Annotated in this window: 113 protein-coding genes, 1 tRNA gene and 1 pseudogene (2 of these 115 cut by a window edge); 50 read left to right on the top strand and 65 right to left on the bottom strand. The window is 58.9% G+C overall.

All coding sequences use genetic code 11. From position 1 onward, the window contains the following. The 15 genes from AAFX04_05450 to AAFX04_05380 form a co-directional block, all read right to left on the bottom strand. Positions 1-798, bottom strand: the 5' portion of a protein-coding gene (locus tag AAFX04_05450; GenBank protein ID MEO1044868.1) for a LysR family transcriptional regulator. Its footprint begins 33 nt before the window's first position; 798 of the gene's 831 nt are visible here — the first part of the coding sequence; it begins with the start codon at positions 796-798; its stop codon lies off the left edge, out of view. After that, the gene (gene apaG, locus AAFX04_05445) at positions 795-1193 is read right to left on the bottom strand and encodes a Co2+/Mg2+ efflux protein ApaG (protein ID MEO1044867.1); all 399 of its coding nucleotides are present in this window, start codon (positions 1191-1193) and stop codon (positions 795-797) included. Before apaG ends, AAFX04_05450 begins: the two co-directional genes overlap by 4 nt. Positions 1194-1229: 36 nt before the next feature. Continuing rightward, positions 1230-2438, bottom strand: coding sequence for an O-succinylhomoserine sulfhydrylase (gene metZ / locus AAFX04_05440; protein MEO1044866.1), 1209 nt, complete (start codon positions 2436-2438; stop codon positions 1230-1232). A gap of 19 nt (positions 2439-2457) precedes the next feature. Next, a complete protein-coding gene (locus AAFX04_05435) occupies positions 2458-3429 on the bottom strand; it encodes a threonine dehydratase (protein ID MEO1044865.1) in 972 nt (323 codons plus the stop codon). Positions 3430-3443: 14 nt separating this feature from the next. Beyond that, a complete protein-coding gene (gene leuB / locus AAFX04_05430) occupies positions 3444-4493 on the bottom strand; it encodes a 3-isopropylmalate dehydrogenase (GenBank protein ID MEO1044864.1) in 1050 nt (349 codons plus the stop codon). 17 nt (positions 4494-4510) lie between these two features. Next, positions 4511-5248, bottom strand: coding sequence for a DNA repair protein RecO (gene recO / locus AAFX04_05425; protein MEO1044863.1), 738 nt, complete (start codon positions 5246-5248; stop codon positions 4511-4513). 6 nt (positions 5249-5254) lie between these two features. Then, complete coding sequence (uvrC, locus tag AAFX04_05420) at positions 5255-7201, bottom strand: excinuclease ABC subunit UvrC (GenBank protein ID MEO1044862.1); 1947 nt, start codon at positions 7199-7201, stop codon at positions 5255-5257. Positions 7202-7262: 61 nt separating this feature from the next. Beyond that, positions 7263-7814, bottom strand: a complete 552-nt coding sequence (locus AAFX04_05415; GenBank protein MEO1044861.1) for a F0F1 ATP synthase subunit B — start codon at positions 7812-7814, stop codon at positions 7263-7265. After that, on the bottom strand, positions 7807-8301 hold the full coding sequence (locus AAFX04_05410) for an ATPase (protein MEO1044860.1): 495 nt from the start codon (positions 8299-8301) through the stop codon (positions 7807-7809). The genes AAFX04_05415 and AAFX04_05410 overlap by 8 nt, the downstream gene beginning before the upstream one ends. A gap of 71 nt (positions 8302-8372) precedes the next feature. Continuing rightward, positions 8373-8600 carry a F0F1 ATP synthase subunit C gene (locus AAFX04_05405; protein ID MEO1044859.1) on the bottom strand — a complete coding sequence of 76 codons (228 nt, stop codon included), beginning with the start codon at positions 8598-8600 and terminating at the stop codon, positions 8373-8375. A gap of 54 nt (positions 8601-8654) precedes the next feature. Next, positions 8655-9437 carry a F0F1 ATP synthase subunit A gene (locus AAFX04_05400; GenBank protein ID MEO1044858.1) on the bottom strand — a complete coding sequence of 261 codons (783 nt, stop codon included), beginning with the start codon at positions 9435-9437 and terminating at the stop codon, positions 8655-8657. A 5-nt stretch (positions 9438-9442) separates the two neighbouring features. Continuing rightward, complete coding sequence (locus AAFX04_05395) at positions 9443-9793, bottom strand: AtpZ/AtpI family protein (protein ID MEO1044857.1); 351 nt, start codon at positions 9791-9793, stop codon at positions 9443-9445. A gap of 203 nt (positions 9794-9996) precedes the next feature. Further along, on the bottom strand, positions 9997-10386 hold the full coding sequence (locus tag AAFX04_05390) for a YdbL family protein (GenBank protein MEO1044856.1): 390 nt from the start codon (positions 10384-10386) through the stop codon (positions 9997-9999). Next, complete coding sequence (locus tag AAFX04_05385; GenBank protein ID MEO1044855.1) at positions 10386-10598, bottom strand: YnbE family lipoprotein; 213 nt, start codon at positions 10596-10598, stop codon at positions 10386-10388. Before AAFX04_05385 ends, AAFX04_05390 begins: the two co-directional genes overlap by 1 nt. A 36-nt stretch (positions 10599-10634) precedes the next feature. Further along, a complete protein-coding gene (locus AAFX04_05380; protein MEO1044854.1) occupies positions 10635-13832 on the bottom strand; it encodes a YdbH domain-containing protein in 3198 nt (1065 codons plus the stop codon). A gap of 101 nt (positions 13833-13933) precedes the next feature. Here AAFX04_05380 and radC point away from each other — a divergent pair, with 101 nt between their 5' ends. After that, a complete protein-coding gene (radC, locus tag AAFX04_05375) occupies positions 13934-14665 on the top strand; it encodes a DNA repair protein RadC (protein MEO1044853.1) in 732 nt (243 codons plus the stop codon). A gap of 13 nt (positions 14666-14678) precedes the next feature. Here the strand turns inward: radC and AAFX04_05370 are convergent, their stop codons facing one another. Further along, positions 14679-16928, bottom strand: coding sequence for an NAD(P)/FAD-dependent oxidoreductase (locus AAFX04_05370; GenBank protein ID MEO1044852.1), 2250 nt, complete (start codon positions 16926-16928; stop codon positions 14679-14681). 136 nt (positions 16929-17064) lie between these two features. Between AAFX04_05370 and purB the strand changes: the two genes are divergently transcribed. From purB to pyrF, 3 genes are all read left to right on the top strand, one after another. Further along, complete coding sequence (gene purB, locus AAFX04_05365; protein MEO1044851.1) at positions 17065-18363, top strand: adenylosuccinate lyase; 1299 nt, start codon at positions 17065-17067, stop codon at positions 18361-18363. 94 nt (positions 18364-18457) lie between these two features. Next, positions 18458-18763, top strand: a complete 306-nt coding sequence (locus tag AAFX04_05360; GenBank protein MEO1044850.1) for a LapA family protein — start codon at positions 18458-18460, stop codon at positions 18761-18763. 39 nt (positions 18764-18802) lie between these two features. After that, complete coding sequence (gene pyrF / locus AAFX04_05355) at positions 18803-19477, top strand: orotidine-5'-phosphate decarboxylase (GenBank protein MEO1044849.1); 675 nt, start codon at positions 18803-18805, stop codon at positions 19475-19477. Here the strand turns inward: pyrF and AAFX04_05350 are convergent. Then, the gene (locus AAFX04_05350; protein MEO1044848.1) at positions 19474-19899 is read right to left on the bottom strand and encodes a hypothetical protein; all 426 of its coding nucleotides are present in this window, start codon (positions 19897-19899) and stop codon (positions 19474-19476) included. The genes pyrF and AAFX04_05350 overlap by 4 nt on opposite strands. Positions 19900-19976: 77 nt before the next feature. Between AAFX04_05350 and AAFX04_05345 the strand changes: the two genes are divergently transcribed. The 6 genes from AAFX04_05345 (at position 19977) to AAFX04_05320 (ending at position 25812) form a co-directional block, all read left to right on the top strand. Beyond that, positions 19977-20633: a phosphoribosylanthranilate isomerase gene (locus AAFX04_05345; protein MEO1044847.1), complete on the top strand. Its 657-nt coding sequence runs from the start codon at positions 19977-19979 to the stop codon at positions 20631-20633. A gap of 69 nt (positions 20634-20702) precedes the next feature. Then, positions 20703-21947 carry a tryptophan synthase subunit beta gene (gene trpB, locus AAFX04_05340; GenBank protein MEO1044846.1) on the top strand — a complete coding sequence of 415 codons (1245 nt, stop codon included), beginning with the start codon at positions 20703-20705 and terminating at the stop codon, positions 21945-21947. Positions 21948-21998: 51 nt separating this feature from the next. Further along, positions 21999-22466, top strand: coding sequence for a DUF559 domain-containing protein (locus AAFX04_05335; protein ID MEO1044845.1), 468 nt, complete (start codon positions 21999-22001; stop codon positions 22464-22466). Next, a complete protein-coding gene (gene trpA, locus AAFX04_05330; GenBank protein ID MEO1044844.1) occupies positions 22463-23263 on the top strand; it encodes a tryptophan synthase subunit alpha in 801 nt (266 codons plus the stop codon). The genes AAFX04_05335 and trpA overlap by 4 nt, the downstream gene beginning before the upstream one ends. A 102-nt stretch (positions 23264-23365) precedes the next feature. Further along, on the top strand, positions 23366-24217 hold the full coding sequence (gene accD / locus AAFX04_05325; GenBank protein MEO1044843.1) for an acetyl-CoA carboxylase, carboxyltransferase subunit beta: 852 nt from the start codon (positions 23366-23368) through the stop codon (positions 24215-24217). 248 nt (positions 24218-24465) lie between these two features. Then, a complete protein-coding gene (locus AAFX04_05320; GenBank protein ID MEO1044842.1) occupies positions 24466-25812 on the top strand; it encodes a folylpolyglutamate synthase/dihydrofolate synthase family protein in 1347 nt (448 codons plus the stop codon). A 15-nt stretch (positions 25813-25827) separates the two neighbouring features. Here AAFX04_05320 and AAFX04_05315 read toward each other — a convergent pair whose 3' ends face one another. From AAFX04_05315 to AAFX04_05300, 4 genes are all read right to left on the bottom strand, one after another. Further along, the gene (locus AAFX04_05315) at positions 25828-26577 is read right to left on the bottom strand and encodes a tetratricopeptide repeat protein (GenBank protein ID MEO1044841.1); all 750 of its coding nucleotides are present in this window, start codon (positions 26575-26577) and stop codon (positions 25828-25830) included. After that, positions 26574-27905, bottom strand: coding sequence for an MFS transporter (locus AAFX04_05310; protein MEO1044840.1), 1332 nt, complete (start codon positions 27903-27905; stop codon positions 26574-26576). The genes AAFX04_05315 and AAFX04_05310 overlap by 4 nt, the downstream gene beginning before the upstream one ends. A gap of 151 nt (positions 27906-28056) precedes the next feature. Then, the gene (locus tag AAFX04_05305) at positions 28057-28803 is read right to left on the bottom strand and encodes a DUF1223 domain-containing protein (GenBank protein ID MEO1044839.1); all 747 of its coding nucleotides are present in this window, start codon (positions 28801-28803) and stop codon (positions 28057-28059) included. Positions 28804-28929: 126 nt separating this feature from the next. Continuing rightward, entirely contained in the window at positions 28930-29361 is a 432-nt protein-coding gene (locus AAFX04_05300) for a response regulator (GenBank protein ID MEO1044838.1), read from the bottom strand. 85 nt (positions 29362-29446) lie between these two features. On the opposite strand from AAFX04_05300, the gene AAFX04_05295 reads away from it, so the two are divergent. The 4 genes from AAFX04_05295 to AAFX04_05280 all read left to right on the top strand — a co-directional run bounded on the left by AAFX04_05295 (position 29447) and on the right by AAFX04_05280 (position 34274). Further along, positions 29447-30397 carry a pseudouridine synthase gene (locus tag AAFX04_05295; GenBank protein ID MEO1044837.1) on the top strand — a complete coding sequence of 317 codons (951 nt, stop codon included), beginning with the start codon at positions 29447-29449 and terminating at the stop codon, positions 30395-30397. Then, positions 30394-30945, top strand: a complete 552-nt coding sequence (rsmD, locus tag AAFX04_05290; protein ID MEO1044836.1) for a 16S rRNA (guanine(966)-N(2))-methyltransferase RsmD — start codon at positions 30394-30396, stop codon at positions 30943-30945. Before AAFX04_05295 ends, rsmD begins: the two co-directional genes overlap by 4 nt. 51 nt (positions 30946-30996) lie before the next feature. Beyond that, entirely contained in the window at positions 30997-33321 is a 2325-nt protein-coding gene (locus AAFX04_05285) for a UvrD-helicase domain-containing protein (protein MEO1044835.1), read from the top strand. Between the two features lie 146 nt (positions 33322-33467). After that, positions 33468-34274 carry a L,D-transpeptidase family protein gene (locus AAFX04_05280; protein ID MEO1044834.1) on the top strand — a complete coding sequence of 269 codons (807 nt, stop codon included), beginning with the start codon at positions 33468-33470 and terminating at the stop codon, positions 34272-34274. Between the two features lie 20 nt (positions 34275-34294). On the opposite strand, the gene AAFX04_05275 is transcribed toward AAFX04_05280, so the two are convergent. Together AAFX04_05275 and AAFX04_05270 are read right to left on the bottom strand one after the other, a co-directional pair. Further along, positions 34295-34684, bottom strand: a complete 390-nt coding sequence (locus AAFX04_05275; protein ID MEO1044833.1) for a VOC family protein — start codon at positions 34682-34684, stop codon at positions 34295-34297. Between the two features lie 173 nt (positions 34685-34857). Next, the gene (locus tag AAFX04_05270; protein MEO1044832.1) at positions 34858-37452 is read right to left on the bottom strand and encodes an autotransporter domain-containing protein; all 2595 of its coding nucleotides are present in this window, start codon (positions 37450-37452) and stop codon (positions 34858-34860) included. A 299-nt stretch (positions 37453-37751) separates the two neighbouring features. On the opposite strand from AAFX04_05270, the gene AAFX04_05265 reads away from it, so the two are divergent. The 3 genes from AAFX04_05265 to AAFX04_05255 are packed head-to-tail and all read left to right on the top strand — an operon-like array spanning position 37752 to position 40840. Continuing rightward, entirely contained in the window at positions 37752-39125 is a 1374-nt protein-coding gene (locus AAFX04_05265) for an MFS transporter (protein ID MEO1044831.1), read from the top strand. Further along, entirely contained in the window at positions 39122-40054 is a 933-nt protein-coding gene (cysK, locus tag AAFX04_05260) for a cysteine synthase A (protein MEO1044830.1), read from the top strand. Before AAFX04_05265 ends, cysK begins: the two co-directional genes overlap by 4 nt. Before the next feature lie 21 nt (positions 40055-40075). Then, positions 40076-40840 (top strand): NRDE family protein, encoded by a 765-nt coding sequence (locus AAFX04_05255; protein ID MEO1044829.1) that lies wholly within the window; start codon positions 40076-40078, stop codon positions 40838-40840. A gap of 64 nt (positions 40841-40904) precedes the next feature. Here the strand turns inward: AAFX04_05255 and AAFX04_05250 are convergent, their stop codons facing one another. The 5 genes from AAFX04_05250 to hisI all read right to left on the bottom strand — a co-directional run bounded on the left by AAFX04_05250 (position 40905) and on the right by hisI (position 44738). Beyond that, positions 40905-41135 (bottom strand): hypothetical protein, encoded by a 231-nt coding sequence (locus AAFX04_05250; protein MEO1044828.1) that lies wholly within the window; start codon positions 41133-41135, stop codon positions 40905-40907. Positions 41136-41390: 255 nt separating this feature from the next. Further along, positions 41391-43193 carry an acyl-CoA dehydrogenase C-terminal domain-containing protein gene (locus AAFX04_05245; protein ID MEO1044827.1) on the bottom strand — a complete coding sequence of 601 codons (1803 nt, stop codon included), beginning with the start codon at positions 43191-43193 and terminating at the stop codon, positions 41391-41393. Between the two features lie 111 nt (positions 43194-43304). After that, the gene (locus AAFX04_05240) at positions 43305-43745 is read right to left on the bottom strand and encodes a MerR family DNA-binding transcriptional regulator (GenBank protein MEO1044826.1); all 441 of its coding nucleotides are present in this window, start codon (positions 43743-43745) and stop codon (positions 43305-43307) included. A gap of 70 nt (positions 43746-43815) precedes the next feature. Beyond that, positions 43816-44370, bottom strand: coding sequence for a hypothetical protein (locus AAFX04_05235; GenBank protein ID MEO1044825.1), 555 nt, complete (start codon positions 44368-44370; stop codon positions 43816-43818). Next, complete coding sequence (gene hisI, locus AAFX04_05230) at positions 44367-44738, bottom strand: phosphoribosyl-AMP cyclohydrolase (protein MEO1044824.1); 372 nt, start codon at positions 44736-44738, stop codon at positions 44367-44369. Before hisI ends, AAFX04_05235 begins: the two co-directional genes overlap by 4 nt. Positions 44739-44911: 173 nt before the next feature. Here hisI and purF point away from each other — a divergent pair, with 173 nt between their 5' ends. Together purF and AAFX04_05220 are read left to right on the top strand one after the other, a co-directional pair. Further along, positions 44912-46369, top strand: a complete 1458-nt coding sequence (gene purF, locus AAFX04_05225) for an amidophosphoribosyltransferase (protein ID MEO1044823.1) — start codon at positions 44912-44914, stop codon at positions 46367-46369. A gap of 5 nt (positions 46370-46374) precedes the next feature. Then, positions 46375-47097, top strand: a complete 723-nt coding sequence (locus tag AAFX04_05220) for an SDR family NAD(P)-dependent oxidoreductase (protein ID MEO1044822.1) — start codon at positions 46375-46377, stop codon at positions 47095-47097. A gap of 25 nt (positions 47098-47122) precedes the next feature. Here AAFX04_05220 and AAFX04_05215 read toward each other — a convergent pair whose 3' ends face one another. The 4 genes from AAFX04_05215 to AAFX04_05200 form a co-directional block, all read right to left on the bottom strand. Continuing rightward, entirely contained in the window at positions 47123-48352 is a 1230-nt protein-coding gene (locus AAFX04_05215) for a serine hydrolase (protein ID MEO1044821.1), read from the bottom strand. A 37-nt stretch (positions 48353-48389) separates the two neighbouring features. Then, positions 48390-49622, bottom strand: a complete 1233-nt coding sequence (locus AAFX04_05210) for a cyclopropane-fatty-acyl-phospholipid synthase family protein (protein ID MEO1044820.1) — start codon at positions 49620-49622, stop codon at positions 48390-48392. A 166-nt stretch (positions 49623-49788) separates the two neighbouring features. Then, complete coding sequence (locus AAFX04_05205; GenBank protein ID MEO1044819.1) at positions 49789-50568, bottom strand: SDR family oxidoreductase; 780 nt, start codon at positions 50566-50568, stop codon at positions 49789-49791. Between the two features lie 37 nt (positions 50569-50605). After that, on the bottom strand, positions 50606-52006 hold the full coding sequence (locus AAFX04_05200; protein MEO1044818.1) for a deoxyribodipyrimidine photo-lyase: 1401 nt from the start codon (positions 52004-52006) through the stop codon (positions 50606-50608). Positions 52007-52164: 158 nt separating this feature from the next. Here AAFX04_05200 and AAFX04_05195 point away from each other — a divergent pair, with 158 nt between their 5' ends. The 3 genes from AAFX04_05195 to AAFX04_05185 are packed head-to-tail and all read left to right on the top strand — an operon-like array spanning position 52165 to position 54634. Beyond that, positions 52165-53169: an alpha/beta hydrolase gene (locus tag AAFX04_05195; protein ID MEO1044817.1), complete on the top strand. Its 1005-nt coding sequence runs from the start codon at positions 52165-52167 to the stop codon at positions 53167-53169. Continuing rightward, positions 53166-53666, top strand: a complete 501-nt coding sequence (locus AAFX04_05190; protein ID MEO1044816.1) for an RNA pyrophosphohydrolase — start codon at positions 53166-53168, stop codon at positions 53664-53666. The genes AAFX04_05195 and AAFX04_05190 overlap by 4 nt, the downstream gene beginning before the upstream one ends. Before the next feature lie 23 nt (positions 53667-53689). Then, the gene (locus tag AAFX04_05185) at positions 53690-54634 is read left to right on the top strand and encodes a DUF481 domain-containing protein (protein MEO1044815.1); all 945 of its coding nucleotides are present in this window, start codon (positions 53690-53692) and stop codon (positions 54632-54634) included. A gap of 19 nt (positions 54635-54653) precedes the next feature. Here the strand turns inward: AAFX04_05185 and AAFX04_05180 are convergent, their stop codons facing one another. The 4 genes from AAFX04_05180 to AAFX04_05165 all read right to left on the bottom strand — a co-directional run bounded on the left by AAFX04_05180 (position 54654) and on the right by AAFX04_05165 (position 59530). Beyond that, complete coding sequence (locus AAFX04_05180) at positions 54654-55178, bottom strand: tetratricopeptide repeat protein (protein ID MEO1044814.1); 525 nt, start codon at positions 55176-55178, stop codon at positions 54654-54656. A 34-nt stretch (positions 55179-55212) separates the two neighbouring features. Further along, positions 55213-56421 (bottom strand): RsmB/NOP family class I SAM-dependent RNA methyltransferase, encoded by a 1209-nt coding sequence (locus AAFX04_05175; protein MEO1044813.1) that lies wholly within the window; start codon positions 56419-56421, stop codon positions 55213-55215. Between the two features lie 9 nt (positions 56422-56430). Continuing rightward, positions 56431-57888, bottom strand: a complete 1458-nt coding sequence (gene guaB / locus AAFX04_05170) for an IMP dehydrogenase (protein ID MEO1044812.1) — start codon at positions 57886-57888, stop codon at positions 56431-56433. 139 nt (positions 57889-58027) lie between these two features. After that, positions 58028-59530 (bottom strand): M28 family peptidase, encoded by a 1503-nt coding sequence (locus AAFX04_05165; GenBank protein ID MEO1044811.1) that lies wholly within the window; start codon positions 59528-59530, stop codon positions 58028-58030. Between the two features lie 105 nt (positions 59531-59635). Here AAFX04_05165 and AAFX04_05160 point away from each other — a divergent pair, with 105 nt between their 5' ends. Both AAFX04_05160 and AAFX04_05155 read left to right on the top strand, forming a co-directional pair. Beyond that, positions 59636-60637, top strand: a complete 1002-nt coding sequence (locus AAFX04_05160) for an SPFH domain-containing protein (GenBank protein MEO1044810.1) — start codon at positions 59636-59638, stop codon at positions 60635-60637. An 8-nt stretch (positions 60638-60645) separates the two neighbouring features. Then, positions 60646-61092, top strand: coding sequence for an NfeD family protein (locus AAFX04_05155; protein ID MEO1044809.1), 447 nt, complete (start codon positions 60646-60648; stop codon positions 61090-61092). 18 nt (positions 61093-61110) lie between these two features. On the opposite strand, the gene AAFX04_05150 is transcribed toward AAFX04_05155, so the two are convergent. Continuing rightward, positions 61111-61686 carry a DUF937 domain-containing protein gene (locus tag AAFX04_05150; GenBank protein MEO1044808.1) on the bottom strand — a complete coding sequence of 192 codons (576 nt, stop codon included), beginning with the start codon at positions 61684-61686 and terminating at the stop codon, positions 61111-61113. Positions 61687-61853: 167 nt separating this feature from the next. On the opposite strand from AAFX04_05150, the gene AAFX04_05145 reads away from it, so the two are divergent. Beyond that, a complete protein-coding gene (locus AAFX04_05145; GenBank protein MEO1044807.1) occupies positions 61854-62228 on the top strand; it encodes a DUF3597 domain-containing protein in 375 nt (124 codons plus the stop codon). 77 nt (positions 62229-62305) lie between these two features. Here AAFX04_05145 and AAFX04_05140 read toward each other — a convergent pair whose 3' ends face one another. Together AAFX04_05140 and AAFX04_05135 are read right to left on the bottom strand one after the other, a co-directional pair. Next, on the bottom strand, positions 62306-62671 hold the full coding sequence (locus AAFX04_05140; protein ID MEO1044806.1) for a hypothetical protein: 366 nt from the start codon (positions 62669-62671) through the stop codon (positions 62306-62308). An 84-nt stretch (positions 62672-62755) separates the two neighbouring features. Beyond that, positions 62756-64351, bottom strand: a complete 1596-nt coding sequence (locus tag AAFX04_05135) for a phosphoenolpyruvate carboxykinase (GenBank protein MEO1044805.1) — start codon at positions 64349-64351, stop codon at positions 62756-62758. A gap of 233 nt (positions 64352-64584) precedes the next feature. Between AAFX04_05135 and AAFX04_05130 the strand changes: the two genes are divergently transcribed. The 8 genes from AAFX04_05130 to AAFX04_05095 all read left to right on the top strand — a co-directional run bounded on the left by AAFX04_05130 (position 64585) and on the right by AAFX04_05095 (position 70385). Then, positions 64585-65298, top strand: a complete 714-nt coding sequence (locus tag AAFX04_05130) for a response regulator transcription factor (protein ID MEO1044804.1) — start codon at positions 64585-64587, stop codon at positions 65296-65298. Further along, positions 65264-66895 carry a stimulus-sensing domain-containing protein gene (locus AAFX04_05125; GenBank protein MEO1044803.1) on the top strand — a complete coding sequence of 544 codons (1632 nt, stop codon included), beginning with the start codon at positions 65264-65266 and terminating at the stop codon, positions 66893-66895. The genes AAFX04_05130 and AAFX04_05125 overlap by 35 nt, the downstream gene beginning before the upstream one ends. Then, positions 66895-67359, top strand: a complete 465-nt coding sequence (locus AAFX04_05120) for a serine kinase (GenBank protein MEO1044802.1) — start codon at positions 66895-66897, stop codon at positions 67357-67359. The genes AAFX04_05125 and AAFX04_05120 overlap by 1 nt, the downstream gene beginning before the upstream one ends. A 79-nt stretch (positions 67360-67438) precedes the next feature. Continuing rightward, on the top strand, positions 67439-68326 hold the full coding sequence (gene rapZ, locus AAFX04_05115; GenBank protein MEO1044801.1) for an RNase adapter RapZ: 888 nt from the start codon (positions 67439-67441) through the stop codon (positions 68324-68326). 48 nt (positions 68327-68374) lie between these two features. Continuing rightward, entirely contained in the window at positions 68375-68803 is a 429-nt protein-coding gene (locus AAFX04_05110; GenBank protein MEO1044800.1) for a PTS sugar transporter subunit IIA, read from the top strand. After that, positions 68803-69084, top strand: coding sequence for an HPr family phosphocarrier protein (locus tag AAFX04_05105; protein ID MEO1044799.1), 282 nt, complete (start codon positions 68803-68805; stop codon positions 69082-69084). The genes AAFX04_05110 and AAFX04_05105 overlap by 1 nt, the downstream gene beginning before the upstream one ends. A gap of 23 nt (positions 69085-69107) precedes the next feature. Then, positions 69108-69935, top strand: a complete 828-nt coding sequence (locus tag AAFX04_05100) for an RNA methyltransferase (protein MEO1044798.1) — start codon at positions 69108-69110, stop codon at positions 69933-69935. 6 nt (positions 69936-69941) lie between these two features. Further along, a complete protein-coding gene (locus AAFX04_05095) occupies positions 69942-70385 on the top strand; it encodes an META domain-containing protein (GenBank protein MEO1044797.1) in 444 nt (147 codons plus the stop codon). An 11-nt stretch (positions 70386-70396) separates the two neighbouring features. Here AAFX04_05095 and rmuC read toward each other — a convergent pair whose 3' ends face one another. The 4 genes and pseudogenes from rmuC to recR all read right to left on the bottom strand — a co-directional run bounded on the left by rmuC (position 70397) and on the right by recR (position 74602). Next, positions 70397-71806, bottom strand: coding sequence for a DNA recombination protein RmuC (gene rmuC, locus AAFX04_05090; GenBank protein ID MEO1044796.1), 1410 nt, complete (start codon positions 71804-71806; stop codon positions 70397-70399). A 90-nt stretch (positions 71807-71896) separates the two neighbouring features. Beyond that, positions 71897-73189, bottom strand: a pseudogene (locus tag AAFX04_05085) (serine hydrolase domain-containing protein). Between the two features lie 135 nt (positions 73190-73324). Beyond that, the gene (gene def, locus AAFX04_05080; protein ID MEO1044795.1) at positions 73325-73849 is read right to left on the bottom strand and encodes a peptide deformylase; all 525 of its coding nucleotides are present in this window, start codon (positions 73847-73849) and stop codon (positions 73325-73327) included. Positions 73850-74005: 156 nt separating this feature from the next. Then, positions 74006-74602 carry a recombination mediator RecR gene (gene recR / locus AAFX04_05075; protein ID MEO1044794.1) on the bottom strand — a complete coding sequence of 199 codons (597 nt, stop codon included), beginning with the start codon at positions 74600-74602 and terminating at the stop codon, positions 74006-74008. Positions 74603-74667: 65 nt separating this feature from the next. Between recR and fmt the strand changes: the two genes are divergently transcribed. Both fmt and truA read left to right on the top strand, forming a co-directional pair. Further along, the gene (gene fmt / locus AAFX04_05070) at positions 74668-75582 is read left to right on the top strand and encodes a methionyl-tRNA formyltransferase (protein ID MEO1044793.1); all 915 of its coding nucleotides are present in this window, start codon (positions 74668-74670) and stop codon (positions 75580-75582) included. Next, positions 75579-76322, top strand: a complete 744-nt coding sequence (truA, locus tag AAFX04_05065; protein ID MEO1044792.1) for a tRNA pseudouridine(38-40) synthase TruA — start codon at positions 75579-75581, stop codon at positions 76320-76322. Before fmt ends, truA begins: the two co-directional genes overlap by 4 nt. Here the strand turns inward: truA and AAFX04_05060 are convergent. The 12 genes from AAFX04_05060 to AAFX04_05005 all read right to left on the bottom strand — a co-directional run bounded on the left by AAFX04_05060 (position 76319) and on the right by AAFX04_05005 (position 92406). Further along, positions 76319-78214: an XrtA/PEP-CTERM system amidotransferase gene (locus AAFX04_05060; protein ID MEO1044791.1), complete on the bottom strand. Its 1896-nt coding sequence runs from the start codon at positions 78212-78214 to the stop codon at positions 76319-76321. The genes truA and AAFX04_05060 overlap by 4 nt on opposite strands. A 34-nt stretch (positions 78215-78248) precedes the next feature. Next, positions 78249-79817 (bottom strand): exosortase A, encoded by a 1569-nt coding sequence (gene xrtA / locus AAFX04_05055; GenBank protein ID MEO1044790.1) that lies wholly within the window; start codon positions 79815-79817, stop codon positions 78249-78251. Then, a complete protein-coding gene (locus AAFX04_05050) occupies positions 79814-81055 on the bottom strand; it encodes a TIGR03087 family PEP-CTERM/XrtA system glycosyltransferase (GenBank protein ID MEO1044789.1) in 1242 nt (413 codons plus the stop codon). The genes xrtA and AAFX04_05050 overlap by 4 nt, the downstream gene beginning before the upstream one ends. Positions 81056-81070: 15 nt before the next feature. After that, positions 81071-82183: a FemAB family XrtA/PEP-CTERM system-associated protein gene (locus AAFX04_05045; protein ID MEO1044788.1), complete on the bottom strand. Its 1113-nt coding sequence runs from the start codon at positions 82181-82183 to the stop codon at positions 81071-81073. Positions 82184-82185: 2 nt separating this feature from the next. Then, positions 82186-83073 (bottom strand): XrtA system polysaccharide deacetylase, encoded by an 888-nt coding sequence (locus AAFX04_05040; protein MEO1044787.1) that lies wholly within the window; start codon positions 83071-83073, stop codon positions 82186-82188. 14 nt (positions 83074-83087) lie between these two features. Beyond that, on the bottom strand, positions 83088-84275 hold the full coding sequence (locus AAFX04_05035; GenBank protein MEO1044786.1) for an XrtA/PEP-CTERM system-associated ATPase: 1188 nt from the start codon (positions 84273-84275) through the stop codon (positions 83088-83090). Between the two features lie 78 nt (positions 84276-84353). Further along, the gene (locus AAFX04_05030) at positions 84354-86042 is read right to left on the bottom strand and encodes a hypothetical protein (protein MEO1044785.1); all 1689 of its coding nucleotides are present in this window, start codon (positions 86040-86042) and stop codon (positions 84354-84356) included. After that, positions 86039-87049, bottom strand: a complete 1011-nt coding sequence (locus AAFX04_05025) for an AAA family ATPase (GenBank protein MEO1044784.1) — start codon at positions 87047-87049, stop codon at positions 86039-86041. Before AAFX04_05025 ends, AAFX04_05030 begins: the two co-directional genes overlap by 4 nt. Positions 87050-87060: 11 nt before the next feature. After that, a complete protein-coding gene (locus AAFX04_05020; protein ID MEO1044783.1) occupies positions 87061-88593 on the bottom strand; it encodes an XrtA system polysaccharide chain length determinant in 1533 nt (510 codons plus the stop codon). A 45-nt stretch (positions 88594-88638) separates the two neighbouring features. After that, entirely contained in the window at positions 88639-89274 is a 636-nt protein-coding gene (locus AAFX04_05015; protein ID MEO1044782.1) for an XrtA/PEP-CTERM system exopolysaccharide export protein, read from the bottom strand. Between the two features lie 343 nt (positions 89275-89617). Continuing rightward, on the bottom strand, positions 89618-90853 hold the full coding sequence (locus tag AAFX04_05010) for a pyridoxal-dependent decarboxylase, exosortase A system-associated (protein MEO1044781.1): 1236 nt from the start codon (positions 90851-90853) through the stop codon (positions 89618-89620). Beyond that, positions 90850-92406 carry an acyl-CoA ligase (AMP-forming), exosortase A system-associated gene (locus AAFX04_05005; protein MEO1044780.1) on the bottom strand — a complete coding sequence of 519 codons (1557 nt, stop codon included), beginning with the start codon at positions 92404-92406 and terminating at the stop codon, positions 90850-90852. Before AAFX04_05005 ends, AAFX04_05010 begins: the two co-directional genes overlap by 4 nt. Between AAFX04_05005 and AAFX04_05000 the strand changes: the two genes are divergently transcribed. From AAFX04_05000 to AAFX04_04985, 4 genes are read left to right on the top strand one after another with little or no spacing between them, the layout of a single operon-like run. Beyond that, positions 92405-93520 (top strand): GNAT family N-acetyltransferase, encoded by a 1116-nt coding sequence (locus AAFX04_05000; GenBank protein MEO1044779.1) that lies wholly within the window; start codon positions 92405-92407, stop codon positions 93518-93520. The genes AAFX04_05005 and AAFX04_05000 overlap by 2 nt on opposite strands. A gap of 58 nt (positions 93521-93578) precedes the next feature. Next, complete coding sequence (locus AAFX04_04995; GenBank protein MEO1044778.1) at positions 93579-93872, top strand: acyl carrier protein; 294 nt, start codon at positions 93579-93581, stop codon at positions 93870-93872. A gap of 11 nt (positions 93873-93883) precedes the next feature. After that, positions 93884-94612 carry a hypothetical protein gene (locus tag AAFX04_04990; protein ID MEO1044777.1) on the top strand — a complete coding sequence of 243 codons (729 nt, stop codon included), beginning with the start codon at positions 93884-93886 and terminating at the stop codon, positions 94610-94612. Beyond that, positions 94597-95445 carry a hydrolase 1, exosortase A system-associated gene (locus AAFX04_04985; GenBank protein ID MEO1044776.1) on the top strand — a complete coding sequence of 283 codons (849 nt, stop codon included), beginning with the start codon at positions 94597-94599 and terminating at the stop codon, positions 95443-95445. Before AAFX04_04990 ends, AAFX04_04985 begins: the two co-directional genes overlap by 16 nt. Positions 95446-95489: 44 nt before the next feature. On the opposite strand, the gene trxB is transcribed toward AAFX04_04985, so the two are convergent. Further along, positions 95490-96452: a thioredoxin-disulfide reductase gene (gene trxB / locus AAFX04_04980; GenBank protein ID MEO1044775.1), complete on the bottom strand. Its 963-nt coding sequence runs from the start codon at positions 96450-96452 to the stop codon at positions 95490-95492. A 192-nt stretch (positions 96453-96644) separates the two neighbouring features. Between trxB and AAFX04_04975 the strand changes: the two genes are divergently transcribed. Beyond that, positions 96645-97688, top strand: coding sequence for a type III polyketide synthase (locus AAFX04_04975; GenBank protein MEO1044774.1), 1044 nt, complete (start codon positions 96645-96647; stop codon positions 97686-97688). Beyond that, complete coding sequence (locus tag AAFX04_04970; protein MEO1044773.1) at positions 97685-98224, top strand: isoprenylcysteine carboxylmethyltransferase family protein; 540 nt, start codon at positions 97685-97687, stop codon at positions 98222-98224. The genes AAFX04_04975 and AAFX04_04970 overlap by 4 nt, the downstream gene beginning before the upstream one ends. A 26-nt stretch (positions 98225-98250) precedes the next feature. On the opposite strand, the gene AAFX04_04965 is transcribed toward AAFX04_04970, so the two are convergent. Next, entirely contained in the window at positions 98251-98976 is a 726-nt protein-coding gene (locus AAFX04_04965) for an energy-coupling factor transporter transmembrane component T (GenBank protein ID MEO1044772.1), read from the bottom strand. Further along, positions 98973-101249 (bottom strand): ATP-binding cassette domain-containing protein, encoded by a 2277-nt coding sequence (locus tag AAFX04_04960; GenBank protein ID MEO1044771.1) that lies wholly within the window; start codon positions 101247-101249, stop codon positions 98973-98975. Before AAFX04_04960 ends, AAFX04_04965 begins: the two co-directional genes overlap by 4 nt. Before the next feature lie 244 nt (positions 101250-101493). On the opposite strand from AAFX04_04960, the gene AAFX04_04955 reads away from it, so the two are divergent. The 4 genes from AAFX04_04955 to AAFX04_04940 are packed head-to-tail and all read left to right on the top strand — an operon-like array spanning position 101494 to position 103796. Beyond that, complete coding sequence (locus AAFX04_04955) at positions 101494-102192, top strand: MotA/TolQ/ExbB proton channel family protein (protein MEO1044770.1); 699 nt, start codon at positions 101494-101496, stop codon at positions 102190-102192. Beyond that, positions 102189-102602, top strand: coding sequence for a biopolymer transporter ExbD (locus AAFX04_04950; protein MEO1044769.1), 414 nt, complete (start codon positions 102189-102191; stop codon positions 102600-102602). The genes AAFX04_04955 and AAFX04_04950 overlap by 4 nt, the downstream gene beginning before the upstream one ends. After that, on the top strand, positions 102599-103009 hold the full coding sequence (locus AAFX04_04945; GenBank protein MEO1044768.1) for a biopolymer transporter ExbD: 411 nt from the start codon (positions 102599-102601) through the stop codon (positions 103007-103009). The genes AAFX04_04950 and AAFX04_04945 overlap by 4 nt, the downstream gene beginning before the upstream one ends. Before the next feature lie 19 nt (positions 103010-103028). Then, positions 103029-103796, top strand: a complete 768-nt coding sequence (locus tag AAFX04_04940) for an energy transducer TonB (GenBank protein ID MEO1044767.1) — start codon at positions 103029-103031, stop codon at positions 103794-103796. A gap of 42 nt (positions 103797-103838) precedes the next feature. Here AAFX04_04940 and AAFX04_04935 read toward each other — a convergent pair whose 3' ends face one another. From AAFX04_04935 to AAFX04_04920, 4 genes are all read right to left on the bottom strand, one after another. Then, positions 103839-104240 (bottom strand): hypothetical protein, encoded by a 402-nt coding sequence (locus AAFX04_04935; protein MEO1044766.1) that lies wholly within the window; start codon positions 104238-104240, stop codon positions 103839-103841. 37 nt (positions 104241-104277) lie between these two features. Then, positions 104278-104727 carry a hypothetical protein gene (locus AAFX04_04930; GenBank protein ID MEO1044765.1) on the bottom strand — a complete coding sequence of 150 codons (450 nt, stop codon included), beginning with the start codon at positions 104725-104727 and terminating at the stop codon, positions 104278-104280. Positions 104728-104800: 73 nt separating this feature from the next. Further along, on the bottom strand, positions 104801-105178 hold the full coding sequence (locus AAFX04_04925; GenBank protein ID MEO1044764.1) for a hypothetical protein: 378 nt from the start codon (positions 105176-105178) through the stop codon (positions 104801-104803). Between the two features lie 19 nt (positions 105179-105197). Continuing rightward, the gene (locus AAFX04_04920) at positions 105198-105647 is read right to left on the bottom strand and encodes a helix-turn-helix transcriptional regulator (protein MEO1044763.1); all 450 of its coding nucleotides are present in this window, start codon (positions 105645-105647) and stop codon (positions 105198-105200) included. A gap of 278 nt (positions 105648-105925) precedes the next feature. On the opposite strand from AAFX04_04920, the gene AAFX04_04915 reads away from it, so the two are divergent. Genes AAFX04_04915 through AAFX04_04905 form a run of 3 tightly spaced genes read left to right on the top strand, consistent with a single transcriptional unit; the run spans position 105926 to position 109692 of the window. Beyond that, positions 105926-107884: a DUF3604 domain-containing protein gene (locus AAFX04_04915; GenBank protein ID MEO1044762.1), complete on the top strand. Its 1959-nt coding sequence runs from the start codon at positions 105926-105928 to the stop codon at positions 107882-107884. A gap of 9 nt (positions 107885-107893) precedes the next feature. Further along, positions 107894-108694 carry a peptidyl-prolyl cis-trans isomerase gene (locus AAFX04_04910; GenBank protein MEO1044761.1) on the top strand — a complete coding sequence of 267 codons (801 nt, stop codon included), beginning with the start codon at positions 107894-107896 and terminating at the stop codon, positions 108692-108694. After that, positions 108691-109692, top strand: a complete 1002-nt coding sequence (locus tag AAFX04_04905; protein ID MEO1044760.1) for a HupE/UreJ family protein — start codon at positions 108691-108693, stop codon at positions 109690-109692. Before AAFX04_04910 ends, AAFX04_04905 begins: the two co-directional genes overlap by 4 nt. Before the next feature lie 66 nt (positions 109693-109758). On the opposite strand, the gene AAFX04_04900 is transcribed toward AAFX04_04905, so the two are convergent. Continuing rightward, positions 109759-109835, bottom strand: a tRNA-Met gene (locus AAFX04_04900). Between the two features lie 180 nt (positions 109836-110015). On the opposite strand from AAFX04_04900, the gene AAFX04_04895 reads away from it, so the two are divergent. Continuing rightward, positions 110016-111260, top strand: coding sequence for an FAD-dependent oxidoreductase (locus tag AAFX04_04895; protein ID MEO1044759.1), 1245 nt, complete (start codon positions 110016-110018; stop codon positions 111258-111260). Between the two features lie 8 nt (positions 111261-111268). Here the strand turns inward: AAFX04_04895 and AAFX04_04890 are convergent, their stop codons facing one another. Beyond that, the gene (locus AAFX04_04890) at positions 111269-111799 is read right to left on the bottom strand and encodes a 2'-5' RNA ligase family protein (GenBank protein ID MEO1044758.1); all 531 of its coding nucleotides are present in this window, start codon (positions 111797-111799) and stop codon (positions 111269-111271) included. A gap of 100 nt (positions 111800-111899) precedes the next feature. Then, a complete protein-coding gene (locus tag AAFX04_04885) occupies positions 111900-112448 on the bottom strand; it encodes a peroxiredoxin (GenBank protein ID MEO1044757.1) in 549 nt (182 codons plus the stop codon). Between the two features lie 202 nt (positions 112449-112650). Here AAFX04_04885 and AAFX04_04880 point away from each other — a divergent pair, with 202 nt between their 5' ends. Then, positions 112651-112943, top strand: the 5' portion of a protein-coding gene (locus AAFX04_04880; protein MEO1044756.1) for a hypothetical protein. 124 nt of this gene lie beyond the right edge of the window; the window shows 293 of its 417 coding nt (coding positions 1-293); the start codon lies at positions 112651-112653; its stop codon lies beyond the right edge, outside the window.

Genomic DNA, 112943 nt, shown 5'->3' with positions numbered 1-112943 from the left:
TTTTTTCTGGCGCCATTGCGGCAGCGGCGCGATCAGCCAATAGGCACGACGCGATGGCCGTGCCTTGGCAAACACCTCGATCCGGCCCGCCGCCAGATCCTTGTCCGCCAACAGTACCGGCACAGTGGCATAACCGAGGCCAGCAGCCGCCATTTCGAGCGCCAGTCCGGCATCGGCAACCTTGAGAAACGGCACATCCTTGCCCTCGTCTTCGGCCTTGGCGGCATTTTCGCGCTTCTGGTCGCGCTGTGCCCCAGGCCAGCTGATCTGTGCATCGCCATCATAATCCGGAGCAGCGACACAGACGAACTGCGCATCGCCTAGCTGCACGCCCTCATGCTCACCCGGCCCGTCGCACAGCCGGATGGCGACATCGAGATTGGCCTCGGTAAAATCAGCGCCCTGTTCTTCGGAGACCAGCGCATAGCGGATATCGGGATTAGCCTCAGCAAAGGCAACCAGACGCTCTTGCAGCCATTTTACAGCAAAATCGCGCGGCACCGAGATGGTCAGACGATAGCTCGATTGGCCCGCCTGCATTGCGCGCACCGATTCCTCGAACTGCAAAAAGCCGCCGCGCAACGAATCGAGGCCCGCTTCAGCCTCATCGGTCAGCTCCAGCCCCTTTGGGGTACGGCGGAACAGCACCACGCCCAACATATCCTCAAGCGCACGAATCTGCTGGCCGACAGCGGCCGGGGTGACCGCCAGTTCATCAGCGGCACGGGTGAAGCTGAGATGGCGCGCTGCGGCATCGAAGACGCGCAAGCCGTTCAGCGGCAAATGCGTCCGCTTCATCGCGCGACCGCAGGAGCCACCAGCGGAAAGCGCGGGATTTCCGCATTGATGATCGTCTGGTCATCACGGATCATGCGGAACACGCCCTCCATCCGCCCGGTCGGGGTGTTGAGCGGGCAGCCAGAGACATAATCGTGGGAATCACCCGGCTTGAGATAGGGCTGTTCACCAACCACGCCTTCGCCATCGACATGGTGTTGGCCACCCCGGCCATCGGTAATGAGCCAGTGGCGCGTCAGCAGCTTGACCGCCTGATCGGAATGGTTTTCGATACGGATATGATAGGCCCAGAACCAGCGCGAGGCTTCGCTGCGCGACTGTTCGGGCAAAAAGCTGACGGCGACGCGGATAACCACGCCTTCAGTCTCGGCATCATGATCGAACAGGTTCAGCATGCTCTTTCCGTCAGAATCGATAGGCTCAATATGGCGTCAAAGTCCGGCTCTGGAAAGAGCCTGATCCAAATCTTCAAGAATATCCTCGATATCCTCCAGCCCGACATTGAGCCGCAACATGTCCTCACTGATACCGACTTCAAGACGGTCTGCCTCGGCCATGCCCGAATGGGTGGTTGAGGCCGGATGCGTCATCAGTGATCGACTGTCACCGATATTATTGGATATATCGATCAGACTCAGCGCGTTCAGCACCTTATGCGCCCGCTCGCGACCTCCGCCAAGATAGAGTGAGAAGATCGGTCCAACGGCGTCCATCTGGCGCATCGCCAGATTGTGCTGCGGATGGCTTTGCAATGCAGGGTAATTGACGCGCGCTACCCGCTCCTCGAGAAACCGTGCCGCTTTCAAGGCATTTTCACTCTGCCTGTGGATGCGCAGTGACAATGTTTCCAGCCCCTTGAGCACCACCCAGGCGTTGAAGGCACTCAATGTCGGCCCGGTATTGCGCAAAAACGGCAACAGCGTCTCGTCGACAAACTCCGCACTGCCGCAAATCGCCCCGGCGAGCACCCGGCCTTGCCCGTCCATCATTTTGGTGGCGCTATAGGCAACAACATCTGCGCCAAATTCCATCGGCCGCTGCAGCACATTGGTGGCAAAGGCATTGTCGACAACGGTGGTTATGCCATGCTGCCTCGCCAGGCCGCAGACCGCCTCTAGATCGATAACATCCATCGTCGGATTTGCAGGCGTTTCGAAGAAAAACACCCTGGTTGCCGGGCGGATCGCGGCTTCCCATTGGGCCACATCCCGCCCATCAATCACCGTCGTCGCGATGCCGAATTTGGGCAGCAATGTATCGATGAGCCAACGGCAGGAACCGAACAACGCCCTGCTTGCAACAACATGATCACCCGCCTGCAACTGGCACAGCAACGCGGCGGTCATCGCCGCCATGCCGCTGGCGGTACAGCGCACGGCTTCCGCGCCTTCCATAAGTGCAATACGCTGCTCAAGCATCTCCACCGTCGGGTTTTGCAACCGACTATAGGTCATGCCCTGCTGTTCACCGGCAAAGCGTGCCGCCGCATCCTCTGCGCAATCATAGGCATAGCCAGAGGTCAGGAACAACGCCTCGGAGGTTTCGCCATATTCGCTGCGTGCGGTGCCGCCGCGGATCGCCCGCGTCGCCGGACGCCAGTTCTTGGTAATGTCAGGATCTTGTCCGCTGTTGCGTTTCATCGGCTTTCCCTATCCAGATTCAGGCTGGTGGTGTCTGACCGGCAAGCACCATGGCAGCCTTGTCAGTGTCTATATTGCCACCACACAATATCACGCCAACCCGTTTGCCTGCCTGCATCTCTTTTTCGGCCATCAGCGCCGCCAATGGCAAGGCCCCCGCGCCTTCAGCCAGATTATGCGTGTCATGCCAATAGGTACGTATTGCCTCTGCCACTGCGTCATCATCCACCGCGACGAATCTGGCAGCCCCCTTGCCGTAAATTGCAAAGGCCTCCGCTACGGGGACACGCACCGCAACACCGTCAGCAAAAGTCTGTGCACGCTCACCGGGCAACATTTCGCCACTATCGAAGCTGCGCTTCATGGCATCAGCACCGGTCGAGGCAATAGCGACCACCTCTGTGGAGAGCCCCAGGGCATCGCGCACGGCTATCACGCCGCAAATTCCCGAACCACAGCCAACCGGGACATAGACACTATCCAGCTCTCCAGCGGCGTCGAACAGTTCCAGCGCATAGCTTGCGACACCGCGCACCAGCTCGACATGAAAGCTTGGCACCATGAAGAGGTTGCGCTCCTCCGCCAGCCGTAATGCTTCGGTGCGGGCCGCTTCGAAATCATCGCCATATATGATCACTTCGGCACCAAAGGCACGCATCGCGGCATTTTTTTCCGCGCTGTTACCTGTGGGAACAACGATGACCGCTTTCAGTCCGGCAGCACTGGCGGCACGCGCCTGACTCTGACCGTGATTGCCGCGTGTCGCGGTGACGATGCCGCGCACTTCGGGATGCTCATGCCGAAGCCAGTCGATAAAGGTGATGCCGCCGCGTACCTTGAATGCGCCTGTCGGCGCGTGATTTTCGTGCTTGACCCAGATCTCGCACCCCAGACGCTGTTCCAGCATCGGCCAGCGGATTTGAGGCGTCGGCATCATATCCCTATGAACCCGCGCTGCAGCCTCACGCAAAGCGCTTTCCGTAAAAATCATGGTCCGTTTTCTTTCTAAGCAATCAAATTGGCAAGCACCGCATCACCGATATCGCGCGTTGATGCGGTACCGCCGAGATCATGGCCCAATATGCCATTGGCCAGCCCCATTGCTACCGCCTGCTCGATTCGCTGGGCATTGGTTTCATCGCCAAAGCTGTGGCGCAGCATCATCGCCGCTGACAGGATCATTGCCATCGGATTGGCGATGCCCTGCCCGGATATGTCGGGCGCGCTGCCATGGATTGGTTCGTACAGTCCCTGACTGCCCTCGCCCAGCGAAGCCGAGGCGAGCAGGCCGATGGAGCCGACGCACATGCTCGCCTGGTCGGAGAGGATATCGCCGAAGAGATTGCCGGTGACGATGACATCAAACTGGCCCGGGTTGCGCACCAACTGCATTGCGGCATTGTCGACATACATATGGCTGAGTTCGACATCGGGATAGTCGGCAGCGACTTCCTCGACCACGGCACGCCACAGCACTGAGGTTTGTAGCACATTAGCCTTGTCGACCGAGCACAGCCTGCCCTTGCGTCCCTGCGCCGCTTTGAAGGCGAGATGGGCGATGCGGGCAATCTCGCTCTCATCATAGGCCATCAGGTCATAACCCTGGCGCAGGCCCTGATCGCTCTGGCGCTGGCCCTTTTCGCCGAAATAGACATCGCCGGTCAGTTCGCGCACGATCAGTAGATCAATGGCGCTGGCGATCTCGGGTTTCAGACCCGAAAGATTCTCCAGTCCGGCAAAAGCCTTGGCAGGACGCAAATTGGCAAAAAGCTGCAATTCTTTGCGCAGGCCCAGCACAGCGCTCTCCACCCGCATCTCGCGGCGCAGACCATCCAGTTCGGGATCACCCACGGCACCAAACAGCACCGCATCGGATGCCTTGGCCAGATCGAGCGTTTCGGGCGGCAGCGGATGGCCATGGTTGCGATAGGCGATACCACCGACATCGGCATGGTCCAGCTGCAGGTCAGGCAGATCGAGTGCCTCGAGCACGCGCACCGCCTCGACCATGATTTCCTGCCCAATGCCGTCTCCGGCGAGCACCGCAATATGCATATTCCGTCCTGTCGTTCCTAGGCCAACGCCGCGTGCAACCGTTCCACCAGACGTTCGCGGCTTTGCATAGGGTTTTTCCGTGCGCCGGCAAAGAAATAGCGATCAAGAAAATGCCCGGTCAGCCTCAGACCATCGCGCAGGCTTTGGGCATCTGCCGGTGCATTACCGATCAGAAAGGGGGGCAGCGGCAGCAACTGCTTGCGATATTGCTCTGCCGCCTCGCCACTGACCGCACGCCCGGTGCGTGGACTGACATGGGTGAGATTTTGGCCGCTGCCGGTCACGGCACAGCGCTGCAGATCGAGGCCGAAGCCCAGTTCTGAGAGCAGCAGAAGTTCGAAACGGACCAGCGCCTCGGCCCAGCCCCGCGCCGAGGGTGCGGCGGTAATCGCCGTCAGCAACGCGTCAAAGCCATTGTAAATGGCCGGATAGGCCTGACCCTCGGGCAGCAGGGTGCCGACAGCAAGACAGGCCCAGTCAATCCCGGCAGCGCTCAGCGGCTCGGCATAATGCGGTGCGCGCGAGTGCGCCAGTTCGAGCGTCATCGCCGGAAGCTGGCTCGCCACCCTGCCCCTTATCTGCCCTGAAATCACATTCCCCGGTTGCAACAAAGGCCGCCGCTCGCGCGATTTTGCGCCCTGCACATAGCCCGCGAGCAGGCCATTATCGGGCGTAAGCACGCGCACCACTGCGCCATGTTCACCATGGCGGCGAACGGTGCACAATATCGCCCGATCAAAGTTCAGGATCGCCATCGCGGCTTAGCCATGGAAATAATCATAGACCGCATCGGCCATGGCTTGCGAGACACCGGGCGCGCGGGCGAGGTCTTCGCGGGAGGCGTTGCGCACGGCTTTGGCGGTGCCGAAATGCATCAGCAGCGCTTTTTTGCGCACCGGGCCGATACCCGGCACTTCATCGAGCGGGCTGACACCGATGGCCGCGGCGCGTTTCTTGCGGTGCGCACCAATGGCGAAGCGGTGCGATTCGTCGCGCAGACGCTGGATGAAGAACATCAGCGGATCGTTCATAGGCAGCGTCTTGTCGCTACCATCCGCGAAGTAAAACACCTCACGCCCGGCATTGCGATCCGGTCCCTTGGCGACGCCGAAAAACGGCACATCATCAATGCCCAGCTCTTCCAGCACCTCCTGTACCGAAGACACCTGCCCTTTGCCGCCATCAATCAGCAACAAATCGGGCCAGTCACCCGATGTCCGGTCGGGGTCTTCCTGCTGCGCCCGCGCGAAGCGACGCCGGATCATTTCGCGCATCATCGCGAAATCATCGCCGGGAACGGTTTCCTCATCCTTGATATTGAATTTGCGATAGGCGTTTTTGCGGAAGCCTTCGGGGCCGGCAACAATCATCGCGCCGAGCGCATGGCTGCCCTGAATATGGCTATTGTCATAGACCTCGATCCGCTCGGGCCGACTGTCCAGCCCGGCAAATTCGCCGAGCGCATCGAGATTTTTCGCCTGACTGCTCGACTCAGCGACGCGGCGGAGCAGTGCTTCCTTGGCGTTGCGCTCGGCCTGTTGCACCAGTTTGCGGCGCTCGCCACGCTGCGGCACCGCCATATCCAGCTTGGTGTTCATCCGCACTTGCAGCGCCTCGGCCAGCAATTCCGCCTCTTGTGGTTCGCGGTCGAGCAGCACCAGCTTGGGCGGCGGCACTTCCTGATAGAATTGCGCCAGAAAGCTGGCCAGTATCTCCTCCGGTTCGACACCCGAGACATGCGCCGGGAAGAAGCTGCGATGGCCCCAATTCTGACCCGCGCGGATAAAAAACGCCTGGATACAGACGGTGCCGCCCTGCTTCGCCATGGCGAAGACATCGGCATCGGCGACACCCTTGGCCTGCACAGCCTGGCTGCCCTGGATAAAGGTCAGCGCCTTAAGCCGGTCACGATAGCGTGCGGCGGTCTCGAAATCGAGCTGCTCGGCGGCTTCTTCCATCGATGCCGCAAGTCGCTGCTGCACATCGGTCGATTTGCCATGCAGGAAATTGCGCGCATCATCGACCAGCCCGGCATAATCCTCCTTGCTGATGCGATCGACACAAGGCGCCGAGCAGCGCTTGATCTGATAGAGCAAACAAGGCCGCGAGCGATTGGCGTAAAAGCTGTCGCTGCACGAGCGCAGCAGAAACATTTTTTGCAACGCATTGAGCGTCGCGGTCACTGATCCGGCGCTGGCAAAGGGACCGAAATACTCGCCCTTATATTTCCGCGCACCGCGATATTTATACATGCGCGGAAAATCATGGTCCTCGCGCAACAGGATATAGGGAAAGCTCTTATCGTCGCGCAGCAGGACATTATAGGGCGGACGATAGCGCTTGATGAATTGCGCCTCCATCAACAGCGCCTCAGCCTCACTATTGGTGGTGACAATGGTCATGCTGCGCGTCTGCGCTACCATGCGCTGTAATCGACGCGGCAGACGCGTTACCTGGGTATAGTTGGTCACCCTATTACGCAGCGCCCTGGCCTTACCGACATAGAGCACATCGCCGCGCGCATCGAGCATGCGATAAACGCCGGGTTCCGCCTTCAGTGTTTTGAGCGTCGCGCGGATCGCCTCGACACCGCGATCCAGATCGGGCGCTTCGGCCCCACGCACGGCATAGGTCGCCTTTTCCTCGCGGAAGCGGTCGGGCGCATCCGGAACGCTGTTTTCTATCGGAGTATCGCCACTGCTGCTCATGCCCATCTTATGGGCATTTTTGCGTCATATTCAAAGCGGTCAGTCTGCTTCGGGGGCGAACTCAGTGGATAGCTTTGCCCAGAGTCGCAATGGTCGAGTCGACCAGTGCTGTGTCAGCCTCGGCATCATGCTTTTTCTGCACCAGCGCCTGCGATGCTTCGGCTGAGACGCTGGCGACTTTGTCACGGATTTCGGCAATGGCGGCGCGCTCGGCGGAGGCAATTTTCTGTTCCGCAACCTTTTTGCGCCGCGCGATCAGTGCCGTGGCATTTTCCTTGGCTTCGGCAATAATCGCCTCGGCTTCCTGCTCGGCACGATATTTCATATCTTCGGCCTCGGTCACAGCCGATGCGATTTTCGACTCATATTCGGCGCGCATGCTCTCGGCTTCCTCGCGCAGCGCCTTGGCTTCGTTGAGGTGGCGCTTGATGTCATCGATTTGCCTGTCGAGCGATGCCGCGATGACCGAGGGAACCTTTTTCCAAAGGATCAGGCCGATCAAAATCGCCATGGCAATCGAAACCCATGCGGTTGCGGTAATGCCGAACACGGAAAGCTCGACATATTCCTCGCCACTGGCGCCCTCGGCGGCGATCAACAGCAGATCAAACATCGGTCATCGCTCCCTTCACCGCGCTGCGCGCCTCTGCCTTGGTGACCTTGGAACCGGTCAGCTTGGCAAAGATCGACTGAGTGGCTTCGGCAGCGACATCCTGCAGCTCGGCCATAGCGGCGACACGCTGTTCTTCAATGTCCTTTTCGGCCGCCGCCAACTTCTCGGCAACGCGTTTATCAGCATCACCAAGCCGCTTTTCGGCGTTTTTAGCGGCCTTGGCCTTGGCTTCGGCGATCACTGCCTGTGCCGCTTCGCGCGCTTCGGCCTGTTTCGCCTTATATTCTTCTTCCAGGTCGTCCGCCTGTTTGTGCGCCAGACGCGCCGCCTCGACATCGTCAGAAATGCGCTTCTCGCGCATCTCGACGGTGCTCTGGATTTTCGGCAGCATTGAACGACCGATCACCAGATAGACAAGGCCGAAGCAGATCACCAGCCAGAAGAGCTGGGAACCATAGGTTGTCATTAACTGGTCAATCTGGGGCATCGTACCGATCCATCAGGCGGAAAGCAGGAAATGCCCCGGCGAATATATCGCCGGGGAATATTGTGATGTTGTCAGGCGACGAAGATCAGGATCATCGCAACAACGAATGCCAGCAGGCCGAGAAGCTCGGCAGCGGCGAAGCCGATGAACAGGCGGCCCTGCTGGCCATCTGCCGCGGCAGGATTGCGCAGTGCGCTCTCGAGGAATGATCCGAAGACATTACCCACACCGATGGCGGCCATGCCTGCACCAATGGCTGCCAGACCGGCACCAACCAGCTTTGCTGCTTCTGCGTCCATTATACTACTCCTTGGAAAAATATCGTGTTGAAAATTGGGTTGAAGAAAAGTGAATTAGTGCAGGTTGACCGCATCATTGATGTAAAGCGAGGTCAGCAGGGCGAAGACATAGGCCTGAACCACCGCAACCAGCAGTTCCAGCGCGCTGATACCAACCATCAATGTCAGGCTGGGCAGGCCGACCAGAAGACCATAGCCGGCGCCGGCCTTGGTCGAGTTGATAACGAAGCCGGCCAGAACCTTGAGCAGGATGTGCCCGGCGGTCATGGCCACGAAGAGACGCAGACCAAGGCTGAACGGCCGTACCAGGAACGAAAGCAGCTCAACCAGGAAGATGAAAGGGATCATCGGCAGCGGCGTGCCATGCGGCACGAACAGCGAGAAAAAGTGCAGGCCATGGCGCCAGAAACCGACAACCAGGACAATCGCAAAGCTGACGATCGCCAATATACCGGTGACGGTCAGGTGGCTGGTTACGGTGAAGGGGTGACCGCCGATCAGGCCGATTGGCATCAGACCGAGGATATTGGCGAAAAGGATGAACATGAACAGCGAGAAGACATAGGGCGTATATTTCTTGCCCTCTTCGCCGATATTGGTGAGCATCATGTCAGAAATGAAATTGGTGAAGCCTTCAACCATCACCTGCCAGCGACCTGGAACCAGCTCGCGTCGCATACCGCCCTGCATGAAAATCCACAAAGCGGCGACGGTGATCAGCATCCACAACGCGCTGTTGGTGAATGCAATCTGCTGACCGCCCACTGCAAAGAGATCGAAAAAGCTCTCGATCTCGAATTGGTGCATCGGGTCAATTTTACCTGATTCGCCGGCCACGCTTGCTACCCTTTATCGCTTTCGTCTTCACCCTGCAGGCTGGCCGAGCTGGTGCCCGTCAGCCGCATAATATTCCTGAATGCCACGATGATCCCGAGGAACAGGAACACCAGCATCAACCATGGTGAAGTCCCGAGCCAGCGATCCAACAGCCAGCCAAACAAAAGACCCCCGGCAACCCCTGCAACAAGATCAGCCAGAACCCGGGTGCCCATCCGGTAATTCGGATCAGCCTCTACCGCATTCTTCCTGCCCCTGCTGCTACGCTCTTTTTCCAGCCGGTCCAGCCTGTCATCAAGCGAATCCAGCCGGTCATTGTGCGTATCAGGTTTCTGCCCGGGTTGTTCGTCCGCCATTGCTTTTCCAGATTGTGTCAAATTACCCGGTAAAGCGCCGAAGAGCGAGGCAACCCGCCAAGGCGCGGCCCGTTTAGTGAGCCGTTTGACGCAAGTCAATGGCCATGGCCGCCTAGCAGGAATTTACGTTTGCGGAAAGTGCCCCATCGATGCTCGGGTACTGGAGAAACATGGCCTTTTACAGCCGGTTTTCGACAGAATCGTTATGGGCAGCGCGCGTCGCGCTCAGGAGGAGAACCATCGCGGGTTTTCCACTGTCCAGACGGCGCCATATATTTCTGCCCCGGGCGGAGTTGAGCGATCAGATTGCATCCGGTCGAGAAAGCGACCTCTTGCACCGTGACACCCTTTTGCGCCGCAAGCTCGGTGTATTTTGCCTTGCGCTTGATATTGGTGCTGTCGACGACGCGCTGGGCCTCGCTGTTGCTGCCATTGACGACGCCGAGATAGCCATCGGGCTTTTCACCGATAATGCCCGCGGCCTTTGCCGATTTGTAATTCATCTGCGCCGAAACTGCGGCGGGCGCAGCAATCAACGCAACAGCCCCCAGCGGAATGCACGCCTTGCCTAGCTGTCGGACGATATGCTTCATCAGAAAATATCCTCATTCTCTTCAATCAGGGCCTTGGCGTCGTTATCCAGCCGATAGACAACCTCCTGACTGATATTGATATTCAGCTCGATGACAATAGGCTTGTCCGGTGCCTCCAATGTGATGCATCCACTGGCGGGGAAAGCCAGCAGCATCGCGATGATCGAAGACGCACCAACACGCTTATGTGCCATCATCTTGCTGTCTTCCATTACATATTCTCGCTTTCACAGGGCTGAATAGCCGCTTCAGGATGCCGGTTCATTGTCTTTGCTACCGCTCACTTCACCCGCCGGCGCGGATGGTGCCGTCTGTCTAGAGATGGAGCCAATATCGGGCAAATATTGTGTGTCGTAAAATGATCGTGCCGAGGTGATGAGCTGGAAAAAAGGCGCCCGGATGGTCACGTTGAACTGGATCGGCAGTTTGGCAATCTGGTTGGTGACAAAGTTGCGCGATGCCTCTTCGCCCTGGCTGAGACCGGAAAAATTGATCCGGGTGACCATCTCGCCATCAAGCGGTCCGTTCATATCTATTTCAAGCGAGCGGTACCGAATGGCGCGCAAGCTGTCGAAGGCAAAATTGGCCATGCTGCCCAAGTCCGTATAAGTCAGTTCGCCGACATAGGCGAGTGTCCCCCCGCCCTCACGCACCACCAGCTTCCCGCCCTCGATATTGCCGCCAAGCTGACCGAAACGCATGGGCAGACGTCCGTCAAACACGCCGGTGGCACTGATATTCTCGAAATCGAACCGCGACAGGAACTGCGCCGCATCAAGTCCGATCACGGCGAAGCTGACCTCGCGTTCCTCTTCGACCGCGAAATTGAATGTCGCCGGTTCCATCACCAGCCGACCGCCGGCAAAGGGCCATTCCCCACTCTCGATCTGCATCACCTGATTCGGGAGTAGCTGATAGCGCACGGCACCATCATTGGCGGCGACGCCGGGATTGACCTCGCGCATCGTCACCAACTGCCCTGGCGGCGTCGCCATGGCCAGCAGATCGGAAAACACAATCTCCCCCGCCAGCCCCTTTACCAGACCGAAAGCGGCGGCGAGGTCCATCTCCTCGGTGCGGAACCGGCCATCGCTGTCGACACTGTCCCCGTTCCAGCGAATCTCGCCGCGCCCATCGACCCGACCATCGACATTGGCAACCACGCTCAGGGTCAGCGGGGTGATCAGTTCGGGCTGAAAATCGGGACCGAAGCGAAGATTCTTGACCGCCAGCACCGCCTTGCCTCTGGCGGTTGCGAGATCATGGGCGATATCGATGGCACTGACCCGTGTGCCCGTCTGCTTCTCGTGCAGACTGCCATAGACAGTGATCCTGCTATCGGCAAGCCGCAGCACAGCACCACGGCCAGTCAGGGGATTGAAGCGATAGTCCGCCTGACGGTCGCTGACCTCAAGACTGTCCGAGGCCAGCATCAGGCCATTTTCATCATAAGACCACAGGCCCTCGCCCTTGGCCACCTGCAATGGCACTTCACCAATGGTGGCGGCCATATTGGCGAAATCTCCCGCAAAACTGCCATTGCTGCTATCATAATCCAGCGTGAGTGTATCGGCGGCGATGCGGGTCGCACCCGTGGCCTCGCCGATTTGCGCAGTAACTGCGCCCAGCCGGGTTTCACCGGGATGGCGCAGCAGCATCTGTTCGAAGCCGATGGCCCAGGGTGTGCCAGCCAGATCACCGCTCAGTGCCAGCTTGCCAATATCGGCGCTGATACGCACACCGCTATCATCGAGTGCGAGCAACGGGCTGCGACCGACCGGACAGAGCGAAAATTCGGTCTTGCCAGTGCGCGTCTCGGCGATTTCCAGCGCATCGAAACGCAGCTTCTGGCAGCGGTCCCTGGCAAAATAGTGATTACCGCCGACCAGTCGGCCATTGAGCGGCAGATAGAGATTGTCGATTGCACCGCCATCAGGGAGCGGTCCGCTGAGTGCGATGGCACCGCTCAGTCCATAGCTATCAGCCGACAATCGGCGCACGCGCAAGGCATCAATGGCGAGACGCGCCTTACCGGCAGCATAGGACGGCATCGACAGATCGAGTTGGGCCAGCGAGCCGCTATCCCAGACCATTTCCGCCATAATTTGCGGCAACGCACGGTCGACAATATAGGCCGCGAGCAAGACTGGCCTTCCCTCAGCGCCATCATCAAGCGCGATAGAAGTCTCGGAAAAGCGCGCAATCACTGGACCATCGTCCTGTTTTACCGCGCTAGGTTCAAGCGTCAGCATGCCCCCGGCCATCGCGCCATCCACGCTCAGCCGAGCGCTGGACAGCCGCGCATTGAGCTGCGGCGCAGCACGACGCCATAAAGGCGCTAGCGGGCTGCCGCCGACCGCATCGGCAACCAGCCCGTTCCACGCCGGATCAACGGCCAGTCCATCGCCACGCAGTGCAACATCGGCATTGACCGCCGCGACCAAACGATCAGGCTGCTGCACATCGGCCAGCGCCAGCGGATCACTGTCAATGCGCAAGGTAATCTCGCGGCCATCAATCCATGGCGAGCGCATATTCTCGATCGCCGTTTCGCCACGGATCGCCACTGTATCACCATCCAGTTCCGCCTGGAGGTCAATAAGGAGCGTCTCGCCCGATATGCTGCCTTGTGGTAATCCGGCATAGCGCGGCGCGCTGGCGGCTCCACCTACAGCCAGTTCGATATCGGCGAGCGTCCGGTCGGCGCGCAGATCCACGGTGAAGGCAAATGCATCGCTGTCAGCGACAAAATCGGCGCAATCGATACTGGTACCGCGCAACGGGCCGGAAAAAATCGGCTCGAGCGATTCTACCCTGATAGTGCCAAACAGGCTGGGACGATCAATATGGCAGCTTCCGAAATCAAGTGTGCCGGCAATCGCGGCCAGTTCGCCCTCGAAGCCGTCCTTCAGATGGCCATTGCCGTTGAAAGATACCCCAATCACGCCATGCGGCGTGTCCATGCGGACACGGGCATCATCGATATCCACGCTGAAATCGGGAAGCTCGAATGGTGCGTCGCTATCAGTAAAAACGAGCGGATCAAGTGCGCCCAGACTAACGCTCTCACCATCATAGGTACCAAAGATCCGCACACCGCGCATCCGGATATTTTCTATCACCGGAATGCCCAGCGCCGGGCGGGTGGTGATGGTCATTTCCTCGACGACAAGGTCCGGCTGTGCTTCGGGTCCGATGGTCAGGTTGCGCAGTACCTGGCGCTGTAGGCCGATATCGACAATCTCATATTCGGCCTCGACGCCCTGCTCCGCCAGATAATCGGCGACAAAGCTATCGGCAATTTCGACCCGCTGGATCCAGGCCAGCAGGACAACCGCAGCCAGTAGCAACAGGACGGCAAGAAACACCCGCAGCCGCAGCGAACCGGGCACCAGCGAACGGGTTTCCAGCGGTATAGTCTCCGCATCCTGTTCGTTTCCGGTCATGGCCACTTCTATTGCGCAAAAAGCCCAACATGTGCAATCGACAATGAACCGGGCCCGAATATCGGCTATAGTCAGCGTTCAATATGCGTTAAGGGACAAAGATGACCGACAAGGCTGCCGCTTCTGCGCCCCTGTTTCCCGAGGTGCCAAAGACCGATTCTGCGGAAACCGGCGTCGGCCATCGCGCACGGCTGCGCCAGCGTCTGCTCGGTCAGGACGACACCGCTCTGCTAGACCATGAGGTGATTGAATATCTGCTGGCACTGGCGATACCCCGGCGCGACACCAAGCCACTGGCCAAGGCGGTGATCGCGCGCTTCGGCACATTGGCTGCAGTGCTGAGCGCCGACAGCCGCGCCTTGATGCAAGTGCCGGGTCTCGGTGAAACCAGTGTTGCGGCACTGAAAATAGCCCAAGTGGCGGCGCTGCGGCTGCTGCGCGAACCCGTAGTCAATCAGCCGGTCATCGGCAGCTGGCAGGCATTGCTCGACTATTTGCGTGCCGATATGGCGCATCTCACTGTCGAGCGCGTGCGCATTCTCTATCTCAATAGCCGCAACATGCTGATCAGTGACGAAAAAAGCACCGACGGTTCGGTCGATGAAGCGGCCATCTATACCCGTCAGGTGATCCAGCGCGCGCTGGAACTGGGCGCGGTGTCATTGATTCTGGTGCATAATCATCCCAGCGGCGACCCATCGCCCAGTCGCCAGGATATCGCCATCACCCGCGACATTTCCGAAGCGGGACGGCGGCTGAATATCACTGTGCATGACCATATCATCATCGGTCGCGACGGCCATGTCAGCATGAAGGCTGAGGGGCTGATTTAACAAGAGTCAGCCGTTAGGCCGTATCCTCGGGCGCGTCAGGTGTTTTGCCCGTAATCAGCCGGATACCGAGCTGCAGCGTGAAATAATTCCAGCCCCAGTTGACAATCACTGCCAGCCGGTTCCTCACGCCGACAAGGAATCCGACATGCACCAGGCCCCATAGCCACCATGCCAGAGCCCCGGACAATTTGGTCCAACCGAAATCGGCAATCGCGGATTTGCGACCGATCGTCGCCAGGCTCCCCTGATGGACATAGGCAAAGGGCGGCGGCTGTGGTGCTTCTGTCAGCGCAGCGTGTATCATCCGGCTGACATATTTGCCCGCCTGTTTCGCCGCCGGTGCCAGCCCCGGAACAGGCTTTCCATCCCAGGCCATGCTGGCGGCGGTATCCCCAATGGCGAAGATATGGCTGTGGCCATTTACGCGCAGATGATCATCGACCATGACTCGGCCCGACCGGTCGGCCTCGGCATCCAGCCATTTCGCAGCAGGCGAGGCCACCACCCCAGCGGCCCAGAGCACGGTCTGGGTATCGATGCGCACATCGCCAACCATGACATGATCTGCCTGAATATCGGTGACCCGGCCGCCGAGCATGATCTCGACGCCCAAAGCGCGCAGCGAATCGGCTGCCTTTTCGGAAAGATCCTCCGGGAAAGCCGGCAGGATGCGGGGACCTGATTGCACCAGCTTAACCCGTGTATCCGCCGGATCGAAATTGCGATATTCGTTTTTCAGTCCGTACCGTGCCAGCTCGGCAATTGCTCCGGCCAGCTCCACCCCGGTCGGTCCTGCGCCGACTATGACAAAGGTCAGCAGCCGGTCGATTTCTGCAGGATCACTGCACGCCTCGGCTCTTTCAAAGGCGCGCAGCACATGCGCCCTTACCGCCACCGCATCCTCGATCCGCTTGAGCCCCGGTGCATAGGGAGCCCATTGATCCTTGCCGAAATAGCTGTGCGAAGCGCCGGTGGCGAGCACAAGCCAGTCAAAGCCGATATCGGTTTCGTTGCAGCATATGGTTTTGGCCGCCTTATCGACCGCCGAAACCTCACCGAGCAGCACCCGGACATTGCCATCCTCACGGTACAGGCTGCGAATCGGGGTCGCGACATCGGCGGGTGACAGTCCCGCTGTAGCAATCTGATAGAGCAACGGCTGGAACAGATGATAATTGTTGCGGTCGATCAGGGTGATGCGCACCGGCAACCGCTTCAGCTCGGCAACGCAGGCAATTCCACCAAAGCCGCCACCGACGATCACGACATGCGGCCAATGCGCGGGCACCTGGTCAATCCGCCGGTCGAACAGCACATGGCGCTGCAGCCAGCCATAGAGCCAGCGATCTACAGACATATAACCGGCACCGAAAAACAGAAAGATCAGCACGAACAACATCGCCAACATGGTCAGTGCCGGGTTGAACGCCATGAATTGCGCCCCGGTCAGGCTCAGCAACAGCGCCAGGCTGACCACCGGCATGCAAAAGCCAACAAGCGCAAAGACTGCCAAGGTGATCGCCAACAATGCTGGCAATGGCGCAAAGCTGCCCGAAGGAAAAAATTGGGCATTGGCCAGATCGGGCAGCACATCGGCGGCAATCAGCAGCGTCAACGCGATCCACAGCCGGAACAACCATAGCAGCAGCGGCGAGACATGGTTGCGTGATATCGTGCCAAGGCGGATCAAAGACGGTGCCAGCGGCAATGCACTGCCGGCCAGACCTCGCGCCAACAGGCGATCGAGTGAAAACGCACCTGCACCGTGAACCACATACCACGCCATGAAGCCAATGGTGAACAGGTTGACATCAGTCGGGATATACACCGCCTGGCTAATCCCCAGCAGCAGCGCCACCGCTATTGCTGCGCTGCGCGTCAACAGGCCCAGCGCCAGCAGCAGTGCGCCTGCCAGTTCGATGATGATGCCGATAAGCGCCGCTGACGCTGGTGCCATAAACCCGACCGGATATTCCAGCGTTGCCAGTGTCAGGGCTGTGTCCCAGTCAAAGGCTTTGACAATGCCCGAACGGAACAGTGCAAAGGCAATGGTCAACCGCACCAACAGATCGAAAAACGGGCGCAACAGACCGACAACCGAGCCATAGATTTTGAGCCAGATGCGCAAGGTAATGCGGACAAAGGGCGAGAGTTCTTCCACCGTCTGCGACGCGACTGTTACCGGAGCATCGGTCATCTCACTCCCCTTTTGGTTGCGCTGCGCCATCCCCGCCCGTGCTATGCAGGTGCGAAGACTAGTCATGGCGCGCCAAATTGCCAGCGAAAAACCCGGCAAAAATCGTTGCTTAGCCGTAATAAATGTTCGGCAATTGCGATGATCCCACCATCCTGCTAGCGAGCCGCCAACGCTTCATTCCAGCCAGAAAGACAAGCCTGCCATGGTTCCACGCTATGCCCATCCCGATATGACCGTCATCTGGGAACCGGAAGCGAAATTCCGCATCTGGTTCGAGATCGAGGCACATGCCACCGACGCGCTGGCGGAGCTGGGCGTGGTGCCGAAAGAGGCGGCCAAGGCGATATGGGAGCGTGGCGCTTTTGATGTCGCACGGATTGATGCGATCGAGGCGGAGGTCAAGCATGATGTCATCGCTTTCCTCACCAATGTCGCGGAAAATGTCGGCGATGAGGCACGGTTCATGCATCAGGGCATGACCAGCTCGGACGTGCTCGATACCTGTCTTTCGGTGCAACTGGCCCGGGCCAGCGATATCTTGCTCGCCGATATGGACGCGCTGCTCGCCGCGCTGAAACGCCGCGCCGAGGAGCATCGCTATACCGCGACCATCGGCCGTAGCCATGGCATCCATGCAGAACCGACCACCTTCGGCCTGAAACTGGCACAAGCCTATGCAGAGTTTGACCGGGGCCGTGAGCGGCTGGTTGCCGCGCGCAAGGAGATTGCCACCTGTGCGATAAGCGGCGCCGTCGGAACTTTCGCCAATATCGACCCGAAAGTCGAAGCGCATGTCGCCGAAAAAATGGGGTTGGAACTGGAACCGGTTTCCACCCAGGTGATACCCCGCGACCGCCATGCGCAATATTTCGCGACTCTTGCTGTGATTGCCTCTTCTATCGAGCGGCTGGCCACCGAAATCCGCCATTTGCAGCGCACCGAGGTGCTGGAAGCGGAGGAATATTTCTCTCCAGGCCAGAAAGGCTCCAGCGCCATGCCGCACAAGCGCAATCCGGTACTGACCGAGAATCTCACCGGCCTTGCCCGCATGGTGCGCAGCCATGCCCTGCCCGCGATGGAGAATGTCGCTTTGTGGCATGAGCGCGATATCTCGCACAGCTCGGTCGAGCGCTTTATCGGCCCCGACGCTACAATTACGCTGGACTTTGCCCTGCGCCGTCTGACCGGGGTCATCGACAAGCTGCTGATTTATCCTGAACGGATGCAGAAAAATCTCGACCGCATGGGCGGTCTGGTGCACTCGCAGCGGGTGTTGCTGGCGCTGACCCAGGCAGGCATTAGCCGTGAGGACGCCTATCGCATCGTCCAGCGCAATGCGATGCAGGTGTGGGAAAGCGATGGTCAGCTATCGCTGCTCGATCTGCTGCTGGCGGATGACGATGTCACAGCCAGGATCAGCGAAGACGATCTGCGCGAGAAATTCACGCTCGACTATCATTTCAAGCATGTCGACACCATTTTTGCACGGGTGTTTGGCTAGATTCGCTTGCCAGATGGCCGCAGACTCGCCAACGCGGCCAAGCCCGGTTATGGTGACAAAAACCGGCGCTGAACGTCAGGGTGAAAGGTGAGACATGCAGTTTATCAAGACGTTATTCTGGGTATTGCTGGCCATTTTGCTGGTCGCCTTCTCCTATAATAACTGGAATGATGTCACCGTAAAAATCTGGAGCGACACACTGCTTGATACCAAGCTGCCAATGCTGATCATCGGCTCCTTCCTTCTTGGTTTTGTACCAATGTGGCTGCTCTATCGCGGTTCGCGCTGGCGCAAAAACCGGCGCATAGCAACGCTTGAAAATCGCCTTGAAACCCCTCCGGTGTCAACGACATCAGCAGCAGAACCGAAATCCCCGCTGGAATCAGACCCGACACAATAGGCTCGAAACAACAGGCCTTATCCGGAAAGCATATCGTTTATGAGCAACCCGATCTATCTCGCCATGGATGTCCCCGATCTTGATCGGGCGCTGGCACTGGCCAAGTCGGTCGAGGGCCATATTGGCGGGATCAAATTGGGCCTCGAGTTTTTTTGCGCCCATGGCCATCATGGCGTGCATGAGATGACGCATATCGGTCTGCCGATTTTTCTCGATCTGAAACTGCACGACATCCCCAACACCGTCGCCTCGGCGATGCAGGCGATCCATGTGCTCGAACCGGCAATCGTGACCGTCCACGCCGCTGGCGGTCGCGCCATGCTGGAAGATGCCAAGGCTGCGGCCGGCGCGAATACCAAGGTCGTCGCTGTGACCCTGCTCACCAGCCTCGATGGTAATGACATGGACCAGATCGGCTATCAGCGGGAGACTCATGATCAGGTGATGCGGCTCGCCGAACTCGCCGAAAGTGCCGGTGTCGACGGCATTGTCTGCTCCGGCCATGAAGTCGGCGCGGTGCACAAGCAGTGGAAGCGCGGCTTTTTCGTCGTCCCCGGCCTGCGACCGGCAGGCAGCGATATGGGTGACCAGAAACGCGCCGTTACCCCCAGGCAGGCCCGCGATGACGGCGCATCGGTGCTGGTTATCGGTCGCCCGATCAGCCGCGCCGACGATCCTGCCCAGGCTGCACGCGCAATTGAGGCAACGCTTTAATTTTCTTCAAGCTCAATCATCAAAGCCGGGGAGTTGACATTATATGACAACAATTCTGCCTTGCCATCGCGCAGCCTGATGACAAAGGTTTCCTGCCCTTTGGCTAAAGCGAAGTCGGTATCATAGGCGAGGTTGATAATGGTTCCGCCTGTTCCCGCATTCACTCTCCATCCGGTGCGGGTCTTGCCAGTGACTTGCCCCAGCCTGCGTTCCAGTGTCTTGAACAGACGCTTATGGAAATCTTTTGCGGTGACTTCGCGGTATTCCTCGGATGCCGTTCTGTACATCGCGTCATAGTCTTGGGCATTGTAGAGCTTATGAAATTTCGAAACATATTGCTCGCCTTTCTCGGTGCCTTCACTAAGGGCGGAACAGGCGACAAGCAGGAATATCAGGACAAATGGCGCAAGAATCTTTTTCATTTCAACACCCCCGAGTCCTCGTTGCACTCAGATAAAAGCCTGATATTTTCTAACCCGACCATATCAGTTTGAACAACATGAATCCTGTAGAAATCAAGATTTGCGGACTGTCCCGGGAAGATAGCATCGACGCGGCTATCGAGGCCGGTGCCAGCCATATCGGTCTGGTACATTTCCCCAAAAGCCCGCGCCATGTGTCGCTGGAGCGCGCGGCAGAGCTGCGTGCCCATGCAGGGAAACGGATCAGGACAGTGCTGCTGCTGGTCAATACCGAGCCCGCACTGACCGGGCATGCCATTGTCACCGTCAGACCCGATATCGTCCAGTTCCATGGCAGCGAAAAACCCGAATGGCTGCGCGCGGTCCGCGAAAGGACAGGCATTGGCGTTTGGAAAGCAGTGGGGCTGCGCGATGCCGGGACACTGGAACGCTCGGCCCGCTATCATGATGCGGCGGACCTGTTGCTGTTTGATGCACCTGCAAGAGCCCTGCCCGGTGGTACCGGCGCCAGCTTTGACTGGTCGCTGCTCGCCGATCATCAGCATCAGGTGGATTGGGGGCTGGCCGGAGGTTTATCACCGGAGAATGTCGGCGAAGCGCTCGCTGTGACCAACGCGCCGCTGGTGGATGTCTCCTCCGGTGTTGAAAGCGCGCCGGGTGTGAAAGATATGGACAAAATCCACGCCTTTTGCCAAGCGGTGCGGGACTTTGAGAGTTCTTCCCGTTCGGGCTGAGCTTGTCGAAGCCCCGCACTTTTACATATAAAGAACAGCCCTTCGACAGGCTCAGGGCGAACGGATTTCATTGTGAACAAAACCCCTGCCCCCAACTCCTTCACCAACCAGCCCGATGATCGCGGGCATTTTGGCGATTATGGCGGTCGCTATGTCGCCGAGACGCTGATGCCGCTGATCCTCGATCTGGAGAAGGAATATCGCGCGGCGCAGGATGATCCCGCCTTTGCCGAAGAGTTTGACGATCTGCTCGAACATTATGTCGGGCGCCCTAGCCCGCTCTATTACGCCGAGCGGCTGACCGAGGAGGTCCGCAAGGACGCGCCTAAGGGCAAAGGCGCGCAAATCTGGTTCAAGCGCGATGAGCTGAACCATACCGGCGCGCACAAGATCAACAATTGCATCGGCCAGATCCTGCTCGCCAGGCGCATGGGCAAGACGCGGATTATCGCCGAGACCGGCGCGGGCCAGCATGGGGTTGCCACCGCTACGGTCTGCGCGCGTTTTGGCCTGCCCTGTGTCATCTATATGGGCGCGAAAGATGTTGAACGGCAGCAGCCCAATGTCTTCCGTATGAAGCTGCTCGGTGCCGAGGTGGTGCCGGTCACCAGCGGCGGCGCGACGCTCAAAGACGCGATGAATGAGGGCCTGCGCGACTGGGTCGCCAATGTGCACGACACATTCTACATCATCGGCACCGCTGCTGGGCCGCATCCCTATCCCGAACTGGTGCGCGATTTTCAGAGCGTCATCGGCCATGAGGCGCGGGCACAGATGCTCGAGCGGGTCAATCGCCTGCCCAATCTGCTGGTCGCCTGTATCGGTGGCGGCTCCAATGCGCTGGGCCTGTTCCACCCGTTTCTTGATGATCCCGACGTCAAGATGCTCGGCATCGAGGCCGCGGGCCTTGGACTGGATGGCGATGACCATGCCGCCAGCCTGACCGGCGGCGCGCCGGGCATTTTGCATGGCAACAAGACCTATTTGCTGCAGGATGAGGACGGCCAGATCACCGAAGGCCATTCGATCAGCGCTGGCCTCGACTATCCCGGCATCGGCCCGGAACATGCCTGGTTGAAGGAAAATGGCCGCGTCGAATATGACAGCTGCACCGATGATGAAGCGCTTGAAGGCTTCCAGCTCTTGTGCCGCACCGAGGGGATTATCCCTGCGCTCGAACCGAGCCACGCCATCGCCAAGGTGGTCGAGCGGGCCAAGGCAATGGATCAGGATCAGATCATTCTCGCCAATCTCTGCGGCCGCGGCGACAAGGATATCTTCACCGTCGCAGAAGCCCTGGGGGTGGAGATCTAAAAGCCCTCTCCCCTTCAGGGGAGAGGGTTGGGAGAGGGGGCTGTACAGATAGTGCGAGACTCAAAGCTGACAGAGCGCGCTAAACACATGCGCAAGAACATGTCTGAACCCGAAACAAGGCTATGGCTGGAACTACGCGCCAAGCGTTTCAAAGGCATCGCTTTTCGCAGGCAAAAGGTGATCGGCAATTATATCGCTGATTTTGCATCAAATGATCCGAAGATTATTGTCGAAGTCGATGGCGACACCCATGTTCAGCAAGAAGATTATGATCAGGAACGCAGCCGCTATTTATCATCGCAAGGCTATGCAGTAATCCGCTTCACCAACTCTGACGTTATGAACAATTTATCAGGTATGCTTATGCAGCTCGAAGAGGCGATTTCTGCTCTGAAGACTGAGACTTCCCCTCTCCCTTCGCCGCTACGCGGCTCTTCCCTCTCCCCTGAAGGGGAGAGGACTATAAAGTCTCCCTCTCCTTCAGGGGAGGGATTAAGGGAGGGGAATACACGAAAATGACCCACCTCTCCTCACGTCTTTCTGGCGCCTTCCCCGCCGACCGGGCAGCACTGGTCGCCTTTGTCACCGCTGGCGACCCGACACCCGAAGCCACGCCGACCATCCTCGATGCGCTGGTTGAAGGCGGCGCGGATATTATCGAGCTGGGCATGCCCTTTACCGACCCCATGGCCGATGGGCCTTCGATCCAGCTTGCCAATATCCGTAGTCTGGAAGCGGGTACCAAGACCGCCCATATCTTCCAGATCGCCAAAGACTTCCGCGAGCGCCACCCGCAAATACCTCTGGTACTGATGGGCTATGCCAATCCGATGCTGCGGCGCGGGGCGGGGTGGTTTGCCGGGCAATGCGCCGAGGCCGGCGTTGATGGCGTGATCTGTGTCGATATCCCCGCCGAGGAGCAGGACGCGCTCACTCCGGCACTGGCGCACCAAGCTGTGGCCAATATCCGCCTCGCCACGCCGACCACCGATGATGCCCGTCTGCCCGCCGTTCTCGATCAGGCAAGCGGCTTTCTCTATTATGTCTCGGTCGCCGGGATCACTGGCAAGCAACAGGCCGCAACCGCTTCCATCGCTGAGGCTATGGAACGCATCAAAAGCCAGACCGACCTGCCCGTCGCTGTGGGTTTCGGCATCCGCACGCCCGAACAGGCCGCCGCCGTGGCGCAGCTTGCCGATGGCGTGGTTGTCGGCTCGGCGATTGTCGAACTGGTCGGCGAACATGGCGCTTATGCCGCACCACATGTCCGGGACTATGTTAAATCACTTTCCGATGCTATCCGGGCAGTAAGATAACGAAAATCCGTTCGCCTCGAGCGAAGTCGAGATGCCTTGACTTGAGGCTATGTGTCTCGACTGCGCTCGACACGAACGGAACGAAAACAAGGGAAATACCGCATGAGCTGGTTCAGCCGCGTCCGCAATAATCTGCCTTTCGGGACCAAGCGCGATACGCCCGATAATCTCTGGCACAAATGCAAGAATTGCGGCGAGATGGTGTTCAGCAAGGAATATGAAGAGAATGAACATATCTGTCCGCATTGCGGCCATCATGGCCGGATTGGCGCACGGACACGCTTTGATGCGCTGTTCGATGAGGGACGCTATGACGTACTGGAAAGCCCCGAAGTGGCCGAAGACCCGCTCAAATTCCGCGACAGCAAGAAATACACGGAGCGCCTGAAAACCGCACGCGCCAATAGCGAGTTCATCGATGCGCTGACCAATGCCAAAGGCGATATTGACGGCCAGCGTGCGGTTGTCGGCGTACAGGATTTTGCCTTTATGGGCGGTTCCATGGGCATGGCGGTGGGCAGCGCCTTTCTCACCGGTATCAACGCTGCAATCCAGGCTCATGCGCCCTATATTATCTTCACCGCCGCTGGCGGCGCGCGGATGCAGGAGGGGATTCTCTCGCTGATGCAGATGCCGCGTGCAACGGTGGCTATCGACCGGCTCAAAAGCGAGGGATTGCCCTATATTGTTGTGCTCACCGATCCAACCACCGGCGGTGTCACCGCCAGCTATGCCATGCTCGGCGATATCCACATTGCCGAACCCGGCGCGCTGATAGGCTTTGCCGGACAGCGGGTGATCGAGAACACCATCAGGGAAAAGCTGCCCGAAGGGTTCCAGCGCGCGGAATATCTGCTCGACCATGGCATGATCGACATGGTGGTGCACCGTCACCAAATGCGCGATACGCTGGCCAAGCTGATCGGTTATATGACGGCGAGCGAGGCGGCGTGATGATTAAGCCCCTCCCGCTTGCGGGAGGGGTTGGGGTGGTGAATAACCAAAATATGCTGCCCGATCTGATAGCCCCCTCCCTTAATCCCTCCCCTAAAGGGGAGGGAGACTATAACCCTCTCCCCTTTAGGGGAGTTGACAGGAAAGTTGAGGTAAAACATGCCCCCAGCATGTTTTAGAAATTGCCGGGGAACAATTTCAACCTCATCTTTACTGTCAACTGGTTGGGAGAGGGGGCTGTCAAACTGATGCCCGACCACGCGATATCCGATGATCCCGCGGTCCAGCGCCAGCTCGACCGGCTGAGCCTGCTCTCCCCGGGGCGCGATGTGCTGGGGCTGGAGCGGATCAATGCCCTGCTCGACCGGCTCGGCAACCCGCAGGACCGTTTGCCCCCGGCGCTGCATGTAGCCGGCACTAACGGCAAGGGCTCAACCTGCGCCTTTCTGCGCGCCGCGATTGAGGCGGCGGGCCTGACCTGCCATGTCTATACCAGCCCGCATCTGGTGCGCTTTAACGAGCGTATCCGCATTGCCGGCCAGTTGATCGCCGATGATGCACTGGCGACGCTGCTTGAGCAGGTAATTGATCAAGCCGAAGGGCTGGACGCCAGTTTTTTCGAGGTCACGACCGCCGTGGCGTTCCTCGCCTTTGCCCGCCATCCAGCCGATGCATGCATTATCGAGGTCGGCCTGGGCGGGCGACTCGACGCCACCAATGTGCTGACCAGGCCGCTGATCACGGCAATTACCCATTTGGGGCTCGATCACGAGGCGTTTCTGCTCGCACCTGAAGACAATGTCCCTGCCGAGCCAATGGCGCGCATCGGTTTTGAGAAAGCGGGGATCGCCAAACAGGGTGTTCCGCTGGTGGTGCAGGCTTTTGGCGAGCCGGCGGACAGTGCGGTCGCGGCACAGGCAGAACATGTCGGAGCGCCATTGCTGGCGCGCGGCAAGAACTGGGACATAGCGGTGTATGAGGGCCAACTGCATTATCGCGATGCAGTGGGCAAGCTCACCCTGCCCCTGCCCAGGCTGACCGGCGCGCACCAGCAGGAAAATGCGGCACTGGCCGTGGCGATAGCCCGGCACCAGAACGCCCTCGCCATCCCCGAGCCTGCCCTGGCCGCTGCAATGGACTGGGCCCATTGGCCAGCGCGACTGCATCGGCTGGGCAATGGGCCGCTGACCCGTCAGGCGCAGCAAACAGAAATCTGGATCGATGGTGGTCACAACCCGCTAGCAGCGCAGCAGCTTTCTGCTTGGCTGAAGCAGCAGCGCGAACAGGCGCCCGAGCGCAAAATTCATCTGGTTCTCGGCATGCTCGCCAACAAGGATGCCGAGATGATGATCAATGCCCTCGCACCACATATCAACCGCTTCACCGCAATTCCGGTCAATGGCCATGCCTGTCATGCGGCCGATGCGCTGAAGGCAATGGCGGAGCTCGCGGAGGTTGCAGAAGTGGCGATAGCAGACGATGTCGCCGTTGCTCTCGACCATAGTGACAATCCCGCCAATGAGCTGACACTGATCGCCGGTTCGCTCTATCTCGCGGGCGACGTGCTGAGACTGAACGACGAGCTGCCTGTCTAGCGGGAACCTCGAGAGCTAGGATTTCTCCAGCCGCGCCAGTTCAGCCAGTGCCCAGTCATACATGGCCTGCTCGTTGTCGATCAGTGCTTTATCGCGCAAATCGTAATTCTGCTTCACATCACGCAACAGGGGCAGCGCGAGATGCGCCTGATCGGCGGCGATATGCATCGCAGCCAACCGGCAGCGCGCTTCGTCGCTTTCCCTGATCGCCAGCGCTTCGGCATAGGCCGTCCTGGCCGCTGCGCTATCATCCAGCGCTTCGGCCACTCGGCCCTTAAGCAGATATTTCTTCACCCGATCACTATCGCTCTGAACATCCTCCATGTCGTCAAGGACCTGCTGTGCCGCCTCCGGGCTATTGCTGAGCAGCAGCGCGTCGGCCAGCTTGAAAAGGGTAGCGCTGTCGGCAAAGGGCATCGCCTCCAGGGCATGGCGATAGGCAGGGGCTGCCTCTTCCGGACGACCGGCTTCAGCCAGCGCATCCGCCAGTGCCAGCCGGTTCGCCGATGAATCGGTCAGTTCCAGACGCTCGCGTGCAGCGCGAATCGCACCTTCGGGGTTGATGGCGCGCACCGCCTGTTTGCGTGCCTTGCGCACATGCTTGTTGCCCGATAGCTCAGGCAGGATTTCGAGCAGAAAATAGGCCAGGCAACCGATCAGAGGCAGCGCGATAATTGCAAGCAGCCATAGCCGGTTGGCGCTGCCGCGAAACAGGTGGATGATGCAGACAACTTGCAGAACGATGGGCAGGATGATCCAGATCATTGGCTTTTGGCTGCACCTTCTGCCATGCCTGCCGTGCCTAGCGAACGGTCCACCAGCCCCGAACGCACCATCAGCCAGAAGATGATGACACCTGGAAGCGCCGCCAACGTGGTTAGCAGGTAGAAGTTCACAAAGCCCATATTTTCGATCAGATTGCCAGCGGTTGTGCCTGTGAGGAAACGCCCAATAATGCTGGCGGCGGCCGAAAGCAGCGCAAACTGCGTCGCGGTAAACTGCAAATTGCACAGTGCCGACAGATAAGCCACGACAGCCACACCGCCTATGCCACTGGCGAAATTCTCAAAGCCGATGGCTGCCGCCATGGCCCAGTTATTATGGCCGATAACCGCCAGTCCGGCAAAGGAGAGGTTGCTGATCATCATCAACACCAGGCTGAGCATGACTGCCTTTTTCATGCCGAAACGGGCATAGATCACGCCGCCGATAAAGATACCGACCAGCAGCGCGATGAAGCCGAGACCAACATCGTAAAACGCCACTTCATCATTGGTGAAACCCAGATCCTCAAACAACAGCCGGAAAGTAAGATTGGCCAGCGTGTCGCCGATTTTGTGAACCAGAACGAAAATCAGCACGATCACCGCTCCCGACCGTTTGAAGAACTCGATCAGGGGGCTGACATAGGCAATCGCGGCTTCGACCGGATTGTGCAGTGGTTTCGGTTCGGAATGCCGCTCGGGCTCACCCATCCACAGTCCGGTAAATATCGCGAACAACGAAAAAGCCGAACAGGCATAATAGGCAGTGGACCAGTCGGAACGGGCAGCAACGACCAGGGCCAAAGCGCCGGCTCCTGCAGCGCCCATGCGCCAGCCATATTGGGACATACCCGATCCGACGCCCAGTTCTTCGGGCTTGAGCAGCTCGATACGATAGGCATCGATGACAATATCAAAGGTCGCACCGGCAACACCGACGCATATGGCGGCAATGGCAACCGCGGCAATATCGGCCTTGGGATCAAGGGAGCCAAGCACGATAATCGCCACTGATACCAGCACGGCGACAAATAGCAGCCAGGACACACGTTGCCCGAGCCGTCCGATCAGCGGCAGCTTCACGACATCGACAATCGGTGCCCATATCCATTTGAAATTATACGCCAGAAAGGTCAGTGCGAAGAGCGTGACCGTCGACTTCTCAATGCCCGACTGGGCCAGACGCGTGGTCAGTGTCGCCGCGATCATGGCAAAGGGAAAACCCGATGAAACCCCGAGAAAGAGTGCTGCAAGTGCCGAACGTTGCAGATAAGGGCGAAGGCCGACAGGGAGATTGTCGCGCCAGTCTTTCTTTGCCTGTGTTGCCATATGGTTATCCGCCCTTTCAAAGGCGTCTCATGGCATTGCACCGAGGCGGAAGCAATATAGAGTTTCCCCTATTGCGACATGTGTTCGGCGGCAGAGGCTGGTGGCTTGTATGTCCGCTCAGAACTGTCCTGCGTGAGCCAGGCCCGGAAAATCAGATATAACTGGCCGCCATTACCTCACCACCGCGCGGTTGTTGCACGACAATGGCATAGCGATCGGCACCGGCAAGGGTAAGCGCGTCACGGGTGACCGTGAAGGTCTTGCGACCGCCCTTCCATGCGCCGATTACGTCTTCATGCATCAACACATTGCTATAGGTCAGCGTCCGGCCGCCATTCTCGCCGCGGCCGACATTCACGGTTTCGCTGCTGTCCAGCGCCAGCAAAGTGACATTGGCGCTGCTGTTGCTCTTGCCGCTGACCGTGACGGTAATGTCGCCCGCATCATTGTGGGTAATGTCAAGTTTGGCGGACGGGTTGCGTTTCTGCTCGGCCATGATCAGGTCACGCACCCGATAGCCGCGCGAACCGATGGCGGCGGCGCGGCCATTGATCACCATTTGCGGCGTGTAGACACCGGCGCGGGCGAAACCCCGGCTCGCATAGCTGCGCTGCAGCCTAGTGTTGCTTTCTCTGGCCAGTGTATCCTTCCAGCCCAGCCTGTCCCAATATGTCACCGGGCGGCTGACAACGACAATATCGGGATTTTGCGCCAGTTCCGCTGCCACCGCATCGGCCGGCGGACAGGACGAACAGCCCTGGCTGGTGAACAGTTCGGCCAGCACGGCATGGTCCATCTCCATGCCGCCGTCATCGGCCTTACTGTCCATAACCTGAAAGCCGATCATGCCCGCCAATAATGTGCCGCTCGCGAGCAGCGAAAAACCCAGAAGTCGCATTTTCTTGTCCCACGCATCGGGGGCAGCGTTGCCTGCCCTGCATCTGGTATTTCGCGCAAATAGCCCGTCAGGTTACAGCGCCCTGGCGCTGAACCGGGATGGTCACGTCCTGCCGGGGATGCTCAGTCAAACGTCATGATATAATGTCAGCGCGCGCGGGATTTTTGCCGGTTTTTCGCCACGAATGATCCGGTCCACCGTTTCCACCGCCCGAACCAGATCGCGCGGGCCATAGGGCTTGGCCAGGCAGCCGCCGGCCAGCTTGCGCGCCTCTATCGGGCAGGCACCGGTGACGAAAATGACCGGAATATGCGCATCATGCGCGGCCCGGGCGACATCGACGCCATCACCATCGCCGCGCAACCGGACATCGGTCACCACCATATCGGGGCGACTGTCGGCAATATACTGCAGCGCCTCGGCAGCCGTATCCACCGTTGCAACCACGGTGTAGCCGGCATCGGCCAAGTGCATTTCATTGTCGAACGCCACCAGCGGTTCGTCTTCGACGATCAATACCGTATTGATAGAGCGTTTGAATCGCTTGAAAAAAGCCATGATCGCGTCCTTCAGCTTACCCTGTAGCGAATGTGGGCTGTAAATTGCGGCTGTCAATCATCATGCGAGAGAGTATAGCGCTCGCATGACCGCAAAGCGCTCCTCACCCTCGAAGAAACCGAGGCCTGCCAAACGCAACCGCCCCCAGACACGCGATGCCGAGCACAGGCCGGGTGAGAATGAGTGGTCGCCCTTCGATGACGGACCGGATGACGCATTGACAGAAGTGCCGACTGAACCAAAACCGCAGCCGAAAAAGCCAAAAGTGGCAAATGCGCAACCGGAAAAACCAGGCGATAAAGGTGATCGTATCGCAAAGCTCCTGGCGCGTGCGGGTGTAGCCTCACGGCGTGAGATCGAGCGGATGATTGCCGATAATCGCGTTGCCCTGCATGGTCAGACCGTAACCACCCCGGCAACGCTGCTGACCAGCCTGCATGGCATTACCGTTGACGGCAAGCCAGTCAAACAGCCCGAACCAACCAAATTATGGTGCTTTCACAAGCCGGTTGGCACCTTGACAGCAGAACGCGATTTTTCCGGGCGCAAGACGATTTACGATACGCTGAAAGAGCGTGCTCCCGATCTGCCAAGAGTCATGCCGATTGGCCGGCTGGACCTCAATACCGAGGGACTTTTGCTGCTCACCAATGACGGCGGCTTCAAGCGTGAAATGGAATTGCCTGCCACGGGCGTCAAACGCACCTATCGCGCCCGCACCTTTGGCGATGTCAGCCAGGACCAGCTGGAAGAACTGATCGATGGCGTGGTCGTCGACGGCATGCGCTATGGCCGCATCGACGCCAATCTGGAGCGACGCACCGGACGCAACCAGTGGATCGAGATTACCTTGCGCGAAGGCAAGAACCGTGAAGTGCGCAATGTACTCAAGCATCTTGGGCTCGAGGTCTCACGGCTGATCCGCACCTCTTACGGGCCGTTCACCATTGGCGATCTGCAACCGGGCGATGTGTCTGCGGTGCGCAAGGTTGATCTGATCAAGTTCCGCAAGACGCTGGAAAAGCTGAACATATGAGGATCATCGCCGGACAGTGGCGCGGGCGCAATCTGAAAGCACCTAAGGGCATGACTACGCGCCCCAGCGCCGACCGCACGCGCGATACACTGTTTTCCATGCTGATGAGCCGCTTGGGCAGTTTTGAAGACCTGGCGGTGCTTGATCTGTTTGCCGGATCGGGGGCGCTGGGTCTGGAGGCGCTATCGCGGGGTGCGGCATCGTGCCTGTTTGTCGAACAGGACCGCGATGCGATCAATGCGCTGAAAAACAATATTGCCATGCTTGATGCAGAGGATCGCTGCCAGGTGCAGACGCGCTCGGTCTTCGACATTGGTCCGGCGCGCCAGACCTATGATCTGGTGCTGCTCGACCCGCCTTATGGCCAGAATGCCGCTGCCGTTGCCATCGACAAGCTCAATCGCCTGGGCTGGTTTGCGCCGTCTACACTGATCGCAGCCGAAACCGGCCATGGCGAGGAATTGGTCATCAAGGGTTTCGATCAGGAAGGCCCACGCAAAGTCGGCCGCGCCAGCCTGCACCTTATGCGGCCGGATAGAAGTGAATAGCCTGCGCCAGACCCTTGTCGGGAATCTCATCGTTCCCTAAGTGTTCAGGGCATGACCAGTCCCTTCCCCGATGATAGCGGTTTTGACGATGCGCCGCCCGTGCCCCAGGCTGAACCGGCTTATCTGCGCGGATTAAACCCGGAGCAGCGCAAGGCGGTGACCACGCTGGATGGCCCGGTGCTGATGCTGGCGGGCGCGGGCACGGGCAAAACGGCGGCGCTGACCGCGCGATTGGCGCATATCCTCGCTACCCGCCGCGCATGGCCATCGGAAATTCTTGCCGTTACCTTCACCAACAAGGCCGCGCGCGAAATGCGTGAGCGGGTCGGCGGCCATGTTGGCGAGGCGGTCGAAGGGATGCCCTGGCTCGGCACCTTCCATTCCATCGGCGCAAAAATGCTGCGCCGTCATGCCGAACTGGTGGGGCTGCAGAGCAATTTTACCATTATCGACACCGATGACCAGCTGCGACTGTTGAAGCAACTCATCCAGGCCAATGATATTGACGACAAGCGCTTTCCAGCGCGGCAATTGGCGGCGCAAATTGACGGCTGGAAAAATCGCGGGCTTAACCCCAAAGACCTTAGCGCCGCCGATAGTGAGGCCTATGCCCAAGGCCGCGGACAGGAAATTTATCAGCTTTACCAAGACCGGCTAAAGGCTCTCAATGCCTGCGATTTTGGCGATCTGCTGCTGCATATGCTGACCCTGCTCAAAACCGACCGTACGGTGCTGGAACAGTATCAGCAGCGGTTCAAATATATCCTTGTTGACGAGTATCAGGACACCAATGCCAGCCAGTATCTCTGGCTGCGCCTGCTGGCCCAGTCGCATCACAATATCTGCTGTGTCGGCGATGATGACCAGTCCATCTATAGCTGGCGCGGGGCCGAAGTCGGCAACATATTGCGCTTCGAAAAGGATTTTCCCGAAGCGACTATCGTGCGGCTGGAGCAGAATTATCGTTCTACCCCGCAGATATTGGCCGCCGCATCGGGGCTGATACAGGCGAATAGCGGACGGCTGGGCAAGACGCTCTGGACCGAGCTCGATCCCGGCGACAAGGTGCGCGTCCTCGGCATCTGGGATGGCCCGGAAGAGGCGCGGCGCGTTGGTGAGGAGCTGGAATCGTTGCAACGCCAGGGCGTGTCTCTGAATGACTGCGCCATATTGGTCCGCGCGCAATTCCAGACGCGCGAGTTTGAGGACCGCTTTATTGCTATCGGCATGCCCTATCGCATTATCGGCGGTTTTCGCTTTTATGAGCGCGCCGAAATCCGCGATGCCCTCGCCTATTTGCGGGTGATCAACCAGCCTGCCGATGACCTGGCCTTTGAGCGGATCGTCAATACGCCAAAACGCGGGCTTGGCGACAAATCGGTGGAGAAGATTCACCGGTTGGCGCGGGCTACGGGCACGCCGCTGTCGCGCGCGGCGTTCGATATTCTCGACAGCGACGAACTGCCGCCTCGGGCGCGCAATGCACTGGCCGGATTGATGAAGCATATCGCCCGCTGGCGCGATGAAATGAACAGCATGACCCCGGCCGATCTGGTGCGGCAGGTGCTCGATGAAAGCGGCTATACGGCCACGCTACAGGCGGAGAAAAGCGTCGAGGCCTCGGGGCGGTTGGAGAACCTCTCCGAGCTCGCCCGCGCCATGGAAGAATATGAGACGCTGGGCGACTTTCTCGAGCATGTCAGTCTGGTGATGGACAATGATGCTGCCGATCAGGGCGACACCGCCACCATCATGACCATCCATGCGGCCAAGGGGCTGGAGTTTCACAATGTCTTTCTGGTCGGCTGGGAAGAAGGCGTGTTCCCATCACAGCGTGCGCTCGATGAAGGCGGCACGGCGAGCCTGGAGGAAGAGCGCCGCCTCGCCTATGTCGCAATCACCCGCGCCCGTACCCGCTGTACCATTTTGCATGCCGCAAATCGCCGCATCTATGGCCAGTGGACCAGCGCTATCCCATCGCGCTTTATAGGCGAAATCCCTGCCGATGCGGTGGACATGGAAGACAGCATGACCGGCGGCGAAAGCCTGTGGCGCGCCAATTGGTCAGAGCGTGAGGACCCATTTGCGCATCTTGCCCGTGACCCCGATCGCGCCTCGCGCCGCGGCCCTGGCTGGCAACGCGCAGCGCATCTCAAAGGCGGCTTTGACACTACTCCGAAACGCGTCGCTGAAAACCGCCGCAGCGCGGTCAGCATGGGAAATAAGGGCCGCGACGATATCACTCTCGGTGCCCGTGTCTTCCATCAGAAATTCGGCTATGGCACAGTGGCCGAAAAGGAAGGCAACAAGCTGGAAATCGATTTCGAAACCTCGGGCCGCAAACGCGTGCTCGACAGTTTCGTCAGCCTGGGCTGAGCACCAAAACCGGTCACAGTCACGGTAAGATTCACGCAGGCCACCGTCTTGTCATGGGACAGCGACACCACAGCCATTGGCAAAATACCGGTTTTGCGCTAATTACAAGCGGTTGAATTCAGCGCCTTGTCACCGGAAAATCCCTCATGCCGCATAAAAGTAAGAGCAAGCAGACACAGACGGCGCGCCGCTTTGGCCTGGTGGCTATGCTGTCATCGCTGCTGGTGCTGCCGCTTTTCGGCTTGCTGATGCCATCCAACGCCGCCGAGGCACCTGCCAAGGATCGGACGGCGGCTGCGACAGCGCCCAAAACCGAAACACCGCAACTGCCGTTCGAAGACACGCTTTTTGCCGATCCTGATAGACTCAAGTCCCGGCCTGATACCGCTGAAGCTGTATCGCTCTCCGATACACCAGATGGCGCGGACGCGACACCCGAGATCAGCCGCGACAATGGCCTTGTTACCGATAACAGCCCCAGTGCCGCAGTTTCACGGCCAGCCAGCAATGCCGTTGCAATGGTCGGCGATTATCCCATTCGGAAGATGCTGACAGTCGAAGGGCCATTTGAGCATGGTGACTGGGTCTGGGACGAAGCCAATGCCCCAAAACAGGGCAAGCTGTTGATTACCGTCAATCTGGAAGACCAGGTAATGTCGGTTTATCGCGGCGGCTATGAAATCGGCACCGCGGTGATCCTCTATGGTGCTGATGAGAAACCGACACCAACGGGCAAGTTCACCATCACCGAGAAGGACATCGACCATGTGTCCAATCTCTATTTCGCGCCCATGCCCTATATGCTGCGGCTGACCAATGACGGCATTGCCATCCATGGCAGCGAGGTCGAATTCGGCTATGCCACCCATGGCTGTGTCGGCATACCTGATGAATTTGCGGCCCAGCTTTTTGCCATCGCCAAGCTGGGCGATCAGGTGGTAATTTCCGCCTGATCCGCACGCTGACCGGAACGTCAGGCGTCGACCTGCATCAGCTGGATAAGATTGCCGCACGTATCATCGAAAATCGCTATTGTGGCACCCCCTGCTTCGACCGGTAACTGGGTGAAGGTCACACCCGCTGCCTGTAGCCTGTCCACCTCGGCTTCCATGTCATCGACGCTGAATGCGGTGAACGGAATACCATCTGCCTTGAGTGCGTCCTGAAAGCTACGCGATGCGGGATGTGCATTGGGTTCCAAGCCCAGTTCGACGCCATCGGGCTCTTCGGGCGATACAACGGTCAGCCATCTGTGCTCACCAACGGGAATGTCATGCTTGACCACAAAGCCGAGCTTCCCGGTATAGAAGGCCAGCGCTTTTTCCTGATCGTCAACAACCACGCCTTTGATGTACATTTTCATTTCGCACCTCCCCTATGAAATGATCCTCCCGGAGAAGCCGACTTTTGATCCCCTTGTCGTCCCGGGATGTCCCTGTTTAGAGCATCGTTTCGGGGGATGGCGCAAGATAGGCCAATACGAAAAAGGGGCCGCCCGAAATGGGCGGCCCCTCCAGCGATCAGAAATGGCGATAATCAGAAACCGAAGCGGAGCCGGACCAGACCACCATGCGAAGTGAATTCATCAGCGAATTCACCGGTATAGGACAGATCGATACGGGCCATATCCGAGAGGTCATAACCAAAGCCGGCATCGACTTCGAAACGGCCCTCGGCTGGCGTATCCGATGACACGACAAAGGATGGCGCATTGAACAGCGTCAGCTGCGCCACCCGGGCGTCAGCGTCGAAGTCATAGGCATAGACAACCCGCAACAGGCCCTTCAGCTTATCGAAATCGGCATTGGCGGTCAGGCCGATACGCCCCTCCCAGAACTGTACTTCGTCGCGAGTAACGCCGAGAGCAAGGCCGCCAAACTCGGTATATTCGTCGAAATCGAGATACATATAGTTGAGGCCGAGTGTCGGGGTCAGCGAGAAGTTCTCCGACGTCTCGATGATGTAGCCGGCCTCGACGCGAGCAACATAACCGTCGACATTGAACGCGCCCTGGACAGGTCCGGTGAGCGCGGTTCTCGCGGTGTCGACATCGCTGAAGCTGTAACCGACCTCACCATTGACATAGAATTGGTCGGTGAAGTTGAGACCGCCATAGAGCGAAATCTTGTAGCTATCGATATCGATATTCTCGTTGCTGCCATTGGTCTCGCCAATGTCGATATTGCTGTAGACGCCGGCGATGCCCAGAATGAACGTGTCGCTGACATGGGTGTCCGCGCCAAGGGCAAAGGTGAAGCTGTCGGCGTCATAGCCTGAAACCGTTGTCGAGCGGGTATCGCGATCGGATGCGCGATAGCCGAACTGGCCCCAGATGCCACTGCCCTTTTCGGCAATCCGCTGATCAAGGAAGCGGCTGCCCATGTTCGAGCTCTCGAAAATCTCACGCGAGATACCGGTGCTCAGCGATGGCAGCAGGCCATTGGCTGCGGTTTCGAAGGCAGCAAGGCTTCCCAGATCGTTGATCTGGTTGGCGAAGGTCGGGTCCAGCGAGCGCAGGACCAGGGCCGCCTGCAGCGTGTTGCCCAGCAGCAGGACATTGCCATCCGCTGAATTGGCACCCGGATTGGCCGCCTGTGGCGTGATCAGGATCGAACCGACATCAACATCGAAATCGAGCAGCAGGTCATCATCGATGACATTCACGGTGACACCATTATCGGTAAAGGTGCCGGTCTCGTCCACTATCGCGATCGGCTGACCGGTAAGCACCGTGGTGATATCGAAATTGGTGGTCACATTGACCACAGCACTGTTTTCCAGCGTCAGGTCGCCGTCGACCAGCAGATTATCGGTGGTGAGGTTGAAGGTGACAGGACCGTCAATGGTGACATCGCCGGTAACCGTGCGCATGCCTCCGATTACGGCATTGGCAAAGCTGATCTGTTCGAAATTGATCAGGAAGTCGCTGTCGAAAGCACCACCGATGCGAGCGGTATCGAAACCGTCACCGCCGTCGACAATGCCGTCAACAACACCCTGTTCCTGCTGCTCAAATGTGTCGTCACCGAAGCCGAGTGCGACAGCGGTGCCCATGCGGCCTCGAATGGTGCCATTGTTGATCACTGTCTGCGCACCGCGATTGGGTGTTGAGTTACCGACATTGCCCGGGCTGGCAACGATGCCGATATCACCTTCGATCAGGCCACCAGCGAGGTTGGTAACGGTGCCATCTTCATTGCCCGGCGTGCCGGCATCGAAATCGATCGCGGCATCCAGCTCCGGCGGACCGCCAATTGTGGACGGAGTGCCCTCAGGATCGCTCGACAGCGAGATGATGGTACCCGAATTGGTAATCGTGCCGCTATTGAGTTCGATCGCATCGTTGGCGTTACCCTCAATCAAACCACTGTTGGTGATATCGACATTGTCATCACCGTCGACAGCGTCATCAAATTCCGAGCGGATTGTGCCGGCGTTAACCAGCACAAGACCTGCGCCATCGGCTTCGACGGCCTCAGCGCCTTGGCCCAATGCTTCAATCAGGCCACCTTCCATGTTCATCACGGTTAGGTTCTCGTCACCCTCGATGCCCTTACCTTCGCCGTTGGTCACCCGAATAATGCCGGAGTTGGTGACCGTCAGATTATCTCCACCGTCGATGCCCTTGACATCGGTGACATCGCCCAGGATCGTGCCGGTATTGGTAATGGTTACCCCATCGCTGCCGGATACATCGATCACATCGGAATCGGTGGAACTGATTGTGCCGTTATTGATGATAACCGTATTATCGACACCGCGCGCATCTATCGCGCGACCATCTGATGATGAAATGGTACCGTCATTGTTAATGGTTGCTCCATCACCATCAACCTCAACAGCATCGCCATCGTCTACAGAGATACTGCCATCAGCCGTAACTGTCAGTGTTTCGCCCGGTCCTACATCTACAGTTTCATCTTCCGTGCCATCGACAGTAACATCCTGCGGTGCGTTAGAGACCTGGAACACCGGCGCATTCATGCTGTTGGCAAAGGGACTTTCTTCCGACTGCAGCAGCGGCTGCTGTGCCATGGCCGGTGCGGCAATGGTGCAGCCGACGGCCAGTGCGGCGGCGCTGACTGCGGTTTTCAGGGCCTGACGATTGCCGGAAGAAGCGGAGAAAGTCATTGAATTTTTTGGATAAATAGCCATTTTATACTGCACTCCCTGCTGGCACGTCATGCGCCTTAAGATTACGAAAAGTCGGGAGAATTATCCGGCCAGAACGGCCCTCCCGATTTTTCTGCGGCCCTAACAGCGGCTAATGGCAATGGGGTGAAGCTAATGTGACGGTTACGAAATATTTTTATGACAGAAAAATAACGTTGTAGAAATGCGCCAGTTCTCCGGCTCGCACCATTCACCACGGTCATCGTGACCCTGTACCGGCCATTGCGGATTGACCGGCACTTGCCTAATTGACGCTGATGACCGAACACCCTGCCGACGACAAAGCGGTGCACCCGTTCCGCATCGCCAATTACCGCTATCTCTGGTTCTCGCGGCTGACGGCGATGTTCGCGCTCTATGCGATGATGCTGATCCTTGGCTGGCAGGCTTATAATCTGGCCCGAGAGGATCTGGGCATTGCGGCATCGGCAGGCATATTGGGGATTATCGGCCTGCTGCAATTTCTGCCGCTGTTCATTCTCACCCCGATTGTCGGCTGGGTTGCCGATCGCATGGACAGACGATGGATTGCGCGTATCGTGCTGGCTGTACAGGGCGCGATCGCGCTGCTGCTGGCGCTGCTCACATATCAGGGTGCGATCAGCATCGGCTGGATTTACGCGATATCGGTGCTTCTGGGTATCTGCCGTGCCTTTCTCGGCCCGGCAATCACGGCGCTGGCACCCAATCTTGTCCCCAAGGAATCGCTACCCCAGGCCATCGCGCTTTCAACCATTGCCTGGCAGGTTGGAGTCATAGTCGGCCCGTCCATGGCCGGCCCGCTCTATCAGGTCGCGCCGTCGCTTCCCTATTTCGTCTGTGCCGGTCTCTACGCTCTTTCGACACTGGCGATGCTGCGTATCGGCCCGGTAGCGCGTGCGGCGATGGACCGTTCGCGCGGACCGCTTCGCCAGCTTGTGGACGGCCTCAGCTATGTCGGCACCAACAAGCTGGTGCTGGGGGCGATCACGCTCGATCTGATGGTGATGTTCCTTGCCGGCGCGCAGGCGATGATCCCGGTCTATGCGCGCGACATATTGGGATCGGAAGAACTGGCGCTGTCGCTGCTTGCTCCTGCCCCCGCCATCGGCGCGGTGATCGTCGCCGGTATCTTCTCCTTCGTCCCGCTGAAGCGCAATGTCGGCAATGTGATGCTTATTGCCATGATCGTCTTCGGTGTCGCCACTATCGGTTTCGGTCTCAGCACCTGGCTCCCGCTCTCGGTCTTCTGCCTTGCCATATGCGGCGCGGCGGACATGTTCGGTGTCTATGTCCGCAGTTCCCTGATCCAGCTCCACACCCCCGACGACAAGCGGGGCCGTGTCGGCGCGGTGAGTCAGATGACAATCAGCGCTTCGAATGAGCTTGGCGATGCATTTACCGGCGGCCTCGCCTTTCTGGTCGGCCCGGTGGTGGCGATTGTTGGCGGCGGCGCAGGGGCCATCGCCATTACCGCCTTATGGTCGCGGCTGTTTCCCCAGCTTGGCGCAGCGCGCACCTTCGATCCGCCAAGAGAGGTGTTGCAAGCTGAGGCGGAATTGCGAGATAAGGCTTTATCATGTGACAACAAGGCTACCGGCGCCACATCCGGAGCGTCGCGCCGCACCGAGACAGGAGAGACCACATCATGATTGCCGCCAATATTCTCGAAACCATCGGTAATACGCCGCATATCAGAATGAACCGCCTGTTCGGCAACGCGCCAAAAGGCACAGAGGTTTGGATCAAGTCGGAGCGGGCCAATCCCGGCGGGTCGATCAAGGACCGGATCGCACTGGCCATGATCGAAGCGGCGGAAGCCTCGGGGGAACTCAAACCGGGCGGTACGATCATTGAACCGACATCGGGCAATACCGGTGTCGGCCTCGCCATGGTCGCGGCGGTCAAGGGCTATAAACTGGTTCTGGTGATGCCCGAATCCATGTCGATCGAGCGGCGGCGGCTAATGCTCGCCTATGGCGCAAGCTTTGACCTGACGGCCAAGGAAAAGGGCATGAAGGGTGCGATCGAACGGGCGCAAGAACTGCTCGACGAGACCGAAGGCGCATGGATGCCGCAACAGTTCGAAAACCCGGCCAATGTCGATGTGCATGTGCGCACCACCGCCGAAGAAATCCTCGCTGATTTCAAAGACTCCCCACTGGATGCAATCATTACCGGTGTCGGCACTGGAGGCCATATCACCGGTACCGCAAAAGTGCTGAAACAGCATTGGCCCGATCTCAAAGTCTATGCCGTAGAACCGACCCTCTCTCCCGTGATCAGCGGCGGCCAGCCCGGCCCACATCCGCTTCAGGGCATTGGCGCCGGCTTCATCCCGGGCAACCTTCATACCGACACCATTGACGGCGCAATCCAGGTTGCCCCCGATGATGCCAAGGACATGGCGCGCCGCGCCGCCCGCGAAGAAGGAATGCTGGTCGGCCTGTCATCTGGCGCTACGCTCGCTGCGATTGCCCAGAAACTACCCGATCTGGGTGCAGGCGCAAAAGTGCTGGGCTTCAACTATGATACCGGCGAGCGCTATCTCTCGGTGCCCGATTTCCTGCCGGAGCAATAGCGCTCAAGGCAACCCTGAAACATGTGCGTCGTTGCCCTAGCGTGGAAAACGCATCCCGACTGGCCATTGGTGCTGATCGGTAACCGTGACGAACTGCATGCGCGACAGGCATCGCCACTGGCTGCATGGAATGATGGCAGCGATATCATTGCCGGACGTGACGAGCAGTCGGGCGGAACATGGCTCGGGGTTTCGCCACAGGGGCGTCTCGCGGTGATCACCAACCGGCGCAATTCTGATGGCCGAGATCCCACCAAACTGTCACGTGGTGCCCTTGTCACCGATGCGCTGAAGCAGGGTGTCGCGCCGCTGAGGGTGGAACCGGAACTGGCCGGAAAGTATAATGGATTCAGCTTGCTGGCCGTGGATCAGGACCAGGCCTGGCTGATTGCCAGTCAGCCACAATCTGGCACGACGAACAACAATATGGGTCTTGTCCCGAATATCTATGGCCTGGCCAATGGCGATCTCGATGAACCCTGGCCCAAGACAATACGTATCAAAGACTTTCTGGCCGAGTGGCTAGACTCAGGCAAACATGATCCCGACAGGCTGCTCAATGGCCTGCGAGAGGATGACAGGCCGCAAGTCACACCGGACAGGGCAGAGCAGAGTCCGATCTTCATCCATCATCCGGTTTATGGCACGCGATGCAGCACCGTCATTCTGGTCGATGCAGATGGCAAGGGACAGGTCACGGAGCGCCGATATGATCCTGAAGGAAAGGCAACAGGACAGACCGCATTGGATTTTGTCTGGCCAGTCTCACCCATAACCGCTGACTAGAGTAACCGATACAAAAAAGCCGGAGACTCGCGTCCCCGGCCCTTTGTTTTAGCGTGACAGACGATTAGTCGTCATCACTGCCTTGCTGCCCGTCCTGCTCGAACAGGTCGGGCTTGCCGTCGGCATCTGTATCCCAGGCGTCGGGCTGACCATCACCGTCACGATCCCAGGCATCGGCTACACCATCACCATTGGTATCGATCGTGGCCGGAGGATAATCGTCCTGAGCCACGGCCGGTGCTGCCGCCAGCGAAGCCGCCAATGCCACAGCGCTTACTGCAAAGAAATTACGCATGCTGTCTACTCCAATATTGTCACGCCCCGCGGTACAAATACCTCTGTGCCGTGCCATTGTTCTGCCTTATGCGACTGGCGGCATCAGAGCCGGGATGAACGCGAAACCCCCGTTACCGGTCGCTTCCAGCTACCAGTTGGACGACATTAGCGGACAAAGATTAACAAGTGACAGGAGAGTAATATTAACAAAATGCATCGGAGTCGGTCCGTTTCCAAACCGAATCCGGTGCATCGAAGACTATAGGGATGCGGCTCAGGCGGCGGCGAACATCTCCGGCTCAAGCGCCATGATAGCATCACCGCCGGCCTCGATCTTGCGGCGCAGCGCACCTGCATCCGGCATGATCCGTTCGGCGAAATAACGTGCCGTCGCCAGCTTGGTTTCGTAGAATTTGGCGTTGCCGCTGCCATTGGCCAGCGCTTCCTGCGCCGCCTTGCTCATGCGCAGCCACATCAGGCCAAGCGATACAATACCCATGATGTGCATATAGCTGTGCGCACCTGCGCCGACATGATTGGGGTTCTGCATACCGTTCTGCATGAACCACATGGTTGCCGCTTTCAGTTCGCCATTGGCTTTTTCCAGACGTGCCGCAAAATCGGCCAGTGCAGCATCTTCCTTGGCAGCAGCGCACTCCTCATCGACGACCTTGAAGAAAGCCTGCACTGCCCGGCCACCATTTTGTGCCAGTTTGCGACCAACAAGATCCATCGCCTGAACGCCATTGGTGCCTTCATAAATCATCGCGATACGCGCATCGCGGACATATTGCTCCATGCCCCACTCGGCGATGTAGCCATGACCGCCATAGACCTGCTGCATATTGGTGGCGATCTCATAGCCTTTGTCGGTGCCGTAACCCTTGATAACCGGGGTCAGCAGACTGATCAGGTCATCGGCCATCTGCCGCTCTTCCTCGGTCTGCGCCTTGTGCGTGAGGTCAACTTGCAGCCCGCCCCACAGAATCAGCGCGCGCAGGCCTTCATTGATGGCTTTGCCTTCCATCAGCATACGACGCACATCGGGATGCACGAACAGCGTATCGGCCTTCTCGTCCTTGTCCTTGGCACCATCGAGGGCGCGGCCCTGACGCCGGTCACCGGCATATTGCACGGCATTCTGGTAAGACACTTCGCCGACGCCCAGCCCCTGAAGACCGACGCCGAGGCGTGCTGCGTTCATCATGATGAACATGGCAGCAAGACCCTTATTCTCTTCGCCGACCATATAGCCGGTCGCGCCATCATAGTTCATGACGCAGGTGGAGTTGCCGTGAATACCCATCTTATGCTCGATGGAGCCACAGGAAACACCGTTGCGCTCACCCAGCGAACCATCTTCATTGACCATGAATTTGGGTACGATAAACAGCGAGATACCCTTCACGCTGTCCGGTGCATCCGGCGTCTTGGCCAGAACCAGGTGAATGATGTTTTCGGTCAGGTCATGCTCGCCGGAGGAGATGAAGATCTTGGTGCCGGTAATCTTGTGGCTACCATCCGCCTGTGGCTCGGCCTTGGTACGGATCAGACCCAGATCGGTGCCGCAATGCGGCTCGGTCAGGTTCATCGTGCCACCCCATTTTCCGGAGATCATATTAGGGGTGTATTTCTGTTTCTGCTCCTCGCTACCCTTGGCGAGGATCGCCGAAACCGCACCATGGGTCAGGCCCGGATACATGCCAAATGCCATATTGGCCGAGGTCATATATTCCTCAAAAGCAAAGCCGATGACATGCGGCATGCCTTGCCCGCCAAATTCTTCCGGCGAGGTCAGTGTACCCCAGCCCGCCTCGCAATATTGATCATAAGCCGCCTTGAAACCCTCCGGCGTCGATACCGAGCCATCATCATGTCGGGTGCAACCCTGCTGGTCGCCAATCTGGTTAATCGGGAAAATCACTTCCTCGACAAATTTGCCGCCCTCGGTGAGCACCGCTTCAACCATATCGGGAGCGGCATTTTCGAAACCCGGCAGGTTGGAATATTTCTCAAGGCCGAGAACCTCATCAAGGATGAACTTGGTATCACGAACGGGGGCATTATATTTGGGCATGGTTTCTCAAGTCCTGCATGGTTGCTGTCTGTTTACTGATAAATCATGGGCGGCCTGGCCAGCTTAATATTCCTGTATCACGAAGTAGCTGCTGCTTGAACAGTTTGCGTTTCAGACGCTGGCTTCAGCTCTCTCCTGTTCGCGGTCGACGGCCTTGACCATCTCCACGAACGACGCGAGTTCCTTGATCGAGCTTTCAATGTCCTTTTTCTGCTTCCTGAGCAGATCGATACGCTCCTGGCATTTCTCTATGGTCACCCGGCGCTGTACCGCTCGGCCATCATCCAGATCGTATAGGTCGATCATCTCACGAATTTCGGCAAGGCTGAAGCCGACATTCTTGGCGCGCATGATCCAGGCCAATCGCGCCCGGTCCCTCTTGTCATAGACACGGGTCAGGCCATTGCGTTCGGGCGCAATCAGACCTTCATCTTCATAGAAGCGCAGCGCTCGGGCGGTGACACCGAATTCTGCGGACAGGTCGGAAATGGAATAATGTTCCCGATTATGGATATCGGGGGTTTCGATGCGGGCATGATCATTTGCTGACATGGCGACTGCATACATTACCTTAACGTAAGCGTCAAGAAGGTCATGCCTTCACCAAAACATCCGGGATCGCCTATTTCGCCGACGCCGTCTCTATTTTGCACAGAGATTCAATGTCTCGCCCTTTGGCCCGCAATGCTGCATCCGCACTGTCATCGATCAGCGGTATTTCCACCCCGGCAAAACTGGCCCGCGGCGAACACATGCTCGCGCAATCATCCTCAACTATTCCGGCAATCTGCAGCTCTGCACCATCAAAGCGGGCCTCCAGGATACAGCTGTTCTTCCCCTCGCCATCGGTGAGGCGCATGGTCACTTGTCCTTGCGCCATACTGGCTTCACCTGTGGCCTCGCACTGGCTGTTGGCGCCGAACACTGCCAGCAGGCCGACCTGATAGCTGCCATCATCGCGGCGTATTGCGCAGAAGCGGTCGCTGCCCAGCCCGGTGTCATTCTCATACAAACCTTGCAGGTCGAGCGCGGCGGGATCAACAATTACCCCGGCGGCTATGGCTGCGTCATCGAGACTGCTGCCCTCGCCTCCGGTTTTATCTCCGCTGCCGACGCCACAGCCTGACACTATCAGACAGCCCGAGATAATCAGACAAAGGCTGTCATACCGGCTCATAGCGGTTCCAGCCCTTCATCGGTCAGCCGCCGATAGAAGCAGGATGGCACCCCTCTGTGACAAGTCGGCCCATCGGGATTGGCACTGATCCACAGCGCATCCTGATCGCAATCGACCTTGATCTCCACGACATTGAGGAAATGCCCTGATGTTTCGCCCTTGAGCCACAATTTCTTGCGTGAGCGCGACCAGAAATGCACTCGCCCGGTTTCGCGCGTCTTGCGGATTGCCTCTTCATTCATGAAAGCCACCACCAGCACGCCGCCATGATCGGCATGTGTCACGATGGCGGGTAACAGCCCATTGGCATCGAATTTGGGCATGAAAACCGATCCGGTTTCGATATCTTCCTGGCAGCACTGGCTCATATTCGGGTCCATTCTTTCTTCGCCATCCCACTATCGGTTCAGACGCATAGCGTCCAGCAGCGATGGTCAGGAAGTTTTCTGAAGATTTGTCAGTTTTATGACAGAGTAATGCGAGACAAAATGCCTGCCCCTATCTATAAGGCCTCCGAAGACGGCGGGAGGATTCGGCGGCCATGCTCACCACGCACCCTTTTGACGATGACAAGCTACGCGAGGAATGCGGCATTTTCGGCGTCGCAGGCGCCGAAGATGCGGCAGCGATGACCGCGCTTGGCCTGCACGCATTGCAGCATCGCGGCCAGGAGGCCGCGGGTATTACCAGCTTCGATGGCGAGCATTTTCATACCCATAGAGCGCTGGGAAGGGTTGCGGGCAATTTTGACAATCCGCAGACCATGGGGCCCCTGAAAGGCAGCCTTGCGGTTGGCCATGTGCGCTATTCCACCACCGGCGAGACGGCGCTGCGCAATGTCCAGCCACTCTACGCCGACCTTGCTTCGGGCGGCTTTGCCATCGCCCATAACGGCAATATTTCCAATGCGGTGAAACTGCGCCGCGATCTGGTACGCGACGGTTCGATCTTCCAGTCGACATCCGATACCGAGACGATCATCCACCTCGTCGCGACCTCGCATTATCGCAGCCTGATCGACCGGTTCATCGATGCGCTCAAGCGGGTCGAGGGCGCCTATTCTCTGATCTGCATGACCAGCGAGGGTATGATTGCCTGCCGTGATCCGCTGGGTATCCGACCTCTGGTCATCGGACGGCTGGGCGATACCTATATCTTTGCCTCGGAGACAGTGGCGCTCGATGTCGTCGGTGCCGAATATCTGCGCAGCGTCGAACCGGGTGAACTGGTTGTTGTCACTGGCGGCGTGATGCGCTCGCACCATCCGTTCCAGAAGCTCAGCCCACGCCCGTGCATTTTCGAACATGTCTATTTTTCGCGCCCCGATTCGATCGTCGACGGTTCCTCGGTCTACAGCGTGCGCAAGGCAATCGGTGCCCAGCTCGCCGATGAAAATCCGGTCGATGCCGATCTGGTGATCCCGGTACCCGATAGCGGTACCCCGGCGGCGATCGGCTATGCCCAGGCATCGGGGCTGCCGTTCGAGCTCGGTATCATCCGCTCGCACTATGTCGGCCGCACCTTCATACAGCCTGGCGATGGCGTGCGCCATCTCGGCGTCAAGCTGAAGCATAACGCCAATCGACCACTGGTCGATGGCAAGCGGGTGGTGCTGATCGACGACTCTATCGTCCGTGGCACCACCAGCTCGAAAATCGTCGAGATGATGCGCGATGCCGGTGCTGCTGAAGTGCATATGCGCATCGCCAGCCCGCCGACCATGCATAGCTGCTTCTATGGTGTCGATACCCCCGAGCGTGAAAAGCTGCTCGCCGCGAAACGCAATGTCGAGGAAATGCGTTCCTATATTCGCGCCGACAGCCTTGCATTCCTGTCGATCGAAGGGCTGTACCGCGCTGTCGGCGAAGCCGAGCGCGACGACAATAATCCCAGCTATTGCGATGCCTGCTTCACCGGCTGTTACCCGACGCGGCTGACCGATCTGGAAGAACGCGAAAGTCCGGACCAGTTCAGCCTGCTGGCCGAGCGTGTAGGATAAACTTCATGACAGAAACGAATGAAAACAAGCCGCTTGCCGGCAAGCTGGCCGTTGTTACCGGCGCCAGTCGCGGCATCGGTGCGGAAATCGCCAAAGCGCTCGCCGGTCGCGGCGCGCATATCATCCTCACGGCGCGCACGGCCAAGGGGCTGGAGGATGTCGAATCGGAGATTTACGATGCCGGCGGTCAGGCAACCATTGCCCCGCTCGATCTTGCTGATGGCGACTCGGTGGCGCGGCTGGCGGCGGCGATCAGCGGCCGCTGGGACGCACTGGATTATCTGATCCTCAACGCCGCAATGCTTGGGTCGCTGGGACCGGTGCCGACCCAGGATGGCAAGGAGCTGAACCGGCTGTTCACGCTCAACGTGCTGGCACAGCAGGCGCTGATTGCCGGTTTCGACCCGCTGCTGCGCAAGAGCGAGGCCGGGCGCGTGGTCGCATTGACCAGCTCGGTCGGCCGCAAGCCGCGCCCCTTTTGGGGCGCCTATGGCGCTACCAAGGCGGCCTTGGAAACCATGGTGACGAGCTATGGCGAGGAGATGCGCAACCTTAGCAATGTGCGCACCGCGATTGTCGACCCGGGCCGCACCCGCACCAAGATGCGCGCCGAAGCCTATCCCGGCGAAGACCCGCTATCGCTCAAGACACCCGATGTGGTTGCGGTGCAGATCGCCGCTATGCTGATCGCAGATTTCGAGACCAATAGCCGGCTTGAGATCGATTAAATCCGCCCCGCTTGCGGGGAGGATATCACTCCCCTTCCATAATCGCCTTGTCCATCACCGACTCGCTGTCGATCGCTGCCTGCACAGCGCGGAAGAAACGGTTGCGTTCCAGTGACAGACGTTCATCGGTCGCATCGGGATAATTGCCGCTGGTGGCAATCACCAGCTGACGACCGGGATCGATGAAGATGCTCTGCCCGAAAATTCCGCGCGCGGTGAAACTGCCGTCATCATAGGTCCACCATTGATAGCCATAGCCCTGCCCGGGTACGCCGATATCGGCCTGCTTTGTCCCGGCTTTGGTGAACCAGCCTTCGGGTACTACCTGCTTGCCATCGGCGACACCACCACCGGCGACAAACTGGCCGAGTAGCGCATAGTCGCGCAGCGAAGCCGAGATACAGCAGCCGCCAATCTCGAAGCCGCCATCGTTCAGAATCCACTCGGCATCCATCTGCATGCCATAGGGTGCCCAGACCTTCTCGGACAGATATTCGGCCAGCGTCTTGCCGGTTGCCTTGGACACCAGCACCCCGATCAGGTTTGTCTCGCCGGTGTTATACTGCCAACGCGTACCCGGCTCCGCCTCGCGCTCGAGTTTCGCCATATAGGTCAGGATCGGGTTGTCGCCATCCTGCGATTTGGTGAGGTTGAACTTGGCAACATCGGACTCCGGATCGGTATAGTCTTCATTCCATTTGACGCCTGAAGTCATGGTTAGCAACTGCTCGACGGTAACGCCGTCGTAACCGCTGCCTTCCAGCTCGGGGATATATTTGGTCAGCGGATCATCGAGCGATTCGATATAGCCATCCTGCACCGCGGCCCCGACCAGAGTCGAAACAAAGGACTTGGCAACCGAGAAGCTGGTCCAGCGACCATCGGCGGCATAATCGAGGCTATATTCTTCCAGCCTGATCTTGCCATTGTGCAGCACGATGATCCCGGCAGCACGCTGGTCCATCATATATTGGGTGAGATTCCATTGCTTGCCATTGTCACCGGCCCATGTGCCCAGCTCCAGCGGCTCGCCCGCTGCCATGTCATAGCTTTGCTCGCCAGCAGAAATGGTGCGGGTCGTTGTCAGATTCTCCATCTGGCGAAACGCATTGTCGCGCTGATCCTGGGTCCAGAACAGCACGTTATCGTCCGTTGGCAGACCGGCGGCATCGGCTGCAACCTGCTTTACCTGTTCGCAGGCCGAAAGCCCGCCCACCATTGCCACTGCTGCCAGCAGCACACCCCATTTTTTCATATAATCCTCCGAAATACATCGCGCTGTTGTGGCGAATTTATTCTGCCTTGACCAGAGTCACCTGTGCGACATCGATGCCGCCGCCGCGAAAGCCGCCCTCGCAATACATCAGATAATAGCGCCATAGCTGCACGAAGCGCTCATCAAACCCTTCAGGCAAGCGGTCCTGCGCGACGGCGCTGTCGAAACGCAGCCGCCAGCGACGCAGCGTCTCGGCATAGTGCAGGCCGAACGGGATCTCGTCAGTCCATTGCAGCCCGCGCGCTTCAGCCAGCGCTTGGAACCTGCTGCGCGACAACAGCTGGCCACCGGGGAAAATATAGGTCTGGATGAAGTCGGCGCTGGCGGCATATTTCTCGAACACATCATCGGCGATAGCGATATATTGCAATGCCGCGCGTCCACAAGGCTTCAGCCGCGCCGCTATCTGGTCGAGAAAGGCAGGCCAGTATTCCTGACCCACGGCTTCGACCATCTCGACGCTGGCAATGGCGTCAAACTGGCCGGTAACATCGCGATAATCGGTAAGTTGATAGTCGAGCAGGTGGCGATGCGGCCCGGCATCGGCCTGGCATTTGGCTTCGTCCAATTGTTCCTGCGAGAGGGTTATGCCAGTAACATGCGCACCGGTCTGCCCGGCAATATGCCGCGACAGCGCTCCCCAGCCGCAACCAATCTCCCACACCCGGTCACCCGGTCCGACCTGCAGCCGCTCTGCAATGGCCTGCATCTTGCGCTGCTGTGCCTCTTCGAGCGGCTCGGTATCGGCGATAAACTCGGCGAACAGTGCACTCGAATAGGTCATGCTGTCATCGAGCCAGGCAGAGTAGAAATCATTGCCCAGGTCATAATGAAAGGCGATATTCTTCTGCGCACGGCTACGGCTGTTGCGGCGAAAAACATGTGCCAGCCGATTAACCATTCGCGCCAGGCCGGAGGCGCGCGCGGCGTCGCCCAGAGAAACCCGGTTGCGCATGAACAGGTCAAAAATCGGCACCGGGTCGGGGCTGGTCCATTCGCCCAGAGCCCATGCCTTGTACCAGCCGACCGAGCCGCTATGGCCCAGTCGCATCAGCGCGCGCCAGTTGGTAATGGTGACCTCAGCCGTAGGACCATCGCCACGGCCACCCAACAGGCGGTGTGTACCATCGGGCAGATGAGCCTCCAGCCGCCCTGCCTCGAGGCCTGCGTCAATACGATCCAGCGCCTTGTGAAAACCACGCCCGATCAGGCGTTCAATAGCACTGTCAAGTGGCCCCCAGCCTGTCATGAAGATGCGATCGGCATCGGTCAGGTGACGGCCCCGATGGGCTGAACCCGCCGCCGAATCCTGCAGCGGCTCCAATGGTGGTTGCTGTGCATTCATCGCCGCTGCTTATGCCGAAACCGCACCGTGCCCGCAACGGCATTATGGCATTATAATCCAGCCCGAGAACTTATCCGGGACTTGCAGCGCTGCCCGCCAGCAGGCCGCCATCGATGCTCAACTCACTGCCGGTGACATAGGCGGCCTCGTCGCTGGCCAACAGCACCGCCAAGGCGGCCACTTCCTCGACCATGCCGAAACGCTGCATCGGTGTATCGCTGACAATGGCCGCCATAGTGGCCTCGCGTTCAGCTCCCTCGCCCAGCATTGGTTCCCACATCGGCGTCAATATGGCTGCGGGGTGAATCGAATTGCACCGGATGTTCCAGCCCTGCTGCGCACAATAGAGCGCCACGCTCTTGCTGTGATTGCGGATAGCCGCCTTGGACGCGGCATAGGCCGCAGCGCCAGGAATACCGACCAGGCCCGAACGCGATGAGATATTGATGATCGCGCCGGCACCCTTGTCTTTCATCGCGCCAATGGCATAGCGACAACCCAGAAAGGTACCGTCGCTATTGACACGGTGCACCCGATGCCAGTCCTCGAGTGAAGCATGTTCGGGATCCTGTGGCGCTGCACTGTCTTCAAAACCGGTGATGCCAGCATTGTTGACCACCACATCCAGCACTGGAACAGCCTTGGCTAGCCGGGACCAGTCCGCCTCGCTAGCTACATCGAGATGGTGATAGTCTGCACCGATTTCCATTGCCAGTTGCTGTCCCGGAGGATCGTTAATATCGGTCACGACCACCTTCGCATCCTGATCGGTGAACGCCCTCGCAATGGCCGCTCCGATGCCGCGTGCAGCCCCGGTGATCAAACATATCTTGCCGGTTAATCGCGGCATATGTCGCACTCCTCCCTCAAAAACGGCGGGCTATAGGCTATTCCTTCATTGCTGCATAGGCGTCCAGCGCACGTTGGCGGGCCTGTTTGTGAGGGATGATCTTACGCGGATAGCCTTTGGGACGGCAGCCATGTTCATCCGGGTCATGGATATAGGGCGCATCGAGACCGGCAAGTTCAGGCACCCATTGGCGGATATATCCCGCTGCATCGAATTTCTCCGATTGCGTCAGCGGGGCCATGATCCGCACAAACATGTTGCTGTCGACGCCCGTGCCCGCAGTCCACTGCCAGTTGGTGCTGTTCGATCCATAATCGGCATCGACCAGCGTGTCCCAGAACCATTTTTCGCCCTCTCGCCAATCGATCAGCAGATGCTTGATCAGGAAAGAAGCAGTGATCATCCGCACCCGGTTGTGCATCCAGCCAGTGCTCCAGAGTTCACGCATCCCGGCATCGACAATCGGGTAACCGGTACGGCCCTGACACCAGGCATCATAATCGGCTTTGACTTTGGGATTGGCCATGTCGCGCCAAGGAAAATTGTCAAACTGGTCGCGGGCATTCTTGCTGCCATAAACCGGATACTGGCAAATCACATTTTGCGAATAATCGCGCCAGACCAGCTCTTTCAAATAGGTTTCCACGCTGTCGACGCTGTGCTCGGCAATCATGCGATGCCAGATGGTAGCAGGTGAAATCTCGCCAAAATGCAGATGCGGGCTGAGTAGCGATGTGCTGACTTCGGACGGGAAATTGCGCCTCTCGTCATAGCGTCGTCCTTTGCCGACAAACATTTCGAGATTATCCAGCGCGCTCGCTTCACCCGGAGTCCACATATCGGAAAATCCGCTGGCCCAATTGGGCTTGGTTGGCAGCAGAGCCCAGTCTTCCAGAATATCACTCAATGGCCAGTTATCCGGTGCCGCTATTACCCCGGGTGCGGGTTGCGGATCGCCCGGCGGCATATGCTGGTTCAGCGCGCGCCAGAACGGCGTATAAATCTTGTACTGACCACCGCTGCCAGTGGTGACGCTGCCCGGTGGCATCAGATAATTGCCATGATGCAACTCCAGTGCGATCTTCCCCGGCAGGGCTTTTCGCAACGCTTTTTCCGCATTGCGCCACCAGGGCTCATAATGGTGCAAAGCGTGCACCGCAGCCGCGCCGGCCTGCTGGGCGATCTCGGCAATTATCTCCGCGCTATTGCCGCGCCGCAGGATTAGCTTCGAACCTTTTGCCGCAAGCGCCTTGCCCAGACTGTCAAGCGAATGGTGCAGCCACCAGCGCGACGCGCCGCCCATTTTGCGGTGCCTCGGCGTCTCGTCATCAAGGACATAGACCGGAAACACCGGCCCGGCCCGGGCGGCAGCGAGAAGCGCTGCCTGATCGGACAGACGCAGATCGCGCCGAAACCAGACGATTTGAGGAGCCGTCATCACCATGCTTTCACCATCACATGTTGAGCCATATGCCCGACATGCTCAGGAAAACGCCTATGGTGCCGGATGGTTGCATAACTATCTGTTCGGAATCCCCTTTCTGCTGGACCCTGGCTGCATCACCAACTAGCAAAAACCAAAAGCAGGAGAGAGATATGGCCACGCAGAGCAAAGTCGCCGAAACACAAGCCCCTTTTGTCCGACCCGATGTCCAGGCCTGCCTGACGATGATGGCCGCGATGGAAGGCCCGGCAATGAACGAGATGACGCCGGAAGAAGCGCGGCAGGCCTATCTCGCCATGCATATGCTGGCCGATGCCGAGCCGATCGAACTGGCGGTGATCCGCGATCTCACCTGCCCCGGCCCGGCAGGCGATATTCCGCTTCGGCTTTACGATAAACGAGCGGAACGCGATACCGCTGGCCCAGCGATTGTCTTTGTCCATGGCGGCGGTTTTGTGATCGGTGATCTGGCAACGCATCACAGTTTCTGCACTCTGCTCGCGGAGCAACTCGACCTGCCACTGATTGCCGTGGATTATCGTCTTGCGCCGGAAAACCCGTTCCCCGCCGCCGCCGAGGACGCCATTGCTGCGACGCGCTGGATTAGCGGGTCACCCGAAACGCTTGGATTGAACATTACCGGTCTTATTCCGGTCGGCGATAGTGCCGGTGGCAATCTGGCTATCGTTATTACACAGAGCCTCACCCAATCGCCCGCTAAGGTGCCGGTCACCGCGCAAATGCCTATCTATCCGGTTGTCAGCACTGATCGCGACTGGCCCTCCATGCGCGATTTTGCCGATGGCTATGTGCTGACCCGGGACGCGATGGAATGGTTTGACGCCGCCTATCAACCCGATGGTGACAGCGCGCATTATAATGTGCTGGATCAGGACCATAGCCAGACCCCGCCAACGGTCTTGATAACCACCAGTCTCGATCCGCTGCGCGATCAGGGGCGGGCTTATGGCGCGGCGCTGATGCAGGCCGGTGTCACCACCAGCTTTTACGAGGCTGAGGGCAATGTGCATGACTTTATCGCGCTCAGAAAGCTCATCCCCAGCTCCGTGCATGACTGCAACGCGATGATCGGACGGCTTAGCGGTGTCTTGAAAACGCTCGAAGCTTTGCCCGGAACCGGGGTTCCCGCAGCATGAGCAGACGGATTGTCAACGGCATAGATGTCGACACTCTGCCCTATCGTCCCTGTGCCGGAATCATGCTGGTCAACACCACCGGGCTCGTCTTTACCGGCCAGCGCCTCGACAATCCGGACAGCGATGCCTGGCAGATGCCGCAGGGCGGTATCGACAAGGGCGAGGATGCCGAAAGCGCGGCCTTGCGCGAGCTGGGCGAGGAAACTGGTGTGGCACCCGATAAGGTCAGTATCCTGGCCAGAACCAGTGATGAGCTTTTTTATGATCTCCCCGATGAATTGATCGGCAAAATCTGGAAAGGCAAATGGCGTGGCCAGCGGCAGATATGGTTTCTTATGCGCTTTCTGGGGGAAGACAGCGACATTGATATCGCTACCGATCATGCCGAGTTTTCCCGCTGGAAATGGGCCCAGCCCAAAGCGCTGCCCGACATGATTGTGCCATTTAAACGGCGGCTGTACCAAAGCGTGTTAGAAGAGTTTACACCGCTAATCTGAATCCTGCCGCTAAGGGCTTTCCCATGCAAAATTCAATGACCAAATCCTCGCTTATGGCGCTGCCGCTGGCTGTGTGCGCCATGACTCTGCCCGCCACTGCTGCGCAGGCGGAAATACCGGAATCGGTGCAAGCACTAATCGATCAGGCGATGGCCGAAAAGGACGATGCTGCAGTCGAAACCGTGATTGCATTGGCGAAAAAGACCAACCCGGAAGACAGCGCCGCGCTCGACGCTATGCTCAGCGAATATCAGACCGTGCGTCTGGCAGAGAAAGATGCAGAAGAAGCCGCCGCAGAAGCCGAGCGACTGGCCAATAACGGTCTGTTCGACAATTGGAGCGGTGAAGGCGAGATTGGCGGCTTTCGCAACACCGGCAATTCGAGCAATACCGGCCTGACCGGCGGCCTCAAACTGGCCAAGGAAGGCGAGCGCTGGCGGCACAAATTATCGGCACTTGTCGATATCCAGACCACCGATGGCGTAACCACGCGCGAACAGTTCCTGGTCAATTACGAACCCAATTACCGGTTTAACGACCGGTTATTTGCCTATGGACTGGCACAATATGAGCGTGACCGGTTCCAGGGTTTTTCGGCACGATATACCCTGTCCGGCGGTCTCGGATACCGGGTCATTGACGGCGAGAATATTACCCTTGACGTCAAGGGCGGTCCGGCCTGGCGCCGTACCGATCTGATCGGTGCCGGCTCGCTCAGCGCACTTTCGGGTCTCGGCGCTCTCGATCTCGACTGGCAGGTTCTGGAAAACGTCAAGATTACCCAGGATGCCGAGGCCTATCTGCAATCGGGCAATTCAACCCTGCGCTCGATCACCGGACTGGAGGCCAAGCTGTCATCGGCACTGACGGCGCGGGTTTCCTATACTGTCGAATATGAATCCGACCCGCCAGCCGGATCGGTATCCACCGATACGCTGACCCGCTTCACGCTGATTTACGGATTTTGATGCCATAGCCGCAAGGGCGTTATTCGACGCTTTCTTCCGGCTGGGTCACCGTCGGATTGGGTGTAACCGCTTCGGCAGAGAGGATTTCACGCGACGGTCCCTGATCAAGTGCCGCAGCCAGCAGCGTCACCTCGACGCAATTCTCTTCGCACAGGTCGCGCAGCCGGGCGAGATTGCCCTTGGCTTTTTCAGTCGCACCGCGCTGGACATAGGCACGTCCCTGCCCCGACAATGCGGCGATATTATTGGGTTCAATCTCCAATATCCGGCGATACAGGCCAATCGCCTTGCCCGGAAGCCCGTTGGCCCGGGCGGTTTCGGCAAGGCCGAGATAAGCCTGGCGATTGGCCGGATCTATTGCCAGAGCGGCTTCGAAAAGGCCGATCGCCTTGTCGGTTTCACCACTGTTGAGCGCGCTGCGCGCATCATCGACAAGCACCACCGAGCGCGGATCAGGCTGATAGGCTTCATCCTGACTGTATATTGCGCTCGAAGACAGAGCGAAAATCGCGGCGATAGCCATTGCGGGCGGTGAAAAACGCATGAGGAACTCCGTCGGGGACATTGAAACTGCTCTATCATGATTTGACGAGGCGTGTCAGGAAAAATCCGTCGGTCGCATCATGGGCTGGAGTAAGCATTAGGCCGAGCGCGCTTTCGCCAGGCTGAACACCCGCTGGACCGACTGTTCTGCCGAGTGGAAAATCGCCAGCTTCCACTGACCACCCGCCATGGCGCCCAAGAAACGCGGCGATCTGCGCACTGCCCTCGCACGGCAATATGGAGCAGACGGCATAGACCAGAGCACCGCCCGGCTGCACCAGCGCGGCGGCGATATCGAGCAGCCGCGACTGAGTATTGCACAGACGCTCGAGACGGCGGGCATCGAGCCGCCAGCGCGCCTCGGGGTTGCGCCGCCACACGCCGGTCCCGCTGCACGGGGCATCGACCAGCACGCAATCGGCCTGCCCGGCCCGGTCGGCCAGCATGGCGCTTTCGCTGCCGGGGTCGAGCAGCCGCGTCTCGATGCTTTCAATGCCCAGCCGTGCCGCGCGTGGCGGTAATTCGGCGAGCCGCGCGCGCGAGACATCGCTGGCGAGAATGCGCGTATCGGCGGGTGACTGCTGCGCCAGTGCCAGCGTCTTGCCGCCGGCCCCGGCGCAGAGATCGATGATATGCGCACGCTGCGGCGCATCGCACAGCGCACAAATCGCCTGACTGCCCCAGTCCTGAATATCCATCAGCCCGTCACGCCAGGCCGTGCTGTCCTGCACCCTGGTGCCCGCAGCCAGTCGTGCCGCATACGGCAAATGCCTGGAGAACTCCATCTCGGGAAACGCGTCGGCGACCGCCTCCTTGGTTCCCGGGGTCATGCGCAGATCCAGCGGCGCGCGATCGAGCAGGGCTGCAATTTCCTCTTCTCCGATAAAATCGGGCAGCAGCGGAATCAGCCATTGCGGTATTCGTGCCCCTGGAGCAGAAACCCTCTCGGCTTCGCTCAGCGACTGCGGCCCATAGCGCGAACCATCAAACAGCGGTTGCAGATCGGGTTGTACAGCCGCCAGCACCGCCATGGCGGCGCGGCCATTGGCAGGTCGCTCACCGATCAAACGGATAGCATCATAGACAAGGTTACGTACCGCCCGCCGGTCCTTGCTGCCCATATAGCGACGCTCCTTGAGGAATCGCGCTGTAACCACATCGGCGCTGGCTCCGCCATCGCGCGCGGCGATGATGATCGCATCAAGCAACTCAATCGCCGCCTGCACCCGTGCCGCGGGAGTCATCCGCCGGACCTAGCGTGTCGGATAGTTGGGCGCCTCGCGGGTGATGGCGACATCATGGACATGGCTCTCGGCAAGACCGGCATTGGTGATGCGGACAAATTTTGCCTGAGTTCGCAACTGCTCGATAGTCGCCGAACCGGTATAGCCCATGGCCGCCTTGATACCGCCGACAAGCTGGTGAATGACATCGCTTACAGGACCCTTGAATGGCACCTGCCCCTCAATGCCCTCGGGAACCAGCTTCATCTGATCCTTGATATCCTGCTGGAAATAGCGATCTGCCGAACCACGCGCCATTGCACCGACCGACCCCATGCCACGATAGCTTTTATAGGACCGGCCCTGATAGAGAAAGGTTTCGCCAGGAGCCTCGGCCGTGCCTGCGAGCAGCGAGCCCACCATTACCGCAGATGCACCGGCCGCCAGCGCCTTGGCCGCATCACCCGAGGTTCTGAGACCACCATCGGCGATCACCGGCACGTCTGCCTTATTGGCTTCACGCGCGGAATCCATCACTGCGGTCAGCTGTGGCACACCTACACCGGCAACAACACGGGTGGTGCAGATAGAGCCCGGGCCAATGCCAACCTTGATCGCATCGGCGCCAGCATCGATCAGTGCCCGCGTCGCCTCGGCGGTCGCGACATTGCCGGCAATAATCTGGCCATCGGGTCTTGCCTTCTTCAATGCCGCCACGCTCTCGGCAACCATCTCGCTATGGCCGTGAGCAGTATCAACCACCACGACATCGCATTCGGCGTCGAACAGCGCTAGTGCCCGTTCCAGCCCCTTCTCGCCCACGGTCGAAGCTGCCGCCACACGCAACCGACCGGCATCATCCTTGGTCGCGGTGGGATAGGTCACCGCCTTTTCGATATCCTTCACCGTGATCAGGCCAATGCAGTGATAATCATCATCGACCACCAGCAGCTTTTCGATACGGCGCTGATGCAGCAGCCGCTGCGCCTCATCCTGCGTGACTCCGGCCTTGACCGTCGCCAGATTATCGCTGGTCATCAACTCGCTGACGGGCTGAGCCGGGTTTTCGGCAAAGCGCACATCGCGGTTGGTGAGAATGCCGACCAGCCGCCCCGAAGCCTCAACCACAGGGATGCCGGAGATACGGTTCTGTGTCATGATCGCCTGCGCTTCGGCCAGCATTGCATCGGGCGCGATAGTGATTGGGTTAACCACCATGCCGGATTCGAAACGCTTGACCTGGCGCACGGCAGCCACTTGCTGTTCGATGGTAAGGTTGCGGTGCAGCACCCCGATGCCTCCCAGCTGGGCCATAACGATAGCCATGTCCGCCTCGGTCACTGTATCCATGGCGGCGGAGAGGATCGGGATATTGAGATCGATGCCACGGGTCAGCCGGGTCTGGCTGTCGGCAGTGCTGGGCAGAACGCTCGATGCCGCCGGTTGCAGCAATACATCATCAAATGTGAGTGCCAAAGATATGTCCATGCCGCCTGTCCCCAGCCTGTGCAAAAGGGCCGCTCCCCGAAATATCCGTATTCAGGAAGCGGCCCGATAAGTGAGTCGGTTGCAAGCCCCTCTAGCCAGTCGCACGCGCAATGACCAGTGGCGGGTAATCGCAATGCGACTATTCAGGTGAATATTTTTCCGCATCGGCAAAATAGCGCGCCAGGGCGATATGCAGATCGGTGTCCTCTGCCGCTCCGCCCAGTGTAGGAAGATTCTCGGTCTCGTCATCCGGCCCGTGATAATTGCCGCGCAAATAGCTCTGCAGCAGGTCCAGATCGGCAAAGGAACCACCGACCATGAACGCCGGCACGCCCTTGGCCGCGAGTGCCCAGCCATCCTGGCGCTGAATAAAGGCATTGGCATCGAGCGATTCCTCGACTTCCCGTCCCAGGCTGCGGCTCACCGCATCGATTTCATCATCGAGATCGGTTTCCCCACGACCGATAATCGCCACCGGTGCGCCACGCTCGGCAATGGCGACGGTATCGATATTGAGCGCGATGACAATATCCTCCAGCGGTACCACCGGATTGTCGGCGAAATAATAGGCACCGAGCAGCCCGCGCTCTTCCGCTGTGGTGCCCATGAAATAGATATCACGGTCAAATGGTCCCAGCCGGCCCAGCTCCTCTGCAACTTCGGTCAGCACTGCCATGCCCGAGGCATTGTCGACAGCGCCATTGCAAATCCGGTCCTCCGCTTCGGCATCGCGGCAGATGCCGAAATGATCCCAATGGCCGAGCAACAGCACCGCCCCCGAACCCGGTTTTCTTCCTTCGAATTTGCCGATGACATTATGGCTGGTAAACCGGCGCAACTGAGTCAGCGTGTTCAACTCTGCCGTCAGGCCGGTATCGAATCCGGCATAAACCGGGCTTTCCGCAGCCTTGATCTCCGCCTTGAGACTGCTTTCGCTGCCGCGAAAAAGGCGTCTGGCAAAATCGCCATTGATGATGCCGGTCACCGCCGGAGCCTTTGAGGGCTGGTCCAGTTCAAACGAACCGCTGCGAATACTGCGCTGGATCGCCCGCCACAGAAATCTGTCGGGTGCCACTGTCAGCGCCGCCACCGCACCCGCTCCGGCCAGCGCCGCACGGCGATCATTGCGTGACGGGAAATCCTCTGCACCTTCAGGCGGGCTGAACAGCATGATTGCTATCTTGCCATCGACATTGGCGGTCACTCTGCCCGCCGCATCGGTGCCATAGCCGACAAATATTACCGGGCCCGAAGCACTGGCTTCCGCCATATCGGCACCCAGTAATATACCATCCCTATTCATCTCTACGACACGACCGCCGCGCATGAAGCGGGCACTGGTCGCTGCTGGCGTTCGCTCCACCAGCGGCACTGGCTGGAACCAGGGACTGGAAGGGTCATTGGTACCCGAAACCATGCCGGCCCTGGCCCATTGTTCAGCCAGATATTCCAGCGTCCTGACCTCGCCTATGGTGCCGGGATTGCGCCCGGCAAATTCGTCACTGGCCAGCACGGCAATATGTTCGAGTACATCCTCCTCGGTCGTCGGTTGCGGTTCACCGGAGATGGGTTGCTGAGTTGCAGCAGGCGATACCAGTGCCAGAAGTGCCACCGGCAAAAGACAGGAGAGCGGTATCTTCATCCCGCACCTGCTGACAATATTCCCCCTGTTTTGCAAGCTTGCTTTTGCCGCTGTGCCGGGTGAAAAGAGGACAAAGAACAGAAGGCAGCAGCCAGGGGAAACAACATGGAATATGCAGTCGGATCGGTGTTGATCGCGGTGCTGATCTATCTCGGTGCCAGTATCAAGATCGTGCGTCAGGGTTTCAACTATACCATCGAATATTTTGGCCGGTTCACCAATGTCGCCAAGCCCGGCTTCAATTTTTACCCGGCTTTTCTTTATCGCGTCGGTCGCAAAATCAACATGATGGAGCAGGTGCTCGACATACCGGGGCAGGAGATCATTACCCGTGACAATGCCATGGTTACGGTCGACGCGGTGGTGTTCTTCCAGGTGCTCGACGCGGCCAAGGCCGCCTATGAAGTGTCGGACCTGTATGTCGCGATCCTCAACCTGGCGACGACCAATTTGCGTACCGTCATGGGTTCGATGGATCTCGACGAGACCCTGTCCAAACGCGATGACATCAATGGCCGGCTGCTGATCACTGTCGACGACGCCACCACGCCCTGGGGGGTCAAGATTACCCGCGTCGAGGTCAAGGATATCCGTCCGCCGCAGGACATCATCAACGCTATGGCACGGCAGATGAAAGCCGAGCGTGAGAAGCGCGCACAGATTCTCGATGCCGAAGGTGATCGCGCCTCGGAAATCCTGCGCGCCGAGGGTGAGAAACAGTCACAGATCCTCGAAGCCGAAGGCCGGCGCGAAGCAGCGTTTCGCGATGCCGAGGCTCGCGAACGTGAAGCCGAGGCCGAGGCCCGTGCTACCCAGATGGTCTCCGAAGCGATTGCCAGCGGCGATGCCCAGGCAATCAACTATTTCGTGGCACAGGAATATGTGAAGGCAGTGTCGCAATTTGCCGTCTCGCCTAATGCCAAGACGATCTTGTTCCCGGTCGAGGCGACCCAGCTTATGGGCACGATTGGCGGCATTGGCGAACTTGCCCGCGAAGCGCTGGACAACCAGAAGAATGGCGGCGGGGACGGTGGCGGCAACAGTCGCCAGCGCCGTACCACGCCCAATCCTTTCGCCCGTCCGGCGATCGGCAAAGACGAGCAGTGAGCCAACAGATGGATGCATTTTCAGAACTCGCAGATGGCTATAAATGGCTGATCCTCGGCATGGCGCTGGCTATTGGCGAGATCTTCGTACCGGGCGTATTGCTGATATGGTTTTCCGCCGCTGCGGTGATCGTTGGACTGGCAACGCTGTTATTCGGTTTTGGCATCGCAACACAATTGGCTTTTGCCACCGTCATTTCTCTGGCCACAGTCACGCTGGGCCGGATGTGGTATCGCAAGCACAAAGTGGCCAGCGAGGATCCGCTGCTCAATAATCGCGGTGCGCGGATGATCGGCAGGACGGTCACCGTGGTCGAGCCGGTATCCGAGACCGGCGGCCGGGCCAAGGTCGGAGACAGCGTATGGCCTGCACGCGGGGCCGCAATGGCGGCAGGTGACACAGGACGCATCATCGCGGTCGAGGACGGCGTATTGGTGCTGCAGGCGCTGGACTGACCGCAGACCGGTTCAGGCTCAGCGCGTCAGCTTGCCCGCCATGCCGATAATATCATCAAGCGGATTGCCATCACCGTCCAGGTCGAGCATCGAGGCAAGACCGGCGGCAGAACCACCGCCGCCGCCAAGCAATCCCCCGAGCAAGCCGCCCAGCCCACCACCACTGTTCTGACTTGGGGCTGGTGCTGCGCCCTGCTGATTGGACATATAGCCAGCAACGACCATAGCAAGCATCGGCAACATCTTCTTCAATATCGAGGAATCAACACCGGTCTGCTGCGATGCATGCCCGGCAACAGAACGGCTGACGTCTTTCGAGCCGAAAATCTGCCCCAGAACATTATTGCCCTGCTCGATTGGTGTTGGCTGTGGCCCCAGCACAGATTCAAGCAGGCCACCGCCACCAAGCTGTGACAATATGCCGCCAAGGCCATCAAGCCCTCCAGACTGTTGCTGGGTTGTTTTTTTGAATCCGCCGAGAATGGCCGGGAGCAAAGCGCTGGCCCCGGCATGGGCCGTCGTCTTGTCGATGCCAAGCTGGCCGGCGATATTCTCGATCGCCCCGCTCTGCTGTAATAGATGCGCAATATTCATAGCGATTCTCCCCATATTCTGCTGCCCGGAGAATAGGCATGAATTGCCTCTCAGAGCCATCGCAAAACCGTTGTTTGGGAGATTTTACAAAGCCGTCACGGATTTGACCCCCAACTGACCTAAGGCTGTGCAATTATGATGGTTCATATAAATTCCGGGAGGACATAATGGGTATTTTTTCCAGTATCAAAAATGCAATTTGGGGTTCCGATGAGGAAGAGAAGAAGCCAGCGCCAAAGGCTGCTCCTAAACCGGCGACACCTGCTCCGGCACCCAAGCCCGTGGCAATGGATGCGGTTGATGTGGCCGAACGGCTTGATGCCAAGCCCGGCGCTGACAAGCTCAACTGGCGCACATCCATTGTCGACCTGATGAAGCTGTTGGGTATCGATTCCAGCTATGCCAATCGCAAGGAACTGGCCAGCGAGATGGGACGAACCGATTATGAAGGCTCCGCTGAAGACAATATCTGGTTGCACAAACAGGTCCTGAAGGAACTTGCAGCCAATGGCGGCAAGGTTCCGGCCGATCTGCTCGACTGAGACGGGTTTACAACCGCAAACAGAAAAGCCCGCCATCTCCGGCGGGCTTTTTTTGTTTTAGCGCGATTATGGCGCTATCAGCTTTTGCCGAAGAATTTGCTGGCCATGCCGGCCAGATCGTCCAGCGCATTGCCGTCGCCGTCCTGGTCAAGAAAGCCGTTAATCTGGCCCATAAGCCCTTCATCGCTGCCGAACATTTCGGAAATCTGGCCCAGGCCCTGCTCGCCGCCGAGCTGGCCGAGGATGTTGCTGAGCGATCCGGTGTCGAGACTGGTCGACTGCGCCGCCAATGTTACCGTATCACCTTCCTCGGCATGTGACTTGCCGAGCGCGGCGACGCCCTTTTCGACCAGTGACGGGTCGATACCCAGCTTTTCGGCAATCTCGCCGATACTGTTGGCGCCCACAGGGATGTTCTGCAAAATAGTGTCCAGACCGCTCATAACCATACTCCTCAAGCTGCGAATCTCTATGATTGCATCGTTACCAGACCCACACGTCAGGAATATGTAAAACCTGTTTGCAGGTCAGGCGGCCTTTGGTGCGGCCTGACGGACTCCTTCATCGACATCGCTTTCGAACTGGGCGAAATTGTCGACAAACAGGCTGACCAGATATTGCGCCATGGCGTCATAGGCTTCGGGGTCGGCCCAGGTGCCGCGCGGGTCGAGAATAGCGGTGTCGACACCCGGTACCGCAGTGGGTACGGCAAAGCCGAAATTGGGGTCAGTGCGGAATTCGACATTGTTCAGGCTGCCGTCGAGCGCGGCGTTGAGCAATGCGCGGGTCGCCTTGATCGGCATGCGGTGACCCTTGCCATATTTGCCGCCGGTCCAGCCGGTATTGACCAGCCAGCAGGTCACGCCGCCCCGGGCGATGCGTTCTTTCAGCAGATTGCCATAGACCGAAGGATGGCGCGGCATGAAAGGCGCACCGAAACATGTGGAGAAGGTCGCCTCAGGCTCGGTAACGCCAATTTCTGTACCCGCTACCTTCGCAGTATAACCGGAAAGAAAATGGTACATGGCCTGGTCAGGCGTCAGCCGCGCAATCGGCGGCAGTACACCAAAGGCGTCGGCAGTGAGCATGATAACGCTCTTGGGAACCGGACCCATATTCTCTTCCGAGGTATTGGGAATAAAATCTATCGGATAGGCGCCACGGGTATTTTCCGCCTTGCTGTTATCATCAAAGTCGAGTTCCCGGGTTTCCGGGTCCATCACCACATTTTCCAGCACCGTGCCGAAACGCTGTGTCGTGGCGTAAATCTCCGGCTCCGATTCCGGATCGAGGCGGATCATCTTGGCGTAACAACCGCCCTCGAAATTGAATACCGCGGTATCCGACCAGCCATGTTCGTCATCGCCTATCAGAGTACGGCTGGCATCGGCGCTGAGCGTGGTCTTGCCGGTGCCCGACAGGCCGAAGAAGATCGCGGTGTCGCCTTGCTTGCCGATATTGGCGGAACAATGCATCGGCATGATGCCCTGTTCGGGCAGCAAATAATTGAGCAGACCGAAGACCGATTTCTTCATTTCGCCAGCATAGGCAGTGCCACCGATCAGGATCAGCTTTTCCGACAGGTTGACCGCAATCACGGTCTCGCTGCGGGTACCGTGGCGGTCTGGATCGGCGCGGAAGCTTGGCAGGTCGATAATAGTATAGTCGGCGGCAAAACCCGCCAGTTCTTCACGGGTCGGACGCACCAGCATGGTGCGAATGAACAGATTGTGCCACGCGAGTTCATTGATCACCTGGACATTGACCCGGTGCTCCGGCTGCGACCCGCCGAAAAGCTGTTGCACGAACAGCGTCTCCTTTTCACCCAGCGCGGCGAGGAAATCCTCTTTCAGCGCGGCAAAATGCTCCGGCGCCATCGCCGCATTGGTCTTGCCCCACCATATGGTGTTTTCCGTCTCTTCATCGCGGACGATAAACTTGTCCTTGGCCGAACGGCCGGTATGCACGCCGGTTTCCACCAGAAGCGCGCCGTGACGGGTCAGCTGCCCTTCGCTGCGACGCAGTGATTCTTCGACCAGCGCAGCGGTTTCATAATTCCAATGCACCGTGGCATTGGTGTTAACGATCTGATTTGAAACGGATATTGCGGCAGGTTGGGTCATGGGGGATACTCTTGCGCTATCACTATCGGGACGGGTGCAACGCGCGGATGGCGTTGCTGCACCATTTGCGCATAGAAGCTGATACGCCTAAGGTCAAAGCCCGGTAGTGAAACAGACCGATAGCTGTGCATCGCACTGCGCCGGAGCGGGCCTGTGATGCTTTACAATCCCCCTGTGCCATGCAATTTGCGCAGTCGCCGATACAGCCATAACCACGCGAGTAACCGAGCATAGTGATGACGACAATTGCCCTGGTCGATGATGACCGCAATATCCTGACCTCGGTTTCGATCGCATTGCAGGCAGAGGGATACACCACCCGGCTCTACAGCAGCGGTCAGGCAGCGCTGGACGCGCTGCTGGAGAACCCGGCGGATCTCGGAGTTTTCGATATCAAAATGCCGCAAATGGATGGTCTTGAGCTGTTGCGTCGGGTGCGTGAAAAGCTGACCATGCCGGTGATCTTCCTGACTTCCAAGGATGACGAGCTCGATGAGGCGCTGGGGCTGGCCATGGGGGCGGATGACTATATCGCCAAGCCATTCTCGCAGCGGCTGCTGATCGCCCGGATCAAGGCGATATTGCGTCGCACCGAACTGATCGCGGCGGGCAGCGGCCAGGACGAGGAAACCGCGATGGCGGAACCGATTGTCCGCGGCAACCTGGAGCTTGATCCGGCGCGCCACAGTGTGCGCTGGAAAGGCAAGCGGGTGACATTGACAGTCACCGAATTCCTCATTCTTGAGGCGCTGGCCAATCGCCCTGGCGTGGTCAAGAGCCGCAACCAGCTAATGGATGCCGCCTATCAGGACGATGTTTATGTCGATGATCGCACCATCGACAGCCATATCAAGCGGCTGCGACGCAAATTTCGTGAGGTTGACGACAGCTTCGCGGCGATAGATACCCTATATGGTGCTGGATACCGTTTCTTCGAAGACGCCTGAAGGCGAACAGGCCCGGAGCAGTCATTTTCCCCTGGTTGACGACGAGGCGGAGCTGTTCTGGACAGCGCGGCTGTCGCTTCGCGCACGCATATTGGCTGTGAATGTCTTTGCCGTTGCGGTTCTGGCAGGCAGCTTTTTCTATCTCGACAATTATCGCAACACATTGCTGATATCACGTCAGGATGACGACCGTCGGCAGATTGCAGCAGCAGTGCGTGCCTATGACCAGGTACCACAGGATCGGCGCGCCGACCTGCTTACCGATATTGCCACGGTCAATGGCTTCCGGGTCAGGGTCTATGATCAGAGCGGTAGCAAGCTGATCGACAGCTTTGCTCTGGCAGAGCCAACCTATAGGTTGCGCGACCCCGATCAGGAGCCATGGAAACGCCATGTCGCGCGCTTTCTCGACCGTAGTATCGACACCATTGTCCGGGCACCACGTCTCGAGCGCTTTGCCGAGCCGGAAAATGACAATCTCTCGGCCTGGACGGAGGCGACACGCGCTGCCGAAACCGGGCAACCGACGACGATGGCACGCTACGCCCCGGATCGTACCTATATGCTGAGCGCCGCCGCCAGCGCGCCCAATAGCGGCCATGTCATGCTGATCACCCGCAACGCACGCGCGATTACCGCCATTGTCCGCGATGAGCGGTTGGTGCTCGGTATCATCATTGCCTTTGTACTGATCGTCTCGGTGCTGCTGTCGCTGTTTCTGGCGCGCACCATCGTCAAGCCGATGACACTGCTCGCCAAGGCCGCCAACCGCGTACAGCTTGGCCGTGAACGCGATATTGAGGTGCCGCGCCTGCCTGAAAGGGGCGATGAAATCGGTCAACTCGCCCGCGCGCTTTCCGATATGACACAGGCGCTGCGCCAGCGCATTGATGCCACTGAAAGCTTCGCCGCCGATGTCAGCCATGAGCTGAAAAACCCGATTGCCTCGCTGCGGTCGGCGCTTGAGGGCCTGGAGCGTGTCGAGGACCCGGCTTTGCGTAAACAGTTGCATGACATTGCCTGTTCCGATGTGTTGCGCCTTGACCGGTTGATCACTGACATATCCGAAGCATCGCGTGTCGATGCCCAGCTCGCTCGCACTCGCTTCACACCCATCGATATGGGCGAGATGATCGACCAGCTGCTGACCGCACGCGAAGAGCGAAATCTCAATCATGGCTGCCAGATTGCCTTTGCCCGACCGCGCAAGGGTGTCGCAGTGGTCATGGGTGAGGGCACAAGGCTGGCGCGGGTCATCGACAATCTGCTCGATAACGCCATTTCTTTCTCGCCCGAAAAGGGTCTGGTAGAGATTGTTGCGACCCGCGATCACAACCAGGTCATCATCCGCATCATGGACAATGGCCCGGGCGTTCCAGAGTCGCAACGTGAGGCGATTTTTCGACGGTTTCACAGCTATCGCGATGAGGATGAGGCATTTGGCCAGCATAGTGGTCTCGGCCTGGCTATTGCCCGCTCAATCATCGAGGCGCATCAGGGGCGCGTCATTGCCACTGACCGCCGCGATGGTGAACAGGGGGCACATTTCTGCATTACCCTGCCCGCCTTTATCGAGTCCCCGGCGATTATCGGCTGATGCCCGAAGTCCCGGATGACGATAGCGGCAAGTCGGCCATCATCCACTATCCGGCAAGCTGTGTCTCCAGTCCTGAAGGACATGCGGTGCTGATCAGCGGCGCTTCGGGTAGCGGCAAATCGTCACTCTGCCTGTTGCTGATGGATCGCGGTTGGTCGCTGGTCAGCGATGACCAGACAAGCTTGCGCGATGATGGCAGCAGCCTCATGGCCGGAGCCGCACAGCATCTCGCAGGACTGATCGAAATCCGCAATCTCGGCATTGTCGAAGCGCCAGAACGGGCCGGTGAAGCTCCTGTGGTACTGCATGTGTCGCTGGACCCGGAAGCGCCGCGCTTTATCGACAAGGCGGGCAGCGTGATCCTGCTCGGTCATACGGTCCCCAGCATCGCCATCTGTCCCGATCTGGCAATGGCTGCCATCAAGACCGAATATGCGTTGCGCCTTTATGGCAAAAGGGAGTAATTCGGCTTGGCCGATGACTCATCCCGAACCCTCCTCCCCCGCGCCGGGCGATAGCCGCAGCGACAAGCCGGTAGAGATCATGCTGGTTACCGGCATGTCAGGTGCGGGCAAGACTACGGCGCTGAAAACGCTGGAAGACAGCGGCTGGGAGATGATCGACAACTTCCCGATTCGCCTGCTTGGCCGGCTGCTGGCAACGCCGCTCGGCGCCGGACGTGAGGCCGGATCGGGCCGCATCGCAATCGGCTTCGATACCCGCACCCGGGGATTTGATCCGGCTTCCGTTATCGAGTCGATCAAGCGGCTGCAAAAGACCGGCAATTATGTTGTCAGAACATTGTTTCTCGACTGCGCCGACCAGGAACTGGAGCGCCGCTACAACGAGACCCGCCGTCCGCACCCGCTGGCACTGGACCGGCCGGCAATCAGCGGCATTCAGGAGGAACGCGAACTGCTGGCGCCGTTGCGCCGCTGGGCCGATCAGATCATCGTGACATCAGGGTTCCAGGCCAATGACCTGACCGGTCATATGCGCGAGCTCTTTGCTGGCGACGGCCCTGCAGACACCGTCATCACCGTCTCCAGCTTCGGTTTCGCCCGCGGCATGCCGCCAGTGTCCGATCTGGTGTTCGACATGCGCTTTCTCGACAACCCGCACTGGGTCGAGGAATTGCGCGAACAAACCGGACAGGACCCGTCAGTGGGTGAATATATCGCCGCTGACCCCAGTTTTGCCGAGGCTTATGACCGCATATTGTCGTTGCTGCTGATGCTGTTGCCGCGCTATGTCGCACAGGGAAAAGCCTATGTTCATATCGCCTTTGGTTGCACCGGTGGACGGCACCGTTCGGTCTATACCGCAGAGCGGATCGCTGAGGGCTTGCGCGACGCGGGATTTTCGCCCAGTGTCGCCCACCGCAATCTGACGTCCCGGCCAATCGATGCGCTGGAAAAAAACGCAGGGTAAAGCCATGTCCGCTCTTCTCCCAACACATAATACCATCAGGATTCGCGCATGATCGGCATGGTTCTCGTCACTCATGGCAAACTCGCCGAGGAATTTGTCTCGGCGATGGAGCATGTTGTCGGTCGCCAGAAGAATATCGCCACTGTGTGTATAGGCCCGCATGACGATGTCGAGGCACGGCGCGAGGATATCGCCAGTGCGGTGCAGGAAACCGATAGCGGCAAGGGAGTCATAATCCTGACCGACCTGTTTGGCGGCACCCCGTCCAACCTGTCGATCTCGCTGATGGAGCGCGGCCGGGTCGAAGTCATTGCCGGGGTCAACCTGCCGATGCTGATCCGTCTCGAGGGTGCGCGCAAGGCGATGTCGGTGTCCGAGGCCGTTGCCGCTGCGCGCGATGCCGGACAGAAATATATTTCGGTCGCCTCCGAGCTGTTCGACAATGATCAGGTCAGCCAGTCGGGAAGCGGTGCCTGATGCCGCAAGAGCGGGTGACCATTACCAACAGCAAGGGGCTTCATGCGCGGGCCAGCGCGAAGTTCGTCAATACTGTTGCCGAGCTTCCCGACGGCCTGTCCATCAGTGTTGCCAAGGACGGAAACACGGCCAATGGCGCCAGCATCATGGGATTGATGATGCTCGGTGCGGCACGCGGCCACAGCATCGATATCCATGTCGACGGCAACGACCAGGAAGCCGCAGGCGCCGCGTTGGGAAAGCTGATTGAACTCGTCGCCGACGGTTTTGGTGAAGATTAGGCGCCACGCGCCACAGTCAGTCGATGCCACATATCCATATCACCGGCTTTTCCAACCCCAGGGTTAAATATCTCCGTTCGTTGCGTGAGAAGAAGCACCGCAAGCGCGAGGGACTGTTCCTTGCCGAGGGGCTGCGCCTGGTCACCGAAGCGCGCGAGGCGGGGCATATCCCCGAGATGATCGTGCTTGCCGAGGGCCGCGACCCGCATCCGTTGGTCGAGGCGCTCAGCGACGCGGTGGAGCAGAAGGGCGGTGATATCATCACCACCAGCCGTGACATTCTCACCAAGATCTCGGGCAAGGACAATCCGCAGGCGGTGATCGGCATGTTTCGCGATTGCGATGTGTCGTTCGACGCGCTCGATCGCCACAGCAGCGGCATCTGGCTGGTGGCGCAGGACATGCGCGATCCGGGCAATCTTGGCACGATGCTACGCACCGGCGATGCCGTTGGCGCTGGCGGGCTGATCCTGATCGATCAATGCGTCGACCCTTTTTCGGTCGAGGCCGTGCGCGCCAGCATGGGTGCGGTGTTCACGCAAAAGATCGTGCAAGCGGCATGGCCCGATTTTCTTCGCTGGCTGCGCTCTGGTCCAGGGCAGCTGGTCGGCACCAGCCTCAACACCGACAGGGATTATCAGGCCGAGCGCTATAGCGCGCCGACCTTCCTGCTCACCGGCAATGAGGCACAGGGCCTGCCGGCCGACTATGAGGCGGAATGCGATGTGCTGGTGAAAATGCCGATGCTGGGCAAGGCTGACAGTCTCAACGCCGCGGTCGCCACTGCAGTGATGGCCTATGAGGTGCTTAACCAGCAACGCGCTTCTGCTATAGTCCCGTCAAAGGAGTAATCGCCTATGCGCCTATCTATTTTCCCCTTTGCCGCGCCGCTGCTGTTTCTGACACTGACGGCATGCCCGCCATCCGGAGAGCTTGCCTCAACGCCGCCGCCGCAGGAGCTTCTAAATGACAGCACCTGGCGCATTGTCAGCATCGATGGCGCGCCCATAGCAAGTGAGCGACCTGCGGAAATGCGTTTTGACGGCGCGAGTCTGTCCGGTTCGGCAGGCTGTAATCGATTTTCCGGCGCCTATAAGGTTGTGGCTGACAAGCTGACCACAACGCAACCAATCGCCTCTACCATGATGGCATGCTTTGGAGCTGTGGGCGAACAGGAGCAGGCGCTGCTGGCGCTGTTGTCCGATACGGTGACCCTACGGGTGGACGAACAAGGCCGGCTGATGATGAATGGCCGCAGCCATCAGGCCGTGCTGGAACCGCAACCAGCCGGGACACTATAGCACGTAACGCGTCAGTCGCTGTTCCCGTCCGCCTCCGACTCCGCTTCACCATAGCGCGGCAGGGCCTCGATTTCTGGCAATTCTTCCAGATCGCGCTTGCCGGTCTCGATATTAAGCTCGGCAAAGCGGCGGCCGGTCGACAGCACATTGCGCTCGAAGCTGCCGACAAATTTGTTGTAATTGCCTACCGCGCTGTTGAGCCCGGCGCCGACACGTTTGAGATGCTCGGCGGAGATGGCCAGCCGGTCATACATTTCCTTACCCAAAGCACCGATCTGCTTGGCTTCTGCCGCCAGACCTTCTTGCCGCCAGACGCTGGCCACGGTGCGGGCGATTGCCACCAGATTGGTCGGCGTCGCGAGCAACACCTTCTTCTCAAAAGCGAAATCCCAAAGACCGGGATCATGCTCCAAAGCGGCAGAGAGGAAATGCTCGCCGGGTACGAACATGATGACATAATCGGGCGCGTCCTCGAACTGATCCCAATAGGCCTTGCGCGACAGGCCATCGATATGCGTGCGCATAGACTGACCATGTGCAGCCAGCGCCAGCGCCCGCGCCTCATCGCCATCGGCCTCGAACGCATCCTGATAGGCATTGAGCGAAACCTTCGCGTCGATCACAAGCGAGCGACCGCCGGGCACCCGTACCACCGCGTCGGGGCGCATCCGCGTGCCATCTTCGGTGGTGACGCTCTGCTCCATGACGAAATCGGTATGTTCAGCGAGGCCACAGGCTTCGAGCACATTGCGCAATTGCTGCTCGCCCCAGCGACCCCGGGCCTTGGGCGCGTTGCGTAGCGAATTGACCAGCTTTGCCGTCTCGTCACGCACCTGCTGCTGCCCGGAACGCATCTGGTCCATCAGGCCCTTGAGATCGCCATAGGCCTCGCTGCGCTGCTTCTCGATGCGTTCAATTTGTTGCTCATAGGATTGCAGCTTCTCGCCAACCGGGTTGAGCAGTGCCTTTATCCGTGCCTCGTTCTTCTCTTCCGATTGGGAAAAGCGTTGGTCGGCGCGTTCGAGAAACTGCTTCTGCGCCTCGCCAAGCAATTTGTTGCCGACTTCCCCGAATTGGCGGACCAATTCCTCGCGCTGAGCGGACAGCTGATTTATCTGCTTGTCATGATTGGCGGCATCGGCCTTGAGCCGGGCATTTTCGGTGGCCATGGCCTCACGTTCGGAGCGCAATGTCTCATTTTGCCGGGCCAGCTCATCTGCCTGTCGGGCCTTTTCCGATTCAGTGGCGAGGTCGCTGATGGCGCTCTGGAATTTCTCGTTGAGCGCCTTCAGCTCCGCCTCAGCTTCATCCCTGGAGGTACGCGCCGCTAATGCTGGACGTCCACCGAGAACCCAACCCAGAACGAGACCGATAATCAGCGCAACAATGCCGATAATGACCGGAAGTAACTGTTCGATCACAAAAAACTATACCTTTGCCGCCATGTGAAACATAGCAGGAACATTAGGCGCTAATTCCACTTCTGACAAGATTCAGTCAAAACATATCATCTAATCAGACAATGCCTGTAGCAGCACTTCCGTTAGCGGATCGGCGAAATCATCATCATACCCACGATTAAATGCAAAGAGAAAACCATCCCCTGTTTCCGGGCGAAATCCAGCCATTGTTCCGATGCCGGGATCACCGCCATTATGATAGATAATTGCGCCGCCTGGAAGACCGCGTCCGGAGCCAACAGAAGCTGTGCGCTCACTCCATGCCAGCTTGCGCCCGAAATGTTCATCAGACAGTGCCATTGCCATAGTTTCGCGCCGCAACAGACTTATGCTTCCCTCCGTCTTGGTGCCCATTGCGCTCCACATCGTCAGAAAACGGGCGAAATCAGCTATGCTGGTGCGCATCAGGCCATCGGGTGGCGTAGCAAAGCTGTACAGGCAAAATGGCCAGGGCTGACCCGGGACCACTTGTCTCTGCTCTGGCGTATAGCGGCTCAGTTCAAGAAATTTGCCGCGTATCCTTTGCGGATCAAAATCCTCTGGCAATACGGTATAAGGAACAGCGTGCTTCTCCAACGCAATATTGGACAGAGTAAAGCCCGTATCCGCCATACCCAGCGGCACAAATATGCGGGTCTTGTAATACTCTTCATAGCTAAGGCCGGAAACTGCCTCGATGGCCAAACCAATTAATCCATAGGCGACATTGCTGTATGCGCGAGGCCCTCCTGCAGGCGGATTAGTGCCTGGCTCCCATATATGGAAGTGCTCCTCTTTAGCCGCATCTCGCAGATAATCTGATAAAAAGTCACGCAGCGATTGTGCAGGATCGCCACAGTGATAGCTATCACCATATGCATCGCCATCCGCAATTGATGAACGATGGGCCAGTAGCTGGCGCAAGGTAATCACGGTATCCGGGAAGCGGGGATTGCGTACTGAAAAGCCGACATAATCGCTGACATCGGAATCCAGATTGATTTTATCCGATTCCACCAGTTACAATATGGCGGTCGCTGTTACCGTTTTGGTCACCGAACCGAAATTGATCAGTGTCGAAGGAGACATCGGTGTTTTGGCATCAACATCCGCAAAGCCAATGCCCGCAGCCCAGGTAAAGCGACCTTTTTCGATCAGCCCGGCTGCCAGTCCGGGCGAGCGATACTGTGCTGCAATTTCGCCGAGACGCCTTTCCAGTTCCAGTCTAGGTTCGCCAATCCGCAGTGGGTCTGCCTTCTGCAGTCGGGTCGGGGAAGAGTGCGCCCATAGCGGACTAATAGCAGCGGCAGCAGCCAATCCGCCTGCACCGTCAATAAGAAGTCGACGCCGGGAAAAAGAATGCATACCCCGTCAACTCCTTGCCATGCCGCATGCCGGCTTCGCCAAGGGTATAATCGAGACCAGAGGCGCGCTCAACCATCTTCGGTGAAGCGCGCGATAGAAAATCGATCCATAGGTCTGGTTATGAATTATGGCGGGTCAGGCCACAGCCTTGCGCGCCTTGTTGAGCCGTTTCAGCACCATTTGCCGCTTGAGGCGTGAGAGATGGTCGATGAAAAGAATGCCCTCGAGATGGTCCATCTCATGCTGCAAACAGGTGGCAAGCAGACCCGCAAAGCGTTCTTCATGGGTGTTGCCGTCAAGGTCCTGCCAGCGCGCGGTGCAGGTCGCGGGGCGATCAACATCGGCATATTGGTCAGGGACCGAAAGGCAGCCTTCCTGATAGGTCGAAACATTTTCGGACGGGTCGAGAATTTCCGGATTGATAAAGATGCGCGGATCTTTCACCGGCTCGTCATTTTCGTCCGGTTCCTGCAGATCGATGACAAGCACACGCAGCGGCACACCCACCTGTATCGCCGCCAAGCCGATTCCGGGCGCGTCATACATGGTGTCGAACATGTCCCCGACCAGCGTTTTCAACGCATCATCGAACACCTCAACCGGTTTCGATACGGTTTTGAGTCGCGGATCGGGCACTTCTACAATCGGTCTGATAGCCATGGGCGCAAAATAGCTGTGGTGGCGGGATTGTTCAAGAGACAGTGCGGTTGCACTTAATCCGTTCGCCCTGAGCCTGTCGAAGGGCCGTCCTTTTTTGCAAAGAAAAGTGCAAGGCTTCGACAAGCTCAGCCCGAACGGTTGCTAGATCAATGCGCTCTAACCCAATGGCCGCCGCGCCCTGAGTGCCTGGGCCAGCGTGCCTTCGTCAAGATAATCCAGCTCGCCACCCACAGGCAGGCCATGCGCGAGCTGGGTGATCCGCACCGGCATACCCTCGAGACGTTCAGCGATATAATGCGCTGTAGTCTGGCCCTCCAGCGTCGCATTGAGCCCCAGCACCACTTCATCCACGCCGCCATCAGCAATACGGCTGACCAGCTTGTCGATGCTAAGATCCTCCGGCCCAACGCCGTCGAGCGCCGACAATGTACCGCCAAGCACATGATAGCGCCCGGCAAACAGCCGCGCCCTGTCGAGCGCCCAGAGATCGGCAACTTCTTCTACAACGCAGATCGCTTTGGGATCGCGGCGCGGATCGGTGCAGATGCCGCAGGGATTACTGGTGTCGACATTGTTGCAGATGCTGCAGACGGAGAGCTTTTCGCGCACTTCTTCCATCGAGGCGATCAGCGGCGCCAGCGCGGTTTCGCGTTTCTTGATCAGATGCAGCACCGCACGCCGCGCCGAGCGCGGACCCAGCCCGGGCAGGCGGGCAAGCTGGCTGGCCAGTTCCTCTATCTCTTGCGATGCCATGGCGGCACCATTAGGGGGATTGGCATTGGCAAGGCAAGCCATCTCAACGGGACGCGGGGACAATCATGCGCATCATCTTCATGGGCACACCCGATTTTGCGGTGCCGACGCTCGATGCGCTGCATCAGGCAGGGCATGACATTGTTGCGGTTTATTGCCAACCGGCCCGCCCCGCCGGTCGCGGCAAAAGGCCCCGCCCTTGCGTGGTGCAGCAGCGCGCTGAGGAATTGGGACTGAAAGTGCGAACGCCCACATCGTTCAAGCCTCCTGAAGCCAAGGCAGAATTTGCCGCATTCAAGCCGGACATTGCGGTGGTCGCCGCCTATGGCCTGATCCTGCCACAGGCAATCCTTGATGCGCCAACAAATGGCTGTCTCAATGTCCATGGCTCACTGCTGCCCCGCTGGCGCGGCGCTGCACCGGTGCAGCGGGCGATATTGGCGGGCGATACCATGACCGGCGTGACCATTATGCAAATGGAGGCGGGGCTGGACACCGGCCCGATGCTGGCCAAGGCGGAAACTCCGGTTGCTGGCAAAAATGCAGGCGAACTGACGGACGAAATTGCCGCCATGGGTGCAAAGCTAATGGTCGAGGTGCTGGCTGATCTGGAGGCCTATCCGCCCGAAGTACAGCCAGACGATGGCGTGACCTATGCACACAAGATTGAAAAGGCCGAGGGGCGTCTGGATTTCTCGCAGAATGCACTTCAGGTCGAGCGGCAGGTGCGTGCCTTTACCCCCTGGCCCGGCGCGTTTTTTGAGTTTGAGGGACAGCGCTATCGCGTGCATCAGGCGGACATTTTGGACGGTGCAACAGAGGCTGCACCGAGCACGATTATCGACGAGCATCTCACCATCGCCTGTGCCGACAACAGCGCGATTCGCCCGATCATCATTCAGAAGGCGGGCAAACCGGCCATGGCGCTCGCCGATTTTCTGCGTGGCAACAGCCTGTCCAAGGGCGCACAGCTGACATGACCCGCTTTGCTATGACGCTGGAATATGACGGGCGACCCTTTATGGGGCTGCAACGGCAAAAGCATGGCCCAAGCGTGCAACAAGCGGTGGAAGAAGCAGTCGAAGCCACGCTTGGCCTGCCTGCCACGCTTTATGCCGCCGGCCGCACCGATGCCGGAGTCCATGCCGAGGCGATGCGAGTGCATGTCGATGTCGGGCGCGATTTTGACCCTTTCCGGCTGATGGAGGCTGTGAATGCCCATCTGCGCCCTGCCCCGATTGCGGTGAGCCAGTGCTCCGAGGTGGATGAGGAATGGCACGCCCGCTTTTCCTGTATCGGGCGGCGCTATCGCTATGACATTATCAACCGCCGCGCGCCACTGACCTGGCAAAAGGGGCTGGCTTGGCGGGTCGCGGTCGATCTTGACACGGATGCGATGCATGAAGCGGCACAGTGCCTGATTGGCAAGCATGACTTCACCACCTTCCGTTCATCGCATTGTCAGGCAAGGAGCCCGGTCAAGACGATGGAGCGGATCGATGTAGCGCACAATGGTGATCGCATATCGGTGCATGTTGCCGCACCCTCCTTCCTGCACCATCAGGTGCGGTCGATGGTTGGTTGCCTGTCGCTGGTCGGGCGCGGGCAATGGAGTGCGGATGATTTGCGGGCGGCGCTGGAGGCGAAGGATAGGCAAGCATTGGGGCTGAACGCGCCACCCGATGGTCTGTATTTTGTCGAGGCGGTCTATCCCGATTAAAGCGCAAACAGCTTTTTCATCGCCTTATCAAGCATCACCAATTGCCATAAAGTGCGGCCATAGTCGCTGCGGCCCGAAATATGCGCTTCGGCCATATTGGTCATCGCCATGCTGTTGAACCAACCTGTCCGCGCCAGTCCGTCGCCATCGGCAATGCTCCGTGCCGCATCGGCCAGAGGACCACGGAACCATTGGCTGATCGGCGTCACAAAGCCCATTTTCGGACGATAGAGAATATCCTCGGGCAGATAGCGCTGCATCGTCTTTTTCAGCAGCCATTTGCCCTGCCCGCCCTGGATGCGGTAGTTCTCCGGCAGCCGCGCGGCAAATTCGATCAGGCGATAGTCCAGCAGCGGCTCGCGCGCCTCGAGACTGACCGCCATGCTGGTACGATCAACCTTGGTCAATATATCGCCGGGCATCCAGACTTTCAGATCCGCATATTGCGCCCGGTCGAGACCGGAACGTGCCGGTGCCTGTTGCATCAGGTCGACCATCGCCGTTTCGGCGCGATAACCGGAAAGCGCCCTTGTAAAATCGGCGCTATACAGCCCTGATCGATACCCCGGTCCGGTCACCGACAATGCGTCGGCATAGGCGGCATTGCCGTCAGCGGCCAGCGCCAGCAACGTCGTTTTCGCACGCAGTGGCCGCGGTGCCCAATCGGCCTTGGGATAAAACCGTCCCAACGCCCCGAACAGGTTCTGACGCAGGCCAAGCGGCAACAGACTGCGCACCCGTTCCTCGCTATGGTGGAACACATGGCGGCGGTAACCGGCCAGCGCCTCATCCGCGCCATCGCCCGACAGTGCCACGGTGACATGCTTGCGCGCCAGTGCGCAGACCTGTGCCGTCGGCAGCGCCGATCCATCCGCAAAGGGTTCATCAAACTGGTCCACAAGCCTGTCGATGAGTGCGAAATCGCCAGCAGTGACGATTTCCTCATGATGGTCGGTGGCAAAACGCTGCGCTACAGCCCGGGCATGGCTGGTCTCGTCAAGCGAAGCCTCATCGAAACCGATGCTGCAACTGGTGACGGCAGCCTTGGACCGTTCGGCCATCAGCGCTACTACGCTGGAGCTATCGACACCGCCGGAGAGAAACGCGCCCAGCGGTACGTCGGAGATCATCCGCAACCGCACAGCATCGCGCATAAGGTCGAGCAGTTCTTCCTCAAGCGCCTGCGGCTTGGCGATGCTGCGTTCGGCAAAGCTGACATCCCAATAGCGGTGCAATACGCCTTCAGGCTGGCTGGCAGAAAAGCGGATGCTGTGCCCGGCGGGCAGCTTCTTCACCCCGCTTATAATGCACTGGTTATCAGGGACATAGCCCCAGGTCATATAGGCTTCGATCGCCTGCTCATCGGGCACGCGGCGCAGCGCGGGATGTGCCAACAGCCCTTTCAGCTCGGAAGCAAAGGCGATACTGCCATCGGGCAGGCGCACATAATGCAGCGGTTTGACGCCAAGCCGGTCACGCACCAGCGTTAGGCTGTGCTCTTCGCGGTCATAAATGGCGAAGGCGAACATGCCGTTGAGCCGCTCTATTGCCGCTCTGCCCCAGCGCCGCCATGCCAGCAATATAACTTCGGTATCGCTGTCAGTTTGAAAGATATCACCCGCCGCTTCCAGATCCTTGCGGATATCCGCGAAATTGTAAATCTCACCATTGAAGCTGATGTGATAGCGGCCCTCAGGTGTCGCCATCGGCTGCGCCCCACCCTCCAGGTCGATAATCGCCAGCCGTCGGTGTCCCAGCCCGATGCCACGGTCAACCCAGATACCGCTGCCATCCGGCCCGCGATGCGCCAGCGCGTCGCTCATGCGCCGTACCCGCTCGGGATCAACCGGCTTGGGGGTTTCGGGGTGGAACAGGCCGGCTATGCCGCACATCGGTCAGGTCTCCGGCTGAAGGAAGCGCAAATGATCAGGCGCCCGATGCAATGGCAAGCGCCAGACTGTCAAGCGATCCGGCATCTGCGATAAAGCGATCCAGTGCCATCTTTGCAGCAGCCTCGCCGCCGGCCTCCGCTGCAATGATCAGCACCGCTGCCCGCTGCTGCTGCCCGATCAGGCGATCGCGCAGCATCGCCAGCTTGATCGAACGTGCACTCTGCGTGGCAAGGTCGCCATAGACATAAAGCGTCACCGCCTCTCGCACCACCGGTCCAGGTGCCACCAGCCGCTGACTGACAAGCCCGGTGGCTGTCTCGTCGCTCGCGGTCCACGCCCATTCTGTCGCCGGATCATGTGCGCCCTGGCCATAGCCGATCAATTCCGCACCCTCGGACTGGCGATCATAGAGCGCATAGAACAGGTCAACCTTGGTACCGTCATCGCTGCGATAGCGACCGAGCAGTCGGTGCGCCGCGCCTTGCTGTTGCGGCGACCATTCATAGGCCGGGGCATAGTCCATCTGGCTCCAGCCGGCAATATCCGGCAGGCTGATGCGTTCGGCAATCTCGGCACGGGCATTGGCGGTGGCCAGCGACCAGCCCAGGGGCAACACCATCAGCGTTGCCAGTGCCAGCACCAGCGGCGCGCCCCAGCGATGCGGCGCGTCCATTGCCGTCTCTCGCTGCGGCACGGCCACAGGCGCATCGAGCGCGCGGTCGAAAAACGGCCAGGCAACTGCCATGATGATGATCATCACCAGCGCGAAGAAGAACCAGCCGTAAAAGACATGGTCGAAACCGACAGCGAAATCGAGGCCATGATAATGGGCGATAGCAATGGTGCCCCAGGCACGAATGCCATTGGCGATGATCGGCAGGATGACACAGGCGGCGAGAAAGGCTATGCGACGGCTCCACCGGCGGAAGCACAGATGCGCCACCAGCACGCCATAGGCAATCATCGCGATCAGGAATTTGACCCCGGAACAGGCCTCTGCGACCTCGAAATAGCCTGTGGGGATCGAGATAAACACGCCCTCGCGAAAGGCCGGTATCCCGATCCAGCTTAGAAGTACCATCGAGATATCCGCAGTAATCGTCTGCAACTGCGGGACAATCTCTTCACCCACTGGCACAAGGAAAAATCCGTAAAATAGCGGAAACAGCAGCACTGTCCCCGCCTGCCGCCCGAGCAAAGCGACGATGACTCCCTGCGCCATCACCACCAGCGCGCCATGGCGCAATAGTGCCGTCCCCGAGGCTTCTCCGGCAATCCACACCAGCGCCCCGAGAACGACCCAGAGCAGCGCGAGCGGAGCATAGGTCGGAGTGATGGCACGCAATGCATCGGCACGTTGCCATGCAAGCCAGCCAAGGATCGGCGGGATTAGCAGGATATGATTATAGGTGGAAATATTCCACCAGATCAGCGCCATATCGGCAATATCGCGCCAGAACAGAGCGACAAAAACCAGAGCGAACAGGCCAAGCTGGCGAAACGCCATATGCCATGACGGTGACCAGCCGCTTTGGGTGATCGCATGGCCCCCCGTGTCCCGGCCCAGCGCCTTGCCTTCATGCGGAGGGGAAACGGCGCTCATGATGCGGCCGCGCATATATGAAAGTCATCGCCCATGACGATCTTGTCCAGCCGGGCAAGCGTTGCGCCCCAGCTCATCGTGTCCTGGACATGGCGGCGAGCCTCTACCCCCATATTTGCCGCCTTGCGCGGATGTTCGAGCAGATCGATGCACAATGCAGCAAAATGGGCATCGTCACGGGCGATGCAGAAATGCTCGCCATCTTTGGCGTCGATGCCAGTGGCGGCTTCGGCTGAAACGACGACCGGTTTTTCCATTGCCATCGCCTCGAGCACCTTGTTCTGCACCCCGCGTGCAATGGTCAACGGCGCCACCGCGATATTCGCCTGTGCCAGCCAGCTGCGGATATCCTCAACCTCTCCTGTGACGATAATGTTCTCGTCATTATGCAGCCCTGTAACGCGATCGGTCGGGTTACGCCCGGCGATGATGAATCGCGCATCCGGCACAGCCGAGACGATGGTCGGCATGATATGCGCAGCGAAATGCGTCACCGCCGTAACATTGGGCGGATAATCCATTTGCCCGGTAAAGATAATGTCATGACTGCCATGATGGTTGGGCATTGCCGCCAGCTCGATATGGCGGGGGTCATAGCGGTTGCAGTCTATACCATTGGCGATGCAGCCTATTCGTTCATCGACCTTGTGACCATCCGCTGCCATGCGCTGACGGAAAAGCTCCGCCTCGTTATCGCTGACCAGCGAGATGACATCGGCACGGTTCGCCATGCGATGCTCGAACTGCGACAGCCTGCGCCCCTCGCGTTCATAGATACGGCGCATAAGCCCATGACCGCTGGCGGCATAACTCTCGAACTTCATCGAGTCGACATCGACCAGATCGAGCACAACCCTGCCCTGATAATCATCCGGAATATATTGCGCCATCTGACCAGAAAAACAGAAGATCGCCGATATATCCTGTTCCGCCAGCGTGCGCGTGACATATTCCGCCAGCGCCGGATGATAAAAGGCGGTAAGCGAAATCGGCTTTCCCCTGGCCAGAGCCTCGATGCCGGCCGATACCGGTGACTTGCGGCGACGTACCACCTTATGGCTTTGCGCCACAGCGGCGAGATCGCCCTGATAGGCCATTTCGCGCGCACTGTCGGCAAAACAGGCGACATGCACCGGGGTGAAGCGGGCAATAGCCCGCAGCATGTGGAACGAGCGTATCTTGTCACCGCGATCAGGCGGGAACGGGATGCGATGCGCCAGATAGAGAACCGCTGCCATAGCCTGCCCGCTGCCTTAGCCCAGACCCTTGGCGATCATCGGCCCCAAACGGTTCGCAAGCGACAAAGGCAGTTTCTGCCACAGGCGGATCCGGGCCTGATATTTCGGACTCAGGGGATTGGTGTCGCGCGGCTCGGCACCGCTGGCGGTGCGCACGGCATAGGTCAACGATACACCGTCAAAGCCCCAATTCTTCTTGAATGCGGCAGCACCGGTACCGGTCTTGGAACGACCGAAATCGAAACGATGACAGCCGTGATCGCGCGCATGATTCATCAGCGCATAATACATCAGGTCATTGGCACGCAGCCGCCGCGCATCCCAGACACCGCCGCCCCAATAGGGCATCACCGTGCCGCGGTGATAGAGGCTAAGCACCGAAGCGACCGGTTCGCCCTGGTGCAGCACGCTCAGTATATCGGCATCTTCGCCAAAATGATCGAGCACCGCGGCAAACAGCGCGCGCGGGAAAACCGGCGTGCCGAGGTTGCGTACACTCTCGCTGTAAACGCGATAATGCCAGTCACGATCACGCTGTCCCGCGCCGGTTTCGACGGTCAGGTCGCCGGTATCGCGCAATTTGATCGCCTTGCGCACCTCGGCGCGCTGCTTGCGCGAAATGGCAAGCAGTTCCGCTTCATCATTTTCGGCAAGAGCGCGCACAAAGCCAAGATAACTATCGGTATTGCGATGCCAGGAAGGGTCGAGAGGCACCATGCCGCCACGCAATTCTGCCGTCGGGCAGCTGCGCCGTTCGGCCAGCTTCCACATTGATGCCACCAGCGCCTCGGCTGCCACCGGATCATCAGCCAGCACCCCGCCATCCACCGCAAAACCGCAGGACACCAGTGCCCGCCCGAAGAGCGGTGAATGGATGATATGACAAGGCAGCACCCCGCATATCACCGCATCATCGCCCGGCTCTGCTGCAGTCCGCGCCATCAGCAGGCAGCTTTCGTGCCCGGTCGCTTCCGTGATGGCATCGATCCATTCAAGCCGGTGAAAGGCAGTCGCTTCCTTATGATCCGCGACATAATCCGACCAGGCAGCACGCGCCACTGCATCATCGGCCGCGACAATATCGATGCGACAGGCTTCCAAAGCTTCAGGATTATGGTCAAAGGCCATGGTCATTGCGGCACCCGCAGCGCCGCCAGCGTATCGATACGGCCCCAGGCAAAATCGCGTGCCAGACGGCGCAGCTTCTCGGCCATGGCATCGAGCCGCGCATAATGGCGCAGCCGCGATTTCAGCGGCGCATCATCGACGCGCGGCTGTCCCGGATCGATTTCCCATGGGTGAAAATAAAATATTGCCGGTTCTGCATCGTGACGGTTCACCCGGTTGATCGCCCAGCGCGACAGCGCATAGGGGAACAGCCGGAAAAATCCGCCACCACCGGCTGCAAAATTGCGGCCATTAAGCTGTACCGTGGTTACCGGCAATTCGACCAGTGACGAACCTTCCACCGGACGCCAGGCAAAGCGCGGCGCTTCCGGCCAGCCGTAATGATCATGCATCACCGGGGCGACACTGGACGAATAAGCATAGCCCTGTTCGGCCAGCACCTGGTGAGCAAAAGGCGTACGGCTGTCGATCGAAAAGCTGGGTGCGCGATAGCCGGTGACCTTCTGGCCGCCAGCATCTTCAAGCACCTTGCGCGTCCGTCTGATATCCTCGGCAAAGGTCTTGGCGTCCATGGTGAACACCCGGTCATGCGCCCAGCCATGGCTGGCGATTTCATGCCCGGCATCGGCGATGCGGCGGATCAGGGCCGGATAGCGTTCGGCCACCCATCCCAGGATGAAGAAGGTCGCCTTGACATCGGCTTCCGCAAACAGCGCCAGCACCGCATCGCTATTGGCTTCGACACGATGCGGCAGGCTGTCCCAGTCATCACGACTGATGGTGTTCTCAAACGCACCGACCTGGAACCAGTCTTCAATATCGACCGACAGCCCATTGGGAATCGGACCCTTGGTGAATGGCTTGGGCACTATGTCCGGGCCGTGCAGCATGGGCGTTATCCCGTTCAGGCGGCGTCGCGCCGGTTGTCATTATCCTCGCTCTCGACCCAGCGCACCAGACGCACCAGTAATTGGCGAAGCGAGTGTTCCTGTTCTGCCATGCGCGCCTCAAGGGCGCAAATCCTGTCTATCGCAGCGCGAAAGTCAGCCGGGTCAATGGACGGTGCGGCTGCAGATACAGCTTCGATTGCGGTCTCGTCTTCCGCATCTGTTTCGCCTTCCTCGGCCACAACGCCCTCAGCATCATTGTCCAGGATCGCAGGCGTGACGGTGGACTGCAATACCGCCTGCGCCACCTGCATCGGTTCTTCCTGCTCTTCCGGCTCTGCCTCGGTGACACTATCCACGGGCTCGAACGCTGCTTCGTCTGCTGCTTGGGGCAGGTCTTCGGCAAGATCGGCAATAACCCGCTCGACCAATACGGCATCGATATGGTCGGCTTCCTCGATAGCGCCCATCAGCAGCACCCGGCTCATCAGCCGGTTGAGCGCGCGCGGAATACCGCTGGTTTCAGCGGCGATATCGGCAATTGCCTCGTCACTGAAAGTCGGTCGGCCATTGCCACCTGCCCGCGCCAGGCGGTGCTTGATGTAAGGCTGCACCTCATCCTCGCTCATGCCTTCGAGATGGTGCGTCGCAATGATCCGCTGGCGCAGTTGCTCGAGCGAAGAATCGCCCCGCAGCATGTCGCGAAATTCCGGCTGGCCGAGCAGGAATATCTGCAACAACGCCTGATTGCCAAGCTGGAAATTGGACAACATACGCAGCTGTTCCAGCGCTGTGCGGTCGAGATTCTGTGCTTCGTCAACGATCAGCAGGCAACGCCGTCCGGCGCGTGCCTCGGCCTGAAAATGGTTTTCCAGCGCACGCAGCAGCGCTGCCTTGTCCATGCCTTCGCCGGCAATACCGAATTGCTGCGCCGCCATTTTCAGCAGGTCATCGCCCGATAGCTGGCTGGTGACGATCTGCGCGACGGTCAGCCGCTCGCGATCAATAGTCTGCATCAGATGACCGACCAGCGTTGTCTTGCCCGAGCCGATTTCTCCGGTGATGACGATAAAGCCCTCACCCTGGGCCAGACCATAGCCGAGATAGGACAGCGCCTTGCGATGGGTACGGCTGTCGAAATAATATTGCGGATCGGGCGTCAGCTGAAACGGACGGGCGTCCAGTCCATAATAGCTCTCATACATAATCCCTGTCTCCCTTGTCCCGGCGCGCCGTCGCGACCGGGCTCTATCGCCATATACCGCATGCAGCGCGGTTCGGCATCAGAACGAATAACGCAATCCTACCAGTGCCGAGCCGATCAGCTGGTTCTCGACGCCGTCGACATCGAAATTGTCGAGACCCAGCGCCGCCGTGGCGCGCAACCGGCGCGTCAGGTTGCGCAGATAGGCGGCATTGGCACCAACGGCAAAGGCATTGCCGCCATCGATAAAGGCACTGTCGAAATAATTGGCATAGACATTGGCGTTGAACGCCGATGCCTGATCAATCTGTGTCGATGCGAAGAAGTTGGCAAAATAATTTTCATCAACCCCGCCGGCAATATCGGCCAGAACACCGGCATTGGAATTGAGGAAGCGGCGGCGGTTATAGCCAAGCGCCAATCCGGTTTGCCAGTTGTTGATCTCGGTCGACACGATGGCGTTCACGCCGCGCAGGCGGAACACCGAAGACGCCGCCGATTGCAGCGCATCGTTGAAGCATAGATTATCATCGCCGCCGATAACACAGCCATTCAGGTCACCGGTCAGCGGGTTACGGAAGCTGGTAAACTCGGTCGGCAGCAGCGCAACATTGTCCACCAGCCGCGAGCCAAAGCCGGCTACAGTGTCAAAGACATTGACGCTGACCAGCGTGCGCGAGCTTGCCTGCCAGCTGAAATTGCCGAAATAGGTCTCACCGCCAAAGCGCCGGCCATAGCGCGCCTCGAGCGAAGTACGACTGCTCGGGCGCCACAGCACCCCGACATCCCAGATCAGGCCATCGGCCTCGAAAGACAGCAGCCTTGGCGAATCCGGATCGGTGATCAGCCGGCCATCATTGCCGACCAGCGGATTGCCTTCATCATCGCGCAGCGCATCACGCTCGCTGACTTCGACATTTTCATAGCCGACACCCCCGACCAGAGCCAAAGTAGGCGATACCGGAACGGTGAGATCGCCGCGCAGGAACAGATCCTCGAAGCGCTGGTCGAGCTGGGTTGTATCTTCACGGCGATATCCGGCGCTCAGCGCCCAACCGAACGGCAGGTCGGTAGTCCTCGGTGCCTGGCCGATCGTGGCATTGGCGAAATGGCTGGTACTCTCATCGAAAATGTCGAGCTGCGGCTGGCCCGGAGCGATGGCAATATCGGTATCGCTCTCGATCGAGGTATAGCCAAAGCGGTAATTGGCATTGAGAAACAGCGTATCAATATTGGTGGTGATGCTCGGCCCGGCAAAGATCGAATAGACCTGGGTGACGTTATCAGCATCGCCGACAAGGTTGGTTGGCTGTGCACCGCGCAGATCGATACGGCTGCGGGTAGCAATACCCCCGGCTTCCAGGCTGAGGAAATTGGGCACCACCTGGACTGCGCCACGAGCGATACCGCTCAACACATCCTGATCGCCCAGATCGTCGTCCCAGTCGATCCGGCGCTCATAGCGCACACTGATCTGGCCGGCGGCGCGTGGCCCCGATGCAACGGCGTCGACACCGGCGGCAATGACGCTGTAGGTCAGCACATCGTCATTGTTAAGATCGGCCAACAGCACCTGACCAACCTCGATATAGGGGGTGATCTGGGCCTGGCTCCGACGTTCACTGGTGGTGACATTGTCGTCACCCAGCGTCAGATCATCTCCGCCTGCCGGCAGTTGCTGCGCTGCTACGGGTGCAATGCAGCACGGCAGTGCCAGTCCGATCATCAGGGATTTCAGTGCAAGACGACCTCTGGGGAAACGGGTCATTGCTCTTCTCCATAGCCATAATAGGATCCGAAACTGCGGCCTGTGGGCGAGAATTTCGCCCCATTGAGCAACAGCTGGATGGTGTCGCAGCGAGAAATCAGCGTCAGCGCATCGCTGAGCGCGGACTCGCTGGTCTTGTCGGCACGCACCACCATCAGCGCCTGGCCGACATGACGCGCCAGTTCCGATGCCGGTGAGGCCGACAGGGTCGGCGGTGAATCGAAAATCAATATCCGGCGCGGATCATCAAGCGCGAGCTGCGACAACAGGCTGCTGGTGCGCGATGACGCCAGATATTCGGTATCGTTATTGGTTTGCTTGCCGGCGGGCAGCACCGAGAAACCGGGAATATCGGTTTCAACGATGCAGTCATTGATCGACACCTCGGGATTGCTCAGTGCATCCATCAGGCCGAGTTCGCCATCAAGGCCGAAAATCCGGCTCGCGCCCGGTTTGGCAAAGTCGGCATCGACCAGCACAACGCTATAATCGCGTTCGGCGGCGATCGACAACGCCAGATTGATGGCACAGAATGTCTTGCCGTCGCCCGACTTGGCCGAACAAATCAATATGCGTCTTGCCCAGCCGCTATGCGGCTTCCCGTCGCTGCCAATATCCTGTTCGACATTATGCAGCAGCTGTCGTTTGACGATGCGGAACTCCTCGGAAAGCCCGCTTACCGGACCATCGGGAATGATGAAATTGGCGGCGCGCAGTGCGTCGCGGTCGATTTCCTGTACCCGGCGATTGCTGCGCGGAGCCGGGGCTGGCTGCGGAGCCCGAGCGTGCACTGGCTGCATCTCGACCACAGGCTTGCTTGTTTGCGGGTCCCGATCAGATGCCAGGCCCCGGACTTCGTCCGCTGTCGCATCTTCGGCAGGCGTTTCGATAGGCGTGGCCGCGCTGCTGGCGCGATGGATATCGCCCAGATCGAATTTTTGCGACGCCCGCTCGAGCAGCGAGTCGCCATCCTTCGGCACCGATGGCAGTGGTGAATATCGGGTCATCTTCTTCTTCCTCAAACCACAGAGCCACGCTGGATGAATTCAACCACGAGCAATATGCCCAACACCCCGACCAGAGCTGCCGAGGCACCATAGAACCAGCGCATGCGACGCTTGCGGATCACGCGCTGCTTGTTGGTCAGTGTCTGTGAGATCGCTCCCAGTACCGGCAGGCCGGAAACCTTCTCCAGCTTGCCTACGGTCGAGAAGCTGGCGTTGATCTGGGCAAGGGCGAACGCGACACCGATGCCGCCACAGATACCGGCCGCCAGCACCATCAGCAGCAACAGCGGGCGGTTGGGCGCGACAGGCGTTGTCGGGCTGGTCGGCGGATCGGGGACGCTGAAGCGCAGCGCGTCTGTCTCGGTCTCGACCTGGCCCTTGAGCCGCAGTTCCTCGCGCTCTTCGAGCAGGCGGTCATATTGCGCCTTGAGCACCTCATAATCGCGATTGATGCGCGCCTGCTCGGCGGCAACACCCGGTTCCGACGCCTGTTTCGCCGACATGGTGGCCAGATCTGTTTCCAGCGCCCGCTTGCGCGCGGTCAGTGCCGAGACATTGGCCTGGCGCTCGGCACGGATGCTCTGCAGCGAACTATAGGCAGGATTGGGCGTCTGGACCCCGCCGGTACCCGCGGGCTCCGTCGCTGCCCGGTTCTCATAATCGGAAATCTGGCGCTTGATTGCGATAATATCGGGGTGCGAGTCCTTCAGTCCACGGGCCCGCAGTGCCGCCAGTTGGCTTTGCGCCTGGGCCAGCAATCCCTGTGCGCCGCCTGCTCCAGTGCCGGGTGCGGCGATGGTTGCCGGCGTACCGCTCAACTGCGAATTGATCGCCGCCAATGCGCTTTGCGCCGATGACAGCTGCACCTCGATCTGGCGCAGTTCGGCGCGCGCGCTTTCCAGACGCTGGCTGATCGATCCGACACCCGGCAGCAGGCCGAGATTCTCGGTCTCGAAGGCAACGCGCCGGGCTTCGGCGTCTTCCAGTTCCTTCTGACGCAGCGCCAGCTGATCATCATAGAATTGCAGCGATTTGCGGGTCTCGCCGCGACCGCCGGCCAGATTTTCCTCGATGAAGATATCGATCAGTTTCTGCACGATATCGCGCGCCAGCCGGGCATTCTCACCGTCAGTACGGTTCGGATCGCCCGATGTCGCGGTGATTTCAAAGAAGCTGTCCTCTTCGGAGACCACCTGGATATTGCCGCGAAGTCCTTCGACCTTGCCTTCCATCTCGCGCGGACTGGTCACATTCTGGCCGAGATCTGTGGCGCGAATGACCTTCTCCAGATTGACTGCCGAGGTCAGCGTCTGCTCGACCTGATCGATCTGACGCTGGCGCTCGAGCGCATCATTGCGCGACTGATCGGGCAGGATGGACTTCATCTGCACCAGCACCCGGGCGCTGGACTGATAGCTGTTGGGGATCATCGCCACCACGAGCCAGCCGGCCACGCACAGCAGCCAGGCGACGGCCAGCGCCATCCAGCGCCGTTGCCAGACGCTGTGCACCGCTATCCTGAACTCGTCATATATTCCGTTCATGCCAGCCCCTTGAAATCTTCCTTGCCGCAGCCCCTATCGTTCCACTCAGAATGCGCTTTCCGGGATGATGATGACGTCACCCGGCTGCAACAGCACATTGGCCCGGCTGTCGCCGCGCTTGAGCAAATCGCCCAGACGCACGGCATATTCACGCTGGCGTCCGGTCTGTGGATCGACGCGCAGCAGCTTGGCGCGGTTTCCGGCGGCAAATTCCGACAGGCCACCGACCGCGATCATGGCATCGAGCAACGTCATATTGGCGCGATAGGGTATCGATGCCGGCTTCTCGATGGCGCCGACAATCCGCACCTGTTGCGAGAAGGTGCCGGAGAAGTTGCTCACGGTGACCGAGACGATCGGGTCCTGAATATATTCCGACAGCGCCAGGCGAATATCCTGGGCCAGCATCGTCGGTGTCTTGCCGACAGCGGGCATATCGGTAATCAGCGGCGTCGTGATCCGGCCATCGGGGCGCACCTGCACCGTCGCGCCAAGCTCGGGATTGCGCCAGACGAAGATGGTCAGCTCGTCGAGCGGCCCGATGACATAATCCTCACCCGGACCTTCGGACACCGATACCGAAGAAGCAGGCGGCAGTTGGGCACCGGATCCGCCAACACAGGCCGACAGCGCCAGAACTGCAAAACCAGCGACAAATACGCGCATGATCATGCGCCGAATATCGGACCAGTCTGCAAACATATCTGAAATGACCATCATTTTTACGTCCTGTCTCATTTCCCCAACACGCGCGGAGAATTGCCCCATGGACCCTTGCCCCATGAAGCTGCTCCTCGCCGATCATGCCCACTATGCTCAGAAAGGGTGAACATAGCGTTAGGATTGTATGACGGATTCCCGGTAACTATGGTCTGTGCCATATCGGGGCGGCCATCACGCAAACGGTAAACCTAGCAGATTTGCCAGCCCCATGCAGGATCGTTACGCTCTGGAAATAGCGGATTTCCGGTAAAAACTGCTATTTCCAAAGCGCCCTGCCGATAGGTGTCGGCCGTCCCGGGGCTCAGACCAGTCGCTCTGCCGCCGCGCCATGGCCGAGAAAATTCACCGGGCTGGCGCTGGCACCATAGGCCCCGGCGCAGAAAATCACCACCAGGTCTCCCGGCTCGGCGCGCGGCAAAAGCACATTATCGGCCAGCCGGTCGAGCGGGGTGCACAGGCAGCCCACCACCGAGACGATTTCCTGCGGCCGGTCGCGATGCGCCGCCATGGCCACCGGATAGTTGCGCCTTACCACCGTGCCGAAGTTCCCGCTGGCGGCGAGCTGATGGTGCAGCCCGCCGTCACAGGTGAGGAACACCGCGCCATGGCTTTCCTTACGGTCGATCACCCTGGTAACGTAAATGCCTGCCTCGCCAACCAGATAGCGGCCCAGCTCAATCGCAAATTCGCACCCGGCCAGACTGTCCGGCAGACTGGCAAATTGCGTTTCCAGAGCTTCACCTATTTTCTCAATATCGAGCGCGATATCATTGGGAAAATAGGGAATACCGAAACCACCACCCAGATTACAATGCGGCAACGCTGTACCCGTAGCATCGGACAGCTTAGCGGCAAGTCGCAGCGTATTGGCCTGCGCCTCGATCAAGGCATCGGCATCGAGCGCCTGCGACCCGGCATAGATGTGCAGGCCGCGATACTCTGCCCCGGCGGCGATGATATGGCGGATCAGGTCCGGCACCCGCGTCTGATCGACACCAAAGGCCTTGGCGCCGCCGCCCATGCGCATCCCCGAACCCTTAAGCTCGAAATCGGGATTGACCCGTATTGCCAGCCCTGGTCTCATGCCCAGCTTATCGGCGATGGCAAGCGCGCGGTCGGCCTCGCCTTCGGATTCGAGATTGAGCGTCACCCCGGCGCTGATCGCCGCTTCCAGATCGGCATCGCGCTTCGCCGGCCCGGCAAAGCTGATCCGATCAGCCATGGCACCCGCTTCCTGCGCCATCCGCAACTCCCCCGCCGACGCAATGTCGATGCCATCGCTGATTTCGGTCATCAGTTTGAGCAAGGGCGCAAAGGGATTGGCCTTCATCGCATAATGAATCGCCAGCCTGTCGGGCATTGCAGCGCGCAGACCGGCCATGCGCTGGCGCAATAGATCACCGCTATAAAGGAATAGCGGCGTGCTGCCGGCCTCCGCCACCCATTCGCCGACCGTCCGACCACCGATATGAATATCAGCACCATCCTGTCCGAAAGCTTCGGGAATCGGGCCGAATGGCTTGGCTTTGCGGGTCATGATGCGGGCTCCCCGTCGGTTTCGGCAGCAATAAACTCCGCCTTTAGCCGCACCCGGTCGATCTTGCCATTGGCATTGCGCGGCAGGGTATCGCTGAGCGCGATCCGCTGCGGCAGCATATAATTGGGTACCAGCGGCTTCATCGCATTGATTATCGCCGTTTCATCGGTGACACTGGCCCTTGCAATCAGGATAATTGCCTGTCCCAGCGCTGCATCGGCAACGCCAAAGGCCACCGCTTCGGCCACCAGTCCGGTGGCGATCGCCGCTTCCTCGATCTCATGCGGCGATACGCGATTGCCGCTGGTCTTGATCATGGCGTCATCACGGCCGACAAAATAGAGCAGGCCCTGCACATCGCGTCGCACCGTATCGCCCGACCATACCGCCATGCCAGAGAAATACGCGCCTTCAGGTGCTCGTCTGAAGCGCCGGGCGGTGCGTTCCGCATCCTGCCAATAGCCCTGCGCCACCAGCGGGCCGCCATGCACCAGCTCGCCCTCTCCCTGACCGGCGATGATCGTGCCATCATCGCCCACCAGCATGATCTCGGCAAAGGGAATGGCATGGCCGATCGATGTCGGGTGACTGTCGATCAGTGCCGGATCGAGCCAGGTCGAGCGAAACGCTTCGGTCAGGCCATACATCGCCACCAGATCAGCCTGTGGTGCAAGCTGACGCAGCCGCCGCACCAGCGGCTCAGTAAGCGCGCCACCGCTATTGGTCATTCGCCGCAACGCGTCAGTCGCCTCTGCAGGCCAGTCCAGTTCTGCCAGTTGCAGCCAAAGAGGCGGCACTGCCGCCAATGTCGTGATCCGGTGCCGCACCATCGCTTTCAGCACGTCGCGCGGCATCAGATAGTCGAGCGGATAGCAACAGCCCCCGGCATACCAGGTCGAAAGCAGCTGGTTCTGGCCATAATCGAAACTCAGCGGCAAGACACAGAGTGTGCGATCTTCCGGCCAAAGGCCAAGATAGCGCGCCACCGAAACCGCACCGAGCCAGAGATTTGCATGGCTCAGCATTACCCCTTTGGGTCGACCGGTCGAACCGCTGGTATAGAGAATGGCGGCGAGAGCATCGGGTGATTGTGTCGATCCCGTCTCCCAGTCAGCACCGATTTCCGTATCGCTTTCCAGAATGGCGGTCAGCGCCTTGTCTTCGACGGTCTGAAAATCCTGCATGGTATCGTCAAGCAGGCCCAGGCGCTGGCGGTTGGCGATCAGCAGCGTTGCGCCGCTATCGGCCATGATATGCCTGACCTGTGGCGCCTTGAGCAGCGGATTGACCGGCACATGCACCAACCCGGCGCGTGCGGCCACCAGCGGCATGATGCAGGCAATGTCCGTCTTGCCGAGCCAGGTCGCAACCCGGTCGCCCGGTTGCAACCCCTGCCCGCGCAACCAGCCCGCCAGCGCGGCGATACGCAAGTTTAACCCTTCATAGCTAATGGTGTCTTTACGAACGACCAGCGCCGGAGCCCCTCCGGAGCCACAAAAGGCCAGATGATCGATGGGTTTAGACTTTGGAGGTTTTGATAGCGGGATATTCATGCCGCGACGCAAAAGCCTTTCTGATGATCTGTCGGCGGGTTATGCGCATGATATGCCGATCATTGGTGAATATCACGATAACTTTGCCGCAGTGCAAGAACAGGCACGCGAAGAGCTGTCGCGCAGCGCCTTGCCGAGCCTGTTCCAGCGGCTGGAATGGTTCGAGGCATTGCATGCGCATTGCCTGCCGCGGCAGCAGCCGGCGATTTTCCGTGCTGCCAGCAATGATCCCGAGCACCCCAGTTTTGCCTGGCTGTTCCTGATGCAGACCGCCCTGCCCTGGCGACTTCAGGGCCTCGCCAATTGGTACAGCTTCACCTGCGGGCCGATTTTCGGCGGTGATTATGACGAGGTGACACGAATGTCGCTGCTGCGCAGCATCGCCCGTATCGCCCGGCGCAAGGCGCACCGTATTTCACTGCACCAGATCCCCGACGATAACAGCGAGGCAACATTGCTGCGCCGCGCTTTTCGTCAGGAAGGCTGGATCACCAGCCATGCCCCCTGTGATGTGAACCATTATCTCCAGCTCGGCGATCGCAGCTTTGACGATTATTGGCAGGGCCGCCCTGGCCGGATGCGCTCCACAGTCCGGCGCAAGGCCAGGAGCCATGAAATATCGGTGCGTATCGATACCATGGTTACCCCGGAAAACTGGTCCGATTATGAGAGTGTGTATAACCGCAGCTGGAAGCCCGGTGAGGGTAGCCCGGCCTTTATCCGCCATTTCGCCGAGAATGAAGCGGCACATGGCGCGCTGCGGCTGGGCTTCGCCTTTATTGAGGGAGCGCCGGTGGCGGCGCAGCTATGGACCGTCGATCATGGCATCGCGCTGATCCACAAGCTGGCCTATGACAAGGCAGCGGAGAAAGCGTCACCTGGCACGGTGTTGAGCGCTGCAATGTTCCAGCATGTCATCGATATTGACGGGGTGCAGCAGATCGACTTCGGCACCGGCGATGATCGCTACAAGGCCGACTGGATGGAGCAGCAGCGACCGCGTTTTGCCCAGGATTTTTACTGGCCGCACTCGCCCTTGTCATGGCCCGATCTGATCCTGCGGGCTGGCAAGCAGGCCATTTCCGATCTTGCCGCCAAGCGCCGGAAAGACTAAGGCAGCAAGCCGCAGCCAGCGTTGCAAAGCACGCTGATCCGCAATTTCGAGGTACCCTATGGCCAGTATTGCCGAGCCTGTTTCCAGCCAGCCAGAGGCAGACACCGATATGGTGCTGCGCACTATCTTGCGCGACATATTGGGACTGGATCAGGCGCGCGTCGATGCCTTCGACCGCGATACCGAACTGTTCGGTGCGCTACCCGAGCTCGATTCCATGGCTGTTGCCGGGCTGCTGACCGAGATGGAGGATCGCTTCGACATCGTCATCGAGGATGAGGATGTCGATGGCGAGGTATTCGAGAATTACGGCAATCTCCTCGACTTTTCGGTTCAGAAAGTCGCTGCCTGACCGGCGCGGATATGGCCGCCAATCCGCAAATCACCCGCTATGACTATAACGGCAAGGCCGAACCATGCCTGGTGATCCGCCCGGATGCACCGACCAAAGCAGCGCATATGCTGTGCCTGATCCCGCCGCTCTTTGCCGAAGCCAACCGGATGCGGCGGCTTATGGTGTCGGTGATGCGGTATATCGCAACCACGCATCATATCGCCTCTATGCTTCCCGATCTGCCCGGCACGATGGACAGTAGGACATTGCTGGCAGATACCGGCTTCACCGATTGGCAAAAAGCATTGGCTATGGCTGCGGAGCAATGCGGTTCGGTAACCCATAGCGCGGCAATCCGCGGCGGGGCTGCGCTCGATGGCGCATTGCCCGATATTCCGCACTGGCGATTGTCGCCGATACCCCCGGCGCAGCAGTTGCGCACGCTGGCACGCAGCGAAATCGCATCGCTGCGCGATGCTGGTGAAGCAACACCGGCGCTCAGCGACATGCTAGGCAGCGGACGCCAGGATGGCCTGATGCTCGCAGGCTATACGCTGGGGCCCTCCATGGTCGCGGCACTCATGGACAGGCACAATATTGCCGACGGTGCCGACCGCACCGTGCGGCTCGCAGAGGACACCAAACCCGCGGATGCACGTCTCGACGGACCGCCCTTATGGTTGCGCGCAGAACCCGGAGACGACCAGTCGCTTGCCACCGCGATTGCTGGCGATATTGCACAATGGATGACCGAATGATGCGCCGCCAGCTTACATTTCCCTGCGCCGGCGACACGCTTTACGCGACGCTCGACCTGCCCGACAGCGGTGACACCGCTAGCGGCCTGCTGCTGATCAGCGGCGGTAATGAGATCCGAAGCGGTGCCCATGCCGGACAAGCAATGCTGGCGGCACGGCTGACACAGGCGGGGCATGCAGTGTTTCGCTATGACCGACGTGGTATCGGCGACAGCAGCGGCGATAATCACGGTTTTCTGTCAAGCGAGACCGATATCGCCGCCGCGCTGGCCTGTTTTCGTGAGCAGCTGCCGGGTCTCACCGGCATAGCTGCATTCGGCAATTGCGACGCAGCGGCGGCGCTGATCCTGTTCCATGAAACGCTCGCGCTCGACGCACTGATCCTCGCCAATCCGTGGACATTTGAAGAGGAAGCGGCTGAGAATGATCTGCCACCCGCCGAAGCTATCCGTGCACGTTATTGGCAGCGACTGAAAGACCCGCAGGCGCTCAAGCGGCTGGTCAGTGGCGGTGTCAATTTCGGCAAGCTCGCCAAGGGACTGGGCCGTGCCGCCACGGGTGACAGTGATGCACCGGCACCCTTTGCCAGGCAGCTGAGTACATCACTGGCAGCGGCCGATATGCCGGTGACCATCCTGCTCGCGGAACAGGACCGCACGGCACAGTACTTCCTTACCGCATGGAACGGTCCTGCCTTTGCCGATTGCCATCACCGGAGCAACATCCATGTCAAAAGACTGGCCAATGGCTCGCACAGCTTCGCTGATGCGGAAGCGCAGCAATGGCTGGATAAGCAATTGCTCGCCTATCTTTCAGGACTGAATCGCAGCTGATCCACCCTGTCACCACACGCCTGGCGACCAGGACCGGGTAAAGTTCAGGCAGCCGCCTTGGCGAAATCCTGTTCGGCAAGGAAGCGTTCAGCATCGAGCGCTGCCATACAGCCGGTCCCCGCCGCTGTTACTGCCTGACGATAGACATGATCCATGACATCGCCACAGGCAAACACACCAGGGATAATCGTTTTCGGTGTACCCGCTTCAACCGGGATATAGCCGCCACCATCCAGCTCGAGATGGCCTTTGAACAGTTCCGTCGCCGGCGCATGGCCAATGGCGACAAAGGCACCATCAGCAGGCTCATGCGAGGTCGCGCCGGTGACTGTGTCCTTCAGATCAACGCCGACCAGCCCTTCGGGGTCACCGCCACCGACAAAACGCTCGACAGTCTTGTTCCACAACACCGTGATCTTGGGGTTGGCGAACAGTCTGTCCTGCAGGATTTTTTCCGCGCGCAGACTGTCACGGCGATGGATCAACGTGACATCATCGCTATGATTGGTGAGATACAGTGCTTCCTCGACAGCGGTATTGCCGCCGCCAATAACCACGACTTTCTTGCCGCGATAGAAAAAGCCGTCACAGGTGGCACAGGCCGATACGCCCTTGCCTCCCAGCGACTCTTCGCCCTCGACGCCCAGCCATTTGGCTTGGGCGCCGGTGGCAATCACCAGCGTTTCGCCTTCATAAATATCGCCGCTGTCGCCGGTCATGCGGAACGGGCGCCGCGACAGATCAACATCGACAATGGTGTCATACATCATACGGGTGCCGACATGCTCGGCCTGAGCCTGCATTTCCTGCATCAGCCATGGCCCCTGAATGACATCGCGAAAGCCGGGATAGTTCTCGACATCGGTGGTGATGGTCAGCTGGCCGCCAGGTTGCAGGCCCTGCACCACGATCGGCTCCAGACCGGCACGCGCGCCGTAAATGGCAGCAGAAAGGCCAGCCGGGCCCGATCCCAGGATCAGCATGCGAGTTGTATGGACTGTGCTCATGGTTATTTCCGTCAAATTGCCTATGGCGTTTCGGTAGAGATAGGAATGCGCATCGGCAAGGTGAAGACAGCGCCCTTCAACATATTCTTTGCACCGAAAAGGTGCCGCTTTAGGCCCTGATTTCTTCGATCCGATTGGTGCATAGGCGTAACGGTTCTTGTTTTTCTGCAGTGCACAACGCATCTACGCCCAATGTCAGCTGCTGCGCATATTCATTCTATTGCCACTGCGGTGCCCGAGCACCGGATCACCCAGGATGAGGTCGTCAGCCGCATGTCGCAGCGCATGCCCGGAGGCATGCCGGCAAAGATCGAACAGGTTTATGCCGGAGCCGGCATCGCAACGCGGCACATCGCCCGGCCCGCCGATGCCTATATGGCACCGGCACACTGGCCCGAGCGCAACGCCATCTATCTCGAAGAAGCCGAAAAGCTGATGGCGCGCCTTGCCGCAGATGCGCTGGCCGAAGCCGAGATGACAGCAGATATGGTGGATATCATCGTCTGTGTGTCATCGACTGGAATTGCCACGCCGTCGATCCCGACGCAGATGCTTAAAAACCATGGCTTTCGCGATGATATCGAGACGGTGCCGCTGTTCGGCTATGGCTGTGCCGGTGGCATATTGGGGTTGCAAGTGGCGCGGGACCTGGCCTGTGCCCGCCCCGATACCATCATATTGCTGCTCTGCGTCGAGCTGTGTTCGCTTGCCTTTCGCATGGGTGATTTCAGCAAAAAGGGGCTAGTATCGACCGCGCTGTTCGCCGATGGCGGCAGTGCGATGGTGATCAGCGCGAATGGATATGGGCCGCGCATCGGTGCATCGGTACAGAAAACCTGGCCCGACACCCGCGATATGATGGGCTGGGATATTGACGAGGCAGGTCTCGGCCTCATCCTGGCACGCGATATCCCGTCCTTCGTCACCCGTGAATTTGCACCCATTATCGACGATTTTCTGGACCGTGAAGGGCTCGAGCGGACCGGCCTGCGCCAACCTGCCTGCCATCCGGGCGGACGCAAGGTGATCGAAGCGCTGGAGCGCTATTTCGACCATCTCGACACCGGTCTTTGCGCGACACGGAAAGTGCTCAATGATTATGGCAACATGTCCTCACCAACAGTGCATTTTATACTCAAGCAACTGCTCGAATCTGAGCCGGGAGAGGACAGGCCGCTGCTGATGACGGCGCTGGGGCCGGGCTTTACCGGCGCTATCGGCCTGATTCATCCATGATTGATGCCCTGCCCGCCGCGCTGACCTGGCAACCCGACTGGCCCGCCGCCGGGATCATTATCGCCCTGCTGATCATGCAGCGGCTGGGTGAACTGGTCTATGCCCGGCGCAATACGCGGGCATTGCTGGCACGCGGGGCACAGGAATATGGCCGGTCGCATTATCCGGCGATGGTCGTCATCCATGGCGCGTTTCTGCTGACGCTGGTCTATGCCACGCTGCCCGATGCGGCGATTATCTGGCCGCTGGCAGTCCTGTTCCTGCTGCTACAGGCTATGCGGCTCTGGGTGCTGGCGACGCTTGGTCCCTATTGGACCACGCGGATTATCTCCTCACCCGATTTCCCACGCATTAGCGATGGGCCATTTCGCTTTGTCCGCCACCCCAATTATCTGGTGGTGACGCTCGAAATAATGACTATACCGCTGATCTTCGGCCATATCTGGATCAGCCTGCTCTTCTCGCTACTCAATGCCGGGATATTGTTTGTCCGCATCCGCACCGAAGCGGATGTGCTTCAGCATCGCGATGGATAAGTACCTGCCTTGGCCGAATCCCGGCATTATCGCATCACCAGGGCTCCCACGAGGCAGGCTATGCCTGCTGTCAGAACGGCGATATCCGCAGAATCAATTTTCTCGGAACGGGCCGTCATCACGCTTTTGGCATCAAAGCCGCGTGCCTCCAATGCAACAGCCATGGTGCCGCCGCGCCGCACAATGGTAATCAGCGCCGGAATGAACATTGTCATCAAATTGCGCAGCGAGCCGATTGGCTGACGCCAGCGCAGCTCCATCCCCTTGAGTCGCATCGAATCATAGATGCGGCTGAGATCGGTGAAGCTGAGATAGACCAGCACAAAGGCATAGCCGACGACAAAGGCGAACTGTGCTGGAAGGCCGAGGCCGCGCAATCCCTGCACCAACTCGTCGACATCCATAGTCGAAAACAGGCTGATCCCGATCAGGATCGCCGCGATCCAGCCAAAGCCCATATGCAAGCCGAAGCGGAATTCGTCGTTGAAGCTGAAATCGCTCCCCAGCATCGGGATAATCACCAGCCCGGTGACATTGGGGATCTGGATCATCAGCATCAACAACAGCCAGCCGACTGGTGCCTGTGCCGTGAGAGCGATGACAAAGCCGGCAGCAGAGGCCGCCGCCATCCAGCGCCAGTCGGGCGCAAGGTAGATGAGCAGGATATAGATGAAGAACAGCGCCCATTTAACGCGAGGGTCGCGGCGACGCCAGAAATTGTCACGGCCTGTGTGCAGCGTCGGGACCTTCATGCTGTGCCTCCATCAGCAACCGCCAACAATTCGGCACGGGTCATTGCCTGACGCCCATTCTGCACCGCAATATCAGCGGCATGCGGCCAGTCCAGGCCGAAGCGAGATATCTGGCTCAGCAGCGCATCATGCTGCGGCTCGGCCGGGTTCAGCCTACCGTCGGAGAGGAAGAACAACTGGTTGGCCCATTCACTGAGAATATCCATGTCGTGATCGAGCAGCAAAACCGTGCCACCGGTGGTGACGTAGTTGCGCAGCGCCTCATGCATCAGCGTGACGCCTTTGGGGTCGAGATTGGCCAGCGCCCGGTCAAGCACCAGCAGCGGCGCGCCACGCGTCAACATGGCCGCGACCTGGACCCGCTTGGCGATGCCGGGCGGCAGCGCCAGTGGATCGGCGTCGAGTATATCCACAAGGTCGAGCATAGCTGCATATCGCTGCACCAACGCGTCCTGGCGGTGCCTGTCTTCGGATCCAGTGTCGCCGGCTGTGCGCAGCGACCGGACCATTTCCAGCGCCACAGTGCGCTCGCTGAAAAAGGCATGCGGCGCATGGATGACCGTCGCCACATGGTCTAGCCGCTGCGCAACTGACCAGTTGGTGATATCGTCGCCACCAACGATGACTTGCCCGCTGCGTGCCCTGGCGAGCCCGGCGATCAGCCGTGCCAGAGCGGACTTGCCCGCGCCATAGGCACCGGCAATGCCGATGACCCGGCCAGCAGCGACGGACAGGCTGCAATCGCGCAACACGCGCTCACCATCATCATTGTCCATCGCGATCGCGCGCAGTTCGAGAATTGGTGTGCTTATGGATGGATCATGATCATCAGCCGGTAGCGGTGTCGCCAGCGGCGCATCTTGTTCACTGCCATCAGGCTGTGCCATTTTCGTCAGCTCCAGTGGCGGCGAAAGGCCCAGAGGTTCCAGGATTTGCGCGTTCGACAATATATCCGGGGCCTCTCCCATAGCGACAATCCGGCCATCGCGCATAATGGCAATATGATCGCAATGCACCAGCTGTCGGTCGGTGTCATTGTCGACCAGCAGCACCGCACCACCCCTGGCGGTAACGCGGGCGATCTGCTGGCGCAAAATCGTCTTGCCCACCTTGTCCAGATGCGACGGCAATTCATCGATGATCAGGATATGCGGATTGGTCACCGTCGCCGCTACCAGCGCAACAAGCGATTGTTTCTGCAGCGGCAATTCCCAGATATAGCGCCGCGCTTCGGTCTCGGATATGCCCACAGCGTCGAGCGCGTCGAGCGCTCTATATTCTATCTCTTCGACGGATAACCCGGATCCGGCCAGCGCCGAGGCCACCTCCATCAGTCCGCGTGTACGGGTCATCATCGCCGCTGCATCATCGGCGACATAGCCGATACCCAGAGCCTCCGGTCCGGTAGCCGGCTGCTGCAATTCGCCCGTCATTTCACCGCCGGTGACATGCGGGGCCAAGCCAGCCAGCACCTTGCACAGCGTCGATTTGCCGGCCTGTGATGGGCCGATCAGTCCGGTCACCCGGAACGGCAATATATCGATATCGACGCCCGCCAGCGCCCGTCCGGTCTCACCCGGATAGCGGAATTGCAAGGCCTGTGCACTCAACAAGGCATCCGGATCGGGGGGATGCCGCGGAACCAGCGGCTGCAATGGTGGTACATCTGCCTCGAAGCCCTTGGGCGCAAAACCGAGAAAGCGTTCAAACCGGCCATGCAATGCAGGAACCAGAAACAGCAGCGGAATGGCACCCCAGATCACCCCATGGGTGATGGTATTGCCAATAGTGCTCTGAATGACGATGCCCATGCTTTCGGTGCCGAACAGCAGGAAGGAAGATGCCTCGAAAAGCGCCTGAACGAACGCTGCGACAATGGCCCCTATAGTGAGGAATAGCGGGCTACGGGCGCGTGTACCAATGACATAACTCGCCAAAGCAAACCCGACAGCGTAGCCGACAAAGCCGATCGGATCGTCGAGTTCATAGCCCTCCATCATGTCGCGCAGCCCCTCGCCAAGCGACGCGCCCAGCGCCACGGCAAAGCCCGGCCGCCCCGTCGGCAGTAAAGCCGCCAGCACCAACGGGATAAAAAACGGCTTGCTGTCGATATCGACGGGGATTTCGGGGATTGCCTCAAGCGGGATCAGGCCGAGAAAAAACAGCACTGCAGTGACGCCGAGAATCATTACAAAACGTGCGCCGGAAAGCGGTGTCCCCCCACTGTTGCCCTGCCCGGTTTTCCGTTGCGAAGAGAGTGTATCGACCGCCATGAAAGATCACTGTTTCATGGCGGTATGACAGAGATATGAAGAATATATGCAAGCGGCTGTCGTTATTTTGTAATAAAAATTACGTCAATCACGCCTAGAGACGACACATTCAAGAGGTGGGCGGGTAAGAATCATGCGCATAGACACGGCTATTCCCGAAAACAGGCGCGCTTTGACAACATCCTGCTGCGCTTTACTGCTGCTATTCAGCTCTCCGGCACAAGCTGCAACAGTCGCCAGCGAGATGTCACCGGTGCAACGGCTGTTCGAGGTGGGTGGGCCGATCATCGCGATATTGGCGGTTTTGGCCCTGCTGGCTTTGGCGGTGGCGCTGGTGAAATTCGTCCAGTTTGCTCGCCTCGGTGTCGGGCGCTCTTCCTTTGTGGGCGACATTGTACCGGTCATCCGCAATGGCCGCTATGCAGATGCGTTAAACGACCTGGAACCGCGTCACAGCCCCGTGGCCAAGGTGATGGCGGCAGCGGTACGCGGCAATGCCAACCCGCAGATGAACGACACCATTGTCCGCGAGGAGACCACCCGTATTGCCCAGGCCCAGCTCGATGGGCTGGAACGCGGACTGGCGCTGCTCAGCCTGATCGCCACCATTGCGCCGCTGCTCGGCCTTCTCGGTACCGTTCTAGGCATGATCGAGGCATTTCAGCAGATGGAAAGCGTCGGCGACAGTATCGAGCCGGCAGTGCTTGCTGGCGGTATCTGGGAAGCCCTGCTTACCACTGCGGCAGGTTTGGCAGTGGCCATCCCGGCAGCGGTATTGTTCACCTGGCTACAGCGCTCGGTCGATGTTGAGGCGCAGCGGATGGAAGATGCCGCGACCCAGGTCTTCACCATCCCGCTCTATGAAGCAGTCCCCGAAAACCGGCCCAACGGCGCCGCTGCTGCCGACGCGCCTGAACAACCGGCCCAGAGCCCAGTCACATGAACCTCCGGCGCAAACGCCGAAATATCACCCTGCTCAATGTCACGCCGCTGATCGACGTTGTTTTCATATTGCTGGTGTTCTTCATGCTGACCACCAATTTCGCCCGATTCCGCCTCATCGGCATCGATACACCGCAGGACATGGAGGTGGTGCAGGACCCGACCGCCGCCATCGTCATTCGCATCAAAAGCAATGGCGATCTGGAATATGACGGCGAACCTGCATCGGCGCAGCAGATCGAAGCCGATGTCGCCGCGCTCACCGAGATCGACCCGGGCCGCACTTTTCTGATCCGGCCAATGTCCGATGTCACCATGCAGAAGGCGATCGACATCTATCAGCTGACGCGCGATTCGGGGGCTTTTGCGGTTACCTTCTCACCGCCTGAAGAAGAGGTGGTAGCGCCATGAGAATCGAACGCTACCGGCCCAAGGGGGAATTGATCAACATCACACCGCTGATAGACGTGGTGTTCATCCTGCTGGTGTTCTTCATGCTCGCCGGCACCATCGAAAAAGAGGATGCCTTTCCGGTTGCGCCGGCACAATCGGGCATCGACAAGCGCGGCGACGTCAAGGATTTTGTCATTCTGGTCAGCGAGGACGGCAAGGTTGCGCTGGGCGATGAACCGATAGCGCGCGACCAGCTGACCGCGCGTATCCGCCAGGCGCTGAACGAAAAGCCCGATGGCCTGATCCAGCTCAAACCCGATTCCGAGGCGGAAGCGAAAGAGGTCATCGCAATCATGGAGGATATCCGCCAGGCTGGAGCGGAATATATCGTGCTGCTGACTGTCGGTCGGGCGCGCGAAGGCTAGGGCTCGAAGGGATAACGCCATGTATGCCGACCAGTGGAGCAGCGCGATCAGCCCGGATCGACCGCCGGTTCCGCGCGAATGGCATTGGGGCCTGGGGCTGGTTTTCTCCGCCACGATATTGTTCTTCGCCATCTGGCAATATTCGCGTAGCGCCCTGCCGGAAATGGCGGAAGCACTGGAGGAAACGGTGATCGCGCTGGGCGCACCGGCGCGACGGCTCGAACCACCTCCTCCGGGTGTCGAAACCACCGAAGACCCGGTGGTGCCCTCCGAACGCGCCGATGATGCCCCGCCACCGGCACCGCCGGATCAGCCACGCGCTGTCGCTGCATCGTCCGAAGGCGGGCCATTGTCATCGGGGACCGGTGCCAAAGCCGTACCGCCACCACCGCCACCTCAAAAGGCAGCCCCAAAACCCAAACCTCCGGCCAAGATCACGCGACTGAGCGAGCGCTTTATCCGCATATCGCAGCAACAATACACCCAGAATCTTCGCTACCCGCAAAGCGCCATCGACAATAAGCGCCAAGGCACGGGCATATTGCGCGTCACCGTCGCCCGCTCGGGAAAGGTGCTAAAGGCCGAGATCGTCAAGTCCACAGGCCATCGTCGGCTCGATTTCGAAATCCGCCGCGTAGCGAAAATGGTAACCCAACTGGAACCTTTGCCAGCCAATTATGACGGCGACACCGCCATTGCCGATATTCCGATCAACTTCGTCATCGATTTCGGATCCGGTGTGCTTGGCCAGGAAGAGACAAAGGAGGAAAGCGCACAGGCAGAGTAAGGCCCTGAAACAGACAGCAAGCCCTTGAGTCAGAGAGCAGTTCTATGTTCCTTCGCGGTCGTTCATGGCAATCCAGGCACGGATGATTATCCAGGATTTTTCCGTCAGCCTGATAATGATACCCTCGACACCATCATTGGCGGCCGCCTGGATCAGATAGCCATGATGGCGCATGACATCGACATATCGTCGCGCCAAAGGGGTCAATACACGCATATCGACGGTGAAGCTTTTACTTCCCTCGCCTGAGCCAGAACCCGACAGGCTCAGCGCAACGAGCATTTCCCATGCGGCCTCGCCAAAGACTTCTCTGGAGAAGAGATGCGCATGCAGCGCCTTCAGCAGCACACCGGTATCGACAAGCCGGCTGACATTAATCAGATTCCCGGCCTGATCTCCTGCGGCAGTGACATCTTCGTCATGTGCGACATTTGTCCGAAGCAAAAGCTTCAGTCTGGCTATATTCGCGTCGGTCGGCTCATCAGATATCGATGCGCCCAAAGGACTGCCCTCGATCATAACCGTTCCTCTGATTTTGCTCATAATAGACCCCCAGGACCATCGAGAGGATCACGGGAATCGACCAGAAGCCCTGCAATGCTTCGTAAATGTCGGAGACCAGACTGACCGGCATCAGTCCCGGGAAGTGTGTCGACACGCCGGCCAGCTGAAATGCACACATCCATATCGGCCAGCAATAGCGGCTGCGCAGGACGAGCCAGTGCAATGCACCGAGATAGGCCAGATCGACCAGCAGCACACCCATTTGCAACGATAGCCACGGTCCGCCCGCACCTGCCCAGTATATACCGTAGGTACCGAGAGATGCGGCGACCGTGACTATCGAGGCGACCCTCGCCTCCCATCCTCCGCAGAGGAAACCGTAAGCGCATGCCAGCAGAACCAGCACCCAGAAAATCAGTGCAATCATGGGTCGAGGATATCACTTTCGACTGGTGTTATCGATTTAGGTCGCTGCCGATAATGTGATCGGCAGCGCGGCGTTACTGGCTGACAGCCTCCGGCTGACGAACCGTTTCAGTGGCTGTTTCCGGACTGCTGACCATGCCATGCAGACCATCGGGGCAGCCAAAGGCAGTTTCGGAGAGATTGCTCTGGCGTTGTATGCGTTGCATGCTGGCCAGCAGTTTGACCATCTTTCGCCGACCGCTAACGATGTCGTTCAGGCTTTCGGCGCAGCCTTCGATCAACGGCTGATTGGCAGATATGGGGAGGTTCGAGGCTTTCGAGACTTCGAGGATGCTCGAACACAGGTTGAGGTTATCCGTAATTGCCTGATCGATGCTGGCGAGGGTGACTTGCGTATCATTGGCCACTACGCGACCGTTTTTCTCTTCGATTTTCAAAATGGCCTCCTTCATCAACCTCCGCGGGGCCAAATCAGGACAATATGTGCATTGCTCCTGCCATGATCAAAGCGATTGCAAGAACCGCGATGGAAGAAACTATGGCGAGTTGCACTATGTGGAAGGTTCGCAACCTTCCACTCATATTGTCAGCTGTTCCCCTGAACGGCGGTAATTTCAAAAACTGCGTCCAGACAGCAGGTCTGTCCACCGCTTCATCAGTGCCGGTTTTTTCGGGTTTGAGAAGAGTTTGCGGCTGCCTAGGCAATGCCTGCCTATGGGCAATCTGCTTGAGCATGCGTGCAGCCTCGGCGCGGTTCGCTGCTCCGGTAAGGTGAATTGCGGAATTGATATGATTGTCTACGGTCGACGGAGAAATCGACAGTTTCCGGGCAATTTCCTTGGATGTATAGCCATCACCAACGAGCGTCAGACACTCGCGTTGCCGGCCCGATAGCCTGTCCAACATCGACTCGGATTCCATTAGCCCCATTAAGAGAATTGTAAACGCTCCTGCTATCTGCGCAATCGGCTGATCATCAGTTTACGGCAAGTGTCTGGCGCTGATCGACAAAATGCGATGCCGCAAAACGGCTTTATACACACGGATTCGCCGATTGCCGAATCATCCGGAACAATTGCCGCACGGTATAAAATCCTATCAGAAAATTATGTTCCATAAGCGCATCAGGCATCCATGCCCCGTATTTTCCTGTTCACTGCTACATAGCGTTGCGCTTGACGGCTGCTCAATCCAGAGCAATGGTTGACGAAAAATATGCGGGGCAGGAGAAAATCGTGCGACAATTATGGAAGACACTTTCCGTTGCGAGCGTTCTGGCGGTCGCAGTTGCGGCTTGTTCAGAGAGTGAACCGACCGTCAGTGAAACACAATCAGGCGATGGCACAGACACGGTAGAGCTCGCGGAGTTCCCAGACCGACCCTATTGGGGCGACACCCACCTGCACACCGACAATTCTGTTGATGCCTTTGGCTTTGGCACCCGGCTGGGGCCGGAAGAGGCCCTGCGTTTCGCCCGCGGCGAAAAAGTCACCGCCACCACTGGCGCCGAAACTCAGCTGTCCCGTCCACTCGATTTCCTGGTGATCGCTGATCACTCTGACGGATTGGGCGCGACACGCCGCCTTTATGACGCTCCGCGCTGGTATGTGAACTGGGTCATGGGCGATGAGACCGTATTGCGCTGGTATGATATGATGCACGAAAGCCCTGAGCAGTCGACGAAAGCGGTAGGCGAGTTGATTTCAGCGGCAGCAGAAGGAAATGTACCTGAAGCATTCGCTGATCCTGAAGCGGCAGCCGAGGCAACCAAGGACATCTGGAACACCCAGCTCAGCATCCTCGATCGTTACAATGAACCTGGAGTTTTTACAGCGCTAGCAGGCTATGAATGGACAGCGATGCCGAATGGCAACAATCTGCACCGGGTCGTGATGTTCCGCGATGGCAGCGACAAGACGCGTCAGACTGTACCGTTCCCCGGCATTTCCACCACCGCGCCGCAACTCTGGGAATATATGCGCGCCTATGAAAAAGAAACCGGGGGCAGAGTGCTGGCTATCCCGCACAATCCCAATGTTTCCAATGGCCTGATGTTCCAGATGACCATGGAAGATGGCTCGCCAATGACGCCTGAATATGCAGCCTTGCGCGCCTGGGCGGAGCCAGTGGTCGAAGTCACGCAGATCAAGGGTGACAGCGAAACCCACCCCTATCTGTCTCCCAATGACGAAATGGCAGGCTTTGGTGTTAAAGGCTGGGAACTCGGCAACCTTCCCCTCACCGAAAAGACGGTACCATCGATGTATGCCGGGTCCTATGCGCGATCTGCCCTGTTGCGTGGCCTGACTCTGGAAGCGCAAATGGGCGTCAATCCATACACCTTTGGCATGATCGGTTCGACCGACAGTCATACTTCGCTGGCGACAGGCGATGAGGACAATTTCTGGGGCAAGCATACCGGCAATGAACAAGCCTATACCGACCGTGCGAACAAGGGACAGAATCTTGGCACGCGCGAAGGGCGCTTTGGTTGGCACTATCTTGCCGGCGGCTATGCAGCAGCCTGGGCGCGCGGCAATACACGGGCGGAAATCTTTGACGCCTTTGCCCGGCGCGAGGTGTACGCCACAACCGGCCCACGCATGACGGTGCGCATTTTTGGCGGTTTTGGCTTTACCGAAGCAGACTTGGACGGTGATTGGGTACGCACAGGCTATACGCGCGGCGTACCCATGGGTGGCGAACTGGATGATCAGGGCGATGCACCCAGCTTTCTGATCACCGCGATGAAAGATCCTGACGGTGCCAATCTTGACCGGGTTCAGGTTATCAAGGGCTGGCTCGATGCCTCTGGCCAGATGCAGGAGCAGATTTATGATGTGGTGTGGAGCGATATGGACAGCCGGCGCAGGAGCGGCGGGCGCGTCCCCGCTGTCGGCGACACCGTAAACCGTGACGATGCGACCTACAGCAACAATATCGGGGCAACGGAACTGCGCACGGTCTGGACCGACCCGAATTACCGCCCCGGCCAGCGCGCCTTCTATTATGTCCGCGTTCTGGAAATCCCGACACCACGCTGGACTCTGTTCGATGCAGTACGCTTTGGCGTGAAGCTGTCCGATGAAGCAATGGCCGATGCCGTGGCGCAGGAGCGCGCCTATACTTCACCCATCTGGCTCCAATCGAAATCATAAGAGGGCGATGTGAATCTACCTGGCTGGGCGCGTGAACCGCTGGTCCATTTCATCGTCTTGGGCGCAGCGCTTTATGTCGCCCTGACCTGGGGCGGCTCACCGCCTGATCCTGCCTCACGGGTTATCAAGGTAGGTGCAAGCGAGAAGGAGAAGATCGCCGAGAGCTGGACGCTTACCATGGGGCGCTCGCCAACCGACGCGGAACTGGACCAGGCGATTGACGCCTATGTGCGCGAAGAAGTGCTCTACCGCGAAGCGCTGCGCCTCGGGCTAGATGAAAGCGACGCGATTGTCCGTCGCCGTCTGGTTTCCAAGATGGATTTCTCTGCCAGCCTTGCTGCGGAAACCGCTGAGCCGTCCGAAGAGGTACTGCGCGCCTTCCTCAAGGAGAATCCCGAGCTTTATGCTGATTATGGCACGGAGAATTCCAGGGTGAGCTTTGACCAGAGTTTCTTTTCCAGCGAAGCTGAGGCAAGAGTCGCCTTGAGCAGCGGTGCCAATGCAGGCGAGGCAACAAGCCTTCCTGCGAGCATCGAAACTACAGCCATGCGCGATGTAGAGGCGCGCTTTGGCCAGGACTTTGTCAGCGGGCTAAACGTGCTCGAACCAGGCGATGATTGGCAGGGACCCCTGCCCTCAGGCTTTGGCTGGCATCTGGTACGCCTGCGCGAACGCGCTACGGAACCGCCTGATTTCGAATCCATGCGTGGCGCTCTTGCCAATGATTGGCGCAACGCCCAGATAAAAACGCGCAAGGAGCGCGCTTACGAAGTGCTGCGCAGTGCTTACCGCATCGATATCGATCGATGAACGCCATGATCCGCTTGCTGATTGGTCTGATCGCCATGCTGACGGCATTTCCGGTTATGGCGCATGAACTGCGCCCCTCGGTTGTGGAATTGCGCGAGGTAGAGCAGGACGCATACACTCTGGAATGGAAAGTCACGCTCGCTATCGGCAGCGCAACCATTTTGGCAGACCGGCTTGAACCGGTGATCCCCGAAAACTGCACCATGCAGGACAATCCGGCGCAACGCATCCAATCTGCAGCGCTGATGGGTCGGGTCAACCTTATCTGCAAGGGCACGCCTGCGGGTGGGAATTTCGGACTCAGTGAATTGCTTGGCAAATCCGATGCGATTGCGCGCTTCATTCCGCAGAATGCCCCGGCGCAAAGCTTTCGTCTCACTGCGGATGCACCGACTGCAACGATATTGGCCGAACCTTCACCGCTGAGTGTGCTGGCAGACTATTTTATAATCGGTGCCGAACATATTGTATTCGGCTGGGACCATTTGCTGTTTGTGATTGCGTTGGTACTGCTGGTTCAGGCTCCATGGCCAGTCATCAAAGCCGCAACCGCGTTCACTATCGCGCACTCGATCACGCTAGTTGCGACTATCCTGGGCTATTCGGGTCTTCCCGGTCGTCCGGTCGAAGCGCTTATAGCGCTATCGATCGTGTTTCTTGCAGTCGAAGTGGCCATGGTGTTGCGCGACCCCGAGAGGCGCACGCTGACCCGCAACTACCCCTGGGCCGTCGCTTTTGTCTTTGGCCTTGTGCACGGCTTTGGCTTTGCAGGTGCCCTTGCTGATATTGGGCTCCCGCAAACCCAGCTTGCGACCGCGCTTTTTGCTTTCAATATAGGGGTAGAGGCTGGCCAGCTGCTGGTTGTAGCAGTTACCTTGCTGGTTCTGGCTGCATTAAGGCAAGTCCCAGAAATGGCCTGGAACCGCACACTCAAATTCGCCACCTATGGCATTGGGACCACAGGTAGTTTCTGGCTGATCGAGCGGCTGATCGGCTAGCAATAGCCTGTTGGCGAGTGTCGCAGCGCGAGCAATATCGCCGGGGATTTCGGTTTCTGGAAAGACTGGTAGCGGAGGAGGGACTCGAACCCCCGACACATGGATTATGATTCCACTGCTCTAACCACCTGAGCTACTCCGCCATATCGGCACGGTCCCGCATAGCGGGATCGCAGGTCGCGGGCTATAGTTGCGCATGCCATGCGGGTCAATATCGCGAATGGCTTGAACCGTATTTTTATCAATGCTTCATCGCTCAGAGCTTGTCAGATGGGGCATGGCGGGGACATAAGGCCAAAACAAAAGGGTGGCAGGGCAGATATATGCAAGAGTTCGACACTATCATTGTCGGCGCGGGTCATGCCGGCGCGCAGACCGCAATCGCACTGAGGCAATATGGCTATGAGGGCAGCATCGCACTGGTCGGTGATGAAAAACACCTGCCCTATGAACGCCCGCCACTTTCCAAGGAATATCTCAGCGGCGACAAGGAATTCGATCGCATGGCGTTGCGCCCGGAAAAATTCTGGCAGGAACGCGACATCACCATGATGCTGGGTCGGCGCGTTTCGAGCGTCACATCGGGCCTGAACGAGATCACCCTCTCCGATGACAGCCTGCTGCGCTATGGCAAGCTGGTCTGGGCCGGTGGCGGTGCACCGCGCATGCTCGACTGCCCCGGCAGCCATAGCCACAATGTCTTTGGTCTGCGTCGCAAGTCCGATTCCGACGCCATCAGCGCGGCGCTGGCCGATGCCGAAAATATCGTGATCATCGGCGGCGGTTTTATCGGTCTAGAAGTGGCGGCGGTGGCGGCAAAAGCCGGCAAGGCAGTCACCGTGGTCGAATTGCAGGACCGGCTGCTGTCACGGGTCTGTGGTGAGGCCATCGCCGATTATTATCAAGCGCTGCACCAGCAGCATGGCGTTGCCATCCGGCTTGGGACCAGGGCGGAGAAATTCATCACTAATGATGCTGGCCTGGCGACATCGATATTGCTCGACGACGGCACCAGCCTGGCCTGCGACATGGTGGTGTTCGGCATCGGGATCATCCCCGAAACCGGGCCGCTGATCGCCGATGGCGCGATGGGCGGCAACGGCATCGATGTCGATGGCCTGTGTCGCACCAGTCTATCTGACATCTATGCCATTGGCGACTGCGCAAACCATGCCAATCCTTACGCCAATGGCGCGCATATCCGGCTCGAATCGGTGCAGAATGCCAATGATCAGGCCAAGACCGTGGCGCTCGACATCGTTGGCAAGAGCAAGCCCTATAAGGAGATGCCCTGGTTCTGGTCTAACCAATATGATGCCCGGCTGCAGACAGTTGGCATCGCCATCGGCCATGATGAAGAAATTATCCGTGGCGACCCGGCAAGCGGCAACTTTTCAGTAATTTATCTCAAGGATGACCGGGTAATTGCGCTCGACTGTGTCAACAAGACCAAGGATTATGTCCAGGGCCGGGCACTGATCGAGGCGGCAGTCGAGGAAGGTGAAGAACTGGACAAAGGACAGCTCGGCGACCCCGAAATACCGCTCAAGGAAGTCTGCCGCGCCTAACCCCTGACCTATTGCGCGACAGTGACTTTGCCACGAAAACCATATTCGCCCATGTTTTCCCACAGGCCATCGGCATAGCGGTACAGCGCCAGCCCGGTAATGCTGAGCGGGCGCGGCATGAAGCCCGCGCCCAGCTTTGCGAAAGTCTCTTTCGCCACCGCCGCGGTTACCTTGTTCTGTACCGTGATGTGGAGTCTCGGCTCGCCCTGATCCTGCGCCGTCAGCAACCCGTGAAACTGCTCGGCCATTTCCATCCGGATGGCCAGTAAATCCGCACTTTCTACATGATAGGCGACACCGCCATCGCGTTTGATAACGTCACTGACCATACTGCGCGGCGCGGCATATTGTGCCGCCATTTGCTGGGCACATCGCACCACCTCACCGGCATAGGGCCCGGGAAGATGGTGAAACAGGGTGATATGCGCCGCCACATGGTTGCGCTCAATCGGATAATATTGTCGCCTCAGTCCATTGGCCCAGGCAAAGTCATCGCGCCCCATGCGTGCGGTCATGATGATCGGACGACGATCTGTCATGCCATGCGCTTAAACCACCAGGCCAGCACAGAAAACGAAAAAGAAAAGGGCGCGGCAGCAATTGCCTTGCCCGCGCCCTCATCATTCTTTACCGGAAAGGTCAGGCTGCCTTGGCAACATCCTCGCCGCGCAGCGTTTCCAGGATATTCTCCGGCGACGTCTCGCCATAGGGATCTTCGTCGGAGCCATCATCGTTGATGCCCGGTTCCTCGAACCAATGGGTGATCTTGCCGTCTTCTACGACCACGGCGTAACGCCAGCTGCGCGGACCGAAGCCGAGATGATCCTTGTTGATCAGCATGCCCATGCGGCGGGTGAAAGCACCCGAGCCATCGGGAAGCAGCTTGACCTTCTCGACGCCCTGCTGCTTGCCCCACTGGTACATGACAAAGGCGTCATTGACCGAGATGCAGTAGATATCGTCAATGCCCTGAGCGGCAAAATCGCTTTGCAGTTTTTCGAAATTGGGTAGCTGGTAGGTGCTGCAGGTCGGGGTAAAAGCACCCGGCAGCGAAAACAGGACTACGCGCTTGCCGGCAAACAGGTCGCCGGTCATCACATCCTGCCAGCGAAACGGATTTTCGCCACCGACGCTCTCATCGCGCACACGGGTTTTCAGGCAGACATTGGGTATATTACGGCCGATCATGAATTCTTTCTCCTCCAGGATAAATTTGAGACGAATGATGCGCTGCACACATGGATATTGTGCACCGCAACATCAACCCAAGACGCCTGACTAAGGCTTTGGTTCCACAGATTTTTGCCTGTTCGTAACAATCGACGGCGCAGGAGTTGCCTTGACATGCGGTTAAGGCCTAAAATCGTCACCATCCTTGGGGGAGGAAAACATGCAGAAACCATCAATATCCTATTGGATAATCACGACGATCCTGACGTTATGGAACGCCTTCGGGATGTACGCCGTATTCGGTGATCCTTATCTGTTGGGCTATGGCGCGATTGAACCGGACCAGCTCAAAATGCTCGAGGCACGACCAGCTTGGGCATTGGCCGGTTCCGTTACCGCCGTTGTAGCGGGGGTCCTGGCGGGCCTGATGATGCTGGCCAGGCGGAAGATTGCCCGCACTTTCTTTGTCACCTCGCTGATCGGCCTTATATTGCAGGATATCTGGTTCTTCGG

The sequence above is a fragment of the Pseudomonadota bacterium genome (assembly GCA_039818985.1).
GTDB lineage: Bacteria > Pseudomonadota > Alphaproteobacteria > Sphingomonadales > Sphingomonadaceae > Alterisphingorhabdus.
The sequence above is the reverse complement of the archived record's forward strand: the minus strand, read 5'-3'. Positions and strand labels throughout refer to the sequence as shown.

What these genes read in the sequence shown, in the direction of transcription:
- AAFX04_05250 (MEO1044828.1), bottom strand. Translation starts at nt 41,135, where the DNA reads ATGCGTAATTTCTTTGCAGTAAGCGCTGTGGCATTGGCGGCTTCGCTG.
- AAFX04_05265 (MEO1044831.1), top strand. Translation starts at nt 37,752, where the DNA reads ATGACCGAACACCCTGCCGACGACAAAGCGGTGCACCCGTTCCGCATC.
- AAFX04_05380 (MEO1044854.1), bottom strand. Translation starts at nt 13,832, where the DNA reads ATGACCGGAAACGAACAGGATGCGGAGACTATACCGCTGGAAACCCGT.
- AAFX04_04925 (MEO1044764.1), bottom strand. Translation starts at nt 105,178, where the DNA reads ATGAAGGAGGCCATTTTGAAAATCGAAGAGAAAAACGGTCGCGTAGTG.
- AAFX04_05150 (MEO1044808.1), bottom strand. Translation starts at nt 61,686, where the DNA reads ATGAATATTGCGCATCTATTACAGCAGAGCGGGGCGATCGAGAATATC.
- fmt (MEO1044793.1), top strand. Translation starts at nt 74,668, where the DNA reads ATGCGCATCATCTTCATGGGCACACCCGATTTTGCGGTGCCGACGCTC.
- AAFX04_05030 (MEO1044785.1), bottom strand. Translation starts at nt 86,042, where the DNA reads ATGACCCGTTTCCCCAGAGGTCGTCTTGCACTGAAATCCCTGATGATC.
- radC (MEO1044853.1), top strand. Translation starts at nt 13,934, where the DNA reads ATGACCGACAAGGCTGCCGCTTCTGCGCCCCTGTTTCCCGAGGTGCCA.
- AAFX04_05105 (MEO1044799.1), top strand. Translation starts at nt 68,803, where the DNA reads ATGCCGCAAGAGCGGGTGACCATTACCAACAGCAAGGGGCTTCATGCG.
- AAFX04_05100 (MEO1044798.1), top strand. Translation starts at nt 69,108, where the DNA reads ATGCCACATATCCATATCACCGGCTTTTCCAACCCCAGGGTTAAATAT.
- AAFX04_05020 (MEO1044783.1), bottom strand. Translation starts at nt 88,593, where the DNA reads ATGAACGGAATATATGACGAGTTCAGGATAGCGGTGCACAGCGTCTGG.
- AAFX04_05025 (MEO1044784.1), bottom strand. Translation starts at nt 87,049, where the DNA reads ATGACCCGATATTCACCACTGCCATCGGTGCCGAAGGATGGCGACTCG.
- AAFX04_05385 (MEO1044855.1), bottom strand. Translation starts at nt 10,598, where the DNA reads ATGGAAGACAGCAAGATGATGGCACATAAGCGTGTTGGTGCGTCTTCG.
- cysK (MEO1044830.1), top strand. Translation starts at nt 39,122, where the DNA reads ATGATTGCCGCCAATATTCTCGAAACCATCGGTAATACGCCGCATATC.
- purB (MEO1044851.1), top strand. Translation starts at nt 17,065, where the DNA reads ATGGTTCCACGCTATGCCCATCCCGATATGACCGTCATCTGGGAACCG.
- AAFX04_04890 (MEO1044758.1), bottom strand. Translation starts at nt 111,799, where the DNA reads ATGACAGATCGTCGTCCGATCATCATGACCGCACGCATGGGGCGCGAT.
- AAFX04_04920 (MEO1044763.1), bottom strand. Translation starts at nt 105,647, where the DNA reads ATGGAATCCGAGTCGATGTTGGACAGGCTATCGGGCCGGCAACGCGAG.
- leuB (MEO1044864.1), bottom strand. Translation starts at nt 4,493, where the DNA reads ATGCATATTGCGGTGCTCGCCGGAGACGGCATTGGGCAGGAAATCATG.
- AAFX04_05045 (MEO1044788.1), bottom strand. Translation starts at nt 82,183, where the DNA reads ATGGCCTTTGACCATAATCCTGAAGCTTTGGAAGCCTGTCGCATCGAT.
- trxB (MEO1044775.1), bottom strand. Translation starts at nt 96,452, where the DNA reads ATGAGCACAGTCCATACAACTCGCATGCTGATCCTGGGATCGGGCCCG.
- recO (MEO1044863.1), bottom strand. Translation starts at nt 5,248, where the DNA reads ATGGCGATCCTGAACTTTGATCGGGCGATATTGTGCACCGTTCGCCGC.
- AAFX04_04975 (MEO1044774.1), top strand. Translation starts at nt 96,645, where the DNA reads ATGTCAGCTGCTGCGCATATTCATTCTATTGCCACTGCGGTGCCCGAG.
- AAFX04_05050 (MEO1044789.1), bottom strand. Translation starts at nt 81,055, where the DNA reads ATGGCAGCGGTTCTCTATCTGGCGCATCGCATCCCGTTCCCGCCTGAT.
- AAFX04_05390 (MEO1044856.1), bottom strand. Translation starts at nt 10,386, where the DNA reads ATGAAGCATATCGTCCGACAGCTAGGCAAGGCGTGCATTCCGCTGGGG.
- AAFX04_05110 (MEO1044800.1), top strand. Translation starts at nt 68,375, where the DNA reads ATGATCGGCATGGTTCTCGTCACTCATGGCAAACTCGCCGAGGAATTT.
- AAFX04_05310 (MEO1044840.1), bottom strand. Translation starts at nt 27,905, where the DNA reads ATGGCAACACAGGCAAAGAAAGACTGGCGCGACAATCTCCCTGTCGGC.
- AAFX04_04970 (MEO1044773.1), top strand. Translation starts at nt 97,685, where the DNA reads ATGATTGATGCCCTGCCCGCCGCGCTGACCTGGCAACCCGACTGGCCC.
- AAFX04_05255 (MEO1044829.1), top strand. Translation starts at nt 40,076, where the DNA reads ATGTGCGTCGTTGCCCTAGCGTGGAAAACGCATCCCGACTGGCCATTG.
- AAFX04_05190 (MEO1044816.1), top strand. Translation starts at nt 53,166, where the DNA reads ATGAGCAGACGGATTGTCAACGGCATAGATGTCGACACTCTGCCCTAT.
- purF (MEO1044823.1), top strand. Translation starts at nt 44,912, where the DNA reads ATGCTCACCACGCACCCTTTTGACGATGACAAGCTACGCGAGGAATGC.
- recR (MEO1044794.1), bottom strand. Translation starts at nt 74,602, where the DNA reads ATGGCATCGCAAGAGATAGAGGAACTGGCCAGCCAGCTTGCCCGCCTG.
- metZ (MEO1044866.1), bottom strand. Translation starts at nt 2,438, where the DNA reads ATGAAACGCAACAGCGGACAAGATCCTGACATTACCAAGAACTGGCGT.
- AAFX04_04950 (MEO1044769.1), top strand. Translation starts at nt 102,189, where the DNA reads ATGAACCTCCGGCGCAAACGCCGAAATATCACCCTGCTCAATGTCACG.
- AAFX04_05165 (MEO1044811.1), bottom strand. Translation starts at nt 59,530, where the DNA reads ATGAAGATACCGCTCTCCTGTCTTTTGCCGGTGGCACTTCTGGCACTG.
- AAFX04_04995 (MEO1044778.1), top strand. Translation starts at nt 93,579, where the DNA reads ATGGCCAGTATTGCCGAGCCTGTTTCCAGCCAGCCAGAGGCAGACACC.
- uvrC (MEO1044862.1), bottom strand. Translation starts at nt 7,201, where the DNA reads ATGAGCAGCAGTGGCGATACTCCGATAGAAAACAGCGTTCCGGATGCG.
- AAFX04_05155 (MEO1044809.1), top strand. Translation starts at nt 60,646, where the DNA reads ATGGATGCATTTTCAGAACTCGCAGATGGCTATAAATGGCTGATCCTC.
- AAFX04_05370 (MEO1044852.1), bottom strand. Translation starts at nt 16,928, where the DNA reads ATGACTAGTCTTCGCACCTGCATAGCACGGGCGGGGATGGCGCAGCGC.
- AAFX04_04915 (MEO1044762.1), top strand. Translation starts at nt 105,926, where the DNA reads ATGGTTGACGAAAAATATGCGGGGCAGGAGAAAATCGTGCGACAATTA.
- AAFX04_04930 (MEO1044765.1), bottom strand. Translation starts at nt 104,727, where the DNA reads ATGATTGCACTGATTTTCTGGGTGCTGGTTCTGCTGGCATGCGCTTAC.
- AAFX04_05240 (MEO1044826.1), bottom strand. Translation starts at nt 43,745, where the DNA reads ATGTCAGCAAATGATCATGCCCGCATCGAAACCCCCGATATCCATAAT.
- AAFX04_04960 (MEO1044771.1), bottom strand. Translation starts at nt 101,249, where the DNA reads ATGGCGGTCGATACACTCTCTTCGCAACGGAAAACCGGGCAGGGCAAC.
- apaG (MEO1044867.1), bottom strand. Translation starts at nt 1,193, where the DNA reads ATGCTGAACCTGTTCGATCATGATGCCGAGACTGAAGGCGTGGTTATC.
- AAFX04_05405 (MEO1044859.1), bottom strand. Translation starts at nt 8,600, where the DNA reads ATGGACGCAGAAGCAGCAAAGCTGGTTGGTGCCGGTCTGGCAGCCATT.
- AAFX04_04905 (MEO1044760.1), top strand. Translation starts at nt 108,691, where the DNA reads ATGAACGCCATGATCCGCTTGCTGATTGGTCTGATCGCCATGCTGACG.
- AAFX04_05005 (MEO1044780.1), bottom strand. Translation starts at nt 92,406, where the DNA reads ATGAATATCCCGCTATCAAAACCTCCAAAGTCTAAACCCATCGATCAT.
- AAFX04_05350 (MEO1044848.1), bottom strand. Translation starts at nt 19,899, where the DNA reads ATGAAAAAGATTCTTGCGCCATTTGTCCTGATATTCCTGCTTGTCGCC.
- hisI (MEO1044824.1), bottom strand. Translation starts at nt 44,738, where the DNA reads ATGAGCCAGTGCTGCCAGGAAGATATCGAAACCGGATCGGTTTTCATG.
- AAFX04_05210 (MEO1044820.1), bottom strand. Translation starts at nt 49,622, where the DNA reads ATGACAGGCTGGGGGCCACTTGACAGTGCTATTGAACGCCTGATCGGG.
- AAFX04_05160 (MEO1044810.1), top strand. Translation starts at nt 59,636, where the DNA reads ATGGAATATGCAGTCGGATCGGTGTTGATCGCGGTGCTGATCTATCTC.
- AAFX04_05040 (MEO1044787.1), bottom strand. Translation starts at nt 83,073, where the DNA reads ATGCTGCACGGCCCGGACATAGTGCCCAAGCCATTCACCAAGGGTCCG.
- pyrF (MEO1044849.1), top strand. Translation starts at nt 18,803, where the DNA reads ATGAGCAACCCGATCTATCTCGCCATGGATGTCCCCGATCTTGATCGG.
- AAFX04_05185 (MEO1044815.1), top strand. Translation starts at nt 53,690, where the DNA reads ATGCAAAATTCAATGACCAAATCCTCGCTTATGGCGCTGCCGCTGGCT.
- xrtA (MEO1044790.1), bottom strand. Translation starts at nt 79,817, where the DNA reads ATGAGCGCCGTTTCCCCTCCGCATGAAGGCAAGGCGCTGGGCCGGGAC.
- AAFX04_05060 (MEO1044791.1), bottom strand. Translation starts at nt 78,214, where the DNA reads ATGTGCGGCATAGCCGGCCTGTTCCACCCCGAAACCCCCAAGCCGGTT.
- AAFX04_05140 (MEO1044806.1), bottom strand. Translation starts at nt 62,671, where the DNA reads ATGAGCGGTCTGGACACTATTTTGCAGAACATCCCTGTGGGCGCCAAC.
- trpA (MEO1044844.1), top strand. Translation starts at nt 22,463, where the DNA reads ATGACCCACCTCTCCTCACGTCTTTCTGGCGCCTTCCCCGCCGACCGG.
- AAFX04_05175 (MEO1044813.1), bottom strand. Translation starts at nt 56,421, where the DNA reads ATGACTCCCGCGGCACGGGTGCAGGCGGCGATTGAGTTGCTTGATGCG.
- AAFX04_05180 (MEO1044814.1), bottom strand. Translation starts at nt 55,178, where the DNA reads ATGCGTTTTTCACCGCCCGCAATGGCTATCGCCGCGATTTTCGCTCTG.
- AAFX04_04895 (MEO1044759.1), top strand. Translation starts at nt 110,016, where the DNA reads ATGCAAGAGTTCGACACTATCATTGTCGGCGCGGGTCATGCCGGCGCG.
- AAFX04_05000 (MEO1044779.1), top strand. Translation starts at nt 92,405, where the DNA reads ATGCCGCGACGCAAAAGCCTTTCTGATGATCTGTCGGCGGGTTATGCG.
- AAFX04_05205 (MEO1044819.1), bottom strand. Translation starts at nt 50,568, where the DNA reads ATGCCGCGATTAACCGGCAAGATATGTTTGATCACCGGGGCTGCACGC.
- AAFX04_04885 (MEO1044757.1), bottom strand. Translation starts at nt 112,448, where the DNA reads ATGATCGGCCGTAATATACCCAATGTCTGCCTGAAAACCCGTGTGCGC.
- AAFX04_05125 (MEO1044803.1), top strand. Translation starts at nt 65,264, where the DNA reads ATGGTGCTGGATACCGTTTCTTCGAAGACGCCTGAAGGCGAACAGGCC.
- def (MEO1044795.1), bottom strand. Translation starts at nt 73,849, where the DNA reads ATGGCTATCAGACCGATTGTAGAAGTGCCCGATCCGCGACTCAAAACC.
- AAFX04_05095 (MEO1044797.1), top strand. Translation starts at nt 69,942, where the DNA reads ATGCGCCTATCTATTTTCCCCTTTGCCGCGCCGCTGCTGTTTCTGACA.
- AAFX04_04965 (MEO1044772.1), bottom strand. Translation starts at nt 98,976, where the DNA reads ATGAAGGTCCCGACGCTGCACACAGGCCGTGACAATTTCTGGCGTCGC.
- AAFX04_05285 (MEO1044835.1), top strand. Translation starts at nt 30,997, where the DNA reads ATGACCAGTCCCTTCCCCGATGATAGCGGTTTTGACGATGCGCCGCCC.
- AAFX04_05435 (MEO1044865.1), bottom strand. Translation starts at nt 3,429, where the DNA reads ATGATTTTTACGGAAAGCGCTTTGCGTGAGGCTGCAGCGCGGGTTCAT.
- AAFX04_05035 (MEO1044786.1), bottom strand. Translation starts at nt 84,275, where the DNA reads ATGTATGAGAGCTATTATGGACTGGACGCCCGTCCGTTTCAGCTGACG.
- AAFX04_05320 (MEO1044842.1), top strand. Translation starts at nt 24,466, where the DNA reads ATGCCCGACCACGCGATATCCGATGATCCCGCGGTCCAGCGCCAGCTC.
- AAFX04_04955 (MEO1044770.1), top strand. Translation starts at nt 101,494, where the DNA reads ATGTCACCGGTGCAACGGCTGTTCGAGGTGGGTGGGCCGATCATCGCG.
- AAFX04_05195 (MEO1044817.1), top strand. Translation starts at nt 52,165, where the DNA reads ATGGCCACGCAGAGCAAAGTCGCCGAAACACAAGCCCCTTTTGTCCGA.
- accD (MEO1044843.1), top strand. Translation starts at nt 23,366, where the DNA reads ATGAGCTGGTTCAGCCGCGTCCGCAATAATCTGCCTTTCGGGACCAAG.
- AAFX04_05280 (MEO1044834.1), top strand. Translation starts at nt 33,468, where the DNA reads ATGCCGCATAAAAGTAAGAGCAAGCAGACACAGACGGCGCGCCGCTTT.
- AAFX04_05200 (MEO1044818.1), bottom strand. Translation starts at nt 52,006, where the DNA reads ATGACGGCTCCTCAAATCGTCTGGTTTCGGCGCGATCTGCGTCTGTCC.
- AAFX04_04945 (MEO1044768.1), top strand. Translation starts at nt 102,599, where the DNA reads ATGAGAATCGAACGCTACCGGCCCAAGGGGGAATTGATCAACATCACA.
- AAFX04_05345 (MEO1044847.1), top strand. Translation starts at nt 19,977, where the DNA reads ATGAATCCTGTAGAAATCAAGATTTGCGGACTGTCCCGGGAAGATAGC.
- AAFX04_05315 (MEO1044841.1), bottom strand. Translation starts at nt 26,577, where the DNA reads ATGATCTGGATCATCCTGCCCATCGTTCTGCAAGTTGTCTGCATCATC.
- AAFX04_05220 (MEO1044822.1), top strand. Translation starts at nt 46,375, where the DNA reads ATGACAGAAACGAATGAAAACAAGCCGCTTGCCGGCAAGCTGGCCGTT.
- AAFX04_04940 (MEO1044767.1), top strand. Translation starts at nt 103,029, where the DNA reads ATGTATGCCGACCAGTGGAGCAGCGCGATCAGCCCGGATCGACCGCCG.
- AAFX04_05395 (MEO1044857.1), bottom strand. Translation starts at nt 9,793, where the DNA reads ATGGCGGACGAACAACCCGGGCAGAAACCTGATACGCACAATGACCGG.
- AAFX04_05300 (MEO1044838.1), bottom strand. Translation starts at nt 29,361, where the DNA reads ATGGCTTTTTTCAAGCGATTCAAACGCTCTATCAATACGGTATTGATC.
- rsmD (MEO1044836.1), top strand. Translation starts at nt 30,394, where the DNA reads ATGAGGATCATCGCCGGACAGTGGCGCGGGCGCAATCTGAAAGCACCT.
- AAFX04_05215 (MEO1044821.1), bottom strand. Translation starts at nt 48,352, where the DNA reads ATGAAAAAATGGGGTGTGCTGCTGGCAGCAGTGGCAATGGTGGGCGGG.
- rapZ (MEO1044801.1), top strand. Translation starts at nt 67,439, where the DNA reads ATGCTGGTTACCGGCATGTCAGGTGCGGGCAAGACTACGGCGCTGAAA.
- AAFX04_05135 (MEO1044805.1), bottom strand. Translation starts at nt 64,351, where the DNA reads ATGACCCAACCTGCCGCAATATCCGTTTCAAATCAGATCGTTAACACC.
- AAFX04_05145 (MEO1044807.1), top strand. Translation starts at nt 61,854, where the DNA reads ATGGGTATTTTTTCCAGTATCAAAAATGCAATTTGGGGTTCCGATGAG.
- AAFX04_05010 (MEO1044781.1), bottom strand. Translation starts at nt 90,853, where the DNA reads ATGACCCGCAAAGCCAAGCCATTCGGCCCGATTCCCGAAGCTTTCGGA.
- AAFX04_05410 (MEO1044860.1), bottom strand. Translation starts at nt 8,301, where the DNA reads ATGCCCCAGATTGACCAGTTAATGACAACCTATGGTTCCCAGCTCTTC.
- AAFX04_05360 (MEO1044850.1), top strand. Translation starts at nt 18,458, where the DNA reads ATGCAGTTTATCAAGACGTTATTCTGGGTATTGCTGGCCATTTTGCTG.
- AAFX04_04990 (MEO1044777.1), top strand. Translation starts at nt 93,884, where the DNA reads ATGGCCGCCAATCCGCAAATCACCCGCTATGACTATAACGGCAAGGCC.
- AAFX04_05275 (MEO1044833.1), bottom strand. Translation starts at nt 34,684, where the DNA reads ATGAAAATGTACATCAAAGGCGTGGTTGTTGACGATCAGGAAAAAGCG.
- truA (MEO1044792.1), top strand. Translation starts at nt 75,579, where the DNA reads ATGACCCGCTTTGCTATGACGCTGGAATATGACGGGCGACCCTTTATG.
- AAFX04_04985 (MEO1044776.1), top strand. Translation starts at nt 94,597, where the DNA reads ATGGATGACCGAATGATGCGCCGCCAGCTTACATTTCCCTGCGCCGGC.
- AAFX04_05245 (MEO1044827.1), bottom strand. Translation starts at nt 43,193, where the DNA reads ATGCCCAAATATAATGCCCCCGTTCGTGATACCAAGTTCATCCTTGAT.
- AAFX04_05305 (MEO1044839.1), bottom strand. Translation starts at nt 28,803, where the DNA reads ATGCGACTTCTGGGTTTTTCGCTGCTCGCGAGCGGCACATTATTGGCG.
- AAFX04_05295 (MEO1044837.1), top strand. Translation starts at nt 29,447, where the DNA reads ATGACCGCAAAGCGCTCCTCACCCTCGAAGAAACCGAGGCCTGCCAAA.
- AAFX04_05235 (MEO1044825.1), bottom strand. Translation starts at nt 44,370, where the DNA reads ATGAGCCGGTATGACAGCCTTTGTCTGATTATCTCGGGCTGTCTGATA.
- AAFX04_05415 (MEO1044861.1), bottom strand. Translation starts at nt 7,814, where the DNA reads ATGTTTGATCTGCTGTTGATCGCCGCCGAGGGCGCCAGTGGCGAGGAA.
- AAFX04_05270 (MEO1044832.1), bottom strand. Translation starts at nt 37,452, where the DNA reads ATGACTTTCTCCGCTTCTTCCGGCAATCGTCAGGCCCTGAAAACCGCA.
- guaB (MEO1044812.1), bottom strand. Translation starts at nt 57,888, where the DNA reads ATGGACATATCTTTGGCACTCACATTTGATGATGTATTGCTGCAACCG.
- AAFX04_05120 (MEO1044802.1), top strand. Translation starts at nt 66,895, where the DNA reads ATGCCCGAAGTCCCGGATGACGATAGCGGCAAGTCGGCCATCATCCAC.